General features: G+C 50.9%; 91 protein-coding genes, 2 tRNA genes and 4 pseudogenes (1 of these 97 running past the window's edge). 66 read left to right on the top strand and 31 right to left on the bottom strand.

Annotated elements, in window-relative coordinates; translation table 11 throughout:
- Both B5E82_RS01755 and B5E82_RS01750 read left to right on the top strand, forming a co-directional pair.
- On the top strand, positions 1 to 2,070 hold a 2,070-nt coding region (locus B5E82_RS01755; protein ID WP_140393061.1), incomplete at its 5' end, for an LPXTG cell wall anchor domain-containing protein.
- Positions 2,027 to 2,419 carry a helix-turn-helix domain-containing protein gene (locus B5E82_RS01750; RefSeq protein WP_087305654.1) on the top strand — a complete coding sequence of 131 codons (393 nt, stop codon included), beginning with the start codon at positions 2,027 to 2,029 and terminating at the stop codon, positions 2,417 to 2,419. The genes B5E82_RS01755 and B5E82_RS01750, both read left to right, overlap by 44 nt.
- Before the next feature lie 197 nt (positions 2,420 to 2,616).
- Here B5E82_RS01750 and vanT read toward each other — a convergent pair whose 3' ends face one another.
- From vanT to B5E82_RS01715, 7 genes and pseudogenes are all read right to left on the bottom strand, one after another.
- Positions 2,617 to 3,768: a serine racemase VanT catalytic subunit gene (gene vanT / locus B5E82_RS01745; RefSeq protein ID WP_206415602.1), complete on the bottom strand. Its 1,152-nt coding sequence runs from the start codon at positions 3,766 to 3,768 to the stop codon at positions 2,617 to 2,619.
- A 1-nt stretch (position 3,769) separates the two neighbouring features.
- Positions 3,770 to 4,903, bottom strand: coding sequence for an acyltransferase (locus B5E82_RS01740; protein ID WP_087305653.1), 1,134 nt, complete (start codon positions 4,901 to 4,903; stop codon positions 3,770 to 3,772).
- Positions 4,904 to 4,905: 2 nt separating this feature from the next.
- On the bottom strand, positions 4,906 to 5,658 hold the full coding sequence (locus B5E82_RS01735; protein WP_087305652.1) for a M15 family metallopeptidase: 753 nt from the start codon (positions 5,656 to 5,658) through the stop codon (positions 4,906 to 4,908).
- Complete coding sequence (gene vanG, locus B5E82_RS01730; RefSeq protein WP_087305698.1) at positions 5,655 to 6,713, bottom strand: D-alanine--D-serine ligase VanG; 1,059 nt, start codon at positions 6,711 to 6,713, stop codon at positions 5,655 to 5,657. Before vanG ends, B5E82_RS01735 begins: the two co-directional genes overlap by 4 nt.
- Before the next feature lie 413 nt (positions 6,714 to 7,126).
- Positions 7,127 to 8,197, bottom strand: a pseudogene (locus B5E82_RS01725) (sensor histidine kinase); the annotation flags it as partial.
- 43 nt (positions 8,198 to 8,240) lie between these two features.
- Positions 8,241 to 8,939 (bottom strand): VanR-ABDEGLN family response regulator transcription factor, encoded by a 699-nt coding sequence (gene vanR, locus B5E82_RS01720; protein WP_087305651.1) that lies wholly within the window; start codon positions 8,937 to 8,939, stop codon positions 8,241 to 8,243.
- Between the two features lie 159 nt (positions 8,940 to 9,098).
- Positions 9,099 to 9,527, bottom strand: coding sequence for a putative ABC transporter permease (locus tag B5E82_RS01715; protein ID WP_330398206.1), 429 nt, complete (start codon positions 9,525 to 9,527; stop codon positions 9,099 to 9,101).
- A gap of 156 nt (positions 9,528 to 9,683) precedes the next feature.
- Between B5E82_RS01715 and B5E82_RS01710 the strand changes: the two genes are divergently transcribed.
- The 9 genes and pseudogenes from B5E82_RS01710 (at position 9,684) to B5E82_RS01665 (ending at position 16,122) form a co-directional block, all read left to right on the top strand.
- Positions 9,684 to 9,768 (top strand) — tRNA-Leu (locus B5E82_RS01710).
- A 456-nt stretch (positions 9,769 to 10,224) separates the two neighbouring features.
- Positions 10,225 to 10,539 (top strand): ArsR/SmtB family transcription factor, encoded by a 315-nt coding sequence (locus B5E82_RS01700; protein ID WP_087305647.1) that lies wholly within the window; start codon positions 10,225 to 10,227, stop codon positions 10,537 to 10,539.
- 95 nt (positions 10,540 to 10,634) lie between these two features.
- A complete protein-coding gene (locus B5E82_RS01695; RefSeq protein ID WP_087305645.1) occupies positions 10,635 to 11,636 on the top strand; it encodes a permease in 1,002 nt (333 codons plus the stop codon).
- An 18-nt stretch (positions 11,637 to 11,654) separates the two neighbouring features.
- On the top strand, positions 11,655 to 11,996 hold the full coding sequence (locus B5E82_RS01690) for a thioredoxin family protein (RefSeq protein WP_087305642.1): 342 nt from the start codon (positions 11,655 to 11,657) through the stop codon (positions 11,994 to 11,996).
- Positions 11,997 to 12,000: 4 nt separating this feature from the next.
- Complete coding sequence (locus B5E82_RS01685; RefSeq protein ID WP_087305641.1) at positions 12,001 to 12,414, top strand: arsenate reductase ArsC; 414 nt, start codon at positions 12,001 to 12,003, stop codon at positions 12,412 to 12,414.
- A gap of 234 nt (positions 12,415 to 12,648) precedes the next feature.
- Positions 12,649 to 13,296 carry a flavin reductase family protein gene (locus tag B5E82_RS01680; protein WP_087305639.1) on the top strand — a complete coding sequence of 216 codons (648 nt, stop codon included), beginning with the start codon at positions 12,649 to 12,651 and terminating at the stop codon, positions 13,294 to 13,296.
- 82 nt (positions 13,297 to 13,378) lie between these two features.
- Positions 13,379 to 13,849, top strand: a pseudogene (locus tag B5E82_RS01675) (GNAT family N-acetyltransferase); the annotation flags it as partial.
- Between the two features lie 124 nt (positions 13,850 to 13,973).
- Positions 13,974 to 14,120, top strand: a pseudogene (locus tag B5E82_RS01670) (GNAT family N-acetyltransferase); the annotation flags it as partial.
- Between the two features lie 25 nt (positions 14,121 to 14,145).
- A complete protein-coding gene (locus tag B5E82_RS01665) occupies positions 14,146 to 16,122 on the top strand; it encodes a helicase associated domain-containing protein (RefSeq protein WP_087305635.1) in 1,977 nt (658 codons plus the stop codon).
- A gap of 3 nt (positions 16,123 to 16,125) precedes the next feature.
- Here B5E82_RS01665 and B5E82_RS01660 read toward each other — a convergent pair whose 3' ends face one another.
- Positions 16,126 to 17,040: a 2-oxo acid dehydrogenase subunit E2 gene (locus tag B5E82_RS01660; protein WP_087305633.1), complete on the bottom strand. Its 915-nt coding sequence runs from the start codon at positions 17,038 to 17,040 to the stop codon at positions 16,126 to 16,128.
- A 184-nt stretch (positions 17,041 to 17,224) separates the two neighbouring features.
- On the opposite strand from B5E82_RS01660, the gene B5E82_RS01655 reads away from it, so the two are divergent.
- Together B5E82_RS01655 and B5E82_RS01650 are read left to right on the top strand one after the other, a co-directional pair.
- Entirely contained in the window at positions 17,225 to 18,628 is a 1,404-nt protein-coding gene (locus B5E82_RS01655) for an ABC transporter substrate-binding protein (protein WP_087305631.1), read from the top strand.
- Positions 18,625 to 19,896 carry a dihydroorotase gene (locus tag B5E82_RS01650; protein ID WP_087305629.1) on the top strand — a complete coding sequence of 424 codons (1,272 nt, stop codon included), beginning with the start codon at positions 18,625 to 18,627 and terminating at the stop codon, positions 19,894 to 19,896. The genes B5E82_RS01655 and B5E82_RS01650 overlap by 4 nt, the downstream gene beginning before the upstream one ends.
- Before the next feature lie 217 nt (positions 19,897 to 20,113).
- Here the strand turns inward: B5E82_RS01650 and B5E82_RS01645 are convergent, their stop codons facing one another.
- Together B5E82_RS01645 and B5E82_RS01640 are read right to left on the bottom strand one after the other, a co-directional pair.
- Complete coding sequence (locus B5E82_RS01645) at positions 20,114 to 20,515, bottom strand: helix-turn-helix transcriptional regulator (protein ID WP_087305627.1); 402 nt, start codon at positions 20,513 to 20,515, stop codon at positions 20,114 to 20,116.
- Between the two features lie 124 nt (positions 20,516 to 20,639).
- Positions 20,640 to 21,089 (bottom strand): CYTH domain-containing protein, encoded by a 450-nt coding sequence (locus B5E82_RS01640; protein ID WP_087305625.1) that lies wholly within the window; start codon positions 21,087 to 21,089, stop codon positions 20,640 to 20,642.
- A gap of 166 nt (positions 21,090 to 21,255) precedes the next feature.
- On the opposite strand from B5E82_RS01640, the gene B5E82_RS01635 reads away from it, so the two are divergent.
- The 16 genes from B5E82_RS01635 (at position 21,256) to ytvI (ending at position 37,345) form a co-directional block, all read left to right on the top strand.
- Positions 21,256 to 21,822 carry a DJ-1 family glyoxalase III gene (locus B5E82_RS01635; protein WP_087305624.1) on the top strand — a complete coding sequence of 189 codons (567 nt, stop codon included), beginning with the start codon at positions 21,256 to 21,258 and terminating at the stop codon, positions 21,820 to 21,822.
- Positions 21,823 to 21,904: 82 nt separating this feature from the next.
- The gene (locus B5E82_RS01630; RefSeq protein WP_330394716.1) at positions 21,905 to 22,114 is read left to right on the top strand and encodes an alpha/beta-type small acid-soluble spore protein; all 210 of its coding nucleotides are present in this window, start codon (positions 21,905 to 21,907) and stop codon (positions 22,112 to 22,114) included.
- Positions 22,115 to 22,173: 59 nt separating this feature from the next.
- Positions 22,174 to 22,383, top strand: coding sequence for a hypothetical protein (locus B5E82_RS01625; protein WP_087305622.1), 210 nt, complete (start codon positions 22,174 to 22,176; stop codon positions 22,381 to 22,383).
- Positions 22,384 to 22,554: 171 nt separating this feature from the next.
- A complete protein-coding gene (locus B5E82_RS01620; RefSeq protein ID WP_162610675.1) occupies positions 22,555 to 23,244 on the top strand; it encodes a class B sortase in 690 nt (229 codons plus the stop codon).
- Positions 23,234 to 24,259, top strand: a complete 1,026-nt coding sequence (locus B5E82_RS01615; protein WP_162610674.1) for an LCP family protein — start codon at positions 23,234 to 23,236, stop codon at positions 24,257 to 24,259. The genes B5E82_RS01620 and B5E82_RS01615 overlap by 11 nt, the downstream gene beginning before the upstream one ends.
- A gap of 84 nt (positions 24,260 to 24,343) precedes the next feature.
- Positions 24,344 to 25,069 (top strand): hypothetical protein, encoded by a 726-nt coding sequence (locus B5E82_RS18055; protein WP_162610673.1) that lies wholly within the window; start codon positions 24,344 to 24,346, stop codon positions 25,067 to 25,069.
- Between the two features lie 180 nt (positions 25,070 to 25,249).
- Positions 25,250 to 26,869 (top strand): VWA domain-containing protein, encoded by a 1,620-nt coding sequence (locus B5E82_RS01605; protein ID WP_087305617.1) that lies wholly within the window; start codon positions 25,250 to 25,252, stop codon positions 26,867 to 26,869.
- Positions 26,869 to 27,477: a 5-bromo-4-chloroindolyl phosphate hydrolysis family protein gene (locus tag B5E82_RS01600; RefSeq protein WP_087305615.1), complete on the top strand. Its 609-nt coding sequence runs from the start codon at positions 26,869 to 26,871 to the stop codon at positions 27,475 to 27,477. Before B5E82_RS01605 ends, B5E82_RS01600 begins: the two co-directional genes overlap by 1 nt.
- Positions 27,474 to 28,529: a substrate-binding domain-containing protein gene (locus B5E82_RS01595; RefSeq protein WP_087305613.1), complete on the top strand. Its 1,056-nt coding sequence runs from the start codon at positions 27,474 to 27,476 to the stop codon at positions 28,527 to 28,529. The genes B5E82_RS01600 and B5E82_RS01595 overlap by 4 nt, the downstream gene beginning before the upstream one ends.
- 56 nt (positions 28,530 to 28,585) lie before the next feature.
- Entirely contained in the window at positions 28,586 to 29,746 is a 1,161-nt protein-coding gene (locus tag B5E82_RS01590; RefSeq protein WP_087305611.1) for a toxic anion resistance protein, read from the top strand.
- A gap of 229 nt (positions 29,747 to 29,975) precedes the next feature.
- The gene (gene tig, locus B5E82_RS01585; protein WP_087305609.1) at positions 29,976 to 31,262 is read left to right on the top strand and encodes a trigger factor; all 1,287 of its coding nucleotides are present in this window, start codon (positions 29,976 to 29,978) and stop codon (positions 31,260 to 31,262) included.
- 70 nt (positions 31,263 to 31,332) lie between these two features.
- Positions 31,333 to 31,926, top strand: a complete 594-nt coding sequence (gene clpP, locus B5E82_RS01580) for an ATP-dependent Clp endopeptidase proteolytic subunit ClpP (RefSeq protein ID WP_275532771.1) — start codon at positions 31,333 to 31,335, stop codon at positions 31,924 to 31,926.
- Between the two features lie 14 nt (positions 31,927 to 31,940).
- A complete protein-coding gene (gene clpX / locus B5E82_RS01575; RefSeq protein ID WP_087305608.1) occupies positions 31,941 to 33,203 on the top strand; it encodes an ATP-dependent Clp protease ATP-binding subunit ClpX in 1,263 nt (420 codons plus the stop codon).
- 52 nt (positions 33,204 to 33,255) lie between these two features.
- Entirely contained in the window at positions 33,256 to 35,580 is a 2,325-nt protein-coding gene (gene lon / locus B5E82_RS01570) for an endopeptidase La (RefSeq protein WP_087305606.1), read from the top strand.
- Positions 35,570 to 36,160 (top strand): ribosome biogenesis GTP-binding protein YihA/YsxC, encoded by a 591-nt coding sequence (yihA, locus tag B5E82_RS01565; protein ID WP_087305604.1) that lies wholly within the window; start codon positions 35,570 to 35,572, stop codon positions 36,158 to 36,160. Before lon ends, yihA begins: the two co-directional genes overlap by 11 nt.
- Positions 36,161 to 36,253: 93 nt before the next feature.
- Positions 36,254 to 37,345 carry a sporulation integral membrane protein YtvI gene (gene ytvI, locus B5E82_RS01560; RefSeq protein ID WP_242966218.1) on the top strand — a complete coding sequence of 364 codons (1,092 nt, stop codon included), beginning with the start codon at positions 36,254 to 36,256 and terminating at the stop codon, positions 37,343 to 37,345.
- Between the two features lie 394 nt (positions 37,346 to 37,739).
- Here the strand turns inward: ytvI and B5E82_RS01555 are convergent, their stop codons facing one another.
- A complete protein-coding gene (locus B5E82_RS01555) occupies positions 37,740 to 38,252 on the bottom strand; it encodes a DUF4364 family protein (RefSeq protein ID WP_087305601.1) in 513 nt (170 codons plus the stop codon).
- Between the two features lie 78 nt (positions 38,253 to 38,330).
- Positions 38,331 to 39,278, bottom strand: a complete 948-nt coding sequence (locus tag B5E82_RS01550; protein ID WP_087305599.1) for a TIGR01212 family radical SAM protein — start codon at positions 39,276 to 39,278, stop codon at positions 38,331 to 38,333.
- Between the two features lie 309 nt (positions 39,279 to 39,587).
- On the opposite strand from B5E82_RS01550, the gene B5E82_RS01545 reads away from it, so the two are divergent.
- The 5 genes from B5E82_RS01545 to B5E82_RS01525 all read left to right on the top strand — a co-directional run bounded on the left by B5E82_RS01545 (position 39,588) and on the right by B5E82_RS01525 (position 47,014).
- Positions 39,588 to 41,072, top strand: a complete 1,485-nt coding sequence (locus B5E82_RS01545) for a hypothetical protein (protein ID WP_087305597.1) — start codon at positions 39,588 to 39,590, stop codon at positions 41,070 to 41,072.
- Between the two features lie 341 nt (positions 41,073 to 41,413).
- Positions 41,414 to 42,655 (top strand): serine hydroxymethyltransferase, encoded by a 1,242-nt coding sequence (glyA, locus tag B5E82_RS01540; RefSeq protein WP_087305595.1) that lies wholly within the window; start codon positions 41,414 to 41,416, stop codon positions 42,653 to 42,655.
- A gap of 349 nt (positions 42,656 to 43,004) precedes the next feature.
- Complete coding sequence (locus B5E82_RS01535; protein WP_087305594.1) at positions 43,005 to 43,730, top strand: ABC transporter ATP-binding protein; 726 nt, start codon at positions 43,005 to 43,007, stop codon at positions 43,728 to 43,730.
- Positions 43,727 to 45,613, top strand: coding sequence for a COG1361 S-layer family protein (locus tag B5E82_RS01530; RefSeq protein ID WP_087305592.1), 1,887 nt, complete (start codon positions 43,727 to 43,729; stop codon positions 45,611 to 45,613). The genes B5E82_RS01535 and B5E82_RS01530 overlap by 4 nt, the downstream gene beginning before the upstream one ends.
- A 3-nt stretch (positions 45,614 to 45,616) precedes the next feature.
- Positions 45,617 to 47,014: an ABC transporter permease gene (locus B5E82_RS01525; protein WP_087305590.1), complete on the top strand. Its 1,398-nt coding sequence runs from the start codon at positions 45,617 to 45,619 to the stop codon at positions 47,012 to 47,014.
- 175 nt (positions 47,015 to 47,189) lie between these two features.
- On the opposite strand, the gene B5E82_RS01520 is transcribed toward B5E82_RS01525, so the two are convergent.
- Positions 47,190 to 48,023: an amidohydrolase family protein gene (locus B5E82_RS01520; protein ID WP_087305587.1), complete on the bottom strand. Its 834-nt coding sequence runs from the start codon at positions 48,021 to 48,023 to the stop codon at positions 47,190 to 47,192.
- Between the two features lie 137 nt (positions 48,024 to 48,160).
- A complete protein-coding gene (locus B5E82_RS01515; protein WP_087305585.1) occupies positions 48,161 to 48,754 on the bottom strand; it encodes a rubrerythrin family protein in 594 nt (197 codons plus the stop codon).
- 254 nt (positions 48,755 to 49,008) lie between these two features.
- Between B5E82_RS01515 and B5E82_RS01510 the strand changes: the two genes are divergently transcribed.
- The 4 genes from B5E82_RS01510 (at position 49,009) to asnB (ending at position 54,776) form a co-directional block, all read left to right on the top strand.
- Positions 49,009 to 49,683, top strand: a complete 675-nt coding sequence (locus tag B5E82_RS01510) for a response regulator transcription factor (protein WP_087305694.1) — start codon at positions 49,009 to 49,011, stop codon at positions 49,681 to 49,683.
- On the top strand, positions 49,673 to 51,271 hold the full coding sequence (locus tag B5E82_RS01505) for a sensor histidine kinase (protein WP_087305583.1): 1,599 nt from the start codon (positions 49,673 to 49,675) through the stop codon (positions 51,269 to 51,271). Before B5E82_RS01510 ends, B5E82_RS01505 begins: the two co-directional genes overlap by 11 nt.
- Positions 51,261 to 52,658 (top strand): hypothetical protein, encoded by a 1,398-nt coding sequence (locus tag B5E82_RS01500; RefSeq protein ID WP_087305581.1) that lies wholly within the window; start codon positions 51,261 to 51,263, stop codon positions 52,656 to 52,658. Before B5E82_RS01505 ends, B5E82_RS01500 begins: the two co-directional genes overlap by 11 nt.
- Positions 52,659 to 52,796: 138 nt before the next feature.
- Positions 52,797 to 54,776, top strand: coding sequence for an asparagine synthase (glutamine-hydrolyzing) (gene asnB, locus B5E82_RS01495; RefSeq protein WP_087305579.1), 1,980 nt, complete (start codon positions 52,797 to 52,799; stop codon positions 54,774 to 54,776).
- A 149-nt stretch (positions 54,777 to 54,925) separates the two neighbouring features.
- Here the strand turns inward: asnB and B5E82_RS01490 are convergent.
- A tRNA-Gly gene (locus B5E82_RS01490) sits at positions 54,926 to 54,998 on the bottom strand.
- Between the two features lie 288 nt (positions 54,999 to 55,286).
- Here B5E82_RS01490 and thyA point away from each other — a divergent pair.
- The 13 genes from thyA to B5E82_RS01425 all read left to right on the top strand — a co-directional run bounded on the left by thyA (position 55,287) and on the right by B5E82_RS01425 (position 72,691).
- Positions 55,287 to 56,135 carry a thymidylate synthase gene (gene thyA, locus B5E82_RS01485; protein WP_087305577.1) on the top strand — a complete coding sequence of 283 codons (849 nt, stop codon included), beginning with the start codon at positions 55,287 to 55,289 and terminating at the stop codon, positions 56,133 to 56,135.
- A 16-nt stretch (positions 56,136 to 56,151) separates the two neighbouring features.
- On the top strand, positions 56,152 to 56,652 hold the full coding sequence (locus B5E82_RS01480) for a dihydrofolate reductase (RefSeq protein WP_087305574.1): 501 nt from the start codon (positions 56,152 to 56,154) through the stop codon (positions 56,650 to 56,652).
- Between the two features lie 76 nt (positions 56,653 to 56,728).
- A complete protein-coding gene (locus tag B5E82_RS01475) occupies positions 56,729 to 57,754 on the top strand; it encodes a branched-chain amino acid aminotransferase (protein ID WP_087305571.1) in 1,026 nt (341 codons plus the stop codon).
- A 253-nt stretch (positions 57,755 to 58,007) separates the two neighbouring features.
- Positions 58,008 to 59,207 (top strand): FtsW/RodA/SpoVE family cell cycle protein, encoded by a 1,200-nt coding sequence (locus B5E82_RS01470; protein ID WP_087305569.1) that lies wholly within the window; start codon positions 58,008 to 58,010, stop codon positions 59,205 to 59,207.
- Positions 59,204 to 60,259: a flavodoxin-dependent (E)-4-hydroxy-3-methylbut-2-enyl-diphosphate synthase gene (ispG, locus tag B5E82_RS01465; RefSeq protein WP_087305567.1), complete on the top strand. Its 1,056-nt coding sequence runs from the start codon at positions 59,204 to 59,206 to the stop codon at positions 60,257 to 60,259. The genes B5E82_RS01470 and ispG overlap by 4 nt, the downstream gene beginning before the upstream one ends.
- A gap of 6 nt (positions 60,260 to 60,265) precedes the next feature.
- Positions 60,266 to 64,792 carry a PolC-type DNA polymerase III gene (locus B5E82_RS01460; protein WP_087305565.1) on the top strand — a complete coding sequence of 1,509 codons (4,527 nt, stop codon included), beginning with the start codon at positions 60,266 to 60,268 and terminating at the stop codon, positions 64,790 to 64,792.
- 88 nt (positions 64,793 to 64,880) lie between these two features.
- A complete protein-coding gene (locus tag B5E82_RS01455) occupies positions 64,881 to 65,390 on the top strand; it encodes a shikimate kinase (RefSeq protein ID WP_087305693.1) in 510 nt (169 codons plus the stop codon).
- 244 nt (positions 65,391 to 65,634) lie between these two features.
- Positions 65,635 to 66,231 (top strand): zinc dependent phospholipase C family protein, encoded by a 597-nt coding sequence (locus tag B5E82_RS01450; protein WP_087305564.1) that lies wholly within the window; start codon positions 65,635 to 65,637, stop codon positions 66,229 to 66,231.
- A gap of 405 nt (positions 66,232 to 66,636) precedes the next feature.
- Positions 66,637 to 67,641, top strand: coding sequence for an Rpn family recombination-promoting nuclease/putative transposase (locus tag B5E82_RS01445; RefSeq protein ID WP_087305562.1), 1,005 nt, complete (start codon positions 66,637 to 66,639; stop codon positions 67,639 to 67,641).
- A gap of 4 nt (positions 67,642 to 67,645) precedes the next feature.
- Positions 67,646 to 68,332, top strand: coding sequence for a response regulator transcription factor (locus tag B5E82_RS01440; protein ID WP_087305560.1), 687 nt, complete (start codon positions 67,646 to 67,648; stop codon positions 68,330 to 68,332).
- Positions 68,329 to 69,585 carry a sensor histidine kinase gene (locus B5E82_RS01435; RefSeq protein WP_087305558.1) on the top strand — a complete coding sequence of 419 codons (1,257 nt, stop codon included), beginning with the start codon at positions 68,329 to 68,331 and terminating at the stop codon, positions 69,583 to 69,585. The genes B5E82_RS01440 and B5E82_RS01435 overlap by 4 nt, the downstream gene beginning before the upstream one ends.
- 149 nt (positions 69,586 to 69,734) lie before the next feature.
- On the top strand, positions 69,735 to 70,415 hold the full coding sequence (locus tag B5E82_RS01430) for an ABC transporter ATP-binding protein (protein WP_087305556.1): 681 nt from the start codon (positions 69,735 to 69,737) through the stop codon (positions 70,413 to 70,415).
- A 5-nt stretch (positions 70,416 to 70,420) separates the two neighbouring features.
- A complete protein-coding gene (locus tag B5E82_RS01425) occupies positions 70,421 to 72,691 on the top strand; it encodes an ABC transporter permease (protein WP_087305554.1) in 2,271 nt (756 codons plus the stop codon).
- 1 nt (position 72,692) lies between these two features.
- On the opposite strand, the gene B5E82_RS01420 is transcribed toward B5E82_RS01425, so the two are convergent.
- On the bottom strand, positions 72,693 to 73,256 hold the full coding sequence (locus tag B5E82_RS01420; RefSeq protein WP_087305692.1) for a TetR/AcrR family transcriptional regulator: 564 nt from the start codon (positions 73,254 to 73,256) through the stop codon (positions 72,693 to 72,695).
- Positions 73,257 to 73,514: 258 nt separating this feature from the next.
- On the opposite strand from B5E82_RS01420, the gene B5E82_RS01415 reads away from it, so the two are divergent.
- On the top strand, positions 73,515 to 75,377 hold the full coding sequence (locus tag B5E82_RS01415; RefSeq protein WP_087305552.1) for a heavy metal translocating P-type ATPase: 1,863 nt from the start codon (positions 73,515 to 73,517) through the stop codon (positions 75,375 to 75,377).
- Here the strand turns inward: B5E82_RS01415 and B5E82_RS18935 are convergent.
- The 4 genes and pseudogenes from B5E82_RS18935 to B5E82_RS01395 all read right to left on the bottom strand — a co-directional run.
- A pseudogene (locus B5E82_RS18935) lies at positions 75,295 to 75,510 on the bottom strand (pentapeptide repeat-containing protein); the annotation flags it as partial. The gene B5E82_RS01415 and the pseudogene B5E82_RS18935 overlap by 83 nt on opposite strands.
- Positions 75,511 to 75,654: 144 nt before the next feature.
- The gene (locus B5E82_RS01405) at positions 75,655 to 77,004 is read right to left on the bottom strand and encodes an SH3 domain-containing protein (RefSeq protein ID WP_162610672.1); all 1,350 of its coding nucleotides are present in this window, start codon (positions 77,002 to 77,004) and stop codon (positions 75,655 to 75,657) included.
- A gap of 165 nt (positions 77,005 to 77,169) precedes the next feature.
- A complete protein-coding gene (locus B5E82_RS01400; protein WP_087305549.1) occupies positions 77,170 to 78,915 on the bottom strand; it encodes an Rqc2 family fibronectin-binding protein in 1,746 nt (581 codons plus the stop codon).
- 65 nt (positions 78,916 to 78,980) lie between these two features.
- Entirely contained in the window at positions 78,981 to 79,748 is a 768-nt protein-coding gene (locus tag B5E82_RS01395; protein WP_087305691.1) for a glycoside hydrolase family 25 protein, read from the bottom strand.
- Positions 79,749 to 80,041: 293 nt separating this feature from the next.
- Between B5E82_RS01395 and B5E82_RS01390 the strand changes: the two genes are divergently transcribed.
- From B5E82_RS01390 to rpoZ, 3 genes are read left to right on the top strand one after another with little or no spacing between them, the layout of a single operon-like run.
- Positions 80,042 to 80,920 carry a YicC/YloC family endoribonuclease gene (locus B5E82_RS01390; protein ID WP_087305546.1) on the top strand — a complete coding sequence of 293 codons (879 nt, stop codon included), beginning with the start codon at positions 80,042 to 80,044 and terminating at the stop codon, positions 80,918 to 80,920.
- Positions 80,921 to 80,930: 10 nt separating this feature from the next.
- Positions 80,931 to 81,560 carry a guanylate kinase gene (gmk, locus tag B5E82_RS01385; protein ID WP_087305690.1) on the top strand — a complete coding sequence of 210 codons (630 nt, stop codon included), beginning with the start codon at positions 80,931 to 80,933 and terminating at the stop codon, positions 81,558 to 81,560.
- 9 nt (positions 81,561 to 81,569) lie between these two features.
- Entirely contained in the window at positions 81,570 to 81,935 is a 366-nt protein-coding gene (gene rpoZ / locus B5E82_RS01380; RefSeq protein WP_087305544.1) for a DNA-directed RNA polymerase subunit omega, read from the top strand.
- A gap of 76 nt (positions 81,936 to 82,011) precedes the next feature.
- Here rpoZ and B5E82_RS01375 read toward each other — a convergent pair whose 3' ends face one another.
- Entirely contained in the window at positions 82,012 to 83,445 is a 1,434-nt protein-coding gene (locus B5E82_RS01375; RefSeq protein WP_087305542.1) for an aspartate ammonia-lyase, read from the bottom strand.
- 172 nt (positions 83,446 to 83,617) lie between these two features.
- Here B5E82_RS01375 and B5E82_RS01370 point away from each other — a divergent pair, with 172 nt between their 5' ends.
- Positions 83,618 to 84,568, top strand: coding sequence for a LysR family transcriptional regulator (locus B5E82_RS01370; RefSeq protein ID WP_242966216.1), 951 nt, complete (start codon positions 83,618 to 83,620; stop codon positions 84,566 to 84,568).
- Between the two features lie 128 nt (positions 84,569 to 84,696).
- Here the strand turns inward: B5E82_RS01370 and B5E82_RS01365 are convergent, their stop codons facing one another.
- Entirely contained in the window at positions 84,697 to 85,620 is a 924-nt protein-coding gene (locus tag B5E82_RS01365) for a LysR family transcriptional regulator (protein ID WP_087305540.1), read from the bottom strand.
- A gap of 204 nt (positions 85,621 to 85,824) precedes the next feature.
- Between B5E82_RS01365 and B5E82_RS01360 the strand changes: the two genes are divergently transcribed.
- The 4 genes from B5E82_RS01360 to nagB all read left to right on the top strand — a co-directional run bounded on the left by B5E82_RS01360 (position 85,825) and on the right by nagB (position 89,725).
- Positions 85,825 to 86,832 (top strand): SLC13 family permease, encoded by a 1,008-nt coding sequence (locus B5E82_RS01360; protein WP_087305538.1) that lies wholly within the window; start codon positions 85,825 to 85,827, stop codon positions 86,830 to 86,832.
- Between the two features lie 290 nt (positions 86,833 to 87,122).
- Positions 87,123 to 87,395 carry an anion permease gene (locus tag B5E82_RS01355; RefSeq protein ID WP_140393058.1) on the top strand — a complete coding sequence of 91 codons (273 nt, stop codon included), beginning with the start codon at positions 87,123 to 87,125 and terminating at the stop codon, positions 87,393 to 87,395.
- Positions 87,396 to 87,440: 45 nt separating this feature from the next.
- The gene (locus tag B5E82_RS01350) at positions 87,441 to 88,781 is read left to right on the top strand and encodes an amidohydrolase (RefSeq protein ID WP_087305534.1); all 1,341 of its coding nucleotides are present in this window, start codon (positions 87,441 to 87,443) and stop codon (positions 88,779 to 88,781) included.
- A gap of 212 nt (positions 88,782 to 88,993) precedes the next feature.
- Positions 88,994 to 89,725, top strand: coding sequence for a glucosamine-6-phosphate deaminase (gene nagB / locus B5E82_RS01345; RefSeq protein WP_087305533.1), 732 nt, complete (start codon positions 88,994 to 88,996; stop codon positions 89,723 to 89,725).
- A gap of 25 nt (positions 89,726 to 89,750) precedes the next feature.
- On the opposite strand, the gene B5E82_RS01340 is transcribed toward nagB, so the two are convergent.
- Together B5E82_RS01340 and B5E82_RS01335 are read right to left on the bottom strand one after the other, a co-directional pair.
- Positions 89,751 to 89,945, bottom strand: coding sequence for a DUF378 domain-containing protein (locus B5E82_RS01340; RefSeq protein WP_087305531.1), 195 nt, complete (start codon positions 89,943 to 89,945; stop codon positions 89,751 to 89,753).
- A gap of 88 nt (positions 89,946 to 90,033) precedes the next feature.
- Positions 90,034 to 90,207, bottom strand: a complete 174-nt coding sequence (locus B5E82_RS01335) for a DUF4250 domain-containing protein (protein ID WP_087305530.1) — start codon at positions 90,205 to 90,207, stop codon at positions 90,034 to 90,036.
- Between the two features lie 170 nt (positions 90,208 to 90,377).
- Here B5E82_RS01335 and B5E82_RS01330 point away from each other — a divergent pair, with 170 nt between their 5' ends.
- The 3 genes from B5E82_RS01330 to B5E82_RS01320 all read left to right on the top strand — a co-directional run bounded on the left by B5E82_RS01330 (position 90,378) and on the right by B5E82_RS01320 (position 93,137).
- On the top strand, positions 90,378 to 90,854 hold the full coding sequence (locus B5E82_RS01330) for a hypothetical protein (protein ID WP_087305528.1): 477 nt from the start codon (positions 90,378 to 90,380) through the stop codon (positions 90,852 to 90,854).
- A gap of 117 nt (positions 90,855 to 90,971) precedes the next feature.
- The gene (locus B5E82_RS01325) at positions 90,972 to 91,769 is read left to right on the top strand and encodes a polysaccharide deacetylase family protein (RefSeq protein WP_242966215.1); all 798 of its coding nucleotides are present in this window, start codon (positions 90,972 to 90,974) and stop codon (positions 91,767 to 91,769) included.
- A 15-nt stretch (positions 91,770 to 91,784) separates the two neighbouring features.
- Positions 91,785 to 93,137, top strand: a complete 1,353-nt coding sequence (locus B5E82_RS01320; RefSeq protein ID WP_087305526.1) for a replication-associated recombination protein A — start codon at positions 91,785 to 91,787, stop codon at positions 93,135 to 93,137.
- A gap of 40 nt (positions 93,138 to 93,177) precedes the next feature.
- Here B5E82_RS01320 and B5E82_RS01315 read toward each other — a convergent pair whose 3' ends face one another.
- The gene (locus B5E82_RS01315) at positions 93,178 to 93,696 is read right to left on the bottom strand and encodes a peptidylprolyl isomerase (RefSeq protein ID WP_087305524.1); all 519 of its coding nucleotides are present in this window, start codon (positions 93,694 to 93,696) and stop codon (positions 93,178 to 93,180) included.
- 99 nt (positions 93,697 to 93,795) lie between these two features.
- Between B5E82_RS01315 and B5E82_RS01310 the strand changes: the two genes are divergently transcribed.
- The gene (locus tag B5E82_RS01310; protein ID WP_087305522.1) at positions 93,796 to 94,644 is read left to right on the top strand and encodes a GNAT family N-acetyltransferase; all 849 of its coding nucleotides are present in this window, start codon (positions 93,796 to 93,798) and stop codon (positions 94,642 to 94,644) included.
- Between the two features lie 160 nt (positions 94,645 to 94,804).
- On the opposite strand, the gene B5E82_RS01305 is transcribed toward B5E82_RS01310, so the two are convergent.
- On the bottom strand, positions 94,805 to 95,215 hold the full coding sequence (locus tag B5E82_RS01305) for a bacteriohemerythrin (RefSeq protein WP_087305521.1): 411 nt from the start codon (positions 95,213 to 95,215) through the stop codon (positions 94,805 to 94,807).
- A gap of 186 nt (positions 95,216 to 95,401) precedes the next feature.
- Here B5E82_RS01305 and B5E82_RS01300 point away from each other — a divergent pair, with 186 nt between their 5' ends.
- A complete protein-coding gene (locus B5E82_RS01300) occupies positions 95,402 to 95,989 on the top strand; it encodes a hypothetical protein (RefSeq protein ID WP_087305519.1) in 588 nt (195 codons plus the stop codon).
- A gap of 169 nt (positions 95,990 to 96,158) precedes the next feature.
- On the opposite strand, the gene B5E82_RS01295 is transcribed toward B5E82_RS01300, so the two are convergent.
- From B5E82_RS01295 to B5E82_RS01275, 5 genes are all read right to left on the bottom strand, one after another.
- On the bottom strand, positions 96,159 to 97,007 hold the full coding sequence (locus tag B5E82_RS01295) for a hypothetical protein (RefSeq protein ID WP_087305517.1): 849 nt from the start codon (positions 97,005 to 97,007) through the stop codon (positions 96,159 to 96,161).
- Complete coding sequence (locus B5E82_RS01290; RefSeq protein WP_087305515.1) at positions 97,001 to 97,699, bottom strand: ABC transporter ATP-binding protein; 699 nt, start codon at positions 97,697 to 97,699, stop codon at positions 97,001 to 97,003. Before B5E82_RS01290 ends, B5E82_RS01295 begins: the two co-directional genes overlap by 7 nt.
- Complete coding sequence (locus tag B5E82_RS01285; RefSeq protein ID WP_087305512.1) at positions 97,699 to 98,070, bottom strand: GntR family transcriptional regulator; 372 nt, start codon at positions 98,068 to 98,070, stop codon at positions 97,699 to 97,701. Before B5E82_RS01285 ends, B5E82_RS01290 begins: the two co-directional genes overlap by 1 nt.
- Positions 98,071 to 98,511: 441 nt before the next feature.
- A complete protein-coding gene (locus B5E82_RS01280) occupies positions 98,512 to 100,479 on the bottom strand; it encodes a heavy metal translocating P-type ATPase (protein WP_087305511.1) in 1,968 nt (655 codons plus the stop codon).
- A gap of 428 nt (positions 100,480 to 100,907) precedes the next feature.
- Complete coding sequence (locus B5E82_RS01275; RefSeq protein WP_087305509.1) at positions 100,908 to 101,183, bottom strand: metal-sensing transcriptional repressor; 276 nt, start codon at positions 101,181 to 101,183, stop codon at positions 100,908 to 100,910.
- Positions 101,184 to 101,410: 227 nt separating this feature from the next.
- Here B5E82_RS01275 and B5E82_RS01270 point away from each other — a divergent pair, with 227 nt between their 5' ends.
- Positions 101,411 to 102,215, top strand: the 5' portion of a protein-coding gene (locus tag B5E82_RS01270; protein WP_087305687.1) for an ATP-binding protein. The gene runs 536 nt beyond the window's last position; the window shows 805 of its 1,341 coding nt (coding positions 1–805); its start codon is at positions 101,411 to 101,413; the stop codon falls past the right edge of the window.

The following is a 102,215-nucleotide window of genomic DNA, read 5'->3' as shown; positions in this document are numbered from 1 at the left end:
ATTCCGTGGAGCCAGGAAGTAAGTAATCTGGGAACAGATATGACAGACCGGACTGTAAATGGCTGGACAAATCTGTGTACCATGGTATATGACAGATATGCGGTAAATTACCATATCGAGGGAGAAGAGACCCATACAGAATATATCACGGCGAGAAACATAGAGGACTATAAACTCTGGCAGCCAGGAGAAAAAGAAGGCCATACCTTCGACGGCTGGTACGAAAAAGAATCCGATATTGGAAATGAAGCCAAGAGAGAGCCGGAGCCGCTCACAGTACTTAAAAAATACGAATTATACGGTGAGTATGTAGCCAAGGAATATCCGGTATATATCTATATTTACCGGGATGGAAATACGGAAGAGGCAGCCATTGAGAGAAAACTGGGTGACTATGCATACGGAACGCCGTACAGCGAAATTCTGAAAGATGCGGTAATCGATGGCAAAAATTCAGATTTGACGACTAAAGACGGTATAGATGTGCTTTATGATCCGGCAAAGTTTGCGGCGGATTTCGAATGGGATATTCCGTGGAGCCAGGAAGTAAGTAATCTGGGAACAGATATGACAGACCGGACTGTAAATGGCTGGACAAATCTGTGTACCATGGTATATGACAGATATGCGGTAAATTACCATATCGATGATGAAGAGACCATTACTGAATATATTACAGCAAGAACTATAGGGGATTATAAACTTCTGAAAGCAGAAGAGAGAGAAGGTTATACCTTCGACGGCTGGTATGAGAAGAAATCCGATATTGGAAATGAAGCCAAGAGAGAACCGGAACCGCTCACAGTGCTCAAAAAATATGAACTGTATGGAACCTATGCTGCTCATACCTATACAATCGAGTACCATGGAAACGGCGGATTCCTTACCAGAAATCCGGAGAAAGATGTGACAACTTCTACTCATACCTATGGTGTAGAAGCTGTGCTGAAAAATGCGGGGACATTCACAAGAGAGGGATATACCTTCCTTGGATGGGCCATGAATCCCGATGACAGAACGATTCAGTTTGAGGGAAGCCAGAAGGTGATGAACCTTGCCTCAGGCCAGGGCTCTGTTGTGAGACTGTATGCCTTATGGGCATCCAATGCTTCGATTCTGGACCCGGTATCAGCAGCGTATAAAGTAGAGCATTATCTGGAAAATACAGACGGCACATATTCTCTGAAGGATGTGGATTTTCCGTTATATGGAGAAGTAGGAACAGAAGTGACGGCAGAAGCGGGAGATTACGAGCATTATACGCTGAATCCTGAGCATGAAGACTATCAGGCTTCCGGTATTGTGACAGTTCCCCAATTGGGAGCTGACGCTCAGGAGCCTACGGTGCTTACTCTGAAACTTTATTACAATCTTGACAGGCACACAGTAACCTTTAAGTCAGATGATCGTGGAATACTGGATGGCACAGAAGTGGAGATAACCGGGACATACAAATATGGTGAGGTTTATCCGACAGCGCCGGCTGTAACTGCTGTAGACGGATATGTGTTCGATGGCTGGTATGCAGGCGGACAGAAAATTTCCGAGTTCCCGGACATGGTGACTGCTGACGCAGTCTATGAGGCGGGATATAAAGAGGATAAGAACCATAACGGCATTGCCGATGATGCAGAGACGAAGTATACGGTAACCTATACGGACGGAGTAGACGGAGAGGAACTTTTTAAGGATCAGGTATATGAGAACCTTCTTTCCGGAACCAGCACGCCGGCCTTTACTGGAACACTGTTCAGAGACGGTTATGTATTTAAGGGATGGGAACCGGCAGTAAGTCCCACCGTGACAGGCAATGCAGTCTATAAGGCAGTTTGGGAGAAAAATGAAAATGGAAGCGGAAATAGTGGAGGAAGCGGTAACAGCTCTGGTTCTGGTTCCGGAAGCAGTTCAGGAACTTCGGCAGCATCTTCCAATACCGTTGCTTCTCCCAAAACAGGAGATACAAGTCCCATTTTACTTTTGACTCTGACAGGTCTGGTTTCACTGGCAGGAATAGGAGCGATTGTATTTGACAGAAGAAAGAAAGGATATCACGGAAGAGACAGACACTGAAAATCATGATATGAAATACAGAAAACGGGCATACAGCAAAACAGCGGCCGGAGCCCGCATCCGCAGTTGTCGGGAAAGGCTTGGCCTTTCCCGGCAGAGGATGGCAGAACAGATAGGAAAAGCGGAAAAATACTACGCGGACATAGAGCGCGGTTACTGTGGAATGTCTCTGGAAACCATGGTTAAGATAGCAGACTGCCTTGGCATCACGCTGGATTATATGATTTTCGGAGAGGACAGACAGGATTTGCCTGAGGATTCCAGAAGTATTCTTTTTTTCCTGGGAAACTGTGATGAAAAAAAGCGGAAGAAGGCCATGGAGCTTCTGAAGGTTTATCTAACAGAATAGTTTTCAGAAGGAATAGTTCCGAAAGGGGTCTTGACTGACACAGATTTTTCCGGACTCTGAAAATAAGAGAATTCTACAATAAGATTATCTAAATAAATAAGATTATTCTGTGATATCAGGTGTTTGAGCTTTGAAAATCACGGAATAATCTTATTTTTATGACATCCATCCTGTGGCGCCGCCTGCTGATCTTATATCTACTGCTTCCGAAGGTGCAGCCGGCAGAGCAGTTCATTGGTGATTGTGCCTGCCTTCTCGGCCATCTCCTCAGCCCGGAGGGTCTGGTTTCCGTCGGTTCCCAGGAAGGTGACTACATCGCCGGGGCGGGCCTCCGGAATTCCGGTGACGTCGATGATGAGCTGGTCCATGCAGATATTTCCGATGACATGGGCTCTGCGGCCCCGCACCAGCGCCGGCAGCTCCGTGCCGGAAAGGCTGCGGGGCAGGCCGTCGGCGTAGCCGATGGTGACTGTGGCGGCCCGCATGGGGGCCTCTGCCCGGAAATGGCGTCCGTAGCTGACGGTCTCTCCGGGATGTAAGTCGCGGATTGTGGCAATCCGCGCGTGAAGGGAAAGAACAGGCCGCAGGGGCACACGTTCCAGAAGCTGGGAATCGGGACTGCTTAAGACTCCGTACATGGCGATGCCGAAGCGGGCATAATCCATGGAAAGTCCCGGGTAATTCAGGACGCCGTAGCTGCTCTGAAGATGGAGTTTCCCGGGATCGCAGCCCTTTTCCCGCAGGATTTCGGCTGTCCGAAGAAAGGAAGAAATCTGCACACGGGTAAAGAGAATATCGTCAATCTCCTGGCTGTCGGCCACGCACAGGTGGGAATACATGCCGAGAATCCTCAGGCGGGGCAGGGAGAACAGGGAGGCCAGAGCGTCGATATGCTCTGCCCGCTCTCCCAGCCGGTGCATACCGGTGTCGATCTTCAGATGTACCTTTACCGGATAGGGAGCGGCGGCGTTCAGCGCTCTTGCGTGGGCGCAGTCCGCTGCCGTCTGAATCAGGTCGTTGGCAGTGAGAAGGCAGGCGTCCTGAGGGGGCGTATAGCCCATAATCAGAATCTCACCCTGGATGCCGGCCTTTCGAAGCGCGATGCTTTCCTGAAGGGTAGCCACAGCAAAGGCCCGCACGCCGATCCGGTTCAGGTAAGAGGAGACAGGCAGAGCTCCGTGTCCGTAGGCGTCAGCCTTTACTACTGCCATAAAGGCACAGTGTTCAGGAAGAAGCTCTTTCAGCTTCTCCACGTTCCATTTCAGGTTTTCATAGTTCAGCTCCTTCCAGGCGCGCTGTTCGGGCATCAGCCGGAAAATCATGGCGTCAGAATTGATTTTTGTAATCATGTTATCCCCTCCTCAACAGATTTTTTAGTTTAGGTTTCACCAGCAGCCAGAGCGTGGCGAGAATCCAGGACCCCGCAAAGGATGCCGCAGCTACCGCAAGAAAATGTACGACGCTGTTTTCAGTGAAAACGGTAAGGCCGGTGACGCCGGCAAATCCTCTTACCAGAATCAGAAACAGCGGATGCAGCAGGTATACGAGAAGCGGCAGATCTCCGGGAAGGCGTTTCATGGGGTCCGGGCCTTTCACATCCAGCAGGATGCAGAATAAAAAGTACATCAGCGGCACCAGAGCCAGATACATGCTGTCATGACGCTGCACATCCAGAATCTTCAGCGTGATGCCTTCCGCAAGGAACAGGGCGGAGCAGATGCCGAAGCCTGCGAGAGCCAGCGAAAAAGACGGGGGGCAGCGCAGAGCTTCCAGGGCTGATTTTCCCCGGGGCGATCTGAAAGATTTTCCCGCAGCTTTGCCAGGATTTTTTTCCGCGGTCCCCTGGCGGTACTGCAGAGAAATCACGTATCCCAGCATCAGGAAGACCGGAGCATAGAAGAGGCCGTTCCGCGTATAGCTGGACACGTGGAAGATCCCCTCGTAAACTGTGTAAATGACAGAGCCCTCTTTCAGAAATCCGTAGTAGCTGTCTCCGGGAAGTCCTGTCAGATACAGAAATACGGAGATGAGAAAGACGGCCTTTGCAGGCAGGTACGCAAGTCCTGCCCATACAAGGGCAAAGCCCAGCAGCAGGGCCGGCAGATACCAGAGATGGTAAAAGGTTCCGTCGGTCAGGATCATTTTCAGGAGCCCTCCCAAGCCTGCGCCATTGAAATGATCTGCGTACAGGTTGACGGGCAGATACAGGAGCATCGACGCCAGATAGATAAGCCCGATACGTCTCAGGTAGCGCAGGCCCCGGCGGGTATCTCCGAGGGCTTTGGGCAGCACGAAGAAGCCGGTTACCATAAAGAAAAAGGGAACGGCCGTGCGGGCAATGATCCGGGTCAGCACGAAATCCGCTTCCGGACTTACAGAAGTCAGAGGCGAGGTGTGAATCATGATGACAAACAGTGCGGCCAGAAGCTTGAAGCAGTTGATGCCGGGATAGATATGTTTTTGTGCCATAGGTTTCTCGGTCATGGTTACCTCCAGAGTGTGACGACGCAGCCGTCTGTATTTGTGCCGGATACCTGGAAAGGCAGAGTGGATGGCAGCGACAGGAGTACAGAACCGTCAGAAGCCTCTGCTTTCTGGTAAAAGATTTCAAAGCTTTTGTTCTGGATAGTGATTTCCAGATGAGGGCCTTCTGCCGGAAAATGGCTCAGATAATCGAGGTATTCTTCCAGGCAGAAGCCGTGCAGCTTCATGATGGCGGCGTGGGGCAGGCCTACGTACCGGAAATGCCAGGGCTCCGCCGCAATGCCGGTGATATCTTCTTTTCCTTCCGGATACCGCTCGATAAAGCCATAGGAAATCATTTTTTCCCGGAAGAGGCCGCAGATCCCGTCTTCTGGGAAGCTGGGGCGGATGAAATCGATGGGCTCCCGGTTCAGAGCCAGGTCAATGGCAAGGCCGGTCTGGTGTTCGCTGCAGTCCGGCAGGGCCACGTATTTACGGGTAAATTCCTCACCGTTTTCCGCCAGCGAGGAGGCGTAGATCTGTTTCTGTTCTGCGAGGGTGCGGTAGCCGCTGACAGGAATCAGGGAGGCGCCGCAGCCGATAGCGGTAAACAGATTTTCCAGAACAAGGGCGGTACGGCGTTCCAGAAGGACGCCGGAGCCGAAGAAGGGTGTCAGCCTTTCCGGAGCCACACTCTCGGGAAGAGGATGACGGGCGTTTACCAGTAGCAGACTTCCCCGGTTCAGATCGCTCCGGGTCAGAAGGAGTGTTTTCATGGTTCCACCGCCAGCCGGATCAGGGCGTCTACGATTTCTTCAAAGGTCATTCCGATGCCCTTCAGCATGCTGGGATAGCGGCTGTGTGTGGTAAAGCCGGGGATGGTATTCACTTCGTTGAAGACGATTCGGTTGTCCGGTGTCAGGAACATGTCCACCCGGGCAAAACCTCTGCATGACAGAATCCGATAGATGCGGGCTGCCGTCTCACGGATGCGCTCCGCTGTCTCGGTATCAATGCGCGCAGGACAGTGAATCCGGGAGGTCTTCAGCGTATATTTTTCCGTGTAGTCAAAAAAGCCTTCGGACAGTTCGATTTCGTCTACCTCTCCCATGATCAGGCTGTTGTTGCCGAGAACGGCGCAACCCACCTCAAAACCGGGGATGGCTTCCTCCACCAGAACCGAGTCGTCGTGGGAAAACGCAAGCGTCATGGCTTCTTCCAGCTCCGCCGGAGTTTCGATGCGGGTGATGCCGAAGGAAGAGCCGGCCTTCACAGGCTTGACAAAAAGCGGATACTGAAGGTGTTCTGTCATGGAAAATTGTTCAGCTTCTGTGGGCATTCTGCGGAAAAGGACGGAGTTGGGCACCTCGATGCCGTCCAGGCTTACCAGTGTGTGGGCCAGATGCTTGTCCATGCCCAGGACCGAAGCCTTCATGCCGCAGCCTACCACAGGCAGACCGGCCAGTTCGCACAATCCCTGTACAGTGCCGTCTTCTCCGTTTTTTCCGTGAAGCACCGGAAAGACTGCGTCCAGACGGATGAGCTCCAGGCCGCCTGTGCGCGCAATCAGAAGACCATGGTCCGTGCGGTTCGGGGAAAGCATGGCCGGGAGACAGTCGGCGGAAGCCCAGGTGTCTGCCGGAATCCGGTCAATATCGCCCTCATAGCACAGCCAGGTGCCTTCCCGGGTGATGCCGATCAGATGAGCCTCATATTTTTCCTGATTCAGATGGGTAATAACAGAATAGGCAGACTGCAGGGAGACCTCGTACTCCGTAGAGCAGCCGCCAAAAAGAATCGCAATCACGGTTTTATTTTTTGTTGTGTTCATTTCCATAAATGATGACTTCCTTTCTCTGGATACCAGTCTGTCCGGTATCTGTGTAATACTCCGGTCGGTCTTCGTTTATCACAGTTTCAGTATAAGACAGACCGGTGACAGGACCGTGACTTTTGTGTGACAGATTCGTCACAGTCCACGGGCGGGCCCTCCGGCAATGCCGGAAGGCCCGCCCGGTGTCTTTATTGTAGCGGTTCAGAAAAAGGGAAATCTATAGATTCCGTGATGAGAGCCTTAAGAAATCCTTGCGATATATTTAGTTATTTCGAAACCTGTTTTTCCTGCCGGGACCTGCCTGGTTTCGGCTTCTGCCCTGGAGAAATGCCGGAAGAAGCAGTGGCAGAAGTACTTGAAGATGTACTGGAAGAAGAGCCGGAAGAAGTATCTGGCTCCGTTTTTATAAAAGCGGGCAGATCAATGGTAAATATGGTGCCCTCCTCACTGCTCTGGGCGGAAATAGTGCCCTGGTGCGCGGTGACGATTTCCTTTGCGATAGCAAGTCCCAGTCCGGCGCCGCCGGTGGCGGAAGAACGGGCTGAATCCAGGCGGTAGAATTTTTCGAAGATGGCATTCAGCTGTCCGGGCGGAATCTGCGGTCCCTGATTGGTGAAGGTGATGCGGATCAGATTATCCTCCTGCCGTGCCCGGATCTCAATGACCGTATCCGGGTAACTGTAGGCTGCCGCGTTTTTCAGAATGTTGTTGAAGACGCGGGCCAGCTTGTCAGGATCGCCGGGCAGGATCAGGTCCTCAGGCACGTCCAGATGAACAGATTTTCCTCCAGGCGCCAGGATAGGATAGAATTCTTCCGCCATCTGCATCAGCATGTAGGACAGACGGATATTTTCCCGGTTCAGCGGAATGGACTGCAGATTGAAACGGGTGATTTCAAAAAATTCATTGATCAACTGTTCCAGGCGGTAGGCCTTATCCAGTGTGATGGAAAGATATTTGGCCCGCTGCTCCAGGGGAAGATCGGGTGCTTCCTTTAAAAGCTCCAGGTATCCGATGACCGAGGTCAAAGGAGTGCGGATATCGTGGGCCAGGTAAACCACCAGATCATTTTTCCGCTGCTCTGCCTCCCGGGCGTCCTGTTCTCTCTTTTCCAGAATGGTCTTGGATTCATTCAGCTTCAGTTCCAGAAATCCCATCTCCGGCGACAGGGTGATGAGCTCTGTCTTTTTATCCAGAAGGGCGTCACAGCCGGAAGAGATCTCATCAAAATATTCCGTCACCCAGCGGATGGAATAACGGAATACGATAATCAGGGCAATAATGATGGCAGCCGCGATAATACTGTCCAGGTTGTTGCGGAAGGTGGCTTCATAGATATAGAGGGCATCGGAGTAATCCAGGTGGAATACGCCGGTCAGAAAGGCCACAACCGAATCTCCGAAGCGTCCGCGGATCAGCTCCCGCAGCAGAAAGACGGCCCCGATGGAAATCAGGACCAGCGACAGCATTTTCCGGGTCATCTTCCGTTCAAACAGTACATAGCTGCTTTTTCTTACGTTCCTTTTACTCAATTTTATATCCCACTCCCCATACGGTCTTGATGTACTTCGGTTTCTCGCTGGAATCATGCATCTTTTCCCGCAGATGCCGGATGTGCACCATGATTGTGTTGTTATTGCTGCTGTAGTATTTTTCTCCCCATACGTCGTAGAACAGCCGGTCAGAGCTTACGACCTCGCCCCGGTTTTTGCAGAGGCTCCAGAGAATGGAGAATTCCGTGGGAGTCAGGGCCAGCGGCTTTTCATCCAGCGTGCAGGTGTGATCCCGCCGGTTGATCACCAGGCCGGAGATGGAGATGCAGTCCTGATCCTCCTCCTTGGCCGCGGTGTTGTATTTGGTAAAACGGCGGAGCTGGGCCTTGACCCGGGCAATCAGCTCCAGAGGCCGGAAGGGCTTCGTCATATAGTCGTCCGCGCCCAGAGTCAGGCCGGTGATTTTATCGATCTCCTCATCTTTGGCTGTCAGCATGATAATCGGGAAATTCTGAGTCTCCCGGATTTTCTGACAGATGGTAAAGCCGCTCATGTCCGGCAGCATCACATCCAGCACAGCCAGGTCCGGCGTCTCGCTCTCAAGCCAGGCAAGCGCGTCTGTGCCGTTGTAAAATTTGCGTACTTCATAAGCTTCATTGGTCAGGTATAGTTCAATCAGATCAGCGATTTCTTTTTCGTCATCCACTACTAAGATTTTTGCCTCTGCCATTGTAATCCCCCGTTTCTGTATCTGGTATGGCGGAAGAGTCTTTTCCCGCCATTATAAGTATCTTTTACATTCCAACACCAGTATATCAGAAAACGCAGGAGAAAAATTTAAAAGTTTTGTGTCCAAATTCTTAAGAAGAAATGAAATTTGTCTTTCAAATCAGTTTTTCGGCAGAGATTCCGGAGCAGTCTGCTGCGTGAGCGCTCTGCCATACAGAATCCTTTCGTACAGAAGGCCGGTCAGGAACCATACGGGAGCATAGTCCAGCCGGATGATACCGTGGATATTGAAGCGTGCCCGGCTGTAGTCCCAGGGGCACATATCGCGTTTTTTCAGAAAGCTTCCGGTCAGGTATTCTGTGAGGAAAATGGCGCAGGTATAGACGGCGCCGCGTACCCAGAAGCATTTTTTCCGCAGCAGCCGGGCGATGGGAGCCAGAAAGGCAGCCATCCCGTATATGGGAAACATCCATATGGAAGAGTGGCCTTCCAGTTTCATCTGGCGCCGCTGAAAGGATTTGAGGCCGGTCCAGAAAATCTCCAGACACCAGCCGATCAGTCCGCATAGAATAAACTTGTTCTTCATCATAAGGAAAGTATGGACAGAAAATGCGGAGGCTATGCACGGAAAATGCGGCCGCTCTGCGCTGTCTCCGGCGCAGAACGGCCGGTTTTGTAAGGCGGTCCGGGTGATTTCTGCTTGACGGTCCGCGCCTGCCTGTTGTACAATAGTTTTCGTATTTAAGCGGATATGGCGGAATTGGCAGACGCGATAGATTTAGGTTCTATTGGGAACACCCGTGCAGGTTCAAGTCCTGTTATCCGCACCAGATAATGATAATCCGAACCCGGTTCCAATCGGGGACGGCTTCGGATTTTTAGTATATTTTGAGTGCTAAAGCAAAAACGGTGGTATCGTGAGTGATACCGCCGTTTTTGTCATACGCTCCTTTCTTTTCCTTTCCTTTTCTACCTCCTTTGCTCTCTGTGCTTTCCATTCTTCAAATTCTTTCTGTCCCTCCGGGTTTTCAAAGAATTTTTGACAGGCATGTGTTACGTGCTGAATTCTTTTGGCGAAATCACGCTTCATTGGTATATTGACTGCATATGAAGAAAATCTCGGTACTCATAGCAAAAATGTGACTATCATAACATTGGTTCCTCTTTGCTATAATGTCGAGTGATGAATTCAAGAATTAGATAAATTTTATCGTAACAGAGGTTGACATTTCTCATTTTGGCGCATATACTGAATACATCAAAATAATTTGATGTGAGGTGAGATCGTGGAAACAAAGTATCAGGAGCAGGCAAAAGTGTTTAAGGCTTTGTGCGATCCAAAACGGCTTGCAATTCTGGAGCAGCTAAGAGGCGGAGAAAAGTGCGCCTGTGTTTTACAAGAACCTCTGGATTTAACGCAGTCTGGTCTTTCCTATCACATGAAAATTCTCTGTGATTCCGGCATTGTTACCAGCCGACAAGAGGGAAAGTGGACGCATTACCGATTGAGCGTTTCCGGCAGAGAATATGCGATGGAACTGCTGAAGGAACTGACAACGCCGGATACAGAGCAAGCGATAACTTGTCATCAGTGTGGATAGAATACGCCATCTAAATAGCGGGTGGCGTTTCTTTTGGCAACATTCATCAAAATATTTTGATATGTAATGTATAAAATAGAAAGTGAGGTTTTTGTATGGGCGTATGGGACTTTATTCAGGATCAGGTGCTTGGGATGCAATGGCTCAATGCACTGATCGGTATGGGTCTGTCGTCCCTTGGTTTGGATGTTGCCGGACGAATTGGCGGCAGCATACAGTTTTTCATTTATGATGTCTTGAAAATCACGGTATTGCTTTGTGTGCTGATTTTTGCGATTTCTTATATCCAAAGCTACTTCCCGCCAGAGCGGAGTAAACGTATCTTAGGTAGATTTCACGGAGTTTGGGCGAACATTATCTCTGCTCTGCTGGGAACAGTTACGCCCTTTTGCTCCTGCTCATCTATCCCGCTGTTCATCGGCTTTACGAGTGCGGGCCTGCCGCTGGGTGTGACATTTTCCTTTTTGATCTCGTCTCCAATGGTTGATCTGGGAAGTCTTGTCTTGCTCATCAGCATTTTTGGCACAAAAGTAGCCATCATCTATGTGTTGTTGGGGCTTGTCATTGCCGTCATTGGCGGTGCGATCATTGAGAAACTGCACATGGAAAAGCACATTGAGAGCTTTGTTCTTTCTGCTGGCAGTGTGGACATCGAGTCTCCCGATCTGACGATACGGGAACGACTGATTTATGCGAAGGAACAGATGCGGGATACCTTCAAGAAAGTATTCCCCTATATTCTGGTGGGCGTCGGTATTGGTGCGCTGATCCACAACTGGATACCAGAGAACTGGGTGGAAACCGTTCTTGGCAGCAATAATTCCTTTGGCGTTATTCTCGCCACGATTGTAGGCATCCCTATGTATGCAGATATTTTTGGCACCATTCCGGTTGCGGAGACACTGCTCTTCAAAGGGGCACAGCTTGGAACGGTTCTGTCCTTCATGATGGCCGTCACAACTTTGTCGCTGCCGTCACTTATCATGCTCCGCAAGGCGGTAAAACCGAAACTGTTGGCGTTGTTTATTGGTGTTTGTGTGATAGGAATTATTGTTGTTGGTTATCTGTTCAATGTATTTCAATTTATTCTAATGTGATTTGGGAGGTAATTTACAATGGGACTGTTTGGTAAAAAGAAAGAAGAAAAAAGCTGCTGCTGCGGGAGTAGCTGTACACCGGAGGCTATGGCCCAGGCCGCAACCGCAAAAAAGGCAGCTGGTGTTAAAGTGTTGGGTTCTGGATGTGCAAAATGCCATGCGTTAGAGGATGCTGCCAGAGAGGCACTTGAAGAACTGGGCATGGATTCAACCATCGACCATGTGACCGATTTCGCTCAAATCGCCGCCTATGGCGTGATGACCACACCTGCTCTGGTGGTAGATGGCAAAGTGGTATCTTATGGTAAGGTTTTGAAAAAGGACGAGGCCAAAGCCCTCATTCAGAAGGTCAGAGGGTGAGCGTATGAGCCAAAAACCAAAAGTAGCCTTTATTTGTGTTCACAACTCCTGTCGGAGTCAGATTGCAGAGGCGTTCGGAAAGTATTTGGCCTCTGATGTCTTTGAAAGTTATTCCGCAGGGACACAAACGGTACCGCAGATCAACCAGGATGCCGTGAGGCTGATGAAACAGTTATACGGCATCGACATGGAGCAGACGCAATACAGTAAGCTCTTGACCGAACTTCCACCGATTGATATCGTCATAACTATGGGATGCAATGTGAATTGCCCCTATCTCCCCTGCAAATACAGGGAAGACTGGGGACTCGACGATCCGACCGGGAAAGAGGAAATAGAGTATCGGAAAACCATGGCTGCCATTGAGCAGAAAATAATAGCACTAAAAAATTTTGTTAAAGACAACCTTGAGTATTAAAAATAGCCCTCTCGGCATCGGGAGGGCTAAACTGCATTTTCACCATTTTGACTTTGTTGATCACTTATTTTTCTCGGATTGGCACATTTCGCTGTCGCAAGATCCTGCCTCATGTACGGGCCCCAGTCCGCACATGATGGCAGAAAAAGCTCTACATTGGCTGCCGAATCTGTCTTCTCAATGCTCAATAGAAAAGGTATAATGAAAAAAAGGATTTCCTCAGGAGGTGCTGCAGTGAAAATAGAGATCGGGAAAGAGTTTCCACAGTATTTTAAAGCTTTATATCCGGAAGAATTTGAGCTGTTTTCGCATTTTGAAGTAACGGCAGGAATACCAACCGTTTTGTTTGCGGTTACCACATGGAAAGAAAACGGAAAACCAAACGTCTGCTTTCACTCGTGGAGCTGCTTTCATGGGGATAAAACTGCTTTCTTTGCTGTGATGGGAAATCTGTATCAGCACACTCATACTTATGCCAACATAAAGAGAGAGCAGTGCTTTTGCGTCAATTTTCTTCCCATCAGCTATTATGATAATCTGGTGGACACGATTCACTGCAATGAGATGGACGATGATGAATTTGCCGCCGGAGGATTTACAATCGACAGTGCAAAAGCCGTCCACGCACCCGTGATTCATGAGGCTTTTCTCAGCATGGAATGTACACTGAAAGAAATACAGGACTTAAGCGGCGCAGGAATTACGGCTATGGTGATCGGGCAGGTGCAGCATATCTCTGTGGAAGAATCTTATGCACAGGGGTATAGGCAGCGGTATGGCAAAGATGGCTTTATGATGTTAATTCCTGCGCCGCAGGACCTTGTTACGGGAGAGCCGAACAAGTCGGCAATTGCGACGGTACATATTGAAAAATACGATTGATTCGAGGAAGGGCGTGGAGATGGCGGCCTCAAATATAAAAGCGGTGTGTTCCGCTAATATTCAAAAAAGGAAACAGGTGCGTATGGAATACACTATCAGGAGAATGCGTAAAGAAGAATATGGTCTGCTCCGTGATTTTTTGTATGAGGCAGTCTTTGTGCCCGATGGCGTTGAGGCGCCGCAGGAATCTATTCTGAACTGCCCGGAATTACAGGTATATATTTCAGATTTTGGAACAGACAAAAACGACAAGGCTTTGGCTGCGGAAGCGAGCGGAAAGATTGTCGGAGTAATTTGGGCGAGAATCATGAAGGATTACGGGCACATAGATGAGGATACGCCCTCTCTTGCCATGTCTGTTCTGAAAGAGTACAGAAATATGGGGATAGGTACGGTTTTGCTTAAGCACATGATGTGTGAGGAAAAAGCTGCCGGTTACGTTAAGCTTTCTCTGTCTGTTCAAAAGGATAACTATGCTGTAAAGCTGTATCGAAAAGCAGGATTTGTGACGGTCAGCGAAACAAATGAGGAATATATTATGACTGTTGACTTAAGCCGGAATTTTGAAGAGGCAGATAATGGGCTCAGATTCCTGCAGAGTGATGGAAATAATCCTGACTTTGCTGAACTGTGCCATGAATTGGATCTTTTTCTAAAATGATGTTGAATGCGCTGAAGTAAAGCGTGTTTTTATTAAGACGGGACACAGAGGCAGGGGAACTGCAAAGAAACTTATGGCGCAGTTAAAGAACGCTGCAAAAACAAAGGGATACCATTATTTGATTCTGGAATCTGGAGAGCCGCTTGTGGCAGCCATGGCCTGAATCGAAAGGAGGTGTAAGCAGGGCTGTGACTGGCGAAAGCAAAAGTGAAAGGGACTGGATGGAGCTTTATCATCTGGCAGAACAGTATTTTCATGAGCACGGAGACCTTCTGGTTCCCGGAGACTATGTCTGCTATGGGAAAAGGCTGGGCAGATGGATCGGCACGCAGCGCGCGGCGGGGAAAGGAAAGCGCGGCCAGTTGACGGAAAGCCAGATTCGCAGACTGGAAGCGATAGGAATGAGCTGGGACCCGGTGGAGGAGCGGTGGCAGGCTATGTACCAGCTTGCAAAAGAGTATTATGACGTTCATCAGATGCTGAATATTCCCAGCAATTACGTGACGGATACCGGAGTCCGCCTGGGACAGTGGATAGCCCGGCAGAGAAAATGCTATAAAAATTATCTGGCAGGAAAAGCAGGCGGCGGAGTAGGAACCATTACCCGGGAACGAATAGATTTGCTTAATAAACTGGATATGATCTGGGATGGGACAGGGAACACGGCAAAGACCTCATTTCCGGAAAAAGCGTTGTTTTTTTATCTGAGAAAATATTTTCCTGATATGGAAAAGCTGTCTCACCGCCGGGAGCCGGGTGTGGAACTGGATCTGTATATTCCCTCTGTCCGGACGGCGATAGAATATGATGGTCTGAAGTGGCACAGAGATAAGCTGGAACAGGACGAAGAAAAAGGAAGGATCTGCGAGCGCAGCGGAATCCGCCTAATCCGGCTGAGAGAGCCCGGCCTGCCGCGGATATCCCGGTGTGTGTTTGCGGTTGAACTAGAGGATTTCGGGGACAGGGCTTTTGAGGCAGCGATAGCAGAACTGTTTCACTACCTGAAGATATCGGAGTTCGATGTGGATATTGCGCGGGACCGCCGGGCGATTCTGGAGACGTACAGGAATTTTACTGCCAGAGCCTGGGATCGGGCTTATCAGGAGCTTTACGGCTATTACCGGGAACATGGCACGCTTTCTGTTCCTGCCGATCTGCTCAGCTCTGACGGGATTAACCTGGCCTGGTGGCTCTACACCCAGCGCGGCGCCTACCAGGATAATGAGCTGACTGCTCTGCAGATAAAAAAGCTTGAGTCTCTGGGAATCAGCTGGGCTCCATTTGAGGAGCGCTGGGAGTACATGTATGATCTGGCTGCGGCATACGTGCGGCAGCATGGGGATCTGATGATTCCGCATGACTATATAACGGATCAGCAGGAACGGCTGGGAGGCTGGCTGGCGCGCCAGAGGGAACTGTACCGCAGAAAGGAGCTGGAACCCCGGCGAATCAGACGGCTGGAACAACTGGGAATCCAGTGGGAACCAAAGAAAATGAGACAGAGAAGATATCTGGAGGCGGCAAGAGCATACCAGAAAGCGGAAGGCAGCCTGGAAGTACCGTTTAATTATATCACAAAAGACGGCCTGCGGCTGGGGGAGTGGCTGGCTGCTCAGAGGAAGCGCTATCGGGCAGGCAGACTGGACGGTCAGATGATACAGGAGCTGGAAGGGCTGGGAATTCGGTGGGAACCGTATTCCTCCCGGTGGGAAGAAATGTTTTTACTGGCACAGGCTTATTATGAAAAGCATGGAGATCTCTGCGTTCCGTATGATTATGTCACGGGAAAAGACGATGCGCTGGGGCGGTGGATAGTCTGTCAGCGCCGGAAGTCCCGCGGAACAGCTGCCGGGAAAAGGCTTACGGAAGAACAGAAGGAAAAGCTGGATGCTATTGGAATGGTGTGGGACCCTTATACAGAAAAATGGATGAAAAAGTACCGGGCAGCAGAGAAATTTTACCAGGCAGAGGGTCATTTGAAAGTCCCTGCAGATTTTATTACAGAGGATGGAACGAAGCTGGGAATGTGGCTGGCATCGCAGCGCCAGGCCATGCGGGGCAACCCGAATTATCTTATGAATCCGGAGAGAAAACGGCGGCTGGACGCCATCGGCATGGACTGGAGCCTTAAACGCACCAGCCCGAATGCCCGGCGCAGGGCCTAGGAACTAATCCCGGTCAATTTTGTCCTGAATTACCTGCCTGGGCCGCTCCATCAGCTGCTCAGGCTTGGAGATGCAGCTCTTGATATGCTTGAAGCCAAGAGCATAGATAAAGCCGTCGCAGATACGCTCATCCACAACGAATTTCATATTCAGGTACGTCCTGCGGCGGAGTACGCCGTTTCGGTCCAGCTCATGGACTGTCTCTTTGCTTCCAATGGCTCCGAAGACGGAGATAGTGCCGAATTCATAGATATGATGATAGACCGGCTGCATTCCGATAGAGCCCATATTTGTGATAAAGAAACTGGAGTGGAAGGGGCTTAAGTCTGTGATTTTCTTGGGAATCCAGCCATGGCGGTCCAGAAACTTCAAAAGACCGAATACCAGGGAAATCAACCAGTTGGGAATCAGACTTAAGGCCAGCTCCAGCTTGTCAAAATCATTTCTGTTTTCGTCCTCGGCAACCTTTTTGGTGCGGTCGATAGGATTGGCCAGGGCCTGTATCTCGTCAGACACTTCCTTCAGGGTAGCCTCCATTTCAAAATGCGGCATAATCGTGGTACGCTCGCTGTCCCGCTGCATACCCTTCATGACAACCATGGAGCCTTTCATCTCATTGCGGGCATAAATATTGCTTCTTGCGACAAAGCGATTCAGTTCAGGTACCTGGGAATAGGTGCGGACGATTGCTGCGAAAATAATATGATAAAGAGTCAGTCCGGGAATTTTTCCCTTGCGCATCTCATGCAGAAAATCCTGTGTATGTGTGATGTCGATTCGATCCTCAAACAGCACCCAGCTGTCAGCTTTGCTTTTCATAATAAAAGGAATCAGTTTTCCCATCGGGTCCAGATTCCTCACCAGAAAGCCATCATTTCGGTCGCCATGGCGGCGTCTTCTTCCTTCTAAAGGTTTCATTTTACTTGTACTCCCTCTTAAGTTTGGCCTTATTGTATACTATAAGGGAAAAGCTTGTCAACCGGAAACCGGGGATTTCCTCTTGTCCCCAGTATGTATCTGTGATATAGTGATTACGTCAGCGCACCCCAAATGCTGTGGGTCTGCGCAGAACGTACAGGGATTAAGGGAGGCAGTCTGAGGCATGGCTTTTTGGAAAAAAATAATGACGTTTGCGCTTGCGGGAATTCTGGCGGTTCAGCTTGGCGGCTGTGGAAGCGGAGAAGCGCAGGACGAAGAGATAGAAGAGATCAAAGTGGAAGTTGTGGGAGAGGAAGCAGCAAAAGAAGAGCCTGCGGAGGTCCTCTCGGATCTGGAGACGACGATTACCTGGTGGACTTATCCGATTTTTGTTCAGGAAGAGGGCCAGGAGGATGGAGCCTATGAGCAGCAGCTGATTAAGGAATTTAATAAGAAATATCCGAATATCACAGTGGAGCTTCGGATGCTGGATTATACAGAAGGGCCGTCTCAGGTACAGAGCGTGATTGAGTCTGAAAGTGGAGAGATGCCTAACGTACTGCTGGATGAGCCGGGAAGAATCAGCTCTTATGCAAAGAAAGGCGTTCTGGCGGATATCAGTGATATGTTTACGGAGGAAGTGGCCTCTGATATTGTAAGCGAAGGAATTTTAAGCGCCTGCAGAAACGGGGATGCTTATGTAATGTATCCGTTAAGCGGTTCTAATTATGTAATGGCTTTTAACCGCTATATGATCGAAGGTTCCGGGGCCATTGAGCTTATGAACCGGGAGGGCGCCTGCACCTGGACTACAGATGCTTTTGAGCAGGTGCTGGAACGGCTGAATGCTTCCGGTTTCAACAGCGGGATGCTTTACTGCTCAGGAATCGCGGGCGACTACGCCACCCGCTCTTTTATCACCAATCTTTATGACGGCAGCCTGATGAATGAAGATATGACGGCCTACACCATGAACAGCGAGGAGAACCGTCAGGCGCTGTCCAAGATCAAAGAGTGGATGGAGAAGGGCTGGATTCTGAATGGCTCCGCATTCTCCGGCGCGGACGCGGTGGCTTCCTTTGTCAGTGGGGAGAATTCCTACTGCCTGCTCTGGAGTCTGCCCCAGGCTCTCAGCAATGCGGAGGCTCTGGCGGAGAACGGAGTGGAGGTGGTTGTGATGCCCTATCCTTCTGCGGATGGCGTTCCGTCTCTGGAGTTTATGCTGAACGGGTTCTGCATTTTTGAAAACGGAGACGCGGACAAGCTGCAGGCCTCCCGCTATCTGGTGGATTTTCTCTGTAATGATGAGTCAGTTGCCGTGGAGAATGTAGTACGAAGCGGGGCGTTTCCGGTGCGGACCTCCATGGGAGACGTCTATGAGGGAAATGCGGATGCTCAGCTTTACGAAGCTCTGATGCCTTACAGCGGAACTTATTATAATAAAGTAGAAGGATTTGAGGAGATGCGCGTCTACTGGTATCAGATGGAGACGGAGATCCTGAATGAAGAATACAGTGTGGAAGACGCCACAGACAGTTTTGTAGAGTATGCAGATAAGACACTGGTAAAGGAAGAAAAGGAAGAATGACAGAAATCGGTATTTGCGGAGTGAAAATTCTGGACCCTGTAAGCGGGACAGAGAAGACGGCAGACATTCTTATAAGGGATGGTAAGGTAGCGGCAGTAGGCGAGGCGCTGGATACAGCTGGCTGTGAACGTATTCTGCAAGCTTCCGGGCTGACGATTGCGCCGGGGCTGGTGGATGTACATGTGCATTTCCGGGACCCGGGCCTTACCTATAAAGAAGATATTCTGACCGGCGCGGCAGCGGCAGCGGCAGGAGGTTTTACCACAGTGGTCTGCATGGCGAATACCAGACCGGTCAATGATAATCCGGAGACTCTTTCCTATGTGCTGGAAAAGGGAAAGCAGACAGGAATCCATGTGCTGGCCTGCGCGGCAGTGACGAAAGACATGCAGGGAAAAGAACTGACGGATATGGAGGAGCTTCGCTGTCTGGGAGCGGCAGGGTTTACGGATGACGGGAAACCGATTCTTGACAGAGAACTTTTGCGGAAAGCCCTCGAGGAGGCTGCCCGCCTGAACGTGCCGGTCAGCCTTCATGAGGAAGATCCTGCCCTTATTTCAGATAACGGGATCAATCGGGGCATGGTTTCGGAGAAACTGGGAATCGGAGGTTCTCCGGCGGAAGCAGAAATCTCCATGGTGGAGCGCGACTGCCGTCTGGCTGAGGAGACCGGGGCAAAGGTCAATATCCAGCATATCAGCACGGCAGGAGCAGTGGAAGCCGTGCGGCGCTCGAAGAAGAGAGGGTCCCGTGTGACGGCAGAGGCGGCGCCTCATCATTTTACGCTGAATGAAGAGGCTGTGCTGGAATACGGAACTCTGGCAAAGATGAATCCGCCTCTCCGCACAGAACAGGACAGGCTGGCGGTGATAGAAGGACTCCGTGACGGGACGATTGATATGATCGCTACAGATCATGCGCCCCACAGCCGGGAAGAAAAGGATCTGCCGCTGACCGAAGCGCCCAGCGGAATCATCGGCCTTGAGACGGCTCTTGCTCTGGGAATCACTCATCTGGTTCGACCGGGATATTTGAGCCTGATGCAGCTCATGGAGAAGATGAGCCTGAATCCCGCCCGTCTCTATGGGCTTCCCTGTGAAGGAATCCAGGTGGGAGCCCCTGCTGATTTTGTGATTTTCAATGAAAAAGAAGAATGGACAGTAGAAAGCTTCCGTTCCCGTTCCTCCAATTCCCCCTTTCTGGGAAAGAGGCTTTTCGGGCGGGTACATTATACGATCTGTCAGGGAAAAATAGTATACGAGGCATAGAGGTATTCCGGACCGCAAACCGTCTGCGCATGAAAAGGGCGCAAAAAACAGGGTGTAAAGTGATATCGGAATACAAAAGTGCAGAAGAGTGCAACAGTACAAGACAAAAGTACAGAAGAGTACAAAAGAGGATACGAAAAAATTCAGCCTGGAATTTTTCGTATCCTCGTAATATTTTAATATTTCGTTGACAGTTCAGCCTGAGCCGCAGAAAAGCTTATGACAGATTTTCTCTTGTGAAAAGATATTTTTTAAAACGGACAAACTCCCGTACTTCTTTCTGCTCTCTGGAGGGAAAGCTTTTATAATCCATAAGCATCTTTGCGTCGGCCCCATTCAGGCGGATCAGGCTGTCGTCCTGGGTAATGGCCGTATGTTCACGAATGACATCTTCCGTGGAATGAATGCCGGAAAAATCTCCAAAGAGAAGCTGGTCCACAGATATCTGGTAAAGCTCGGCGAGATAAAGGAGCGTAGGGATGTCAGGCAGTTTCTTCCCTCTTTCATAATTGGAATAGGTCTGACGGGCCACATGAATCTGGCTGCTGACATAATCTTGAGAATAACTGTATACATCACGCAGACTGTGCATGTTCACAGCCAGTTTTATTTCAGGCATCCCGCTTGCTCCTTCCGAAAATTAGTGGCATTATTATACCAGTTTCCGGTCTCTTATATACGCAATGGAAGAAAACGTAGCATGTTTGCTGAAATTTGTCGCTGTTCGATGACAAAAGAGCGGATTATAATTTTTTCTGGCTGAGCGTACTGTTGTGATACTCTGTAGACCAGGTGACCTCTTCTCCGAACCAGTCGGGCGGAAGAAAGGCATTGGCTTCTTCTTCGGAGGAAAATTCCACTTCAGCGAGAACCAGCCCCCGGAAAGGCGGTTCAAAAATGTCAAGTTCAATGGTGAGTCCCGATTCCAGCGGAATCAGATAGCGGCGTTTGCAGATAATATTGCCGTCTGCCTTAGCTTTCAGGTGGTTATAGCTTTCGGCGTTCAGAGGCAGGTTATATTCCTCACGGCTCATGAGCCCTCTGGACTTGTAGGTGAGGAGATATTCGTCATCGCTGCGGCGGACTCGCACAACAGGGTCGGTACAGAGATAAGCCTGTTCCAGCGTATGGTATGGGTAAGATTCCAGATTTTCGGGAAGAGTTGTAATCAAAAATTTGCGTTCGATTTCCATGACAGTCTCCTTTTCCGCTGCATAAAGCAGCACAAATTGCTGCTGGCTATCCTGACTGCAGCAATACAAACTTTTCTATGCTCATAGAGGGTAACATATCAGACTGGATAATTCAACGATAATTTGTTATAATGTTAAAAATAGACTGAAAAGAGGAGGAATCAATATGAAAAAAGTAAGCATTTTTTTGGCGGAAGGTTTTGAAGAGGTAGAAGCTTTGACGCTGGCGGACGTGCTGAGAAGAGCCGGCGCGGAAGTTACACTGGTGGCCGTGGGCGGAAAGCGCGAAGTGGCAGGAAGTCATGGAATTATCATTACAGCGGACTGCCTGTTTGAGGACATGGATTTCGCTGACATGGATCTTCTTCTGCTGCCCGGCGGAATGCCCGGGACACTCCATCTGAAAGAATGCAGCCCCCTTGTGGAACTCCTGAAAGAATTCTGCGGAAAAGGAAAGAAGGTTGCGGCCATCTGCGCGGCGCCCACTGTACTTGGAGAAGCAGGACTTCTGAAAGGCAGGAAAGCGACCTGCTATCCGGGATGCGAGGACGGCCTGAAGGGAGCAGAAGTTCTGACAGACCGTGTGGTGATTGACGGAAACATTACCACCAGCCGCGGAGTCGGCACAGCGATTCCTTTCGCGCTCTCTCTTACTGCGCAGCTCTTTGACCAGAATAAAGCGGACGAAATTCGTGAGTCGATCGTATATGGCCACGGCCCTGCGAAGAACTAAAAGACAAGGCGCGGCGGTTCCAGTCATTCCCAACATAAGGCGGGCCCTTCGTGTGCACAATAGGAGCATGGAGGTGATACAGATGACAGAACAGTCCAAGTCTAACCAGATGGCAGTTCCCGAAGCGAAAGCAGCTATGAACCGCTTCAAAGAGGAAGTTGCCAGCGAGCTGGGCGTGCCTTTAAAAGAAGGCTATAACGGCGACTTGACTTCTGCTCAGGCAGGTTCCATCGGCGGCGAAATGGTTAAGAAAATGATCATGAAGCAGGAACAGCAGATGAGCGGAAAGTAAGTATAAAAACAGGTAAAAAAACAAACTGAAATCGAACACAGAAAAGAGCGGCTCCCGGTATGAAGCAATTCACATACCGGGGGCTGTTTTTGTATGATAAAAGGCTAAAAATGCAAAAAGGAGGTTTTGAAAAAAAGATTGAGGTATACTCAGAAACTGTAGGATTAAGAAACATAATGAGCATGAGCATACTGCCGGCGGCCGCAGTGTGCGGCGCTTCATACGGTGATGTCAGAGGAAGCAGACAGGACAGAGAAAGAATAGATTGAAAAATGGATAATACAGAGAAACAAAAAAAGAATAACAAAAAGAGATGGTTCCGGGCGGGGAGTATACTGTGCGGAGTTATTTTTCTGGGAGCCCTTCTTTTTATTGGGGTTTATGTGGGCAGACAAAGGCAGGCAGAAAGAGAATATGAGGCCATGCGGGAGGCCCAGAGAATGGCTGAGGCTGAAGCAGCTGAGGAGCAGGCCGAAGCGGAACGAAGAAGGCGGGAACAGGAGGAGGCAGAGGCCCGGGAAGCGGCAGAAAAGAAATCAGACGCTCCTCATCTGGAGAATACGGTAGATTTTGAGGCGCTGCAGGAAGAGAACAGCGATATCTATGCCTGGATTCAGATTCCGGGGACGCTGGTGGATTATCCGATCCTTCAGCATCCCACGGATGACAGTTATTATTTGAATCATACTCCGGAAGGCGTATCAGGACTCCCTGGAAGTATCTATACGGAGTCTGTGCACCCAAAGGATTTTTCGGCTCCGCTGACTGTGATTTACGGACACAATATGAGAAATGATACCATGTTTGGCAGTCTTCATGATTATGAAGATCCGGACAAGCTGGAAGAATCCCCGTATGTCTATATTTATCTGCCGGACAGGACACTTGTATATCAGATTTTTGCGGCCGTCCGCTTTTCAGATGCTTATCTGCCGGCATACTGTGATTACGAAGAGGAAGAAGATTTTCTGTCTTTTACGGAGGAACTTTGTTCCTCTGAGGGAAATGTAAATGAGGAAGTAGAAGTACCCTATGGCAGCAGGCTGATAGTCATGTCCACCTGTATAGGCAGCGCTCCTTCCAACAGATTTCTTGTGGTGGCGGTGCAGATCGATGACTATGAACGGTAAAAGAAAGAAATGGAAACGGGCAGCGGCTTTGATTTTGGGTGTTCTGATTCTTCTGGCGGCATCCGTGTTACTGACAGCCTCCGGAATGATTCAGAAGGGCCGGCGTTCTCTGGAAGAGCCGGGCGCTTATCTGGAGGAAGCAGTGCAGCCCTTTCCGGACGGGGCGCAGATAAGCCTTGATGGAGAACAGTATGAATACCGGGACGGGCTGATTAATATTCTCTGCCTGGGAATCGATGGAAGGGGAAAGGCAGAAGAAAATACAGAAGTTGGTTTTGGCCCCAGGGCAGACTGTATCGTTCTGGCAGTGGTGGATACAAAAGCGAACACACTTACGCTTCTTAACATTTCCAGAGATACTGTGACTCCTATCCGCTGGTTTGACAGCAGAGGAAAGGAGATAGGACTGTATGACTATCAGCTGGGCCTGCAGTATACGATGGGAGACGGACTTGGGACAAGCTGCGAGATGATGGAAGAAGCCGTATCCCGGATGCTGGGGGGAATTCCCATACATGGATACTGTGCAGTTTACTGGGGAGCCGTATCGGCGCTTCAGGAGGTGACCGGTCCTGTGACCGTGACCATTCCGGAGGAGCTCCGCGAACTGGACCTGTATCATTTTCTGGAAGGCGGGGAAGTGGAGCTTACGCCTGAGCAGGCGCAGATTTTTGTGCAGGGGCGTGACATTGGGCAGACCGGAAGCAATGAGACCCGGATGCTCCGCCAGCAGGAGTACATGCAGGCCATGTATCAGAAGATTAAGGAAAAGCTGAAAAGGAATCCGTTTTATATCTTTTCTATGGAAAAAGCAGTGGAAGAATATCTCGTTACCGATCTGGAAAAGGAAGAAATCCTGGCGCTGGCCTGGCAGGCAGCCGGGACTTCGGGAGAAGAGCTGTCGATGATCACAGTGCCGGGTGAAACGGTAGACACCATGTTTCAGGACGAGTTCCATGTGGATCAGGAGGGGCTTTCTGAAATACTGGAGGAACTGTTTTATGAAAAAAAGTGATTGGGAAAATCACAGACGAGGGAGATATTGAGGCAGAAGCCTTGATATAAAAATTTATTTCATCATGCGAGGAGGAAAAGCAAAATGAAAAAGATGAAACTTTTGGCATTATCCGCAGTACTCTGCCTGGCGCTGGGCGCGACGGCACAGGCAGCCGGAAGCAGCTCCGGCGTAGTGCAGGTATCTCAGGAACCGGTGAAGGCGTCAGTGACGGACAAAACAACGGGTGAGTCTCTGGGCGAGACCGATGTAGTTCCGGCTATTGCTTCCGGCAGTACAGAGGTAAGCGCTGAAGAAGCAAAGAGCGCTCTTGGAATCAGCAGCGATGATTATGATTCCTATGTGCTGGATGTGACTCTGCAGACGCTGGATGAAAAAACAGTGGATTTGAGTAGCGGCAGCATTGATGTTACTTTCAAGATACCAAGTGTAACTCCCAGCTCCAAGGTGGCAGTGCTTCACTGGGCAGACGGAAGCAACACTCCGGAGTCTCTGCCGGCGAATGCAGGCGATGGAACTGTGACAGCTACCTTTACTTCTTTCTCTCCGGTTCAGATTCTTGTGGCAAATGAGTCGTCTTCCGGTGATTCCGGTTCTGGAAGCTCCGGTTCAGGAAGTTCCGGAAGCTCCAGCTCCGGAAGCTCCAGCTCCGGAAGCTCCAGCTCAGGAAGCTCCAGTTCCGGAAGCAGCACGGCTCCGGCAGCGGTATCCCCGAAGACAGCGGAAGGCTCTGAGCTCTATGTGGCGGCGGCAGTGGCAGTCCTCGCTCTGGCCGGAACCGTAGTTTTCACAAAAAAGGCACGTTCCTAAGCAGAGAAAACAGATAAAGAAAAAAGGCGTCAGCCGGTACGTTCCGGCAGGCGCTTTTTTCTTTGATACAAAACTCATAACATAAAATTTACATGTACTTTACCGGCTCATGATAGATAGAAAACAGAAACAGGTGTTAGACTGAAAACAAAAATCTGGAGGATACAGGGAGAGTTGCAGATGAAAACAGGAAAATACGCAGTTTTAGCTATCATCATTTTTCTGGCCGTTCTGGGGTTCTCGGCCTGTCTGGGGATTGGCGGCGGCCAGACAGCCGGGACCGGTCAGGAGGCAGATACGGTGATAGGGAACGGAAGGCAGAGCCTGAGAATTCTGTCCGGTTCGGAGAATCAGGAGCTGGAACCGATTCTTGAGGATTTTTCCAGGGAAAGCGGAATCCGGGTTGAGATGACCTATCAGGGTTCTCTGGATATTATGCGGGCGCTGGAACAGGATGAGATAGCGTATGACGCAGTCTGGCCGGCCAGCAGTCTCTGGCTGAATGTGGGGGATACTGGGCACAGAGTAAAGCATGGAGAGTCTATTTCCATATCGCCGGTGGTGTTTGGAATCCGCCAGAGTCTGGCGGAGGAGCTGGGCTTTGTGGGCCGGGAGGTCTCGGTGCGTGACATCCTGGACGCCATCACGGCCGGGAAGCTGAAGTTCTGCATGACCAGCGCCACCCAGTCCAATTCGGGAGCCAGCGCCTATATCGGCTTTCTCTATGCGCTCCTGGGGAATCCGGATATGATTACGGAAGAGGATCTGGAAAATGAACAGCTGCAGTCGGATATTCAGGCGCTGCTTTCCGGCGTGGACCGTTCTTCCGGAAGCTCGGACTGGCTGAAGGATATGTTCCTGGAAGGCGGTTATGACGCCATGGTGAACTATGAATGTCTGATTATCCAGGCCAATGAGGAACTGGAGAGCCGCGGAGAGGAGACGCTGTATGTGGTCTATCCGTACGACGGCCTTACGCTGGCGGATTCGCCTCTCGGCTATGTGGACAACGGGGATGATGACAAGGAGACGGCATTTCTGGAGCTTCAGGAATACCTGCTTTCGGAGAATGTGCAGAACGAGATCCAGAGGACCGGACGGCGCACCGGATATACAGGTATTTCGGATGAAAACAGGGACGTCTTCCGGACGGACTGGGGAGTGCAGCCGGACCGGGTACTCTCCACCATGAGGATGCCTTCCACAGACGTGCTTTTCCAGGCTCTGAACCTGTATCAGACAGATTTTAAAAAGCCTTCTCTGAGCATTTACTGCCTGGATTACTCGGGCAGCATGTCCGGAAAGGGAAATGAGCAGCTGGTGGCGGCCATGGAGCAGCTGCTGATTCAGGAGAATGCGGAAAAGAACTTTCTGCAGGCCTCAAAGGACGAAGTCAATGTGCTGATTTTCTTTGACGATCAGGTGCTGGCAGAGTATACGGCTGTGGGCTCCGGAGCGGAGCTGGAAGCCCTGTATGATAGAGTGGAGAGCCAGGACACCGGTTCCGGGACAGATATGTATGTGGCAGCGGAAGAAGCGCTGAAGGTGCTTTCCCACTACGATCTGTCTCAGTATACGCCGGCGGTGATCCTGATGACGGACGGTATGTCCGGAGGCTCCTTTGACGCGTTTATGGAACAGTATCAGGAGCTTGGAGAAGACGTACCGGTTTTTTCCATCATGTTTGGAGACGCGGATTCGGAACAGCTGGAGGAACTGGCAGAGGCTACGAATGCCCGCGTATTTGATGGCAGAGAAGATCTGATAGACGCGTTCAGAAAGGTGAAGGGATATAACTAATGAAGGAAATGGTAACAGCCCTGATTTCCGCTTTGATTTCCTGCGCCGTGTTTCTGCTTCTGTTTCTGGCAGCTGGCTGGAATCTGGCTGCGGCCGCTCTGCTCTGTATTCTGCTGTATTTTGGTCTGGGGCTTATTCTGAAGCCCAGAAAGAAAATCGGCGGAATCGATGTGGAGAAAATACAGGGTGGAGAGGAGCTTCAGAAGCTCCTTGAGGAGGCGCGGAAGGATCTGAAGCAGATCAGCAGGGCGGCCCGGGAAATTACAAACATAAAAGCGAAAGAGGATGCGGAAGCTCTGGAGGCGGGCGGACGCCGGATTCTGTCTTATCTGGAAGAAAATCCTGAAAAAATCAGCATGGCGCGCCGTTTCTTTACTTATTATCTGGATACGGCGGCCGGTCTGCTGGAGCGCTATACCCAGCTGCAGGAGACAGGGCTGCGCACGCCGGAGGTTACGGAGGCCCTCCGGAAGACTGCCGGGACTTTCCCGGTGCTGAATGAGGTTTTTGAAAAGCAGTTTACCAGATTGATGGAAGGTGAACTCATGGATGTGGAGGCAGAGATCAGCCTTCTGGAAAATACATTGAAAATGGAGGGCGGACAGTGAAAGCAAAGCTTGCGGGACTTGGAATTCTGCTCCTGGTAATCCTGCTGGCCGCGGTCTATACCATGCTTGGCAGGAGCCGGACGGCGGCAGAGATTTCCGGTTATGTGGGGGGAGAGAAAATCGGTCTTCTGGAGGACGAAGAGGTCCAGGATCTGATTCAGAGAAAATATCATCTGAAAATCGACTACTCCAGAGCCGGGTCCATAGAAATGGTGACAGCGGATCATACGGGAATGGATTTTCTGTTTCCGTCCAGCCAGACGGCGCTTGAGCTCTACGAGACGCAGTTTGGAAATCCGGTAAAAAGCGAGATTGTGCTGAATACGCCGATTGTACTTTACGCGAGAGCGCCTGTAGCGGAGACTCTTCTGAGGGAAGGAACCGCCTGGGAGGAAAACGGGGTCTGCTATGTGGATATGGAAAAGCTGGCCGGCTGCATCGAAAACGGAACTGCCTGGTCTGAGATCGGCCTGCCGGAGCTGTATGGAAATGTCACAGTATCCACCACCGATCCCACAAAATCAAATTCCGGAAATATGTTTGCGGGGCTTCTGGCCAATACGCTCTGCGGCGGGACTGCGGATGAGACGACGGTGGAAGCGGTTCTTCCGAGACTGCAGACGATTTTCCGGAACCTGGGATATATGGAAAGCTCATCCTCCGATCTTTTTGAGCAGTTTCTGAAGACAGGTATCGGGGCAAAGCCGATGATAGCAGGATATGAAAACCAGATTCTTGAGTTTGCGGTGGAAAATCCGGAAACCTGGGAGCAGGTAAAAGAGGATATCCGGATCATGTATCCGAGTCCTACGGTCTGGTCTTCCCATGTCTTTATCGCTCTGGATGAGCAGGGTGCCGCAGGCATAGACGCGCTGATGGATGAAGAGGTTCAGAAGATGGCGTGGGACCGCCACGGCTTCCGCACAGGAATCAACGGCTCTGCTTCCGGTACAGAGCAGTTCGGTGTGGACGGGGTGGCGGATGAAGTGACCCGTGTGATGAATATGCCGGACGCGGATACCATGGAGCGTATCATAGAAGCGCTTCAGTAAATGGGAAAAGCAGCGGAAAGAACCACAAATCTATAATGATAGCAGGAGAATAAAGAATGGCAGAACAGATTAGTCTTGAGGCTCTGGCCCAGAGAAAGAGTATGCAGGCCGCGCCGGCGGCACAGCCGGGGAGCGCGGCTCAGATAGAGACGAAGATAGAGGCACAGATAGAGATGCTGACGCCGGAGCAGAAGAAACGGGTCAGCGAAATCCGGGACAGCATTGACCTGATGGATTCCCAGGCGGCGGTCCAGTATGGAGCAGGCGCCCAGAGAAATATCTCCGGGTTCGCAGACAATATTCTGACGCAGATCCGCAGTAAGGACAGCGGTTATGTGGGTGATATGATGTCGGAGCTGATGCTGAAGGTAAAGGACGTGGGAGTCGATAAGCTGGGAGAAAAAAGCCTGCTGGACAGAATTCCCGGTTTCAAGGACGTATCCAGGAGCCTGAAAAAGTTTATGCAGCGCTATGAGACGCTGGAAGTTCAGATTGACCGCATAGAAGGCGAGCTGGATAAGGCGCGGATGGAGCTTTTGAAAGATATCGGCATGTTTGACAGCCTTTACGAAAAGAATCTGGAATATTTCCGGGAACTGCAGGTCTACATTGTGGCGGGAGAAGAGAAGATACAGGAGATCCGCACGGAGACGCTGCCGTCTCTGCGGGAGCAGGCCAGGGAAAAGGGCGATCCCATGAGCGCCCAGCTGGTGACGGATTTTGAAGACACGGTGAACCGCTTCGAGAAAAAGGTTCATGATCTGAAGCTGAGCAAGACCATCGCAATCCAGACGGCGCCGCAGATCCGGCTGATTCAGAATAATGACAAACTGCTGGTGGAGAAGATTCAGACAGCGGTTCTGAATACCATTCCTCTCTGGAAGAGCCAGATTGTGATTGCGCTGGGCTTAAGCCGCCAGCAGAGCGCGCTGAAAATGCAGAGAGAGGTATCGGATACCACCAATGCTCTTTTGAAGAAAAACGCAGAGCTTCTGAAGCAGAATACCATCGATGTGGCGAAAGAGTCGGAACGGGGGATTGTGGACATCGAGACTCTGAAAAAGGTAAATGCGGATCTGATTGAAACCATTGAAGAGACAATCAAGATTCAGCAGGAAGGGCATACAGCCAGACAGAGCGCGGAAACAGAGCTTGCCGGAATCGAGAATCAGCTGAAGGCTGTGCTCCTGGAGGCGCGGGACAGAAAACAGGGGTAGGAAAGACCCGGCGGCGTTGCCGCCGGGGAAAAAGCCGGGAGCCGGCGGAGGGCTCCTGGCATATTTTTTATGCAGGTACTTGATTTTTACAGAAGGCCCATGCTATACTATTACAATGACTGTAAGTATGTGCTGAAAACTGTATCCGCAGCCGGAACAGCAGCGCACTTTCTATATGATATTCTGTGCAGTCCTAAAGAGGTATACAATTTAAGGAGGAAAATAGAAGATGAGTTTACAGGTGGAAAAATTAGAGAAGAACATGGCAAAGCTTACCATTGAGGTGTCCCCCGAGGAACTGGAGGGCGCTCTCCAGAGAGCTTACCTGAAGAATAGAAAGCAGATTTCCATTCCGGGCTTCCGTAAGGGCAAGGTACCGCGCCAGATGATCGAGAAAATGTATGGTCCCCAGTTCTTTTATGAGGACGCTGTAAATGAGCTGATCCCCAGCGCCTATGAGAAGGCTGTGGATGAGTGCGAGCTGGAGCTGGTATCCCGTCCGGAGATCAGCGTGGAGCAGATCGAGAAGGGCAAGCCCTTCATTTTTACAGCAGAGGTGGCAGTGAAGCCGGAAGTGACTCTTGGAGAGTACAAGGGCATCGAGGTAGAGAAGGCGGATACCGCAGCCACAGACGAGGAAGTAAACGCAGAGATTGATAAAGAGCGCGAGAACAATTCCAGAGCGATCACAGTAGAGGATCGTCCGGTACAGGATGGGGATATGACTGTGATTGATTTCGAGGGCTTTGTGGACGGAACGCCTTTTGAGGGAGGAAAGGGGACGGATTATCCGCTGACCATTGGTTCCGGCGCGTTCATTCCGGGCTTCGAGGAGCAGCTTGTGGGCGCTGAGATTGGCAAGGAAGTGGAAGTAAACGTAACCTTCCCGGAGGATTACCATGCAAAGGACCTGGCAGGAAAGCCGGCCGTATTCAAGTGCACGGTAAAGGAGATCAAGGTAAAAGAGCTGCCGGAGCTGGATGATGATTTCGCTCAGGACGTATCCGAGTTTGACACGCTGGAGGAATATAAGGCAGACGTGCGCAAAAAACTGGAGGAGAAGAAGGCAGCTTCCGCAAAGGCAAAGAAGGAAGACGAGGTCATCGAGAAGATCATCGAGGGCGCTCAGATGGAGATTCCGGATGCCATGCTGAAGACTCAGGCTGAGCAGATGGTGGATGAGTTCGCGCAGAGACTGCAGATGCAGGGACTTTCCATGGATCAGTACATGCAGTTCACAGGTTCTACGGTAGACGCTCTGGTAGAGCAGTCCAAGCCCCAGGCCCTGAAGAGAATTCAGAGCCGTCTCGTACTGGAGGCAGTGGCTGCCGCTGAGAATCTGGAAGCTACCGATGAGGAGCTGGAAGCAGAGTACGCGCGTATGGCAGAGCAGTACAAGATGGAAGTGGATAAACTCAAAGAGCTGTTCAGCGATGCGGATAAGAAGAATATCAAAGAGGATCTGGCAATTCAGAAAGCCGTTGATCTGGTAACGGAAGCGGCTGTGGAGAAATAAGGATTCTGCGTAAAAGTGCGGAAATAATTCAGAAATCCTGACAGAACCTGACAGAAAGGAAATGATAAGCATGATGAATATGAGTTTGGTACCTTACGTCATTGAGCAGACCAGCCGGGGAGAGCGTTCCTATGATATCTATTCCCGCCTGCTTAAGGACAGGATTATCTTTCTGGGGGAGGAAGTGACGGATGTATCCGCAAGCCTGGTAGTGTCTCAGCTGCTGTTTCTGGAGTCTGAGGACCCGGGAAAGGATATCAGCCTGTATATTAACAGTCCGGGCGGTTCCGTGACCGCGGGTATGGCGATTTACGATACGATGCAGTATATCAAGTGTGATGTGTCCACCATCTGTATGGGCATGGCTGCCAGCATGGGAGCCTTCCTGCTGGCAGGAGGAGCAAAGGGAAAGCGCATGGCGCTCCCCAATGCCGAAATTATGATTCATCAGCCTTCCGGCGGAGCCCAGGGCCAGGCCACAGACATCAAGATTGTGGCGGATCATATTCTGAAGACCAAGAAAAAGCTGAACGAGATTCTGGCGGCCAATACAGGACAGCCGCTGGAGGTCATTGCGGCTGACACCGAGCGCGATAATTATATGAGCGCGGAGGAAGCGGTTGCCTATGGACTGATCGACAGCATTGTGACAAAGAGAGCATAAAAGGAAGATTATAAATGGCCAGGATTAGTGATGATAAGATAAGGTGTTCCTTCTGCGGAAAGACAGGGGATCAGGTCCGGAAAATGATTTCCGGGCCCAGCGGGACCTACATCTGTGATGAGTGCGTGGAGCTGTGCGCAGAGCTGATCGAAGAAGAATTCGAACAGGACGAGATAGAACGGGGACCGGAAGAGATCAACCTGTTAAAACCCAAGGAGATCAAGGCCTTCCTGGATGATTATGTGATCGGGCAGGATGAGGCAAAGAAAGTGCTTTCCGTAGCGGTGTACAACCACTATAAGCGGATTCTTGCCATGGAAGACAAGAAGAATTCCGATGTGGAGCTGCAGAAGAGCAACATTCTGATGCTCGGGCCTACCGGTTCCGGAAAGACGCTGCTGGCGCAGACGCTGGCGCGGCTTCTGAATGTGCCCTTTGCCATTGCGGACGCCACCTCTCTGACAGAGGCCGGCTATGTGGGCGAGGACGTGGAAAATATTCTGCTGAAAATCATTCAGGCAGCCGATTATGATATCGAGCGCGCCCAGCACGGCATTATCTATATCGATGAGATTGACAAGATTACAAGAAAGTCTGAGAATCCGTCCATTACCAGAGACGTATCCGGCGAGGGCGTGCAGCAGGCTCTTCTGAAGATTCTGGAGGGAACCATTGCTTCCGTGCCGCCCCAGGGCGGAAGAAAGCATCCCCATCAGGAGCTGATTCAGATCGATACCACCAATATCCTCTTTATCTGCGGAGGAGCCTTCGAGGGTCTTGAGAAGATCATAGAGCGCCGTATGGATCAGAGAACCATCGGTTTTGGCGCTGAGCTTGGAAAGCCCAATGAAGAGGACAATGTGGGCCAGTTGCTTCGGAAGCTCCTTCCGGAGGATCTGGTTAAATTCGGAATGATTCCGGAGTTCGTGGGACGTGTGCCTGTGACAGTGGCGCTGGACGCCCTGACTAAGGAGGACATGGTACGGATTCTGGTGGAGCCGAAGAACTCCATTGTAAAGCAGTACAAAAAAATGTTCGAGCTGGATGGCGTGAAGCTTTCCTTTGAGAGGGAGGCCATCGAAGCCATCGCAGAGCAGACGGTAAAGCGTAAGACGGGAGCGAGAGGCCTGCGTGCCATTATGGAAGGCATTATGCTGGATACCATGTATGAGATTCCGTCAGATGAGAGCATTACCAATTGTATGATAACAAAAGAAGTCGTGGAAGGAACGGGCAAGCCTGTGACGACGAGCAATGAGGTGAGATTCCGGGCGTAACCCGGAATCTCATTGTATATACGGCATAAGAAGAAAACAGGAGGAACGTCAGTTGAATGACCTGATTGAGACTTTACCCGTAGTGGCGCTGCGGGGAATGACCATTCTTCCGGGTATGGTAATACATTTTGATGTAAGCAGAGAACGTTCGGTAAAGGCCATTGAGCAGGCCATGCTGAAAGAACAGAGGATCTTTCTGGTAACTCAGAAGGATGTTCAGGTAGAGCAGCCGGGGCCGGAGGATCTGTACCGTATCGGCACCATCGCGTCTGTGAAGCAGGTAATCAAGCTGCCTCACAATGTAATCCGGGTGCTGGCAGAAGGACTGGAGAAAGCAGAGCTGTCTCATTTTTCCCAGGACGGAGAGTTTCTGGAGGCAGAGGTAATCCGTTTTGAGAGTGAGGACGCGCTGGAGAATCTGGACCCTGCTTACGGAGAGGCTATGGTTCGGAATCTTTCCGAGACATTTCACCTGTACTGCAGGGAAAGCGGAAAGGTAGGGAAGGAGCTGGAACGCCAGATTACGGAGACGGCGGATCTGGAGAAGCTGATGAAGGAGATCATGATCAACCTTCCCCTTTATTACGAGGATAAGCAGAAGCTTCTGGAGACAGTGACTCTGTCGGACCGCTATGAGCTTCTCTGCGCACAGATGAATAAGGAGATAGAAGTTCTGCGCTTTAAACGGGAACTTCAGGAAAAAGTGAAGGCCCGGGTGGACAAGAACCAGAGAGAGTATCTGCTGCGGGAGCAGCTGAAAGTGATCCGGGAAGAGCTGGGAGAAGATACGGCGGGCTCCGATGCCGATCATTTCCGGGAAGAGCTGACAAAGCTGAAAGCATCCAGAGAGGTTAAGGAAAAGATTGAAAAGGAAATTACGCGTTTTCAGAATATAGGGAACAATTCCTCTGAAAGCGCAGTAATCCGGGGATATATTGAGACCCTGCTGGAGCTTCCCTGGGATAAGGCATCGAGAGACAGCACAGACCTGAAGCGGGCAGAGCAGATTCTGAATGAAGATCACTATGGAATGGAAAAGGTGAAGCAGCGGGTGCTGGAATTTCTCGCCGTGCGGATTCTGACCAAGAAGGGACGCAGCCCGATTATCTGTCTGGTGGGACCGCCCGGAACCGGAAAGACATCCATTGCCCGCTCCATTGCCAGAGCTCTGAATAAGAAATACGTACGCATTTCCCTGGGCGGCGTCCGGGATGAGGCGGAGATTCGGGGACACAGAAGGACCTATGTGGGCGCCATGCCCGGCCGCATCGCGGCCGGTATGCGGCAGGCCGGCGTGAAAAATCCGCTGATGCTGCTGGATGAGATCGACAAGGTCAGCAGCGATTACAAGGGAGATACGGCCTCCGCTCTTCTGGAGGTACTGGATTCCGAGCAGAACAACCGTTTCCATGACCATTATGTGGAGATTCCGCTGGATCTGTCGGAGGTGCTCTTTATCGCCACGGCCAACGATGTGCATACGATTCCGCGGCCGCTTCTGGACCGCATGGAGTTGATTGAGGTCAGCAGCTATACGGAAAACGAAAAGGTGCATATTGCCAGAGAGCATCTGATTGCCAAGCAGATGGAAAAGAACGGCCTGAAGGAGGGGCAGCTCTCCATCAGCGCCAAAGCTCTGGAGCAGCTTATACACGGTTATACGAGAGAGGCCGGAGTGCGTCAGCTGGAGCGGAAACTGGGAGAGGTCTGTCGGAAAGCGGCCAGAGAGATTCTCGAGAACGACAGAAAATCTGTAAAGCTTACAGAGAATAATCTGGAGAAATATCTGGGCAAAGTTCGTTATATCTATGACATGGCAAATGAAACGGATGAGGTAGGAATCGTCCGCGGTCTGGCATGGACCAGCGTGGGAGGCGATACGCTTCAGATCGAGGTCAATATCATGCCCGGACGGGGAGAAATCTCTCTGACCGGCCAGCTGGGCGATGTGATGAAGGAATCGGCCCGGACAGGCTTAAGCTATATCCGTTCCGTCAGTGAAAATTATGGAATCGGAAAGAAGTTCTTCCGGGAGCATGATATACATATCCATATACCAGAGGGGGCTGTCCCCAAGGACGGGCCTTCGGCAGGCATTACGATGGCCACAGCCATGCTGTCGGCCATTACGGGAATCCCGGTCTACGCGTCGGTAGCCATGACAGGGGAGATCACCCTGCGGGGACGCGTGCTTCCCATCGGCGGACTGAAGGAGAAGATTCTGGCCGCAAAGAGCGCCGGTATCAAGACGGTCATTGTGCCTGCCCGGAATAAAAGAGATGTGGAAGACATTTCACCGGAGATCAAAAAGGGTCTGCGCATTGTATATGCGGAGCAGATGAAGGATGTATTAGAGGTAGCCTTTCATGAAAATTAAAAACGTAAGTCTGGAGACGGTCTGCGGCATCACCAGCCGTCTTCCGGAAAATAGTCTGCCGGAGATCGCTTTTGCGGGAAAATCCAACGTGGGGAAATCGTCTCTTATCAATGCGCTGATGAACCGCAAGGCCCTGGCGAGAACCTCGGCCCAGCCGGGGAAAACCCAGACCATCAATTTCTACAACATCAATGACGCCATGTATCTGGTGGATCTGCCCGGCTACGGCTACGCGAAGGTAGCCCAGGAGATACGGGAAAAATGGGGAAAGCTCATCGAGCGTTATCTCCATGGCTCAAAGCAGCTGCGCGCTGTCTTTCTTCTGATTGATATCCGCCACGAGCCGTCTGAGAATGACCGCCGGATGTACGAGTGGATTGTCTATAATGGATACGATCCGATTATCATTGCCACCAAGCTTGACAAGATCAAGCGCAGCCAGACAGAGAAACAGCTGAAAATTCTGCGGACAGGTCTTGGCGTAAAGCCCGGAACAAAGATGCTTCCTTTTTCGGCTCTCACCAAGCAGGGAAGGGACGAGATCTGGGCCGTGATGGACGAAATACTGGAAGAGAATTAAGTCAAATAAGACGCCGGCAGGCGGAAAAGAGGGATTCCGGCTCCCGGCAGCTGACGGGGTGACAATATGAACAGCAGCTATATGAAAAGTTTTGTGAACATTTTACTGTCTTTGGCGGCACTGCTTCTGGTCTGTCTTCTTCTTCCGAGACTCCTGGTGTTTTTCATGCCTCTGGTCATAGGATGGATCATTGCCATGATCGCGAATCCGCTGGTCCGTTTTATGGAAAAGCGGATGAAAATTGTCCGGAAGCACAGTTCCATGCTGATTATTATTGGAGCTGTAGCACTGGTGGCAGTGGGCGGATATTTTGCGGTATCCAGAATTATACGGGAAATTTACGGGTTTATCGGGACGCTGCCGGAACTGTACAATGCTCTGCTTCAGGATCTGGCGGAGACGGAAGATAACCTGCAGGGAATCGCGTCGCGTTTCCCGCCGAACCTGACAGAAAGCCTGTCGGGATTGATTGACTCTCTTACGAATTCCCTCGGTGATGTGGTCAGTACCATAGGAACTCCTACGGTGGCAGCGGCCGGCAGTATCGCCAGAAATATTCCAAACGTTCTGGTAAATGTGATTTTCGCGGTGCTTTCCGCCTATTTTTTCATTGCGGAACGGGAAAAGATTCTGCAGTGGGTCCGGGAGCATACGCCGGCGTCTCTCCGTGAAAAATGGATTTTTATTACCGGAAACTTTAAAAAAGCGGTGGGCGGATATTTTAAGGCTCAGTTTAAAATCATGGGTGTGGTGGCGCTGATTCTGTTGATCGGTTTCTGGATTCTGGGGATTAATTATGCGGTGCTGTTTGCGGTACTGATTGCGATTTTGGATTTTCTGCCTTTCTTTGGGACAGGGACGGCGCTGATTCCCTGGGCGGTGCTGAAGATTCTCAGCGCTGATTACCAGTTCGCGGTGGGGCTTATTATTATTTATCTGGTAAGCCAGCTGGTGCGCCAGCTGATTCAGCCGAAGATTGTGGGAGATACCATAGGCCTGAATCCTCTTGTGACACTGTTCTGCATGTTTATCGGTTATAAAGTGGGCGGAATTCTGGCTATGATTATCGCCGTTCCTATCGGTATGATTCTGATCAGCCTGTATGAATCCGGTGCCTTTGACGATCTGATAGCGGATGTGAAAAATTTGGCGGAGGGGCTGAACAATTACCGGAAAGATAAATAGAAGAAACGGAATAGTTCCTGTCAAAGGTGAACTGGCAGCGTTTCATTCAGAAATAAACAGAAATAAAACAGAAACAAAAAATGAGCCGTGCGGCAGAAGAGGGATATCCAGGAGCTTTGTTTTCAAAGCCTGTCTTTTCTGCCGCACGGCTTTTCTGCTTTTATGGCTGCAGGGACGCAGAGCGGGTTTATTCCCGCAGGTAGTGAGCCAGGCGGACGGCGGCCAGGCAGCCTTCTTGATTTTGTGCCTGCGCGCCTATTTGGCGAACGCCGCGAGGATAAGCGCCCTGTGGGCGCAAATACCCTGCCCCCTGGGGTACTGCCAGTTTGCTATCCGCTGCATGCGGCGGGGATTCGATGGTAGAACAGATTACTTACTTCCCGGCACACAGACGTTACAGCAGCTCTTTCATAATGGAAGCATAGAGGCTCTGGCTTTTATCTCTCCAGTGGCTGCAGATGGCTTCGGCCTGCTCCTTTACGGGAACGGTCAGTGTCAGGTCGATCAGCACGGAATCCTTTTCCAGAACACGGCAGCGGGCCGCGAACTCACCGGAATCTGTCTTATAGTAATCGGCCGGTGTGGAAATCTCATTGCGCAGCTCATAGCTGTGTTCCTGGAGAAAGGAATCGATTTCCTCACGGATGGCGGGAGAGATTTTCTGTATAAAGTAGGAGAGAGTCTTCCGGCCTTCCTCTGTGATCCGGTAAAGGGAGGTATTCCGGACAGTTTTTACCCTGAGGAAACCGGTCTCGCTCAGTTCGGACAGAGCTGTCTGAACCGTGAAATAGTCGGTATACTCTTTTTCCAGAATAAATTCGGAAAGCTGGGCGTTACTCATGGGAAAGTTTACTTTATCCAGCAGATAAAGAATAATCAGCTTGTACAGAGTAAAGGTATCTGCCATAACTGGTCTCCTTTCATGATAAGAGGCTTTAAGAGGCGCATGTCCTGCTTTTGGCCGGAAAAAGCGGCGCAGCAGAATTCAGGGAGAATAAAGGCGTCCCTGGAAGGTATTTCTTCTTTTCAGCTCTTTCTGAATGGTGTTCAGGACCTGGCGTTTGGCCTGGCTCCATTCCGGCGCAATGAGAAGGTCCTTTGGACCGTCGCCGGTGAGCCGGTGTATCACCAGATCCGGCCTGCAGACTTCCAGGCAGCGGATCACCAGGTCCACATATTCGTTCATAGTCAGAATGTGAAAACCTGTATGCTGGTAATAATCGGCCAGATCGGTATGCTTTAATATATGCAGAAGCTGAAGCTTTATGCCTGCAGCCGGCGTACTGTTCACGTAGCGCATGGTGTCCAGCATCATATCCGCTGTCTCGCCGGGAAGGCCGAGAATGGTATGGACGATGATTTCGATCCCTCTGGCTTCCAGCTCCTTTACAGCCCGGTCAAAGACCGGCAGGGGATATCCCCGCCGGATGAAGGAGGCGGTCTTTTCGTGAATGGTCTGAAGCCCAAGCTCCACCCAGACAGGTTTCCTGCGGTTCAGTTCCTCCAGAAGCTCCAGCACCTCTTCTCCCAGGCAGTCCGGACGGGTTGCGATGGAGAGAACAGCGATCTCCGGACAGGAGATGGCTTCCGTAAAGACGCGCCGGAGATGCTCCACGGGGGCGTAGGTATTTGTATAAGCCTGGAAATAAGCGATATACTTCTTTACAGGACGCTTTCCTGCAAGACGCCGTTTTCCGTCCTCGATCTGCTCCTGTATGGAAAGCTGAGGGCTGGCGGCAAATTCTCCGGACCCGCCTTCGCTGCAGAAGATACAGCCGCGGGTACCAAGCGTGCCATCCCGGTTCGGGCAGGTACATCCTCCGTTCAGCGTCAGCTTATACAGTTTTTCTCCAAATCGTTCCCGAAGGTCATCGTTCAGGGAACGGAAGCGGCTGTCAGTCAAAAACGTATTCTCCTTTGTGATGTCTGTCATTTTCAAAGACAATTATAGGTGGAAAGCGAAAACATGTCAAGAAAGTCAAAAAGCCAGGAAAATGGGGGAGCATAAGGCGGGTGGAGGCATAAAGCAGATGGAAAGGAAAACCATAAAACAGATGGAAGGGAAAACTTTATTGATATTTCGGTGTAAATGAGCTATAATAAACTAACTATGTGATGATATCCAGGTGGCTAACTGGGACAGGCTTTTTGATATCCTGTCTGAAATAATTTGCATAGTTCAGGAAAAGCGCCGAGTCGTGCCTACTTATTTGATAAAAAGTAATAGCAGGAGGAAGAAAATATGAACGAATATCAGGAGCCTTACGAAAAGGAAATCAGCCTGACGGAGCTTTTGTTTTTCTGTTTGAAAAAATGGCGCTGGATCGTGGCAGCCATGATAATTGTGGCAGTGCTGGCCGGAGCCTACAAATATCAGTCCACGGTGCAGAGCAATCAGACGAAGCGGGAAGCCCAGCTGCTGGCGCAGGAAGACGGAGAGGAAAAAGAGGCGGAAGTAATCTCGAATCCGAATATCGAGTATTACAATCTGGCTATTGAGAACCTTCAGGATGAAATGAAAGGGCTGAGAGATTATATTGACAGCTCAGTGATTATGCAGCTTGATCCCTATAATCTGCCCACAGGAAATCTGAGCTTTTATCTGAATACAGAAGGGGCTGCGGAGACGGTCAGAAACAGTCTGATCAGTGCCTATGAAGATTTTGTCACGGACGGAAGGCTGGCTTCCGAGATTCTCGGGACAGGCAGGGAGATTTCTGAGTCTGAGCTCCAGTATCTGATTTCTTTTGAGAGTGAAGACCGCCCTGTCATGGAAGAAAACTATGAACTTTCAGACGGAAGCAGCAGTTCCCAGATTCAGATAGCCGGTATCGGAGAGAGAAAACCGAATATATTCCGGATTCAGATTACCGCAGAGAACGAGGAGAACTGTGCGGATTATTTGGAAGCTGCAAAGCAGGCGATAGAAGATTATTCCGCGCAGCTTCAGGAGCAGATCGCTGCCCACACAGTTACGCTGATGTCAGAATCACAGACAGAGCGCATTGACAGAGATATTCAGACATATCAGAATGAAGTGCTGAATTCCTATACTTCCACATTTACTCAGCTGAAGAATATGCAGACGGAGCTGGAGACTGTGGTGGAAGAAGAAGGCGAGACCATTGTGGTCGGCGAGACCGTCAGCTATGAAAGCCCGGTAAGAGAGGCGGTGAAGTTCGCGGTTATCGGCCTTGTTCTGGGAGCGTTCCTGGCAGCCTTTATCATAGTAGTCATTTATCTGATGAGCGGAAAGCTGCAGAGTACAGAGAGTTTCCAGGAAGAGTTCGGCATGCCCATGCTGGGACAGATTACAAAAAGCCCGGCTAAAAAGAGGCTTTTTGGTTTTGTAGACGGATGGCTGCAGCATCTGGAAGAGGGCGAGTATGCGGATGTGACTTATGAGGAGCAGTTGAAGATTGCGGCTGCAAACCTGAAGACAGCTGTGGCAAAAGAGGAAGGACTCAAGAAGATAATGCTTGCGGGTACTATGGCAAAGGAAGAGGCGGAAGCTTTTGCCGGCAGCCTGGCCTCCGAACTGGAAGGAATTACCCTTTCCTCCTATGAGCGCATTGTCTTTCAGGCATCTGCGCTGGAGGAAATGGGCAGCTATGATGGGATTCTTTTTCTGGAGAAAAAGGGAGCTTCTTATACAAAGCTGATTAAAAAAGAGAAGGCTCTGGCTGCGGAAAGAAATGTCTGCGTGCTGGGAGCAGTGGTACTGTAGATATCGATCTTATAGAACAGAGGAAAAGGATAAGGGAGCCTTGGGTGATGCCGGGGCTCCTTTTTGTTCCAATGTATGTGTTATCCAGGGACCGGCTCCTTTATAGCCGGGACATTACCCTCAGTTGACAAGGACACTGAAACAGCCCTGTCCTGACCGTGTGTGTTCTTGTCAACTGAGGGTATCATAAATGGATTATAAACTCTGTAAAGCCAGGATAAAAAACACTTGCTTTTTTACTGACGGTCTAATATAATGAGAGCATATGCGGAAAAAGACAAATGTTCGCTATAGAAAGACATTTCAAAATATGCCGCAGGGAAAGTACAGGAGGAAGAGAGATGTATTCATTAGAGGAAGTGAGAGCGGTTGACCCGGAGATTGCAGCCGCGATTGAGGCGGAAATGAACCGTCAGAACAGCCATATTGAGCTGATTGCGTCAGAAAACTGGGTATCCAAAGCAGTGATGGCAGCCATGGGGAGCCCCTTAACCAATAAATACGCGGAAGGTTATTCAGGGAAACGGTACTACGGCGGCTGTGAATGCGTGGACGTAGTGGAAAATCTTGCTATTGAGAGAGCAAAGAAGATTTTTGGCTGCGAGTATGTGAATGTACAGCCTCATTCCGGAGCACAGGCTAATATGGCAGTGCAGTTTGCGATGCTGAAGCCTGGAGATACGATTATGGGACAGAATCTGGCTCATGGAGGCCATCTGACACACGGAAGCCCTGCTAACTTTTCCGGAACTTATTTTAATGTGGTGCCTTATGGAGTCAATGACGACGGAGTGCTGGATTACGATGAAATCCGCCGCATCGCTCTGGAGTGCAAGCCAAAGATGATTATAGCCGGAGCCAGCGCCTATGCCCGTACTCTGAATTTCAAGCGGTTCCGTGAGATTGCGGACGAGGTGGGAGCGTATCTGATGGTAGATATCGCTCACATTGCGGGACTTGTGGCGGCAGGACTTCATCCGAGCCCGATTCCCTATGCTCATGTGACGACCACAACCACGCATAAGACCCTGCGCGGACCCCGCGGCGGAATGATTATGTCAGATGCCGAGACTGCAAAGAAGTTTAATTTCAACAAGGCTGTATTCCCTGGAATTCAGGGAGGCCCGCTGATGCATGTGATTGCTGCAAAGGCAGTCTGCTTTGAGGAAGCTTTGAAGCCGGAATACAAAGAATATCAGGCGCAGGTTGTCAAGAATGCCCAGGCGCTCTGCAAAGGGCTGATGGACAGAGGCATTAAGATTGTATCCGGCGGTACGGATAATCACCTCATGCTCGTGGATTTGACGCCCTTTGATCTGACTGGAAAGGATGTGGAGCATCTTCTGGACGCAGCCAACATTACTGCTAACAAGAACACCATTCCGAATGACCCCAAATCCGCCTTTGTCACCAGCGGTATCCGCATCGGCACACCGGCGGTTACTTCACGCGGCCTGAAGGAAGAGGATATGGAAACCATAGCTGAGGCGGTAGCTCTGATGATTAAGGAAGGCGAGAGCGCTACAGAGAAGGCGAAGGCCCTGGTAAAGAGCTTGACGGACAAATATCCGCTGGATATGTAAAGGAGTATTTTGAAATGCGAACGCGTTGGTGTACAAGGAACATTGTTCCCTGCGCATCGACACCGTATTGCTATTGCATGGAAGCATGAAGCAGAAAAGATGAGAAAAGCCCCGGAATCTGGAGAAAGATTCCGGGGCTTTCTACGCAGCAGTTTCGGGAAATATCCTCGTTTAACTAACATAATATTAAAGAATTCTTAAATAGTTTTTTCGAAATTCTTGTGCTATACTTGAGCTATATGATACAAGATATGGTATTTGAGCCTGAAACAAAAGGAAAGACAGGGCTGAATACCGGCAGGAGACTGACAGACATCCGTATGCTGTCAGAGGGCGGGAGAAGACAGAAATGGCGCAGAAAAGAGAAGCTGTGATTCAGGTGAGAAACCTGTATAAAATATATCGGATCGGCGAGAACCGGGTCAGGGCGCTGAACGGGGTAAGCCTGAATATTTACAAAGGAGAGTTCTGTTCGATTGTTGGCCCTTCCGGTTCAGGAAAATCCACGATGCTGAATATGCTGGCCGGTCTGGAAAAACCCACAAAGGGGGAGATTGTTATAAGCGGTACCCATCTGGAAAATCTGAATGAAAGCCAGCTGGTCCGTTTTCGAAGGGAACATGTAGGCTTTATCTTTCAGTCCTTCAATCTTCTGGGAACCATGAACGCGGTGGAAAATGTGGCGCTGCCTTTGATGTTCCGGGGAGTTCCCCGAAAGAACCGGCTGGAAAAGGCGGATAAGATGCTGGATCTGGTAGGACTGTCGAAGCATAAAAACCACAGGCCGAATGAAATGTCAGGAGGCCAGCAGCAGCGGGTGGGCGTGGCCAGAGCGCTGGTGGTGGAGCCGGAAATCATATTTGCGGATGAACCGACCGGAAATCTGGATTCCAACACATCAGCCGAGGTTATGGAGCTGATGAAAAAGATTGTGCGTGAACAGAATCAGACGCTGGTTATGGTAACCCATGATAATCATCTTGCCAGCTTTGCAGATAGAATATTCCACATTATCGACGGAAAGATCGTGCAGATAGAAGACAATCGAGGAAAAGGGGAGGTAGTACGAAAATGAGGAACCTTGGATTAGCAAAAAAAGCACTTCTGCTGGCGCTGTGCGCCGCGCTTGCCGTTCCGGCGGCGGGAATGGGATGGACACCGCTGACAGCGGAGGCGGCGCAGACTGGTGAGGGAACGGGCAGCAATGTTGATGCAAAGACTGTACCGGAAGAAGAGGATAAAACCCCGCCAGATCCTGCACAAGAATTAGCAGATGCAAAAACAGACGCGAAAGCGCAGCTTGACGATTATTATACATCTATAGAAGCTTCTGTTCCAGCAGATAAAAAAGAAGAACTAAAAAAAGTTGTCAGTGATGCAAAAAATGTTATAGACACAATGAAGACAACGACAGGAGTTTCTGATCATTTATCATTGACCAAGACAAAAATGGCATCTTATATTCCGTCAAATGATAATACTGGAACGGAAACTCCCCAGGAGGACCCTCAGCCTTCCACTACTAACAGCAACATCATGATCGGCGGCAACTGGGTGACGCCGGTGGCGAACGCGGGCCAGTATGTCAATGTGGTGCTCCCGGTGGTCAATATGGGACGGAGCTGGGTGGATCATGTGGTGGTGACTCCGCAGATCAGCCAGGACGCGGCTGCATGGCCCTTTGAGATTGAGACGTCGAATTACAGCCAGACGATAGAGGGACTTCCTGGAACGGATGACGGTGGTTCTGATATGGACAGACGCCGTGAGCTGACCTGGACGCTGAAGACGCGGAAAGACGCGCCCAGCGGATATGTGCCGATCAATTTTACGGTGAGCTATGAGGATGAAAATAATGTTCTGACCAATGTGACGCTGACTTCCTATGTAAAGGTAGTGGGTACCACAGGCGTGTCTGCGGATGGAAAAGCTTCCACGCCGCGGGTGATCGTCACAGGTTTCTCTACAGATCCGGAGACGGTTCACGCAGGCGAGACCTTTACCCTGACGCTCCATATGCAGAACACTTCTCAGGCTACAGCGGTAAAGAATATGGTATTTGACATTCAGGCAGCCAGTGAAAGCACGGATACCACCTATGTGGCCGCGGCATTTCTGCCGACGGCGGGTTCCAGTACGATTTTTGTGGACCAGATTGCGCCGGGAGCCACAAAAGATATCTCCATGGAGATGGAGGCGCGCGCGGACCTGTCCCAGAAGCCGTATGTGGTAAATGTGAAGATGAACTATGAGGATGAGAACGTGAACGCCTATGAAAATACGGCCAGCGTTTCGATTCCGGTCCGCCAGGAGGCGAGGATTGATACCAGCAGCATTGAGGTGATGCCGGAATCCATTGAAGTGGGCTCTGAGGCGAACGTCATGTTCAGCATTTACAATATCGGAAAGACACAGCTTTATAATACAACAGTTAAATTCATAGGGGATTCCATTACCGGTGGAGAGACTTATCTTGGAAACATCGCGCCGGGTGCCACGGGAAATGTAGATGCGTATTTAAGCGGAGCCGCGGCTACGATGGATGATGGTGTAATAAAAATTGAAATCACCTTTGAGGATGAGGCCGGTGAGGCGACTACGGTAGAGAAAGAAATGAATCTGTTTGTCACTGAACCCTATTATCCGGAGATGGATATGGATATGATGGCTGATCCGATGGCGGATCAGGGCGGCGGTTTTAAAATCTGGTATGTGCTGGTGCCGCTGGCTCTTATCATTGCCGCTGCAGCAGTCATTGTGGTTATCCTCAAAAAGAAGAAGAAAAAAGCTCAGGCGGCCCAGGAACTGGCTGATCTGGATGAAGAGCTGGATGATCTGGAGGATGTAGATGTAAGCCTGGATGAAGAAGACACCGGAGCAGAAAGCTCAGAGACAGAGGCTCCGGACACAGAAGCCTCTGAGGAGGAAACGGCAGAAGGCAGCGAAGAAAAGGAGTAGTCCATGAATAAGGTTGATTTGCTCAGAATGAGCCTGAGCAGTCTGTGGCGGAGAAAGCTGCGGACTGTCCTTACAGTGCTGGGCGTGGTCGTGGGAACAGCATCGATTGTCGTTATGATTTCTCTCGGACTTGGCCTGAATAAGAGCAGTATGGAGCAGATTGAGCAATACGGCGGACTGACTACAATTACTGTTTATCCCAACGAGAGCGGTTACAGTTATACCACCTACAGCGGCGGGGGCGTCATGATTGAAAGCTCCTCATCCAGCGACAGCAGCAGTAACGAGCCCATCCGGATTGATGATGCCATGATGGAGACGCTTTCGCAGATTGAACATGTGGAGGTAGCTTCTCCGGTGCTTTCCATCTCTGCCCTGGCAAAGCAGGGGATATGGGAAGGCAATATCTATATCCGGGGTATGAGTCAGGAAGCGCTGGAGAAAATGAATCTTGAGGCGGCGGAGGGAACGATTCCCACGTCGGAGGATGAGCTTCAGCTGTTTTATGGAAATACGGTAATTACGAATTTTTATAATGCCAGGACTCAGCAGTATTATTGGGAGACAGGAGAACTGCCGGAAGTGGATTTCATGAACGATCCCATGTTTGTGATTTTTGATATGGACGCCTACTATAATAATAAATATGGCGGCACAGATGAGAACGGCACTCCGGTTCCGGCTCCGAAGAAATATGTTGTTCCCGCCTGCGGCGTAATGGCAGGGGGAGAGGAAGAGTATGGTGAGAATTCCAGCTATGTGCTCTGCAATGTGAACGCTTTGAAAAAACAGCTGACAAAGGCGTTTAAGGGGAAAGCGATTCCCGGCCAGCCAACGAACAGCGCGGGAAAGCCATATAAGGAAATCTATTATGATGAAGCCTATATCCGGGTGGATGATATGGATCACGTGGAAGAGGTACAGGAGCAGATACGGGCGCTGGGCCTTCAGGCAAACAGTAATGTGGAGTGGATGAATCAGGTGAAGGAGCAGTCCCGTTCCATTCAGGCGGCTCTGGGCGGCATCGGCGCGGTGTCTCTCTTTGTCGCGGCCATTGGTATTGCCAATACCATGATGATGTCCATTTATGAACGCACGAAAGAAATCGGAGTCATGAAGGTGCTGGGCTGCGATTTGTCAGCTATTCGGAATATGTTTTTGACAGAGGCAGGCTTTATCGGACTGATTGGAGGCGCCATCGGCCTGGTTCTAAGCTATATTATCTCAGCAGTCATTAATTTTGTGATGAAGGGAATGTATGCTTCAGGAATTTCGTATATTCCCATCTATCTGGCGGTTGTGGCCCTGGTGTTTGCCGTGTTTATCGGTATGCTGGCGGGACTGTTCCCGGCTCTCCGGGCTATGCGGCTAAGTCCTCTGGCTGCTATAAGAAATGAATAAATTTGAGCTCTGAAGTTTATGAACAGGAAGAAAAGAGACAGACGGGCGGGTTTTCTGGAAACCGCTGTCTGTCTCTTTTTTCTGCCGGTTTTGACGAAGGCAGGAATTCTGGTTTTCATGAAATGCAAAAGGAAAAGAAACCGGATGAACCGGATGAACCGGCAGGGGCACAGGGTCAGCCCTGGCAGGGCAGTCCCAGAAGCCTGGCTCCGTTCTTATATAGAATCTTTTCCAGTTCTTCCTCGGTGAAACCGATTTTCCGGATATATTCCATATCCTCCTTCTGTCCGCTCCAGGGGGAGTCTGTGGCGAACAGGATCTTGTCGATGCCGTGTTTTCTGCACATCCGCAGAATCTGGCTTGGCAGGGCCAGGCGCAGGATGTAGGCCAGGTCCATATAGTAATCCCCGCCCACCAGAAGGTGCTCGGATTCATTTTCCATGTCATGGCCGCCCAGATGGGCCAGAATGAGATTTTCGGCTGAGCCTCCCGGAAAGACATCCTGGATCATGCGGCGGAGACGCCTTGGCGTGGCGTTGACCTGCTTGGGAAAGCCCAGATCCCGTCCGCAGTGGATAGAGACGAGAAGCCCCAGCTGTGTGGCGTAATCGATAATGCGCTCGTAACCGATATCGTCGATATAGGTATTCTGATAGGTAGGATGGAGCTTGATTCCTTTCAGGCCCATCTGCTTTATAATATGCAGTTCCTCTTTGTAGTTCGTGGAAGCAGGATGGATGCCTCCAAAAGAAATAATGGAAAGTCCCTCTTCATCCGGTTCTTCATGAGTGATGGAATGGGCAAACTCGTTGATATGGCGGAACTGAGAGGGCTTGGTTACAATGGGAAGTACGACGGAATGAGTGACCCCCGCTTCTTTCATGGAGAGACGGAGCTCCTCCAGGGTGCCGTCTGTATAGGCGACCACTCTGCCTGTAAATTCCAGATTGTAGACAGCTCTGTGGGCAATATTGTCGGGAAATATATGAGTATGAAAATCAATGATCATAAAAAGGAACCTCCTTATGCTTACCGGCTGAAATGTCTTTGTTCTGTCAGCGGCAGTTACATTATAAGAGGTTCCCTTTCATTTTTCAAGCAGAGGTTCTGACCCGGCGGCTCAGAACTGCTGTCTGGAACTGCGGCTTAGGAGAGGGGAAGACTGGAAAGACGGATAAAATATCCCTGTTCTTCTCGGCAGACCGGGCAGCGGGGCGGTACTTCGCAGCCGGTATAAATATGACCGCAGTTCAGACAGATCCAGGATTCTTCTTTTTCAGAGGAAAACAGCCGTCCTTCTTTCATCAGTTTCGCAAAGGCGCCAAAACGGTCCCCGTGGGTTTTCTCAATGGCGGCGATGCTGTAGAAGGAAGCCGCGACTGCTGTGAAGCCCTCTTCCCGGGCGATATCGCCGAAGGTTTTATAGACGGGGTCATGCTCTTCGTATTCGTTGTGCTGGGCGGCCTTCAGCAGATCATCCATATTGGTGTAGATATCTACAGGGTAGCCTCCGTCCACATGAATGGTGGTGCCGGAGAGCTGCTTCAGGTGGTCGTAAAAGATTTTGGCGTGCGCCCGTTCCTGACTGGCGGTATAGTTAAAAACCGTTTCAATAACGGGAAGCTGCATGGAACGGGCCTGCTGAGCCGCAAAGGTGTAGCGGTTGCGGGCCTGGCTCTCTCCGGCAAAGGCACGCATCAGGTTTTCGCGTGTTTCGCTTTTCTGAAATTCAACTGTCATAAAAATGCTCCTTCCTGTTTTTGGAGATAGTATGCGCAGTTTGGGGAAAATCTATCAGAAAATCTATCAGAAAATTTGGTTACAATTTGTTTACAACTTGGATAAGAAAAGGCTATACCTGTAGGCTATCCTTATGAAAAGGCTGTGGGCAGACAGGAAGCCGCGAGCCTGTATAGTCTGTATAATTGTATAATACAGTAGAAAGAATGCCCTTCCCCAATGCGCTGGGAAAGGGTATGAGGGGGGAAACGAATTTGGAAAAACGAAAAATTCTTGTCATCGAGGACGAAAAACCGATCGCGGAGATTTTGAAATATGGCTTTGAAAAGGAAGGTTTTGAAGTATTCTGTGCCGGTACAGGGGCAGAGGGCCTCAAGTCCGCAGAGGAAAGACAGCCGAATCTGGTGCTTCTGGACTGGATGCTGCCGGATATCGCGGGCGTGGATGTCTGCAGGCTTCTGACGGAGAGAGAAAATGTTCCCATCCTGATGCTTACAGCCCGCAGCAATGTGGAGGACAAGCTGTATGGGCTGGAATCCGGGGCAGACGATTACGTAACCAAGCCTTTTGACCTGAGAGAGGTGGTAGCGCGGGTACACACCATTTTGAGGCGGTTTGAGAAGGTACAGGAGAGCAGGAGAACAGAAGCTTCCTGCTGTTCCATCGCAGTGTCGGAAGAAGAACATACGGTTCTGCGGGACGGACGGCCCGTGGATCTGACGCCCAAGGAATTTGATCTGCTTTTGTTTTTTGTAAAGCATCCCCGCCAGGTATTTACAAGGAGCGCCCTTCTGGATCAGATCTGGGGCTTTGATTATCTGGGAGATACGCGGACGGTGGATATTCATATTCAGCGTCTCCGCCGCAAGGCGGATTTGGGCGAACAGCTGGTGACGGTTTTCGGAGTGGGGTATAAATATGTTCCCTGAAAGAATACAGGAGCAGCAGGGCGGGAAACCGAAGAGGGATATGGAGCGGCAGACCGCGGGAAAGGGTGGAATCTGGTTCGGACTTCGCGCCCAGACGCTCTGCGGCCTGCTGGCTATCTTTGCCCTGAGTGCCCTGATTCTTTCCTGGATGGCCAGCCGGCAGCTGGATGCGAACCGTGAGGAGCAGATTGCCAGAGAGCTTTCGGTAATTCGTGAGAATACAGAGGTTTATGTACGGCAGCTGCTGATCTTGAACGAGGCCAACAATGACGAAGAAAGCTTTCGGTCTCTGGCAGAAGATATAGCGCTGGAGCTGGAAGGCAGCGGCACGGAATTACTGGCGGTCTGCTCCCGGAAGGGAGAAATGCTGGCTGGTTCCCTTCAGAGCGGCTCATCAGAAGGGATGTCCTGGGAACATCTGTGGGCCAGGGGAAGAGATCTGGCGGAAGCGGTGGATGGAAATGCGGCGTTTACGCTGGTGTATGAGGAAGAAGGAGTTCTTACGGTGCTGTTTTCCATGCCGGTGTCGGTGGAAGGGAAAACCATGGGAATTATCCGCAGCGCGATGGATTACAGCGCACTCTGGCAGCAGGGAAGACAGATGGAAAGGACGATTCTGCGGGCGGCAGCCATTGTATTTCTGGCGGCGTTTTTTCTCATTGCGCTGTTCCTGAACCGGGCATTGAAGCCTGTCGGGCGGCTGGCCAAGGTATCGCGGCAGATGACCCTCGATCTGCGGCAGGAGCAGATCAATACAGAGCTTCTCGCGGATCTGGCGGATTCCGGGCGAAGGGATGAGATCGGGGAACTGTCCCGGGATTTCAGCGCCATGCTGAGCCAGACCGGACGCTATATCAGCAGGGTCCAGGAGGATCGGGACCACATCCGGGCGCTGATGGAAAGCCGGCAGGAATTCTACAACAATGTAACGCATGAGCTGAAGACCCCGCTGACTACGATTCAGGGCTATGCCCAGCTGATTGAAGCGGATGGGGGAGAAGATCCGGAGCTGCTCACGAAAGGCATCGGACATATCCTTCATGAGAGCACGCGGCTTCACCGCATGGTGCTGGAGCTTCTGGAAATGGCGGATAAGGGCATGGCGGAGGAACCTGTGTCTGTGGACATGAACCGGCTGATCCGGAGTGTGGCAGAGGCGATGGAAATCAAGGCGAACCGCTACGGCTGTTCCATAAAGCTCCGCCTGGAGGAAAACCTGAGGGTATCCGGTGTCGAAGAACGGCTGCGCCAGATCTTTATCAACCTGCTCGACAATGCGGTGAAATACGGAGAAACAGGAGAACGAATCCGCGTTATGGGGCAGAGAAGAAGAGAAGGCGTCTGGTTCTGTGTGGAAAACAAAGCTGACAGAGCATTTGAGGCGGCAGAGCTTGAGAGTGTTTTCGAACCATTTTACAGAAAAGACAAGGAGTATTCCAGAGAACAGGGAAGCGCAGGTCTGGGCCTTTCGATCTGCAGGAAGATTGTGACGGAGCATGGAGGGCGTATATGGGCGGAAAACGCGCCGGACAGCAGGGTGAGATTTTGTGTGTTTTTTCCGGAGAAGGAGGACCAGGATGAGAGCTAAAACGGTATGGACAGCGTGGCTCTGCGCGCTCTGCCTGTTGCTGGGCGGCTGCGGAACGGCGCCTCAGACGAAGACTATACTTCTTCCGGAGGAGGAGACGGAAACGGCCGATCCGGCATATACGAAAGGACAGGACTACACAGTACATAAGATTTACAGCAGAGAAATCAAAGATGGACTGCCGTGGCTGCCGGAAATTTATCTGGATGGAGAGCACGGCTTCCGTTACTGGTCATCCGGGCAGCAGGAAGACGGCCTTTCCGCAGAGGAACAGGAGCTGTCCGGCAGTGAAGAACAGGAGACCGGGTACAGCGGGGAGAACATGGCCTGTCTGGAGACTTCTGTGGATTACCGTTATGGATTTCATGAGGAACGGGAGCTGCCGCTGGAGCCGGGAGATTCCGGCCGCCTGGCGCTGCTTCAGAAAACTGTGGCGCGGGGGCAGACAGAGGGAGAGACGGGTTGCGACGCCGTATCTCCGGATGGAAGATATGTGGTCTATATTGATGATACACAGTCGGATTCCTGGGAGCAGCTTTATTTGTTGGATACCAGGACGGGGGATGTTATGCAGCTTCTGGACGGGCGCAGAATGGAGCGCCCCAGAGAGGAATACCGGATTCTGGCGGCATGGTCGCCGGATTCAGAGGTGCTGTGCTATGGATTCTGCATGAGAGAGCTTACGGAAGAAAAAGTCCGGTTTGACGGAGATGTGCTCCATTTCAGACAGCTTTCCAGCGGGGAACATACTTTCATCGGAGCGTTTTCCTGGAATGAATCGATGGAGCTGGGAGAGCTTGCGGATATCCAGCTGTATGCAGACTGGAAAGACGGCAGGCTCCGGGCGTCCCTGGTATACAGCTTCATTTCTGATCAGCAGAATACGTCGGAGGACCTGTTCCGGGTGCAGTTTATTTACTTGAACGATCTGGATGGAGTGAATGGATCGGAAAGTGTTGGCTGGCCCCCTTCCACAGAGATCCTGGCGGACACCGCTTACGGAAAGCTCCCGGTGTATCTGGACGCAGAGCAGGATCGGGTGTATATCGCGCAGGAGAGAAGGATTTATGTATATGATGGAGCGGGAGACTATCAGGAACAGATAGAACTGGAGCCGGATACGCAGATTGCCGGTTTTCTGGTTCTGGACGATGGAAATACGGTGATTGCCGCGGAGCGGTCGTCCGGTAAGCCGGATACGGATATCTGTCTGTATCAGCGAAGCGGGGATTCTTTTGCCAGACGTACGCTTTACATGGGCTGCGGCTATGTATACCGCATGGAGTATGACGCGGATCACAACCGCCTTCTGATTGATGCCAGCAATGCGCTGGAAGAACGGGATCTTTCCTTTTATACCTGGCAGGGGATCGTGCTGGAATTCTAAGCGGCGCCGGCGTACCGGAAGTACAGAGCTTCCGGTACGCCGGCGCCTGCATGGTCTGATACAGAAATGTTACAGGCGTGAGAAGTCAGCGAAACAAGTAAATGCTACACTGTCCGAAGGAATAAAGGAGGTCTGGATATGTGCGGCATTTGCGGTTTTATATGGGATGATACAGAAAGTGGAGAGGTCAGCGCGCTGCGTGGAAGTTTCACGGAGAGAGCGGGGAAGGTCCCGGTTTTGGGGAGTGAAACGCGGCCTGCGGCGCTGGAGGCTATGATGAACGCGCTCCATCACCGGGGGCCGGATGACGGCAGGATGCATCTGGATGACGGAGCGGCGCTGGGGTTCCGGCGGCTTGCGATCATCGATACGGCAGGCAGTGCCCAGCCCATGAAAAATGAAACGGGCAGTATCGTGCTGGTTTTTAATGGGGAAATCTATAATTATCAGGAACTGCGGGAAGAACTGATCTCTCTGGGACATCAGTTCCGGACGAAAGGTGATTCGGAAGTCCTTCTTCACGGGTATGAGGAGTGGAAAGAAAAACTGCCGGAAAGATTGAGGGGGATGTTTGCTTTTGCGGTCTGGGATGCCGGCAGGAAAGAGCTTTTTCTGGCCCGGGATTATTTTGGCATCAAGCCATTGTACTATGCGCTGATCGGAAATGTGTTTCTTTTTGCGTCAGAAATCAAGAGTATTCTGGAGTATCCGGGGGTGAGGCGGGAGTTGAACGAAGAGGCGCTGGAGCAATACCTTTCTTTTCAGTATTCTGTTCTGGAAGAGACGTTTTTCAAAGGGATTTACCGGCTGGAGCCGGGGGCCTGCCTGAAATACCGGGCCGGAAAACCCGTTCTGGAACTGCGCCGGTACTTTGTCCCGGAGCTCGCTCCGGAGCAGGAAGACGCAAGAAAAGCAGAGGAAGAGCATTGGAAAAAAGAAGTCGATAAAGTAATGCGGGACAGTGTACGGGCGCATATGCGGGCCGACGTGGAAGTGGGAGCCTTTTTGTCGGGCGGCGTGGATTCTGCCTATGTGGCGGCCCTTCTGAGCCGTGAAAACCAGGAAGGCGGAATGGAAGAGGAAAAGGAAGCGGACAAGGCTTACGGAAAGCGGGCTTATACCGTGGGCTTTGAGACGGATGGGTGCAGATATAATGAGATTTCCAAGGCAGACCGGATCGCCGCGGAGTGCGGCCTGTGCCATAAGAGCCGTCTGATTCGGGAAAGGGAATTCTGGGAGGCGGTTCCGGAAGTTCTGTACTATCTGGATGAGCCTCTGGGAGACGCCTCGGCGGTGGCCATGTATTTTCTGGCAAGGGAGGCGTCCCGGGAGGTAAAGGCCGTAGTGTCCGGAGAGGGAGCGGACGAGCTGTTCGGAGGTTATCAGATTTACTGCGAACCGGCGTCCCTGCGTCCTTACCAGCTGCTGCCGGAGGCTTGGAGAAAGGCTGCCGCAAAGCTGGCCGAGAGACTGCCGGATGTGAAGGGAAAGCAGTTTCTGATAAGGGGAAGCCTCGGCGTAGAGGAGCGCTTTATCGGGAACGCCCGCATCTTTTCCTATGAGGAACGGCGGAAAATTTTGAAAAAGCCCACGCAGGCAGTGCCGCCTGCCAGGCTCCTGGAAAAAGACTATGAGCGGACAAAGGGAATGCGTGATGCAGACCGTATGCAGGAAATTGATCTGCGCCGGTGGCTGGCCGGAGATATTCTGATGAAAGCGGACCGGATGAGCATGGCCCATTCCCTGGAGCTGCGGGTGCCTTTTCTGGACCGGGAGGTCTTTGCCCTTGCCCGCCGGCTGCCGGGCAGTCAGAAGCAGCGCGGCCGGACTACGAAGCGCATTCTGCGCCGGGCTGCCGCTGCTTATCTGAATGCGGATGCGGCGGAGAGGCCAAAGCTTGGCTTTCCGGTGCCTATCCGTGTCTGGCTCCGCGGGGATGACGCCCAGGAACGACTTCGGACTGCCTTCAGGGGTCCGGCAGCGCGGAAATACTTTCACAGGGAGGAGCTTCTGCGTCTTCTGGAAGAGCATCGGAACGGGCGAAAGGATAACAGCCGCAGGCTCTGGACCGTGTACGTGTTTTGTGTGTGGTATGATATTTATTTCCGCGGGCAGTGAGCCAGGAGGAGGCGGCCCAGGCCGCCCCCTTAACTTTGCGCCTGCGCGTCCATTTGGCGAACGCCGCGGAGCATATATTTTTGCCGGGGGTGGAAATCAGAAGGAATTTTCAGATATGAAAAAACCTCTGAAACTCAGAGGTTTTTGAGAGCGATAGACGGGACTCGAACCCGCGGTCTCGACCTTGGCAAGGTCGCGCGTTACCAACTACGCCACTATCGCATATTCTGTTATTTTCTCTTGTGTCTTGCTGTTTTGCATCAGCGACATGTTGTATAATACATGAAATGGATTCATTTGTCAACAGTTTTTCTAAAAAAATTTAAAAAATTTTTTCTGCAAATATTATCCTGATATTTACAGAAATTCTAGGAAGTATTTCGTCTTGTAAATATGCCCGGAATTCCCTATAATGGAAAGAAGGCAGTTATGCAGTGCAGATGGGATTCCTTGCAGATGAGGCCGTAAGAAAGTAATTAGAAAAATATAAATGGGGAGGCTTGAAGGGAAATGAGCTATGCGGATCAGATATTTATAGACATGTGCCGGGACATTATTGAAAACGGAACCAGCACAGAAGGAGAAAAGGTGCGTCCAAAATGGGAGGATGGAAGCTTTGCCTATACGATCAAACGGTTTGGCGTGGTGAACCGTTACGATCTCTCAAAAGAATTTCCGGCTCTGACCCTGCGCAGAACAGGGCTTAAGAGCTGTATGGACGAGATTCTGTGGATTTATCAGAAAAAATCGAACAATATTCATGATCTGAACAGCCATATCTGGGACGAATGGGCGGACGAGACAGGTTCCATCGGAAAGGCCTACGGCTATCAGATCGGAGTGAAGAGTCATTATAAAGAGGGCGATATGGACCAGATGGACCGGGTGCTCTTTGACCTGAAGCAGAATCCCTACAGCCGCCGGATTATGACGAATACTTATGTGTTCGCGGATTTGAGTGAGATGCACCTCTATCCCTGCGCCTACAGCGTGACTTATAATGTGACGAAGCGTCCGGGAGAAGACCGGCTGGTCCTGAACATGATTCTGAACCAGCGCTCCCAGGATGTGCTGGCGGCCAACAACTGGAATGTGTGCCAGTACGCGATTCTGCTGATGATGGTGGCGCAGGTCAGCGGTATGGTGCCCGGAGAGCTGGTGCATGTGATTGCGGACGCGCATATTTACGACAGGCATGTGGATATCATCAAAGAACTGATTTCCCGTCCTGCGTATCCGGCGCCCAGGGTTTCGCTGAATCCGGAGGTGAAAGATTTCTATCAGTTTACCACGCAGGATCTGATCGTGGAAGACTACGTGACGGGACCGCAGATTAAAAATATTCCAATTGCAGTGTAAAGGAGAAGAGACGAAGATGAATCTGATTGTAAATGTGGACAAAAACTGGGCTATCGGCTATAAGGGAAAGCTGCTTGTGAGCATTCCGGAGGATATGAAGTTTTTCCGTTCAGAGACTACGGGGAAGGTGGTGGTTCTGGGACGAAAGACCCTTGCGACCTTTCCGGGAGGTCTGCCTTTAAAGAACAGAACGAATATCATTCTGACCCGCAATGAAGATTTTACAGTGAAGGATGCCGTAGTCTGCCATTCCGTGGAGGAGACTCTGGAGGAATTGAAAAAATACCCTTCCGAAGATATCTATATCATCGGAGGGGATACCATTTACAGGCAGTTCCTGCCCTTCTGCGACGTGGCTCATGTGACGCGGACGGAGCATGCTTACGACGCGGATGCCTGGTTCCCCAATCTGGACGAAGATCCGGAGTGGGAGCTGACAGGCCAGAGTGAGGAAAAGACCTATTTTGACCTGGAGTTTACCTTCTGCCGATACGAGCGGAAGAAAAAGGATTTCTGATTGCGCAATGAAAAAAAGTGATCTATAATGAGACAAAAGCCGCCGGCAGACGGCAGATTTTAGGAGGAGACAGGTTATGGAGAAAAAGAATATTGACTGGGCAAACCTTGGATTCGGCTATATCCAGACGGACAAGCGGTATGTATCCAATTATAAGAACGGAGCCTGGGATGAAGGCGGACTGACCGATGACGCCACTGTAGTGATTAATGAGTGCGCCGGCGTGCTGCAGTATGCGCAGACCGTGTTTGAAGGTCTGAAAGCTTACACGACAGAAGACGGTCATATCGTGACCTTCCGTCCGGATCTGAACGCAGAGCGTCTGGAGCAGTCCGCGAAGCGTCTGGAGATGCCTGTATTTCCGAAGGAGCGTTTTATTGACGCTGTGACACAGGTAGTAAAGGCGAACGCTGCCTATGTACCGCCCTACGGCACAGGAGCGACCCTGTATATCCGTCCGTATCTGTTCGGAACCAATCCTGTCATTGGCGTGAAGCCTGCGGACGAGTATCAGTTCCGTATGTTCTGTACTCCGGTAGGCCCCTACTTCAAGGGCGGCGCAAAGCCGATTACCATCTGTGTATCTGACTTTGACCGGGCGGCGCCCCACGGCACAGGCCATATCAAGGCAGGCCTGAACTATGCCATGAGCATGCACGCGATTATGGAAGCCCACCGCAACGGCTTTGATGAGAATATGTACCTGGACGCTGCTACCAGAACGAAGGTAGAGGAGACAGGCGGAGCCAACTTCCTGTTTGTGACGAAGGACAATAAGGTCGTGACTCCCAGGTCGAACAGCATCCTGCCGTCCATCACCCGCCGCTCTCTGATCTATGTGGCAAGAGAGTATCTGGGTCTGGAGGTAGAGGAGAGAGAGGTATTCTTCGATGAGGTGAAGGATTTCGCAGAATGCGGACTGTGCGGAACCGCGGCTGTCATCTCTCCGGTAGGAAAGATCGTGGATCACGGCAAAGAGATCTGCATGCCCAGCGGCATGGAGAAGATGGGACCGGTGATCCAGAAGCTGTATGATACTCTGACCGGAATCCAGATGGGACGCATCCAGGCTCCGGAAGGCTGGATACACGTAGTGGAGTAACAGGGTTGTCCGGCGGATTTGACTGGTCCGGAAGCGCTTAAGACGTCTCAGGAAAAAAAGTATGTAAAATACCCCGCAGCAGGCAGAGGGACGCGGATTTGCGGCAGCCTTTGCTTCCTTCGGGGTATTTTGTCTGATTTACGATCTTGCAGACCGGACAGTAAAAACGTATAATGGTAAGTAGCCTGGTAACTGTGAAGGGATGGAACGGTTACGCAGTCTGAAGGTATGTACAGATTTTCGGAGGAAGAGAATGGCAAACAGAGGAAAGAAGAGAAGAATACTCTCTTATCTGCTCAGTTATGATACGAACCTGATCGTGGCAGTCATTTTTCTGATTGTCTTCGGCCTTATTATGATATACAGCGCCAGCTATTATACGGCCAGCATAAGGGAGTCCTACAATTACGATCCCACATTCCTTCTGAAGAGCCAGCTGAAATACAGCATCGTGGGACTGGTTGTAATGCTTCTGGTGGCTAATATCAATTACCGGACCTGGCGGTATTTCGCGGTGCTGGGTTTTTTTGGATCTGCAGTGCTGATTCTGCTCCTGCTGGTTCCGGGACTCGGTTACAGCGCCAATGGAGCGACAAGGTGGCTGACCATTCCGGGACTGGGGCGGTTTCAGGTGGCAGAGCCAGTGAAGGTGGCTATGATCATTTTCTCAGCCGCCTTTATCTGCAAATTCGCGTCGGCGCTGAATAACCTGCTTACCTTTATTAAGGTCATGATTCCGACAGCAGTCATTTCGGTGATGATTCTGCTGATCAGTGACAACATGAGTACGGCAGTGATCGTGTTTGGCATCAGCTTTCTGATGGCCTTTATGGTGTACCCGAAATATTATCCCTTTGTCATTATGGCGGCTGTGGGAGCCGTCTTTGTGGTGGGGGTTATCTACTATACGATGGAATATGCGGATTCGGATTCGGCCTTCCGTATCGCCCGGATTCAGGCCTGGCTGGACCCCTATTCCTATGAGTCGGACAAGGCTTATCAGTCCCTTCAGGCTCTGTATGCCATCGGTTCCGGCGGCCTTTTCGGAAAAGGGCTGGGGAACAGCATCCAGAAGCTGGGAGCGATTCCTGAGGCATATAACGATATGATTTTTGCGATTGTCTGCGAGGAGCTGGGAATCTTCGGGGCCGGCCTGGTGATTCTGATGTTTATCTACCTGCTGTACCGGCTTTACAGCGTGGCCCAGCAGGCCGAGGATCTGTTCGGAAGGCTGCTGACTATCGGGGTCTTTTCCCATGTGGCCCTGCAGGTGATTCTGAATCTGATGGTGGTGACCAGCCTGTTTCCCACGACAGGCGTGACTCTGCCTTTCTTCAGTTATGGAGGGACGGCTACCGTATTTCTCCTGGTGGAGATTGGAATGGTACTGAATGTGGAAAAAGAAAGCCGCTTTAAGAGAGAGCGGGAAATGAGGGAGGCCAGACTGGAATGAGAGAATATACAAAGGTAATCCGAATCGGGGACAGAGTTATCGGCGGAGGAAATCCGGTGCTGATTCAGTCCATGACAAACACGAAGACAGAAGATGTAAAGACGACTGTGGAGCAGATTCAGGCGCTGACGGCTGCAGGCTGTGATATTATCCGCTGCGCGGTGCCGACGATGGAAGCGGCGGAGGCGCTGTCGGAGATTAAAAAGCAGATTACGATCCCGCTGGTGGCGGATATTCATTTTGATTACCGTCTGGCCATTGCCGCCATGGAACACGGAGCGGACAAGATCCGCATCAATCCGGGAAATATCGGAAGCCGGGACAGAGTACAGGCAGTCGTTGATGTGGCAAAGGAGCGCCAGATTCCGATCCGGGTGGGCGTGAACAGCGGTTCTCTGGAAAAGGAGCTTGTGGAGAAATACCATGGGGTCACGGCGGAAGGAATCGTGGAGAGTGCCCTCGACAAGGTGCATCTCATCGAGGACATGGGATATGATCAGCTGGTGATCAGCATCAAATCCTCGGATGTGCTGATGTGCGCCCGGGCTCATGAGCTGATTGCGGATAAGACGGATTATCCTCTCCACGTGGGCATCACAGAGGCGGGAACCCTGTTTTCCGGAAATATCAAGTCTGCGGTGGGCCTTGGAATCATTCTTTATCAGGGAATCGGCGATACGATTCGGGTATCCCTCACCGGCGATCCGCTGGAGGAAGTGCGCTCCGCAAAACGGATTCTCAAGACGCTGGGGCTGCGCAAAGGAGGCATTGAGGTGGTGTCATGTCCCACTTGCGGACGGACGCAGATCGATCTGATCGGTCTTGCAAACCGGGTGGAGCGCATGGTAGAGGATATCCCGCTGGATATTAAGGTAGCTGTCATGGGCTGTGTGGTGAACGGCCCCGGAGAGGCAAAGGAAGCGGATATCGGCATTGCCGGAGGCGTGGGAACAGGTCTTCTGATTAAGAAAGGCGAGATTGTAAAGAAGCTTCCGGAGAACGAGCTTCTGGACGCCCTGCGCTATGAACTGCTGCATTGGAATGAGGAGTAAATCTATATGACCAAAATGTTCGCGGAGGTATTTCCGCCCCTTGACCTGGAGCAGGGACTTCTGGACCTGCTTGGCCAGGTGCGGGTGGAAAAGGTGACCTCAAACCGGGCGAAAAATTTCATACGGGTCTATCTTGTAAGTGGAAAGCTGATCCATAAGGAGCAGCTTTTTCATCTTGAGCGCGTTTTGAAAAAGCAGCTGTTTGGCAGAACAGAGGTAGAACTGAAAATTCTGGAGCGCTATGAGCTTTCGGGCCAGTATACGCCGGAAAAGCTTCTGGAGCTTTATAAGGACAGCATTCTTTATGAGCTGAAGCATTACAGCATTCTGGAGTATAATCTGTTCCGGGGAGCGAAGATTTCCTTTCCGGAGGAGCATGTCATGCGGATGGAGCTTCAGAAGACCACGCTGGGAGAGGATGCGGCTGATGAGCTGATCCGGGTGCTCTATAAGATCTTTACGGAGCGGTGCGGCATGGATCTGCGGATTCAGACAGAGTTCGTGGATCGTGAGGATGACGAGAAAAAGAAGAAAGGCCGGATTGACATCGACAGGCAGGCGGCAAGGCTGATCGAGACGATGATCCAGTTTCAGCAGACCGCGGGTCAGAATGGGGACGCAGCGGCAGAAGGGCAGCCGGAAGAGGCTTCTGTCCGGGCGCAGAAGAAGGCAGAAGGAGCAAAGCAGACAGGGGCTCAGAAAAAAGAGGCTCCGAAAAAATCCGGAGAAAAGAAGGGCTATGGAAGCTTTGGACAGAGCGAATACGCGTATGGAAAGCATTTAAAGAGCCCGAATGCCCGTTTCCGCAGCGGAAAAAGCAATAATCCGGACGTGTTGTTCGGCCGTGATTTTGACGATTCTGAGATACTAGATCTGGTGCAGCTGGTGGGTGAGATGGGCGAGGTCGTAATTCATGGACAGATCACAGGCTGGGACGAGCGGGAAATCCGGGGAGGAAGGACGATTGTCACGCTCACCGTGACGGATTACACGGATACCATCCGGGTGAAGCTTTTCGCAAGGGACGCGGAGGAGCTTGCAAATCTGCAGGAAAAAGTCAAAAAAGGAGCGTTTGTGCGCATTAAGGGACTGTCTGCCCAGGACCGGTTTGACAATGAGCTGACCATAGGCTCTGTCACAGGTATCAAGAAGTCCTCCGATTTCCGTACCCCCCGGATGGACAACAGCGAGATGAAAAGAGTGGAGCTTCACTGCCACACGAAAATGAGCGATATGGACGGCGTCTCCGACGTGAAGGACATTATCAAACGGGCAAAGTCCTGGGGACATAAGGCCATTGCCGTGACGGATCACGGCGTGGTGCAGGCGTATCCGGATGCCAGCCACAGTCTGGATAAGGGAGATTCGTTTAAGGTGATCTACGGCCTGGAGGGCTATCTGGTAGACGATATGAAGGATATCGTGGAGGACGCCAGAGGCCAGAGCCTGGATGACCCTTACGTGGTCTTTGATATCGAGACCACAGGCTTCAGCGCGGAGAATGACCGGATTATCGAGATCGGAGCCGTCCGTGTGGAAAAAGGCCAGATCACGGATAAATTCAGCGTTTTTGTGAATCCGCAGACGCCGATTCCTTTTGAGATCGAGAAGCTGACCGGCATCAATGACGAGATGGTCATGGGAGAGCCCACGATTGAGGAGATTCTGCCCCGGTTTCTGAAGTTCTGCGAGGGAGCCGTCATGGTGGCCCACAATGCCGGTTTTGATATGAGCTTTATCCGGAAGAACAGCGAGCGCCAGGGGCTTCCCTGCGCCTTTACGGTGGTGGATACGGTGGCCCTGGCCCGTGTGCTGCTGCCGCAGCTGAACCGCTATAAGCTGGATACGGTGGCGAAAGCCCTGAATGTTTCGCTGGAGAACCATCACCGGGCTGTGGACGATGCAGGCTGTACGGCAGAGATTTTCGTAAAGTTCGTGCAGATGCTGAAAGACAGGGATATCACGGATCTGGACGGCGTAAACCAGATGAGCACCCTGGATAAGGAGGCCATCAAGAAGCTGCCAAGCCACCATGTGATTATTCTGGCGAAAAACGAGATTGGACGGGTGAACCTTTACCGCATGGTTTCCTGGTCCCATCTGGATTATTTTGCGAGAGTGCCCAGAATCCCGAAAAGCGTTCTTCAGAAGCACCGGGAGGGACTGATCATCGGTTCCGCCTGCGAGGCCGGAGAGCTCTATCAGGCTCTGGTGCGTTCCGCGCCGGAGGAAGAGATTGCGAGACTGGTGAATTTCTATGATTATCTGGAGATTCAGCCTCTGGGAAACAATGAGTTCATGCTGCGGGGAGAGCGTCCCACTTTTGAATCCAAGGATGATCTGATCCGGCTGAATAAAAAGATAGTTTCTCTCGGCGAGCAGTTTAACAAGCCTGTGGTGGCCACCTGTGACGTGCATTTCCTGAATCCGGAGGACGAGGTGTACCGCCGGATCATCATGGCCGGGAAGGGCTTTAAGGATGCGGACGATCAGGCGCCCCTCTATCTTCGTACGACGGAGGAGATGCTGGCGGAATTTGAATACCTGGGAAGCGATAAGGCCTGGGAGGTCGTGGTCGGAAATACAAATAAGATCGCGGATATGATTGAGCGGATTTCTCCGGTTCGCCCGGATAAGTGTCCGCCTGTCATCGAAAATTCGGATCAGACCCTGCGTGATATCTGCTATGAAAAGGCCCATTCCATTTACGGAGAAGAGCTTCCTGAGGTGGTAACCACGCGTCTGGAGAAGGAGCTTCATTCCATTATCTCCAATGGATTCGCGGTCATGTATATCATTGCCCAGAAGCTGGTGTGGAAATCCAATGATGACGGTTATCTGGTGGGTTCCCGTGGTTCCGTAGGTTCCTCCTTTGTGGCGACCATGGCCGGAATCACAGAGGTCAATCCCCTGCCGCCCCATTATTACTGCCCTTCCTGCCATTACAGCGACTTTGAGTCGGAGGAAGTCCGGAAATATGCGGGAGCAGCCGGCTGTGACATGACGGACAAGGCCTGCCCGGTCTGCGGGACGCCGCTGAAAAAGGAAGGCTTTGATATTCCGTTTGAGACCTTCCTGGGATTCAAGGGAGACAAGGAGCCGGATATCGACCTGAACTTTTCCGGCGATTATCAGTCCAAGGCCCACAAATACACCGAGGTGATTTTTGGAAAGGGACAGACCTTCCGGGCCGGAACCATCGGCACGCTGGCGGACAAGACGGCCTTCGGCTATGTGAAGAATTATTACGAGGAAAGAGGCCAGCACAAACGGAACTGTGAGATCGACCGGATCGTGCAGGGCTGTGTAGGTGTGCGCCGTTCCACAGGCCAGCATCCGGGCGGTATCGTGGTGCTGCCCCACGGCGAGGAAATCCATTCCTTTACGCCGATTCAGCATCCGGCCAACGATATGACCACGGACATTATCACGACGCATTTTGACTATCACTCCATCGATCACAACCTCCTGAAGCTCGATATCCTCGGGCACGATGATCCGACCATGATTCGTATGCTGGAGGATTTGACCGGGATTGACGCAAAGACGATTCCGCTGGATGATCCGGGCGTCATGTCCCTGTTTAAGAGCACAGAGGCGCTGGGAATCACGCCGGAGGATATCGACGGCTGCCCCCTGGGCTGCCTTGGAATTCCGGAGTTCGGTACGGATTTTGTAATTCAGATGGTGGTGGACGCAAAGCCCCAGTCCTTCTCGGACCTGATCCGAATTTCCGGTCTGTCCCATGGTACGGACGTGTGGCTGAATAATGCCCAGCGCTTCATTAAAGAGGGCAAGGCGACAATTTCCACTGCCATCTGTACCCGTGACGATATCATGCTCTACCTGATTCAGATGGGCGTGGAGCCGAGTCTTTCCTTTACCATCATGGAGAGCGTGCGAAAGGGCAAGGGCCTGAAGCCGGAGTGGATCGAGGCCATGAAGGCGGCAGGAGTGGAGGACTGGTATATCGAGTCCTGTACCCTGATTAAGTACATGTTCCCGAAGGCCCACGCAGCGGCCTACGTAATGATGGCCTGGCGAATTGCCTACTGTAAGATCAACTATCCGCTGGCTTACTATGCGGCTTATTTCAGTATCCGCGCGTCTGCGTTCAGCTACGAGCTGATGTGCCAGGGAAAGGAGCGCCTGGCTTACTATATGGCGGATTATAAACGGCGCAGCGATTCCCTGTCCAAGAAGGAGCAGGACACGATGAAGGATATGCATATCGTACAGGAAATGTATGCCCGCGGCTTTGAGTTCTGGCCCATCGATATTTACCGGGCGAAGGCCCATCATTTCCAGATTATAGACGGAAAGCTGATGCCGGCCTTAAGTACCATCGAAGGCCTGGGAGACAAGGCGGCAGACCAGCTCTACGAGGCGGCGGGGGACGGCCCCTTCCTCTCAAAAGATGATCTGAGGACCCGAAGCAAGCTGTCCAAAACCGTGGTGGATCTGATGGGCGATCTGGGACTTCTGGGCGATATGCCGGAGTCCAACCAGCTTTCGCTGTTTGATTTTGTATAAAGGCAGCGGCGGCGCAAATTCGGCCATTTTGACCGTATTGTCCCTTGGTACACAGACGCTGGCCTGCACAGAAGGAGAAAGAGCGCGTATGCAGTCAAAGAAGAATATTTTTTTAATTGGATTTATGGGTGCGGGGAAAAGCACCGTTGCCAGATACCTGCACAGGCAGCAGGGAATGAACTGGCTGGAGATGGATAAGGAGATCGAGCGGAAAGAAGGCATGCCGGTCTCTGAGATCTTCCGCCTGCGCGGGGAAGAATATTTCCGGGAGCGGGAGACGGAGCTTCTGCTTTCCCTTGCGGATAAGGAAAATACCGTTGTCTCCTGCGGAGGGGGTGTCCCCCTTCGTGCCTGCAATGTGGAGGCAATGAAAAAAAGCGGCATCGTTGTGTTTTTGACTGCCCGGCCTGAGACGATTCTGGATCGGGTAAAGGACAGCCATGAACGCCCCCTTCTGGAAGGACACAAGGATGTGGAATATATTTCGGAGCTTCTTTCCAGGCGTATGGAGAAATACGAAGCGGCGGCAGATGTCCTGGCGGCCACGGACGGACGGACTCCGGAAGAAATCGGAAAAGAGATTTTAAAATATCTGTAAGTGAAAGAAACGTAAAGTTTCAGAGGACAGCCATGCGGAGAACTTATGTAAATCGCCTGCATGGCTGTTTTTTTGTGTGTTTTTATGAAAATAGGCGAAAAAACAGGTGAAAATTTCTAAATGATTGGCGAAGTTAGTTGTGGACAACTGAGGCATTTTTAGAGTATGATAAGAAAGGTGGCAAGAAGAAGGGTTTTATGTATATGGGCCGGAACATCCGGACATATAGAGGAGGATTAAGGTATTGAGAAAGAAATCGCACATCTCACTTGCGAAATATATTGTGAAGGATATGGAGGTTCCGGTCATGACCGATCACCGGAAGGCGTTTTATCTGGGAAGCATTCTTCCGGACTGCAAGCCGTCTTTCCTGACTCAGCGTCATGAGTTTGAGGGGACCTTTGAGATGGTGAAGGAGCGCATCTGTGACTTGTCGCTGGATGCAGAGCTTATCCTGCGCAACGCGCGGGCCTTCATGAGAAGACTGGGCGAGATCATTCATTATATTGCAGACTACTTTACATTCCCGCATAATATGATTTATGAGGGTGGTTTCAAAGAACACTGCGTGTACGAGAAGGAGCTGAAGCTTCGTCTGGTAGAGTACGTGAGAAGCGGGGAGGCCTTCCGGACAAGGATTGATGTGAGAAAGTTCGAGACGCCGGAAGCGGTATGCTCATTCATCCGCAGCGCCCATGCAGAGTACCTGAAAATAGAGCACGGCGTGAAGGAGGACTGTGAGTTCATTGTCCGCGTCTGCCATCAGGTGGTACAGGCGATTCTAAACCTGGTGAACCGCGCTATGGGTATTGAGATGACGAAGCGTCTGTGCCTGGCGTAGGCAGGGGCTGTCAGTTGAAAAGGAAAAGAAAGTTTCGTGTTTTTCGAGATAGGAAAATACAGAACCGGTAAAACCGGACGGGACTGCTGCACATTTTGTGCGGCAGTTTTTGCTTTCAGGGAATGGCGGATTATTTTTACGAATTAACAGGTAGTTAAAATGATGAATAAATTTATGCAATATGATGGAGCAGGAATATAAAGATGTAAATTTCATGTGTAAAGTCTGGTATTTTCATAAATACTGTGATATTCTGTAAATGCAGTTCTGCTGATTCAGGATGGAGAATCTCTCTCCGCAGATTCCAGAAAAAGAAACAAAAACTATTTTATACCAATGATAACTTCCGAAGCAAGAATGGTTGCGGCATTTTTTAATTCCATGTACAATGAAGGAGGATATCAAATGGGAAGAAAAGAAGAACCGCTGGTGGAGTATTATAATAATCCCGTGCGCTTTGCGGAGCTGGTAAACGGATGGATTTTCGATGGGAAAAATTATCTGAACCCGGAGAACATTTCTGATGCGGACCGGAGAACCTCGCAAAAGAGCGGGCGCGGCGCAGGGAAAAAGGAATATCGTCAGCGGTATCGTGACATTTTCAAGCAGGCAGGAGAATGGAACGTCCGGCTGTTTATAGGCACAGAACTTCAGGAGGAAGTAGATTATACAATGCCTCTGCGGGTAATGGATATGGACGTACTGTCATATCTTCATCAGAAGAAGCGGGTGGCTGCCGTGCATCGGGAAAACAGGGATTTGAAAGGGATTACGTCCGGGGAATTTCTTACAGGAATCACAAAAGAAGACAGGTTTGCGCCTGTGATTACACTGATTTTGTATTTGAATGAACGTCCCTGGGATGGGCCCGTAGATCTGCACGGACTTCTGAGGATGGAGTACCTGCCTGAAGAAGCAAAAAAGTATGTGGAGAATTACAGAATACACATTCTGGATGTCTGTCATACGCCGGACGAGGAACTTCGCAGATTCCCACCGGATATCTGTTTTATGCTGATGTTCATTAAATATACAAAAGATAAAAAAGTTCTGGCTGATATCAGAAGCCTGTGCGGGCAGGAAACGATAGCAGAGGATACATTTGACGCGCTTGCGGATTATGTCAATGAGCCGGAACTCTGGAAGATGAAACAGGAAGTGGGAAGCGGGAAAGGACGGATTAATATGTGTGAAGGATTGCGGGAACTGATGGCGGACAGTAAAGCAGAGGGAGTGGCTGAGGGAATGGCGGAAGCCGTTTTAAGCCTGCTGGATGAGAAGGGAACCGTGCCGGAGGATGTAAGGACAGCCCTGTTAGAGGAAACGGATCTGGAAAAGCTGAAAGAATTCAATAGGCTGGCAGCCCGCAGCGGCTCGGTGGAAGAATTTGTGCGGAAATGGAAGAAATAAAGCAATGCCAAAGATTTATTATGTAGAGGATGACGCGGCGATCGCGCGGTTTGTAAAAGAATATCTGGAACAGAAAGGCTGTCAGGTGGAGATTTTTTCCCTGCTGGAGACGGCCAGAGCGGCGCTGCGGCAGGAAAGGCCGGATCTGGTTCTCGTGGACTGGAACATGCCGGACGGCCAGGGGGACGGGCTGTGCCGCTGGATTCGGGAACAGTGGCCGGCCCTTCCGCTCATTTTCCTGACAGTGCGGGGGGAATCCAGGGATATTGTCTGTGGTTTTGAAAATGGGGCGGACGACTATGTGGTTAAGCCCTTTGAACTGGAGGTTCTGTATTCCAGAATCCAGGCCCTGCTTCGGCGGGCGGGACAGACGGCGTCGGGTACGGGAGAAAGGGGAAAACTGTGCTGCGGCGGTCTGACGCTTGATGCGGAGCGCATGCGGGTCTTCAGCGGCGGAAAAGAGGTTGCCTTAAGCCAGCCGGAATATCAGCTCCTTCAGATTTTGATGGAAAACAAAGGAAGAACCGTGACCCGCGCCCGGCTTCTGGAGCAGATCTGGGACAGCGGCGGAAATTTTGTGAATGACAACACGCTGACGGTTACTATGAAGCGTCTGCGGGAGAAGCTTGGGAATCCGGCCTGCATCCGGACAATCCGCAGCTTCGGTTACCGGATGGAGGAGACCTTATGACAGAGAGAAAAAGACAGAGGATACTGTTTTGGCTGCCGGCGGCTGTATTTCTGGCGGGTCTGGCGCTTTTGGCTGTCTTGTGGAAAGGGCTGTATCAGAGAGCTGCCTATGATCAGATTTCTGCATTCTGCGGTATCGTGCTGGATAAGCACCCTGATCTGGAGGACGAGCTCTTAAGTTCCGTAAAAGAATTCCAGGCGAGCGCGGATTTCCGTCTGTCTGGATGGAATCCTGCGGAGCCGTCTTTCTCTTCCGGCCCTTCTTTCGGTCCGGGTCTGTCCGGAGAGAATTTCCTGGCCCGCTATGGCTATGAAAGCAGAGCCTTCGGGAGCGGAACCGCTGAGGGCATGTCTCTGCTGACCGCGGCTGTTGGAGTCCTGGCACTGGCTGTATCTGTCCTGTGCGGCAGAATTTCTGCCGGGCGGAAGCACGGAAGGATTGCGGAACTGACCCGGTACTTGGAGCAGGTAAATACAGGAGCACCGGGAGTTCTGGTGCAGGAGAGGGAGGATGAATACTCGGCTCTGCAGGATGAGATTTACAAGACGGTCACCAATCTTTATGTGACAAGAGAGGAGGCAGTGGGGGCGCGGAAAAGCTTTGCGGATAATCTGGCCAATATTGCTCATCAGCTCAAGACGCCCCTTACAGCGGCAGATCTGTCTTTGCAGCTTATGGAGAAAAATGTGCCGGATTCCTGCAGCATTTATACCGGGTCGGTCAGAAGACAGATAGAACGGCTTGGCCGGCTGGAAGAGGCCCTGCTTACTCTGTCAAAGATTGACGCGGGTACGCTGGAACTGAGGAAAGATGCTGTGGACGTGTATACGGTTCTGAGTTTGGCAGCGGAGAATCTTCAGGAGATTTCAAACCGTGCGGGGGTTCAGATAGAGATACCGGACCGGGGCTGCGCGGAATTCCAGGGAGATATGGAGTGGACGATGGAAGCATTGATGAATCTCCTGAAAAACTGTGTGGAGCATGCCCCGGAAGGCGGCAGGGTCTTCTGCGATTATTCTGAAAATCCTCTTTATGCGCAGATTCTGATCTGGGATCAGGGGGCTGGTTTTGCGCCGGAGGAACTTCCGCATCTTTTTGAGCGGTTCTACCGGGGGAAGAACGCAGTCCCGGGAAGCGCCGGAATAGGTCTTGCCCTCGCCCGCTCAATCTTTGAGATGCAGAATGGCAGCCTTACAGCCCGGAATCGACTGGAAGGCGGAGCCTGTTTTGAAATCCGCATCTACAGTCACTGACCTGTCACTTTATTCTGTTATTCTGATTTTGAAAACAGGAACGGGCTTCAGAGAAAGCACCGCGGGCGGGAACAAGATTCTCCGCTGTCAGATACTGAACCGGCATTTACCGCCGCTTTTGAGATGTGGGAAGAGAAGGAGGAAAACAGGTGGAGATTTTAAGGTGTGAAGGGGTAAGAAAGATATATGGTTCCGGCGCGGGCCAGGTGGCGGCGTTGGACGGAATTGATCTGTCTGTGGAGAAGGGGGAGTTTACAGCTGTGATGGGGGCTTCCGGCTCCGGAAAATCCACACTGCTTCATATTCTGGGAAGTGTAGACAGACCCACGGAAGGAAGGGTATTTGTGGAGGGAACAGATATCACATTGATGAAACCCGCGAAAGCGGCGCTGTTCCGCCGCAGAAAGGTGGGAATTGTCTATCAGTTCTACAATCTGGTTCCTACTCTTACAGTGCGGAAAAATATTCTGCTGCCTCTGGCGCTGGACAGACGAAAGCCAAACCAGGAGTTCTTTGACGAGATTGTGAAGATGCTGGGAATTGCGGACAGGCTGGACGCACTGCCCGGCCAGCTTTCCGGAGGACAGCAGCAGAGGACGGCGATTGCCAGAGCTCTTATCTACCGTCCCGCTATCGTACTGGCGGATGAACCCACAGGAAATCTGGATCGGAAAAACTCAGAGGAAATCGTGGAACTGCTCAAGCTGTCCAATAAAAATCTGAATCAGACAATTCTGCTGATCACTCATGATGAGAAAGTGGCGCTGGAAACAGAACGTGTCGTTACTCTGGAAGATGGACGCATAATAAGCGACCGGAAACGGGGGTGAAAGGCATGTGGAAGGGATTCATCAGAAACCATATCAGAGAAAACAGAGGGTCCAGTCTTTCTGTGAGAATCGCGGCTTTTGTGGCGGCTTTTTTTCTGGTTCTTCTCTGCTGCACGCTTTATAATGTCTGGCATTATGATGTGGTGCGCTGTCAGACGGAAAATGGAAATTACCATGCCCGCCTGACAGGAGCGCTGGACGAGGAGGCGCTGGAGAGGATTCAAAACTATTCCAATGTGGAGAGCGTGGTGGTGGAAGACGCGGTGGTGGATAGTGAGGAGCCGGCAGAAGAGAAGACGGTTGATATTCTTTTGAAGGATGTATCTTCTGCATACGAAGATTTACCGCGTATCGCTTCCCTGGCGGGATTAAGGGAAGAGGATATCACCTACCATGAGGAACTGCTGAACCTGTATTTTGTAGTAAATCCGGATAATCCGGATTCCGCGGATGCTTATGCGGTTCTGGTGGTGTTCGCTGCCGCAGGAGTGCTTTCCTGCTTTTCTCTGATTACGATTATACGCCATGCCTATGCGGTCTATATGAATGACAAGATTCATGAGCTTGGCATTCTTGCCAGCGTGGGAGCCGCGCCGGGGCAGCTCCGCAAAGGACTTTTAAAAGAGGCGTTTGCTTTGAGTGCCCTGCCGGCTGTGTCAGGCATACTGCTCGGCATCCTGGGAAGCGCGGGACTGATCGCGTGGACGGATGCCTTTGCGGACGGTGTCATAGAAGGGCGTATGGAGGTTCCCTTTTCGCTCCATCCGGCGATTCTTGTCCTTGCGTTTGCAGGCACGTTTGTGACCGTGTTTCTCTCTGCCTGGATGCCGGCCAGAGCATTGAGCCGCCTGACACCTCTGGAGGCTGTGCGCGGCGCGGCGGAAAAGGGGCTGAAGAGGGGGAAAAACGCCCGGATTCTGAAACTTCTGTTCGGCGTGGAGGGAGAACTGGCAGGAAATGCCCTGAGAGCACAGAGAAAGGCTCTGCGCATGGCAACCCTTTCATTGACACTGTCATTTCTGGCCTTTGGGTTTGTGCAGTGCCTGTTTGCAGTTATGACGCTGAACACGGATCTGACGTATTTTGACGCTTTTCGAAATTCCTGGGATGTGATGGCTGTCGTAAAAAATACGGATATCGGAGAGCTGGAAAGTACAGAAGCCTTGCAGAGCCTGCCGGATGTACGGGATGTCATGGTGTATCAAAAGGCATCTGCAAAGCGGCGGGTGACGAAGGAAGAGCTGAGTCATGAATTCCTGGAAGCAGGAGGCTTTGAGGGGGCTTCGGAGCGGTATGTGATGGAGACGGAAGCAGGATGGCTGGTCAACGCGCCGGTTTATATTCTGGACGATGAAAGCTTTCTGGAATACTGTGGACACACAGGCATAGAACCGAGCCTCGATGGAGCCGTGATTTTGAATCAGGTCAGGGACGATACTGATCCGAATTTCCGGATACGGACCTTCTTCCCGTATCTTGAGGAAGGGCAGAAGACTACCGTCCTGCGCTGCTCTGGAAATGAGTCTGCGGCGGCGGAGATCCCGGTGCTGGGATACGCGGAAGAATTGCCGGTCATGCAGGAAGAATATCAGACGCTGGATTACTATGAAATGATACACGTTCTTCCGGCATCACTGTGGGCCGGGATAGAAGAACAGATCGGCGGAACGGAAGAGGACACCAGCATCCGTGTACTGGCAGGAGACAATGCCGGAAATGCCTATACAGTGATTCCGGAAGAGGAAGGACCTACACTGGAAAGACTGAATCGCCTGGAAGCGGAAGTGGTTCAGGCTGTGGGAGAGGGCTTTGAGATTGAGACGGAAAACAGAGTTGAGGATAAGAATGCCAGCGACGCGGCTAATGACGCGATCCGCGCCATTCTCGGAGGCTTCTGCATCCTGCTGGCGGTCATCGGCGTGGGAAATGTCTTTTCCAATACGCTGAGTTTTACCTGGCAGCGCAGGCGGGAAGCGGCCCGTTATCTGTCCGTCGGCATGACGCCGGGACAGCTCTGGAAGATGTTCTGTGTGGAAGCCCTTGTGCTGGCAGGACGTCCGGTGCTGATCAGTATCCCGCTGCTTCTGGCATGTTCCATGCTGTTTATGAGAGCAGCTTATCTCGACCCGGCCCTTCTGCTGCCGCGGGCGCCGGTGCTTCCCATTTTGGCCTTTGCGCTGGCTATCTTCGGTTTTGTGGGACTGGCCTATTATCTGGGAGGCAGACGGCTTATGCGGATGAATCTGGCGGAAGCGCTGAGGGACGAGACCTTCTAGGTCAGAGGATGGGTTCTATCACAGCCCGGAAATACCGGTCAAGCTCCGGGGGAGTCTGCCTCATACGCCCCCGGACCCACCAGAGCACCATTTCCACAAAGCTTCCGGAGACATGGTTGATGAGAAAATCCTGTGGAACAGAGGACTTCCTGCCCATCTCCGGCCGCATGAACTGCTTGCGGATCAATTCGTTCAGGCCGTCTTTAAAATAGCGCAGAAAGATCTCGCTGCTTTCGCCGGAGAGCAGACCGAGAATGTTATAATCGTTTTCCTGCAGGTGCTGCAGGAGATGACAGAATACAGATTCCGGTGCTGTCCCGTCCGAATAGAGGCCGTGGGTGTGGGAGCAGTCGGCTGCGCTGCCGAGAATATGCCCGAAGAGCTCTTCGCACAGCTCTTTCAGCAGATCATCCTTTGTCTCAAAGTGAGCGTAGAAGGTGGTGCGGCCTACGTCGGCCCTGTCAATGATCTCCTGGACGGTGATCCGGTTATAATTTTTTTCCGCAAGCAGAGTGCTGAACGCGGAAAATATAGCGTCTCTTGTCTTTTTCTGGCGTCTGTCCATATGCATTCCTTTCCCGGCGGCCCTTAGATTTTGGGCTGTCGTTTTTAGACTCTCTGTTTTGAGACTTCCCCTTTTCTGCCTTTCCCGTACAGATTCCCCCATCTGTTCTGTAAAGAACAGAGCGAAAAAAATATCCATTGCAGCCGGCAGATTTCAATTTTAAAATAAAAGTGAACAAAGTGTTTGCTAACAAATTTATTGTACGGTAAATTGGAGAAGGCGTCAAGACGCTGACCGGTACTGGAAGGGGGAGGTTTAATGTTAAAGAAAATCAACGATTTACTGGCCGGAGGGCCCATGACAGCAGTCAGCGGTGTGTGCCTGGCCTTGAGCCTCTGCGCGCTCTGGATGAACCTGGACCTGCCGGTTGATCCGGCCTGGGTGTCTGTGGTTATAAGCGGACTGCCGCTGCTGTATCTGGCTGTGTGGAGAATCATTTACAATCCGGGAATCCGTAAGATTTCCTCTGCGCTTCTGATTACAATTGCCATGTTCGCGGCTCTTGCCATCGGCGATCTGTTCGCGGCGGGAGAAGTAGCTTTTATTATGGCTGTAGGCGCGATTCTGGAGGATATGACCACAAAACGGGCCAGAAAAGGGCTGAGACAGCTCATCAGCCTGGCGCCGGTTCAGGGAAGAAGAATCCGGGACGGCAGGGAAGAGATGATACGGGCGGAGGAAATCCGTCCAGGCGATATTCTGCGGGTTCTTCCCGGAGAGACGATTCCGGCTGACGGAAGAGTCGCCAGCGGAGAGACCTCCGTGGATCAGTCTGTTATGACAGGGGAATCACTTCCTGTGGACAAAGGTGTGGGAGATGAGGTCTTCTGCGGCACGCTCAACTGTTTTGGCGCGATTGATCTGGAGGTTGTCAGGGAAGGGGAGGACAGCTCTCTCCGGCAGATGATCCGCCTGGTGCAGGAGGCGGAAAACAGACAGGCGCCTATGCAGCGGATTGCGGACCGATGCGCCAGCTGGCTGGTACCTGCAGCTCTCCTGATTGCCCTGGGAGCTTATATTGCAGCAGGAAATATAGTGACAGCGGTTACGGTTCTTGTGGTGTTCTGCCCCTGTGCCCTGGTACTTGCCACGCCTACCGCCATTATGGCAGCCATCGGCCAGGCGGCAAAACATGGTGTGATTATCAAATCAGGAGAAGCCCTGGAAAACATGGGGAAGGTGGATGTGATCGCTTTTGATAAGACCGGAACACTGACCTGCGGAAGGCTGGCGGTCAGCGATATTCTGCCCCTTGGCAGCTCCATCAGTGAGGAGAAGCTTCTTGAGCTGGCGGCTTCTGCCGAACTGAAGAGCGAGCATCCTCTGGCAAAGGCTATAATCTCCTTTGCGGAAGAGCGGGAGATGATTCTCACAGAGCCGGAGGTCTTCCGTATGATGGCGGGAAGAGGCGTCTATGCGGAGCTGTCCGGGAAAAAAGTGCTGTGCGGCAGTGAAAGGTTTCTGGAAGAACAGGGCGTGGCAGCAGACAGGGAAACCCGGAATTTCCTGGAGCGGCTGCGCGTCCAGGGAAAGGCGTCCCTGCTTGTGGCGGAAGAAGGAAGATGTATCGGAATCATAGCTTTGTGTGATGTGCTGCGTCCGGAAGCAGAAGAAATGATCCGGCAGCTGCATGACATGCGGGTCCGTACTGTACTGCTTACAGGGGATAACAGGAAGACAGCCGCTTATTTTGCGGAACAGGCTGGTATTACGGAGGCCCGTGCGGAGCTTCTGCCGGAAGAAAAGGTAAAAAGTATCAGGGAGCTTCAAAGGGAGCATCACGTCTGCATGATCGGAGACGGAGTCAATGACGCGCCTGCCCTGAAGACGGCAGATGTCAGCGCGGCAATGGGAAGCATGGGGAGCGATATCGCGGTGGACGCCGCGGATATTGCTCTGATGGGCGATGACCTTTCCCGAATCCCCTACCTGAAACGGCTGTCAGATGCCACGGTGAAGACAATCAAAGCCAGTATCGGCATGTCTATGACAATCAATTTTGCGGCGATCATCCTTTCGGTTCTGGGGATGCTGAATCCTACCACTGGAGCTCTGGTCCATAACGCAGGCTCCTGTTTTGCGGTACTCTTTGCGGCTCTTTTGTATGACAGAAAATTTTAGCGCCCATGCAGGGTAGAATTGCGCTGGACAGACATGCGCCGGACAGACATGCGCCGGACAGATAGGTGCCGGACAGGCAGGTACCGGATAGAGCCGCGCCAGACGGCTCTGCACCAGATACATCGGTGTTATATACATCTGTGCCGGTTCTGCTTAGGCCGGGAGCAGCAGGACGGGATCAGGAAAGAAAAAAGAGTATGAAAAATGGCGGCATAACAAAGCCGCCATTTTATTCCCATATGATGAGATACGACAGATGAACCGCCGCTCCCGGAACTTATTTCAGCAGAGAAGAAGGAACATAGCCTTCCAGCTGGCTGCCGTTCTGCGTGAAAGAAATCTTGGTCCATTCCTGGCCGTCTTCCCCGGTTACTTTTTTGATAATCGCTACCTTCGTGCCATTTTCCAATGTAGCGCGGATATCTGCGTAGGGAGAGGCGTAGGTGCGCACCTGGGCTACTGCGGAGGAACTGCCGCCGGAAGAACTTCCCGAAGAAGAGCTGCCGGAAGAAGTGTTCCCTGTGCTTCCGATGTTCAGCAGATCGCCGCGGATATAGCCGGTCATGGATACGCCGCCCGAATTGTAAGAAATCTTATACCATTTTCTTCCGTCATCGCTTCCTGTCTGCTCGCCGATGATGGTGACACCGGTTCCCTGGGAAAGCTTGGAGCGGATGTCGCCGTTCGTGGAAGCCCAGGTGCGGATATTAGCCACAGCAGGGCGGATGGAGGCTGGCGTATTGGAAGCCGTGCCGCCGGAGGAGCTTCCTGATGAACTGCCGGAGCTGCTCTCGGAGAGCAGATCGCCGCGGATGTAGCCGCTCAGCTGATAGCCTCCGTCAGAATAGGAAACCTTGTACCAAAGCTGGCCGTCATCGCCGGTCTTGGAAGAAATCAGAGTTACAGTAGTGCCTCGGGTCAGACGGGATCGGATATCTCCGTTGGTAGACGCCCAGGTTCTGACGCGGACCACATCGCCGTTTACGTATCTGGTTCCGGATACATCAGTAGTGCCGGAGGAGCTTCCCCCAGGATTGGTCTCTACCAGCAGATCGCCGCGGATATAGCCTTCCACTGTGTTTCCGTTCTGGGTAAAGGAAACCTTGTACCAGGTACGTCCGTCATCCGCTCCTGTCTTGGAGGACAGAATGTTTACAGTGCTCCCTCTGTTCAGCCGGGTGCGGATGTCAGCGTTGGTGGACGCGTAAGAACGAACAATTGCCACGCTTGGCTTTACATATCGGGTGCCGGAGGCAGAAGAAGAGCCTCCCGAGCTGCTTCCGGAAGAGCCTCCGGATACAGTGCCGGATACATTGAGCAGGTCAGCCCGGACGAAGCCTTCCCGGGCTTCGCCATTGTATGCGAAATATACATCATACCATTTCAGACCATCATCTCCGGTGGTATCACTGATGATAGTGACCTTGGTTCCCTGCGTCAGTTTGCAGACGATGGATGAATTGGTAGATGCGGAGGAGCGGACATTCAGAATCCGGTTTTTCACGGTTCCGGTGGGACGGGCCGCGCTGGAGCGCAGAGCAGGTCCCATCAGGATCAGGCAGAGTGAAAAGACTGCCAGAAGCAGGAGCAGAAGCCGTTCCTTTTTTCGGGTTTTCAGTATCGTCATTATAAGATTCCCCCTTGAAGCTTTTGTATATTCAGGCTGCGCTCTGTACAGCGCAGCACTGTGAGTTCTGTAACCAGTATAATCGCCGGGCATGGAAAAAGCAAGAAATCCGGCAGAGTATTAAGAAAATTATAAAAATTTCGATAAAAATCCGTTACAGGCGTACTATTCCACCTGGCGCAGAGCGGAGATGTCCGAATCGATAACCAGAGAATAATTAGTATAGTAGACCACAAAGCCAGGTTTGCCGCCGCCCGGTTTTTTGACATGCTTTTTCTCCACATAATCGATTTCCACTTTATCGCCGCCCCGGTTTTTGGAGTAATAGGCTGCCAGGCGGCCTGCCTCTTCGAAAGCCCTGTCAGGGAGCTCCCGGCCTTCGCTTTTTAAGATGACATGGGAACCGGGCACACCTTTGGCGTGGAACCACCAGTCGTTGCCGGAGGCGAACTGGAAGGTCAATTCATCGTTCTGAAAATTATTTTTTCCTACGTAAATATCAAAGCCGTCACTGGACAGATAATGGTAGGGACGGGAGGAGAGCTTTGGCTTTTTCCCGCTGTTCCGGCCGCTTTTCCGGCGGATATAGCCATATTCTACAAGCTCTTCCCGGACAGGCGCCAGGTCTTCCTCCGTCAGAGCCATATCGAGGGCGGTCTGGATGGATTCCAGATGTTCTATCTCGTTTCTGGTTTCCTCCAGAAGCTTTGTCACAGCCTCAAAGGTCCGTTTCAGCTTGCCGTATTTGTCAAAATACCGCTTGGCATTCTCCTGGGCAGTCAAGGTACTGTCGAGAGGAATGGTAATCTCTTCATTAGTATAATAATTGAGGGCCTGCATGGAGCGGGCACCCTCCGGCACTCCGTAGCCATAGGTGTGGATCAGTTCTCCCCAGACCTTGTATTTTTCCCGCTTTTCCGTGTCCTGAAGCTGCTTTAGCTGCAGATCGTATTTCTTTCTGGTGCGCTCCAGAGCAGTCTGTACGACGCGGCGCAGATCCGCTGACTTCTGATGAATCCGGGTCAGAGTATTTTTAACGGCGTAATAGGATTCCAGAAGCCCGGACATATCTTCAAAACTCTGAGCATCCAGATCCTCATACATGGTCAGAGGCACGGCGGAGAACTCGGCAGGTTCCTTCCCATTATAATAAATCTTGGGCGTAAAATCTTCTCCCTTTATGCTTTCCATAAGCCGCAGAAGCTGGTGCTGCAGCATATCCCGCTCCCTGTCTTCCAGAGCCGCCGCCGGACGGGCGGATTCCAGGAAGGAACGATGACAGAGTTCCTCGGCCATGGCAGGGGAAAAGCCGGTCAGGGAGGTGTAAATCGCTTTACCCAGCGGCGCGGGCTTCGCGCAGACCGCCTCGATCATTTCCGCCGGGGAGGCCGTGAGAGGATCGAGTTTATCCTGCGTATGGGGAATAAAATAAGTCCGTCCAGGGAGAACCTCCCGTACAGAGCTGACAGCCAGCGACACGTGCTTGATGCTGTCCAGAATGGTGCCGTCTTCCCGGCAGAAGATTAGATTGCTGTGCTTTCCCATGAGTTCCGCGATAAGATACTTGCGGCAGAGATCACCCATTTCATCCAGGTGCTCGATCTCAAAACGAAGAATACGTTCCAGAGAGGGCTGTGTGACTGCAGTGATGCGTCCTCCGCCCAGATGTTTGCGAAGCAGCATACAGAAACCCGGCGCCGTCATCGGCGCGTTCTTGTTCTTTTCCGTCAGATAGACAAGAGGCAGGCTGGCCGAGGCCGAGAGCAGCAGCCGGTACTGGGCTGCGTTGTTTTTTATGGTCAGCAGGAGCTCATCCGCTTCCGGCTGGACGATTTTGGTGATGCGTCCGCCCACAAGCCGGTCGGAAAGCTCCTTCCTCAGACATGCGATTGTGATCCCGTCAAATGCCATGATGATTCATTACTCCTTTATGTTGTATCAGATTTTACGCGGGCCTCAGGGCAAAGCTTTCCCGCTCAGACCGCTGTGCCGGTTTTTGCATAATGCAGAAACTCTTCTTCCGTTCCATGAAATACGTTCATATCAATAAAGCGTTCTTCTCCCTGATATCCGTCCAGACGTTCCCGGTTGGTGTACTGCCAGAAGGTCCATTCGCGCCCGTCAGACAAAGAGGGGTGAGTGACCACATCACGGATCCAGATATCATATTCTTTATAGTCTCCGGCAAGGTAAAGCTCATAGGAAGCTTTGGTGGCATAGAGGACAGGGCTGAGACCGTAATGGTCTTCCAGCCGTGCCAGCAGTATATCCAGCTGTCCACGCACTTCTTCCCGCCCGGGAGGATTTTCTGCTTTGTCACCATAGAATTCCAGATCAATGACCGGGGGAAGCATTCCTTCAAAAGCCTCCACATTCCGGATAAAATTTTCTGCCTGGGTATCCCCGCCGGAGTCAAAGCTGAAAAAATGGTAGGCGCCTACCCGCAGTCCGGTTTTCCGGGCTTCCTCATAATTGTAAGCAAAGCGGGCGTCCACATGGGAGCTGCCTTCCGTAGCCTTGATAAAGGCAAAAGAGATTTCCTGCTCCGCGAGAACCGGCCAGTCAATCTCGCCCTGATATTTTGAAACATCCACGCCCCGCACCGGATAGCGTTCCCGGGAAGGGTTGTTTAAAAGAAGATATCCGTTCCAGACAAGAAAGGCCAGGACGAAAGCGCTTAGGAGAACGGCTGCCAGAAGTGAATACAGAAGCCGCCGTTTCCTTCTGAAATATATATTTGCCATTTTTCTGGTTCCTTCCAGTTTATCTCTTACAGTATACTTGAGGCGTCCTGCAATTTCAACTGTAAATGCCATTGGAGCTTTCCTGACACGGAAGAAGGAGTAAAACGGAAAAAAATCTTCGGGTAAGGACGAAAACCTTGACACCTTTTCCAATTTCAACTACAATATAATCCAAATGATCTGTGCAGAGACTGATACAAAGCAGGTCTGTGTCATAAGAAAATGACGCCGGCCGGCTTTACTGCGACCTGATAACAGTACAGCACAAGTAAGATAGAAAAGAGAATACCACTATGGTGAAGAGCATGACAGGATTCGGCCGCTGCGAGATTTCCGAAGGCGACCGGAAGATGACGGTGGAGATGAAATCCGTCAATCACAGGTATCTGGATGTGGCGATCAAGATGCCGAAGAAGCTGAACTTTTTTGAATCAGCCATCCGCAGCCTTCTGAAGACGTATATACAGAGGGGCAAGGTGGACGTATTTATCACCTATGAGGATTTGTCCGAGGCGAACACGACTCTGCGGTATAATCAGGCGCTGGCAGCGGAGTATCTGAAATATCTGAATCAGATGGCGGAAGAGTTTCATCTGGAACAGGATGTGAAGGTAAGCGCGCTTTCCAGATATCCGGAAGTCCTTGTTATGGAAGAGGTCCAGGAGGACGAGGAAGAGCTCTGGAAGCTGCTGGAGAAGGCTGTGAAAGGAGCCTGTGAGCAGTTTGTGGAGACCCGTATCAGAGAGGGAGAGAATCTGAAGCGGGACCTGCTGATAAAGCTGGATGAACTGCTGGAGCATGTGGCTTATGTGGAGGAGCGTTCCCCGCAGATTGTGGCAGAGTACCGGGAAAAGCTTACAGAGAAAGTAAAAGAGCTTCTGGCGGACACGCAGATGGAAGAGAGCCGGATTGCCGCGGAGGTTACGATTTACGCTGATAAGATCTGCGTGGACGAAGAGATCGTGCGCCTGAAAAGCCATATCAAGCATACCAAGGAGACGCTGGAGAAAGAGGACAGCGTGGGCCGCAAGCTTGATTTTATTGCCCAGGAGATGAACCGGGAGGCAAATACGATCCTGTCAAAGGCAAATGATCTGGAAGTATCCAATCATGCCATTGAATTGAAGACCGGAATCGAAAAGGTCCGGGAGCAGATTCAGAATATTGAATAAGGGGAAGAAGATGGAGAAAAAAGGAATTCTGGTGGTGGTGTCCGGCTTTTCCGGTTCCGGAAAAGGGACGATCATGAAGGAGCTTCTCAGCCGGTATGATAATTATGCCCTTTCTGTTTCCGCGACCACACGGAATCCCAGAGAGGGAGAGCAGGACGGTCGGGAATATTTCTTCAAAACCCGGGAAGAATTTGAGGAAATGATAGCCTCTGACGCGCTGATTGAGTATGCCTGCTATGTGGAAAATTATTATGGAACCCCCCGGGCCTATGTGGAGGAGCAGCTGGCACTCGGCAAGGACGTAATTCTGGAAATCGAAATCCAGGGAGCCCTGCAGATAAGAAAGCGGTTTCCTGATACCCTGCTTCTGTTTATCTCTCCGCCGGATGCCCGGACACTGGAAAAGCGGCTTGTGGGACGGGGTACGGAGAGCATGGACGTGATTGAAAACCGGCTGTCCCGGGCTGTTGAAGAAGCAGAAGGAATTGAAAGCTACGATTATTTTATTATCAATGATGATTTGAATACCTGTGTGGAGCAGGTACACCGTCTCATTCAGGGAGAGCACAGCCGTGTGTCACGGAGTCTGGAACTCATCAATGAGATCAGAACAGAATTGAAAGAATTTCAGAAAGGATAAGGTGAGAATATGTTACATCCCTCATACACAGATTTGATGAAAGTGGTAAACAGCGAGGTTGAGGAGGGCGAAACTCCTGTCGTAAACAGCCGGTATTCCATCGTGCTGGCTACGGCAAAACGCGCCCGTCAGATCATTGCGGGAGAGACGCCTCTGGTAGAGGCCAATGGAAAGAAACCGCTGTCTATTGCCATTCAGGAACTGGAGAACGGAAAGATTAAGATCCTTTCCGAGGAAGAAGCTGCGGCCCAGGAAGCTCTGGAGGCAAAAGCGGCAGAAGAGGCGGCAGAGAGAGCGGAAGCGGCCAGGGCTGCGGAAGAAGAGAAGGCAGAAGAGGCTGCGGAGGAGGGAGCCGCTGCGGACGGCGAGGAGTAAAACTGCCGGGAAGAACGGGAAAATCTGGTTTGCATATCAGAAAGCGGGAGCTGTCGGAAGACAGCTCCTTTGGTATTTAGGAATTATTTTTCTTCAGGAGCTCCTTACCGGAAATGCCGGGCTCTGTCATATGTATCGGATCAAGTATTTCATCCAGCTCTTCAGTTGTCAGTATTTTTTCAGCAAGAATCAAAGAGCGGACGGGCGTACCGGTACGAAGGGATTTTTTGGCGATATCAGCGGCTTTCTGGTATCCCACGTGAGGACTGATAGCTGTGATAATGCCGATACTGTTTTCCACCATGGAGCGGCATCGATCTTCGTTGGCAGTGATACCTGTAATGCAGTTATCTATAAAGGTACGGACAGCATAGGTCAATGTGTCAATTGATTGGAAGATACAGTAGAAAATAATTGGCTCAAAAGCATTTAGCTCCAGTTGGCCGGCTTCGGCGGCCATAGTTATGGTCAGATCATTTCCGATCACATTGAAGGCTACCTGATTTACAACCTCGGGAATTACCGGATTGACCTTTCCGGGCATGATGGAAGAACCGTTTTGCTTGGCGGGAAGGTTGATTTCGAAAAAACCGGCTCTCGGACCGGAAGACATGAGCCGCAGGTCATTTGCAATCTTGGAAAGCGTGACAGCGCATGCCTTTACAGTACCGGATACAGCCACGAAGGGGTCCAGATTCTGGGTGGCATCAATAAGATCAAAGGCCTGGATAAATTCCATGCTGGACACCTCGGAAATATTGGGAACAATGCGGCTTAAATAAGCTTCATCCGCGTTGATGCCTGTTCCGATAGCTGTACCGCCCATATTCAGGGAGCGCATTTCATTCATGGCAGTATCCATGCGGTGTATATCCCGCATGATCGCTGCTGCATAGGCCCCGAATTCCTGTCCAAGGCGGATGGGAACGGCGTCCTGCATCTGCGTTCTGCCCATTTTGATAACATGATTAAATTCCTCAGCTTTGGAGGAAAGTGCGCTGTGTAGTCTTAAAAGTTCTGATTTCAGCTTCAGCAAAAGCTTCAGTGAGGTCATTTTTCCGGCAGTGGGGATTACATCATTAGTGGACTGGCTGCAGTTTACATGATCATTGGGGTGAACGATGGAATAGTCTCCCTTTTTTCCGCCCAGAATCTCTATAGCTCGGTTGGCAATAACTTCGTTTGCATTCATATTCAGAGATGTTCCCGCACCGCCCTGAATCGGATCTACGATAAAATCTTCAAAATGTTTTCCTTCCAGAATTTCATTGCAGGCTTTGACGATTGCGTCGGCTCGTTTTTTGTCAAGAAGATTGATTTCGCAGTTGGTAATTGCAGCAGCTTTTTTAATGCAGGCAAGGCTGCTGATAATTTCGGGATGCATATTTAATCCTGTAATGTGGAAGTTTTCTGCGGCGCGTAAAGACTGGACACCGTAGTACACATTTTTAGGGATATGTTTTTCCCCGATGGAATCCGTTTCTGTTCTGTAGTCTGTCAAAGTATTCATTTTGACTGCCTCCCGTTGTTTTTTGATGGATTTATTATAGCGTTGTCTTATGATATAATCAAATATATATATTTTTATATTTTTTATAACTTAAAAATTATATTATTGCGATGCGCAAAGGGGGATTGCGTCTATTCCCTGACGCATCGGTGCTGCAGGGAGGAGATAAAAAATGATGGAAATGTTTCAGGGAATGGGATATGTATACGCAGTTTATCAGGAAGGGAGTGTTTCAAAGGCAGCGAAACAGCTTTGTATTTCCCAGCCTTCCCTGAGTGCAAATATAAAGCGGATAGAAGACAGGATAGGATATCCTCTGTTTGACAGAAGCACGAAGCCGTTGACTCTGACAGAATGTGGAGAAACATATATTCATGCGGTAGAACAGATGATGGAAACGGAAAGAGAGTTTGTAAATTATGTGAATGACTGGGGAATTTTAAAGACAGGAAGTCTTATTTTAGGAGGAAGCAGCCTGTTTGCATCCTGGGTATTGCCTGGGCTGATTGGTAAATTTTCTGGACAGTATCCCGGAATCAGAGTGGAACTGGTAGAAGAGAGTACCCTGACGTTACTGGATTTACTGCAAAAAGGACGGATTGATATTGTGATGGATAATTGTCAGCCAGTCCCTTCAGTGCTTGAAAGACAGATCTACAGAGAGGAGACGCTTTTTCTTGCAGCACCGAAAAAGATGTGTTCTCCAGAGCTCATAGCCCGATATGCGGTTTCCAGGGAAACAGTGATACAGGGGACAGCTGAAAGGAATGAGATTCTTCCGGTGCCGCTGCAGTATTTTAAAAACAAGCCGTTTATTATGCTGAAACTGGAAAATGACACGCGAAAGCGTTCCATGGAGATTCTTCAGGAAAATCAGATAGAACCTCAAATAGTGCTGGAACTGGATCAGCAGTTAACCTCATATCATGTAGCATGTTCCGGACTTGGTGCAGCTTTCATCAGTGATACGTTGATCTGTGCAGTATCCGAACAGCCGGATGTGGTATACTTCAGGCTGCCCGGAAAGAAAAGCAGCAGGAAAATTAGTTTTTACTGGAAAGCGGGGCGCTATAAAACACGCGCCATGGAAGAATTCCTGAAAACAGTTGGTAAAGAAAAATAGAATTACAAAAAAGACAGATGTTCAGTAGTTATAATCGTATACTGAGTGTCTGTCTTTTAGTTTGCTTTTTTGATTGTGGGTTATTTAAAATATGTATAGGCTCCTTATGCCATACTGACATAGGATGTTTATGAAATAATTTCGGTGAGCTCATCTATGAATTCTGCCGCAATCTGTGAGAGCCCTGTCCGCTGTTTCAGCCAGCCAATTTCAAACATTGCGTGCTTTCCAGCTAATGGCAGCAGCTTAATATCTTTATAAAAAGGAGTTCTGTGATAGAAATCAGGAGTAGAGGTTTCATAAGTAATCATGGAAGATTCCGCGATCAGACGATACATTAATTCAACACTGTTGATCCGGATGATATTGGAAGCGGATGTATCCAATCCTAATGCTTCTGCACAGCTCTGATAATAGCTTTTGTGAGGTCCGCCATAGATTCCCAATGGGAAATCTGCAAGACGTTCAGGTGTCACGTTTTTGGCTTCGCTATAGTATAAGGGATTTTTAGGGCCTACTGCAATATGGGTTTGCCCCGTGATAAGCGTGTTATATTCGAGGCCATAGGTTTTAACTCGTTGTAACAGTTTTTTCTTGCTGTTCTGCAATATTACAGTAATGCAGAGATCGGCCTGGTTTGTCTGCAACAGCTCGAGCTGAGTGGAAAGATCTTCCAGACTGTATAAAGAAAAATGGATAGGAGCCTTTTCGTATTTTAAAGTATATTGTAAAAAGGCTTCTTCGATCCATTTGAGTCTGGGTGCGACAAGAAAAAAAGACAGCCGTTTCTGTAATCTACAGGAATCGCAATATTTATCAAGAGCATCAAGCTCGCACTGCACGGAACGGGTATATTCCCAAAATTCTCTGCCATAGGAGGTGAGCTGGACTCCGGAAACTGTCCGAATAAATAATTTGACACCTATTTCCTCTTCCAGATGTTTGATAGAGCGGCTTAGATTTGGCTGTGACATGTACAGATTTTTGGCCGCACGATTAATATTTCCCGTTTTAGCCAGCTCATTAAATTGTTCGATTTGCTCTAATTTCATATAGTGTCTCCCCAAAATATTATATAAAAACAATAAAAAATCTAATGCTAATTATATATTTTTGATTATTTTTGTCAAGGTTTATAATACGCTCAAAGATCCAAGCAAAACGTGCACGGTTGTTTGATTTTCTTTTTTGTCTTTGATAATTACAACAGGCATACGATTTTGATAACCCAGAGGCAACAAAGGAGGGAAGAACTTATGAACCAATTGACAATTTGTATGATTATTTTTGTGTTAATCATTATCGGCTATATGGCTGGAAAGTTTACCATGGCTACTACAGCATTGCTCGGCATGCTGCTGATGATGGTAACGGGCTGTTTATCTGGAGAAACGGCATTGTCCGGATTTGCAAATTCCAGCACGATTATTATGGCATGTATGTTTATTGTAGGTGCAGGATTGACCCGGACTCAGGCAGTACATAAACTTTCCAATTTGGTTTACAAAATTTCAGGCGGTTCTTTTACCAAAGGGCTTGCAGGTTATGTTCTTGTTACTTTTGCAATTGCACAGCTGTTAGGAAGCTCAGTTCTGGTCTTCAGCATTTGTTATCCGTTGGTGCTGGACTACTGCAGAAAAATGGAAGTCAATTCATCCAAAGCAATGATGTCTGTAGGTCTCGTGGCAATTGGAAGTGTAGGAACCCTTCCCATAGGGTTTGAGGCGTCTCAGTATCTTGCTAACAATACGTTATTGCAGACATATGGAGATACAGAGCATACATTTGGAATGTTCAGTTATGCGTTAGGTCGTATACCGATTACAATTGCCGTTATTTTATGTGCGATTTTTATTATACCAAAACGTGTGCCGGACGTAGCCTTTTCGAAGGATTCCGAGTTTCAGGAAAATAAACGGAAAGAAAAAACTCCTTTGGATCCAGTTCGAGAAGCATTGGGATATCTTATTTTTATAGGAACGGTTATAGGATTACTGGTACAGCCTTATATTCCGGGGTTGGAGAGTTGGGTAGTCTGTATGGCGGGCGCACTTCTGGTTGTAATGACAGGGGTACTTGGAGCAAGGGAAGCAGTATCTTCTGTGAATTGGGGTGTCGTATTTTTGTATGTAGGTTCGTTGGGAATCGGAAATGCACTGGCAGAAACCGGTGCAGGCGAAATGATTGGAAACACAATCTCTTCCATGCTGGGCGGACAGCCAAACGGTTATCTGGTTGGACTGGTATTCTTTGCAATACCGTAGCGTCGGTGTACAAGGGGCAATACGCCTCAGCCCTGTAAATTCGCCTGTTTTCTGCGTTATCCTCAGTTAGCGTACGTTCAGTACGCCGCCATCGTCTGCCTTGAAAACAGGCGAATTTCCGAGGGCTGAGGTCGCAGAGTCAAAAATGAGCTGATTTGTGTCCCTGCAAGGCACTTGAACGACGCGTACATGGCGTACGCGGAGTGAAAGTAACGCAGCAGGGGCGCAAATTCAGCCATTTTTGACCGTATTGTCCCTTGGTACACCGACGCTATATTCTGACACAGTTTATGAACAATTGGGGAGTTGTCAATATTTTTAACCCGATTGCTATTCTTTCTTGCCTTTCCATGGGATATGATCCCCGTGGACCGATGATCCTGGTGCTTGCAGGTTCTCTGACTGCATTTATGACCCCGATGGCTACGCCTGCCGTGCCGTTGATGATGGGGGCAGGAAATTACAGTCAGAAGGATCTGCTGAAAGCAGGATGGCTGCCGTCGTTGATTATCTGTGCAGTGGCAGTCCTGTGGGTCATGACCGTCTATCCAGTAACCGGTTGATGAAAATTTAAGAATGGGAGAAAAATACCAGGAGGTTTGGGTTATATGGATACACTTTTTTTTGAACAATGGATAGACGCACATCGTGTTCAATTTGAAGAAATTGCTGCGGATATTTGGGACTGTCCGGAAATCTGTTATAAGGAATATCATTCAGCAAAGCTGCAGAAAGAATTTCTTTCTGTAGCAGGGTTCCGGGTTAGGGATTCTGTAGCCGGGATTGAGACGGCTTTTGTGGCAGAATGGGGAAACGGGGGACCCGTCATAGGGCTGCTGGGCGAGTTCGATGCGCTTCCGCAATTAAGCCAGCAGTGTGATGTAACAGAAAAGAGTCCGATTGAGCCGCTGGGAAATGGTCACGGCTGCGGTCATCATCTTTTGGGAACAGGTGCCATGGAAGCGGCATGCATGATCAGAGACTATCTGGAAAAGAATGCTATTCCGGGAACAATTCGGTATTATGGATGTCCGGCGGAAGAAGGTGGCGGTGGAAAAGTATTTATGCTGCGAAGTGGCTGCTGGAATGATGTGGATGTCTGCCTTAGCTGGCATCCGGGACCGGAAAGCTACATATGGAACTCTAATCTTGCAAATGCAAGAGTAAAATTTAATTTTCACGGGATTAGTGCTCATGCAGGAGTTGCACCGCATCTGGGGCGCAGCGCACTGGATGCGGTAGAACTGATGAATGTAGGGGCGAATTATCTGCGGGAACATATTATTGATGCTGCACGTATCCATTATGCTGTTACCAATACCGGAGGACAGGCTCCAAATGTAGTTCAGGCCGAAGCAGAAGTTGTATATGCGGTACGGGCGCCGAAAATAACGGAGGTCAGCGAGATTATAGAACGTGTTATTCATGTAGCGGAAGGGGCTGCATTGATGACCGGTACAACGATGGAGTACCAGATCGTAAGTGCATATGCCAATTATATATCAAATGATACACTTTCCGAGATTATGGAAAAACATGCAAAAGAGTTTCTGCCAATCAGCTATACTTCCGAAGAACTTGCGTATGCCAGAAAATTTTTGAAATCGGATGACCGTGACAAAAAAGAAACACCGATTTGTTCAGAACTGCAGTCTGTCCGTGGCAGGATTCCTTTTTCAACGGATGTAGGGGATGTGAGCTGGTGTGTGCCTACCTGTGCCATGCAGGTGTGTTGCTTTTCAAGAGATACCCAGCTGCATAACTGGATTGCGGTAGCGCAGGGAAAAGCTACGGTAGCCTATAAAGGGATGCATGCCGCAGCAGAAATCCTGGCAGCCAGTGCGGCGGAGATTTTCGAAGATCCGGATATTCTTCATAGAGTTCGAACAGAGTTCGAAAACGCTCTTGGAAAAGATAGTTATCAGTCGTTATTGCCTGAAAAGCGATGAGTAACTATAAACAAACATATTTTTGTTTAAGGATAACATTTTTTAATGGCAAAAGAACAAATAAGTTGCACAATTCGGTAAGCCCATTGACACCCGTCCTGTGACTTTGTTAAGATACATATAACAAAAAGGGAGAGACCGCGTTTCAGACAGGAATGCGGCGCTTGGCGTGACCGGTTTCGGCACGCTTTCTATTTCAGGAGGGAACCATGATGAGGATTATCAGAGCAAAAGATTATGAGGACATGAGCAGAAAGGCGGCTGCGGTTCTTGCGGCTCAGGTGACGGTAAAGCCGGACTGCGTGCTGGGACTGGCCACAGGCTCCACACCGATTGGAACCTATGACTGCTTGGCGCAGTGGTGCAAAGAGGGCGTACTGGACTTCTCCAGAGTTTCTACAGTAAATCTGGATGAGTACCGGGGACTGGATCATGAGAATGATCAGAGCTATTACTACTTCATGAATAAAAATCTGTTCAGCAGAATCAACATTGATCCCGCTCATACCCACGTACCCAACGGCATGGAGCCGGACCCGGAGAAGGAAAGCAAAAGATATGAGGAGCTGATCCGCTCCCTTGGGGGAATCGATATTCAGCTTCTGGGAATCGGTCATGACGGCCATATCGGCTTCAATGAGCCGAACAGCTTCTTTGACAAGTATACGCACTGTGTGGACCTGACAGAGATGACCATTGAGGCCAACAAGCGTTTCTTCGCCTCCGCGGATGAGGTGCCGAGACAGGCTTATACCATGGGAATCGGTACGATTATGCACGCAAGAAAGCTTCTGATGATTGTCAGCGGAGAGGATAAGGCGGATATTGCGGCTGCAGCCTTCTGCGGCGAGGTGAAGCCGGAGGTTCCGGCATCCATTATCCAGTTCCATCCGGATGTGACCATCATCGGCGATGAGGCTGCTCTTTCCAAGATCCCTGAATAACAGTGCCGGAAGTGGCCTGTTGCGTCTAGTCTCCGGAGCGGGCAAAGAAGCGGAACAGATAGAGGCCGCTTAAGCCCACAAGAGTGTAGACGATCCTGGAAAGCATACTCATGTTTCCGAAGAGAAAGTTTACCAGATCAAAACGGAAGATTCCGATCAGCCCCCAGTTCAGGGCGCCGATGATGGCGATGGTGAGGGCTGTGCAGTCTAAGAACTTCATAATAAAGGGATTCTCCTTTCTGCAGGGACCGCTTGACAGCGGTTCCTGTTTGTATTATCAGTAATAGACTGTACAGAACGAAGAAAAATTATACGAAGCTGTTCGTGTCGGGATCGTATCGGAAATCGATGGACGCCAGAGAGTTTTCGATGGACTGGCGGTCAAGATTCAGGGCCTGGCACAGCTCGTCAAGAGACGGATAGAAATCACGGAGCTGCGTATTCAGCCAGCTTACAAGCATAAAAGGATCTTTGGGTATCATGGTTTTCCTCCTGAGATGTATTTTATCATGCCTGCGGCAGTTCTGTTTCGTTTTGTATCATAAGACATTGTGTCAGAACTTGCAAGCAGTAATTTTTTCTGTTACACTGAGTTTAGCAGCTGTGAGAAAAATAGTCTGCCAGCTGAAAGCGACAGCAAAGGAGAAAGAAAATGGAAAATAACAGCAATTCGAAGGAACGGCAGAAAGAGGTTCAGAAGCTGACCTTTATTGTACTGGCTGTAATGACAGTACTTATCATTGGATACGCGGCTTACGGGCTGATTACAGAGTCGATCAGCATGCTGCTGTTCGGAATTATGCTGGGTGGGTTTGTGGTAGTTTATATCGTCCTGACGGATATTGTGGAGCCCTTCCGGCTGGGGCTGTTTCAGGATCTGGCCCGGGAGCGCCGTGCCGGCTTTCTGAAAATGATGCTGATGGATGTGATTGGAGCGGGAGCGCTCATATACTGGATTGCGGGGCTGGGTTCTGAATCAGGCAATGATATTCTGATTCCGTTTTTGATTTACTTTCTGACGGTTCAGATAAAGCGGAAGTACCGGGCCGAATTTGAGGGAACCGTGCCGGAGGAAAAGGAAGAACCGGATACAGAAGATGCAGGGTCCGGAGAGCAGGACGAAAAATAAGGTCTGGAATCAGAGACAGAGCGGGCTCATAAGCCTGCTTTGTTTGCATATATTGGATAAAAAAGGCGTCTCCGGCCGGACTGCCTGGAAGGATTCGGCTGGAGTCCGGGGTAGCTATTGGAAAATGCAGGAAGGCAGGGAGCTCCGGCATGGAAGAGAGGCCTGCTGGCTGGGGCTTTGGGAGCAGGCATGGTACTGGCGGCGGCCGGAGTCCGGGAATGGAAGATGGAGCAGGAAAGGGCGGCGGCTTTGTCAGGGGCTCAGACGGCAGTTCTGGCAGAGACTTTGACAGAGACGGAGGCGGAAAGCCTGCCACAGATCCGGACGGAGGCGGAAAGCCAGCCGCAGCAGCTCCAGGAGAAGAAAAAGATTGCGCTGACCTTTGATGACGGTCCCCATCCCTATTATACAGATCAGCTTCTGGACGGACTGGCTGAACGGGGCGTGAAGGCTACTTTTTTTCTTTTGGGCTGTAATATCGAAGGAAATGAAGAGGTGGTCAGACGCATTGCGGAAGAAGGCCATCTAATCGGCAACCATACCTGGTATCATGTGGACATTACCACACTGTCTCAGGAGGAAGCCTGTGCGGAGATTCAGAATACCAGCAGAAAAATCACAGAAATTACCGGTCAGCCGGTAGAGTATGTCAGGCCGCCTTTCGGCAACTGGGATAAGGAGCTGGAGTGCGAGGTCATGATGATTCCCATTTTCTGGTCTGTAGATACGCTGGACTGGAGTACCAGGAACGCGGATCGCCTGGTGGATCAGGTGGTATCGGAGGCCGAAGAAAACGACATTATCCTGATGCATGATTCCTACGACAGTACGGTGAAAGCTGCCCTGCGGATCGTGGATCTGCTTCAGGCAGAGGGGTATGAGTTTGTGACGGCTGATGAGCTGATTCTGGAATGACACAAGGAGAAAGACATGGATTTATTTGATTATATGCGGGAAAACCAGCTGAAGCAGGAGGCTCCGCTGGCTTCCCGTCTGCGTCCGAGGACGCTGGATGAGATCGTGGGACAAAAAGATATTCTGGGAAAGGACAAGCTGCTTTACCGGGCGATTCAGGCGGACAAGCTGAGCTCTCTGATTTTCTATGGACCGCCTGGCACAGGTAAGACAACGATAGCCCGCGTCATCGCAAATACCACAAAGGCGGATTTTACCCAGCTTAATGCTACAGTGGCCGGAAAAAAGGATATGGAGGCCGTGGTATCCAGGGCAAAAGATAATCTGGGAATGTACGGGCGCAAGACGATCCTGTTTGTGGACGAGATTCACCGTTTTAATAAGGGGCAGCAGGATTATCTGCTTCCCTTCGTGGAGGACGGCACATTGATTTTGATTGGCGCCACCACAGAAAATCCCTATTTTGAGGTAAACGGGGCGCTTTTATCCCGGTCTGTCATCTTTGAACTGAAGCCTCTGGATAAGGAAGATATCCTGGAGCTGATTCACCGTGCAGTTACCGACAAGGAGAGGGGCATGGGCGCATACCAGGCAGAGATAACAGAGGAAGCGGCAGATTTTCTGGCGGATATCGTGGGCGGAGACGCAAGAGCGGCCCTGAATGCTGTGGAACTGGGTGTGCTGACTACGGAAAAAGGCGGAGATGGGAAGATACATCTGACCCTGGATGTGATTTCAGAATGTATACAGAAGCGGACGGTGCGCTACGACAAGACAGGGGATAACCATTATGATACAATTTCGGCCTTTATCAAAAGTATGAGAGGCTCTGACCCGGACGCGGCGGTATATTACCTTGCGAAAATGATCTATGCAGGGGAGGATGAGCGGTTCATCGCCAGAAGAATTATGATCTGCGCGTCTGAGGATGTGGGAAATGCGGACCCGATGGCTCTGACCGTGGCCGTATCGGCGGCCCAGGCGGTGGAGCGGGTGGGCTTTCCGGAGGCTCAGATCATTCTGGCTCAGGCGGCCTCCTATGTGGCCTGCGCGCCCAAGAGCAACTCTGCTGTCATGGCCATTGATAAGGCCATGCGGTCCGTCCGGGAACGGAGAACCAGCGTGCCGCCTCATCTTCAGGATGCCCATTATGGCGGAGCCGGAAAGCTTGGGCACGGCATCGGGTATAAATACGCCCACGATTACCCGAATCATTATGTGGAGCAGCAGTATCTGCCCACGGAGCTTTTGGGAGAACGGTTTTATGAACCTTCAGATAACGGATATGAGCATCAGATCCGGGAGCATTTCCGGAAGATAAAAGGGGATCTTCCGGAAATGCCCGGATCGGATACTCGGACGGAATGATCAGACCCGGCAGCCGGGCTGAAGTATCGGACAGAAATACTCAGACTGTCTCGGGTTCCGGATAATCGGTTCCGAAGGTTTCCACCGTGACAGCTTTCATGACCTGGGGAGTCATGGGACGATCCCGGTAGTCAGTGGGCGTCTGCGCAATCTTGTCTACCACGTCAAGTCCCTCGATGACCTTTCCGAAAGCGGCGTAAGCGCCGTCCAGATGGGGAGAGGTCTTGTGCATGATGAAGAACTGGGAACCTGCGGAGTCCGGATGCATGGCGCGGGCCATGGACAGGACGCCGGGCGTGTGCTTTAAGTCATTGTCAAAGCCGTTCTGGGCGAACTCACCCTTGATGGAATAGCCGGGGCCGCCCATACCGTTTCCGTCCGGGCATCCGCCCTGGATCATGAAGCCCTCGATAACCCGGTGGAAAATAAGACCATTGTAAAAGCCTTTGTTTACAAGACTGATGAAATTGCGTACAGTGTTGGGCGCGATGTCAGGATAAAGCTCAGCCTTGATGACATCGCCGTTTTCCATCTCAAAAGTAACTACTGGATTTGCCATATTCATTCTCCTTTTCAGTGCGCATACTGTTTCCAGCCTGCGGATTTGTCACATATATCTTAACGGAAAAGGATGAAGACGTAAAGGAGTTTTTGCGAAATGCTGAAAGGTCTTGTAATAGCGGCTTCCGGCGCCCGTGTGCTGAAGGAGGAGCTGGACAGAACTCATTTTCCGTGGACAGAAGCCGGCGGGAGAGAAGCGGAAGATTTTCAGAAAGCGGCAGAAAGGCTTCATGCGAAGCCGGAGGAGCTTCTGTGCCTTGTTGAGACGGATCGGGAGGAAGAGACGGCGCTCTCTCAGGGATTTTTCTGCGTGGGCTACCTGAATCCGGAGCTGGAGACGCAGAGGCTTTCAGGCTGCAGAATTCTGCTGGAGGGATTTGAGGAAGTTGACGCCCCGTTTCTGCAGAATGTGTATACACGGGCTCTGGGGCTTCCGGTGCAGATCGCGGAGACGAAGCGGCTGTTGATTCGTGAGATGACCCTTGCGGACCTGGACGACATCAATGCTCTTTATCAGGAAAGTGAATTTACGGGGTTTCTGCAGCCGTCAGGCCTGGACCGGCAGGAAGAAGAAGAAAAGATCCGTGCCTATATCACCTATATGTATGGTCTGTATCAGTTCGGCATGTGGGTAGTCATAGAAAAGGAAAGCGGGAATCTGATTGGACGGGTAGGATTCGGCATTGCGGACTATCTGGACTTTTCCGAGATTGATATGGGATATCTGATCGGAGCGCAGTACCGCCGTAAGGGGTATGCGGAGGAGGCCAGCCGGGCAGCGCTGGACTATGCCGGACGAATACTGGAATTTCCGCAGGTAAGCGCCTATATTGACAGTGAGAATCTGATTTCCCTGCACCTGATAGAGAAGCTGGGATTTCACAGAATGAAGAAATTTACATACCGCGGGAAAGGACTTTACCGCTATGTACTGCAGCTGTCCTGAGGGATAACACTCCTTTTGGGCGGAGGCTTCTGTTAGTTTCCGGCAATTGGAAGCAAACAAAAGACCGCTGCATCACCGGGCTGGATGATACAGCGGTTTTCCGCGCTTGGCGGGAGTCGTCCGTCTGAAAGAGGAACGACTGTTTCACAAGCTGGGCCAGTTATTTAGTGTGGCTCTGTACGTATGCGGCCACAGCCTTATCCTGCACCTGAATATGGTTCAGGAGCCAATCGGTAATATTCTTATTGACAGCCTCCACGAAGGCGTCTGTGGGGCCTTCCTCTTCTTCCAGCATGTCCAGAAGCTCGCGCACGGCTTTTACAAAGGTCTGATGCTGTTCCTTATGGGCTTCGATGCCCGGATAACCGGATTCTTCCTGAAGCTTCTCCTCTGCCTGAAAATGGAATTCTGTATAGTCCAGAAGGAAATTCAGAGTCTGGATCGCAGTCCGCTTCTCTGTACCCATGTAGCAGCTTTCCAGCAGCTTGTTGACACGGTCAATCAGCTCTTTGTGCTGCTGGTCGATCAGTTCATTTCCGGTTTCCAGGGATTTATCAAATGTTACGCTCATAAGATGGTCCTCCTTGTTTTGTCCTTAGGGTTTTGTGCATAGCGATAGAAACTATCATTAAGTATATGCAAAAACGACAGAATAATCTGTTGCAAATGCAACAAAGCGCGAAAAATTAGTAAAGGCGGTTTCCTGCTTGCCGCTCTGGCAGCGGATGTGATAAGATATCTGAAAAGGAGAAAAGTCATGTTTGATAAAAAGAAAGGAAGATGCTTCCGGTATTCTGCGGGGTTCTGTCTGACACTTTGTCTGACTGCGGGCCTGGCGGGCTGCGCAGGGGCGCCGGAGGCTTCGAATACGCAGGAATCCATGAAGGCGGAGCTGATGGCTGAGACGAAGACGCCGGTAATCGGTCTGATTCTGACCAGCCGGGACAGCGGAGAGAATGAGAGTGCAGCTGCCGGCTTTGAGGAGATGGCGCAGAAAGAAGGCGTTGAGCTTCTGATCTATACCCCTGATGTGTCCGCGGAGGACGCAGAGCAGGCGGGCGACCTGGAGACCGGGACCTTCGCGAGCTGTGACGTGGACCCTATTGAATACCAGATGCTTGCGGTCAATGAGTTTGTGGCGGAGGGCACGGATGTGATTGCGGTTCACGCAAACCATCCGGAAGCGCTGGAAGGCGTACTGGCGGCCGCAAGAGGCGTAGGAGTTCAGATCTGTGCCTGGGGCTGCCAGCTTACGGAAGAAAGCTGCGATGTATATGCGGAAACCGCGGAGGAAGCGTCCGCGGCTGCGCTGGAACTTTTGAAAGCAGGCGGCTCAGAGCCATAAATTCACGGGTGCTCTGAAGGATAAGAATCAGAAAATGCTGCGTGGCGCAGCGGACAAAAATCCCTGTCTCCTGGCGGCTGTGAAGCCTCTGGCCGGGAGACAGGGATTTTCTGCGGTTTCGCGCTTGTTTGAAAGCTTTTCAGGGTTTATTTTTGGGGGCCGTTTGGTATTACTCCAGATTCAGCCGTTTGGTCATAAAATAATTGGATAAAAGGTAACCCGCCGCAGCTGTCACAAGGCATAACAGCATGGCAAAGCTCCAGGAGAGCCAGAAATTCGCGGCGTTTGGCACATTATTGGCCGTTCCTATAAAGACCGAAGAACTGCCGTAGGATATCATGCCGGTGACAGCGGAGAAAATCATGGAGATAAGATTGTTTACCAATATCATTCCAACGTATACACCGACAGAAGCCAGGATCTTGTGTGTATTGAAGCTGTGTCCGATTGCGATGCACATATAGACGATCAGGATTCCGCTGATGCTGTTTATTGTGAAAAGCAGAAGATAGAGCGGAATTCCCACGCCGGCCGGTACGCCGAAGGCATCAGGAAAGCTGCGGAATATTTCCGCGAATCCCTGAGGAAGGGCCCGGAGAATATCCATATTGACGAACAGGGCAAACACAGACAGGATCACGAGAATCACATCGATGGTCTGCCAGATAAAGCTTACAATCAGCTTGCTCCAGATATGGGCAGAGGCTGATACGGGCAGCGTGTGCATCAGGTAGCCTTCATCCGTAAACAGATTTTTGCGGAACCTCAGAATGCTCAGGTAAATCCAGGTGATGAGCGCGGCTGCGATCAGAGCAATGACATAGAAAAAGATCAGCAGGGCGTTTATGATATTATACCAGACATTCTGCTGGGCGATCAGATACCACGTGGGATCATTGAACACCGTAAACTGAATATAAAACCGTCCGATAATCGTAATGACAATAAGACCAAGATGCAGGGGGAGCATCAGCCGGTTTACCGCTTTAAATTCATTCTTAATCAGTTTTCCTAACATCTGAATACCTCCCGGAATAATGCGTCCACAGACTTGCCCTCCTGCTCACGGATTTCATCCACGGAAGCGTGAAGGCGGATATGTCCATTCTGAATAAAGATTACATCGTCCAGCACATTTTCGATATCCGCAATCAGATGCGTGGAAATCAGCACGGACGCGTGTTCATTATAATTGGTAATAATGGTCTGCAAGATGTAATCCCGCGCGGCCGGATCTACGCCTCCGATGGGTTCATCCAGGCAGTAAAGCTGGGCATCCCGGCTCATGACCATGATGAGCTGGACCTTTTCCTTCGTTCCCTTCGACATGGCGCCCAGTCTTTCATTTTCATCGATTCCCAGGCGCCGCAGCATGTCCGCGGCCCGGTTTCTGTCAAAATCCTCATAAAAATCACAGAAAAAGTTCAGGATGTCCGTAACTTTCATCCAGCTGTTGAAATAAGTGCGTTCCGGAAGATAGGAGACGATTTTTTTTGTCTCCGGTCCGGGCGCAAAGCCATTGATAGCGATAGAGCCGGAACTTGGGGCAAGCAGTCCGTTGATCAGTTTGATTAGTGTGGTCTTGCCGCTGCCGTTCGGCCCCAGCAGGCCGATAATGCGGCCCCGTTCCAGCGAAAGGTCAATGTTGTCAAGAGCCGTCTTATAACCATAACGCTTGGTCAGATTTTGACAGTTCAAAAGCTGTTCCATTAAGATTCCTCCTCCCTCCACTCCTTTTCCAGAAGACGCCGGATATCATCCCGGCTCAGCCCGAGTTGTTCCATATTTTTCAAAAATAACTGAATTTGTTCTCTGGCAAGTTGTTCTTTTAATTCTGTCATTTTCGATATATCCTCCGTGATAAATCTGCCGCTGGTGCGCTGGGTATAGACAAGTCCGCTCCGCTCAAGCTCTGTCAAAGCCTTCTGCATGGTATTGGGATTGACTGACGCTTCTGCAGCCAGATCCCGTACAGAGGGAAGCTTCTGTCCCGGTTGATAGACACCGGCAATGATATTGGTTTTGATGAGGTCCTCGATCTGCAGATAGATGGGACGGGTATCATCAAGTATCCATGCCATATCGCCACTCCTTTCATTGATTTGCCCTGAATCTGGGCATCCAGGTATATGCCCCAGGGCACCTTTTCTTTGCCGTTCCGGCAAATTCACCTTGCCCGAAGGGTATTTCCTTGAATAGTGCGCTGCCCGTAAATATGGACAATTTTTTCCGAGGGGGGTATTTCCATATATAGTAAACCGCCCCCGCATCCTGCTCCGGCAGGGGAGTCAGGATATGCTTTTGTATTATTGTATTACTTGATTAATACAATAGTGCAGAACAATGAAATTGTCAATACGAATGAGGGAATCTTCAGAAATTCTTAATAATAGAAGAAAAAAGCTCCCGAACCTTTGTGCCACAGGAACGGGAGCCTGGGAAATTTTTTGTATGGAATTTTAAAGAAGCATCCGCGCCACAAGGAATTCCCGCTATAAAGAAAACAGCAATGATAACGCCAATCACTGTGGTTGCGCGGTAAATGTTTTTAGACTGGGTATCTTTTTCCTCCATTTCAATAATATTGCAGAGTGAATAATGACAACCACAGATCCGGCATTATGGACCAGCGCTCCGGCCACAGGACCGAGAATACCGGTGATGGCCAGTACAATGGCAATCAGGTTCAGGCCCAGGGAGAAGGACAGGTTGCATTTGATCGTAAGCATCATACGCCTGGACAGGGCCAGAAGATGGGGCAGTTCCTGTACCTGATCGTCTACCAGAGCAATGTCGGCCGCGTCCACGGCAATGTCGCTTCCCACGCCGCCCATGGCGATTCCTACATCTGCCTTTTTCAGGGCGGGGGCGTCATTGATTCCGTCCCCGATCATACAGACAGCCTCTTTGTTTTTCTGGAACATATCGATGAGAGTCAGTTTATCCTCCGGCAGGCAGCCCGCCTGTACGTCGTCAATTCCCAGCTTTTTTGCGATGGTATGGGCCGCGTTTTCGTGGTCGCCGGTCAGAAGCACCGGCTGTACGCCCAGGGTCTTCAGCCAGGCAATCGTCTGCGCGCTTTCCGGGCGGACGGTATCGGAAAGAGCCAGAAAACCTGCCGCAGTCCCGTCCGCGGCCAGATAGATGATGGTGCAGCCCTTTTCCAGATATTCGTCTGCCTCACGGAACAAGGTATCCGGCACAGAACGGCAGTTTTCTTTCAGCATCTTCTGATTGCCGGCCAGGATCGTCTTTCCTTCGATCCGGGCGGATACGCCCTGTCCGGGAATCATCTGAAAGGAATCCGCCTGAAGAAGTTCTAAGGTTTTCGTGGATTTCAGGGATTCTGAAGTTTCTGAAGCAGGTTTATCGGTCTGCTTCTGAGCCCTGAAGTCCCGCATGACAGCTTTTCCCAGCGGATGCTCGGAAAACTGCTCTGCCGCAGCGGCGAAAGCGAAAAGCTGTTCTTCCGTCCAGTCGGAAGAAAGGCTTCTGACTGCCGTGACTTCCGGTCTGCCGTAGGTCAGCGTTCCGGTCTTGTCAAAGGCAATCCGTTTTACAGAGGCAAGACGCTCCAGGGCGTCGCCCTCCCGGATCAGAAATCCGTGATGCGTAGCGTTTCCGATGGCAGCCATGATAGCGGTGGGTGTGGCAAGAACCATGGCGCAGGGGCAGAAGACCACAAGGATGGTGACGGCGCGAATGACTTCCCCGGAGAAAATCCAGGTCAGAAGGGCAGCTGTCAGGGCAATGATGACGACCCAGGTGGCCCAGCGGTCCGCCAGGCTTACGATTTTGGCTTTTCCGGCGTCTGCGGACTGGACAAGGCGGATCATGCGCTGAATGGAGCTGTCCTCGCCTACTTTTACGGCTTCCATCTCAAAAGCGCCGAACTGGTTTACGGTTCCGCTGGATACATCGTCTCCGGCAGCCTTATCTACCGGCAGGGATTCCCCTGTCATGACAGCCTGGTTGACTGAGGTCTGGCCGGACAGGATGCGTCCGTCCACGGGAACGGTTTCACCGGGGAGAACCCGGATGCGGTCCCCGACTTTCACCTCTTCGGCGGGAATGATTTTTTCACCCCCGGAAGAAAGAACCCGGGCTGTGCGCGGTGTGAGCTTTACCAGTTTTTCGATACCGGCCCGTGCTTTTGCCACGGTCAGATCCTCCAGCAGGCCGCCCAGCTGCATGATAAAAGCCACTTCTCCGGCCGCGAAATCTTCTCCGATACAGACGGAGGCAATCAGAGCCAGGGAGACCAGTACGTCGGCTTTGATATCGAAAGCGGTGACAAGACCGATGAAGGCTTCCAGAATAATTGGGACGCCGCAGAGAATAATGGCGATCCAGGCTGCGTCGAAGGGCAGCCGGACGGGGTGAAAGATGCTCAGTAGGAGGGCCGCTCCGGAGATAATGAGCAGGATAATCTCTTTTCTGGTCCCGCCCAGTTCCAGAAAGGCTTCCAGTGTATCAGTCAGACGTTTCATGAGACAGACTCCTTTACGTACATACCCATAGGGGTATTGGTTTGTTACCACCACTATATACCTATACGGGTATAGGTGTCAAGAAAAGATTTTCTCATTTCCGCAGAAAGCCCGGCGTACCGGAATCAGCAGGGCCGAGGCGTACGGTCCCTTGTACGCGGCGCTGCAGTTCTGCCTGACAAAATGAAACAGAATGCCTGCTTAAAAACAGAGAAAACAGTTTTGATAAAAACAGAGGGGGATATGCAAAAAGCAGAATGTGAAAAAATTAAGAAATGGGAGACACCCTTCTGGAAGGTACCGGGCGGAGCATGGCGGGAGAGGTATACCGGATGCGGCATCCGGCCGGCCCGCGGCCGCGGGCCGGCTGTTATAGAAGCAGCCGCCGGGATTCTGCCGCCTGTGTACGGTACAGGTGCGGGAAATAGTTATCCCATATTCGCAAAGCGTTCTACGGCTTTTGTGAAATTTTCAATCGTCTTATCCACATCTCCGTGTTCGATTCCATCCCGGACACAGTGCTGGATATGGCCCTCCAGAACGATCTGGCCTACCTTGTGGAGCGCTGATTTGGCTGCGTTGATCTGAGAGAGCATGTCCTCACAGGGCACATCCTCATCTACCATGCGGTCGATGGCCTGAACCTGGCCGATGATTTTTTTCAGTCTGCGGTGCAGATTGTCTGCGTCCATACATTGTCTCATAGCTGCCTGCCTCCTTAACTGCTGTCAGCGTTCCGGAACATACCCGCGCTGGCAGGCGGATTCAGATAAATTATAGGGGGAATCCGAAAGGCTGTCAAGAATGGATGCGGAAAATGGACATGACAGGAGCAGGGAATCGCGCTATAATGGTTTCAGATGTCTCTGGGCGGCGGCCTGCGGCCCTGGCTCACAGAGAAGTACAGTCTGCAAAGGAGATAAAAACGAAGATGTATAAAGAAGTTGCAAAGCTGATATTATACCGGGATCTTGGCGAGGACAGCATTCTTCGGAGGCTTGCCGGAATATTTGAGGATTATGAAAACGGTGTGGGAACGAAAGCGGAGCTGACGACGAGAATTTATGAGCAGATGAAAGCCCTGCTTGATCTGGCAACGCTTTATGGCTTTGACGAAAATCTGTGGCATAATTATCTGACCTTTATTCTGCTGACCAATGAGAATTCCTTCAGCATGACAAGCGAGAAGGTGGGCGCCAATAACGGCAGCGTCAATCACTTCGCAAAGGGGGATTTCCGGGTATTTAAAAATCTGTTTAATTTTGATTTCGGCCCCATGGAACGGGATCTGGGCATCGACTGCTTTTCCACCATCTGCCATTATAAGGCCATCGGGAAAAAGGAGCGCATGTACAATAAAAATGTAAGTGAAAAGGTCCAGGCGGTGAGCCGCCAGATTGAGGGCGCGGAGGATGAGGAGGAGATCTTCCGGATTATCACGGACTTCTATAAGGCTTACGGTGTGGGCATGTTTGGTCTCAATAAGGCGTTCCGCATCCAGAGATACGGGGAGAAGGTGGAGTTCCTTTCCATCAACAATACGGATCAGGTGGTTCTGGATGACCTGATCGGCTATGAGATTCAGAAGAAAAAGCTGGTGGACAATACGGAAGCTTTTGTGAAGGGACTTCCGGCCAATAACGTGCTTCTGTTCGGTGACAGCGGTACCGGAAAATCTACCAGCATCAAGGCTATCCTGAACGAATATTACGATCAGGGGCTTCGGATGATCGAGA

Origin of the sequence: Lachnoclostridium sp. An138 (genome assembly GCF_002160765.1) — a bacterium.
Taxonomy (GTDB): Bacteria; Bacillota; Clostridia; order Lachnospirales; family Lachnospiraceae; genus Laedolimicola; species Laedolimicola faecalis.
Note: the sequence above shows the minus strand (reverse complement) of the source record. Positions and strands in the feature narration are given on the sequence as shown.

What these genes read in the sequence shown, in the direction of transcription:
- vanR (WP_087305651.1), bottom strand. Translation starts at nt 8,939, where the DNA reads ATGGCAGAGGCAAAAATCTTAGTAGTGGATGACGAAAAAGAAATCGCT.
- B5E82_RS01370 (WP_242966216.1), top strand. Translation starts at nt 83,618, where the DNA reads ATGATGGAAATGTTTCAGGGAATGGGATATGTATACGCAGTTTATCAG.
- B5E82_RS01275 (WP_087305509.1), bottom strand. Translation starts at nt 101,183, where the DNA reads ATGAGACAATGTATGGACGCAGACAATCTGCACCGCAGACTGAAAAAA.
- B5E82_RS01600 (WP_087305615.1), top strand. Translation starts at nt 26,869, where the DNA reads ATGAAGGAAATGGTAACAGCCCTGATTTCCGCTTTGATTTCCTGCGCC.
- B5E82_RS01480 (WP_087305574.1), top strand. Translation starts at nt 56,152, where the DNA reads ATGAATCTGATTGTAAATGTGGACAAAAACTGGGCTATCGGCTATAAG.
- asnB (WP_087305579.1), top strand. Translation starts at nt 52,797, where the DNA reads ATGTGCGGCATTTGCGGTTTTATATGGGATGATACAGAAAGTGGAGAG.
- B5E82_RS01440 (WP_087305560.1), top strand. Translation starts at nt 67,646, where the DNA reads ATGCCAAAGATTTATTATGTAGAGGATGACGCGGCGATCGCGCGGTTT.
- B5E82_RS01445 (WP_087305562.1), top strand. Translation starts at nt 66,637, where the DNA reads ATGGGAAGAAAAGAAGAACCGCTGGTGGAGTATTATAATAATCCCGTG.
- B5E82_RS01300 (WP_087305519.1), top strand. Translation starts at nt 95,402, where the DNA reads ATGTTTGATAAAAAGAAAGGAAGATGCTTCCGGTATTCTGCGGGGTTC.
- B5E82_RS01505 (WP_087305583.1), top strand. Translation starts at nt 49,673, where the DNA reads ATGTTCCCTGAAAGAATACAGGAGCAGCAGGGCGGGAAACCGAAGAGG.
- B5E82_RS01295 (WP_087305517.1), bottom strand. Translation starts at nt 97,007, where the DNA reads ATGTTAGGAAAACTGATTAAGAATGAATTTAAAGCGGTAAACCGGCTG.
- B5E82_RS01330 (WP_087305528.1), top strand. Translation starts at nt 90,378, where the DNA reads ATGGAAAATAACAGCAATTCGAAGGAACGGCAGAAAGAGGTTCAGAAG.
- B5E82_RS01415 (WP_087305552.1), top strand. Translation starts at nt 73,515, where the DNA reads ATGTTAAAGAAAATCAACGATTTACTGGCCGGAGGGCCCATGACAGCA.
- B5E82_RS01550 (WP_087305599.1), bottom strand. Translation starts at nt 39,278, where the DNA reads ATGACAGACATCACAAAGGAGAATACGTTTTTGACTGACAGCCGCTTC.
- B5E82_RS01650 (WP_087305629.1), top strand. Translation starts at nt 18,625, where the DNA reads ATGACAGAAATCGGTATTTGCGGAGTGAAAATTCTGGACCCTGTAAGC.
- B5E82_RS01350 (WP_087305534.1), top strand. Translation starts at nt 87,441, where the DNA reads ATGGATACACTTTTTTTTGAACAATGGATAGACGCACATCGTGTTCAA.
- B5E82_RS01285 (WP_087305512.1), bottom strand. Translation starts at nt 98,070, where the DNA reads ATGGCATGGATACTTGATGATACCCGTCCCATCTATCTGCAGATCGAG.
- B5E82_RS01420 (WP_087305692.1), bottom strand. Translation starts at nt 73,256, where the DNA reads ATGGACAGACGCCAGAAAAAGACAAGAGACGCTATATTTTCCGCGTTC.
- B5E82_RS01530 (WP_087305592.1), top strand. Translation starts at nt 43,727, where the DNA reads ATGAGGAACCTTGGATTAGCAAAAAAAGCACTTCTGCTGGCGCTGTGC.
- B5E82_RS01625 (WP_087305622.1), top strand. Translation starts at nt 22,174, where the DNA reads ATGAAGCAATTCACATACCGGGGGCTGTTTTTGTATGATAAAAGGCTA.
- B5E82_RS01340 (WP_087305531.1), bottom strand. Translation starts at nt 89,945, where the DNA reads ATGAAGTTCTTAGACTGCACAGCCCTCACCATCGCCATCATCGGCGCC.
- B5E82_RS01400 (WP_087305549.1), bottom strand. Translation starts at nt 78,915, where the DNA reads ATGGCATTTGACGGGATCACAATCGCATGTCTGAGGAAGGAGCTTTCC.
- B5E82_RS01290 (WP_087305515.1), bottom strand. Translation starts at nt 97,699, where the DNA reads ATGGAACAGCTTTTGAACTGTCAAAATCTGACCAAGCGTTATGGTTAT.
- B5E82_RS01305 (WP_087305521.1), bottom strand. Translation starts at nt 95,215, where the DNA reads ATGAGCGTAACATTTGATAAATCCCTGGAAACCGGAAATGAACTGATC.
- B5E82_RS01660 (WP_087305633.1), bottom strand. Translation starts at nt 17,040, where the DNA reads ATGAAACCTTTAGAAGGAAGAAGACGCCGCCATGGCGACCGAAATGAT.
- B5E82_RS01475 (WP_087305571.1), top strand. Translation starts at nt 56,729, where the DNA reads ATGGAGAAAAAGAATATTGACTGGGCAAACCTTGGATTCGGCTATATC.
- B5E82_RS01405 (WP_162610672.1), bottom strand. Translation starts at nt 77,004, where the DNA reads ATGACGATACTGAAAACCCGAAAAAAGGAACGGCTTCTGCTCCTGCTT.
- B5E82_RS01435 (WP_087305558.1), top strand. Translation starts at nt 68,329, where the DNA reads ATGACAGAGAGAAAAAGACAGAGGATACTGTTTTGGCTGCCGGCGGCT.
- B5E82_RS01685 (WP_087305641.1), top strand. Translation starts at nt 12,001, where the DNA reads ATGAGCCAAAAACCAAAAGTAGCCTTTATTTGTGTTCACAACTCCTGT.
- B5E82_RS01555 (WP_087305601.1), bottom strand. Translation starts at nt 38,252, where the DNA reads ATGGCAGATACCTTTACTCTGTACAAGCTGATTATTCTTTATCTGCTG.
- B5E82_RS01735 (WP_087305652.1), bottom strand. Translation starts at nt 5,658, where the DNA reads ATGAAAACACTCCTTCTGACCCGGAGCGATCTGAACCGGGGAAGTCTG.
- B5E82_RS01320 (WP_087305526.1), top strand. Translation starts at nt 91,785, where the DNA reads ATGGATTTATTTGATTATATGCGGGAAAACCAGCTGAAGCAGGAGGCT.
- B5E82_RS01515 (WP_087305585.1), bottom strand. Translation starts at nt 48,754, where the DNA reads ATGACAGTTGAATTTCAGAAAAGCGAAACACGCGAAAACCTGATGCGT.
- B5E82_RS01605 (WP_087305617.1), top strand. Translation starts at nt 25,250, where the DNA reads ATGAAAACAGGAAAATACGCAGTTTTAGCTATCATCATTTTTCTGGCC.
- tig (WP_087305609.1), top strand. Translation starts at nt 29,976, where the DNA reads ATGAGTTTACAGGTGGAAAAATTAGAGAAGAACATGGCAAAGCTTACC.
- B5E82_RS01460 (WP_087305565.1), top strand. Translation starts at nt 60,266, where the DNA reads ATGACCAAAATGTTCGCGGAGGTATTTCCGCCCCTTGACCTGGAGCAG.
- B5E82_RS01635 (WP_087305624.1), top strand. Translation starts at nt 21,256, where the DNA reads ATGAAAAAAGTAAGCATTTTTTTGGCGGAAGGTTTTGAAGAGGTAGAA.
- B5E82_RS01640 (WP_087305625.1), bottom strand. Translation starts at nt 21,089, where the DNA reads ATGGAAATCGAACGCAAATTTTTGATTACAACTCTTCCCGAAAATCTG.
- B5E82_RS01375 (WP_087305542.1), bottom strand. Translation starts at nt 83,445, where the DNA reads ATGAATACTTTGACAGACTACAGAACAGAAACGGATTCCATCGGGGAA.
- B5E82_RS01545 (WP_087305597.1), top strand. Translation starts at nt 39,588, where the DNA reads ATGAACGAATATCAGGAGCCTTACGAAAAGGAAATCAGCCTGACGGAG.
- vanG (WP_087305698.1), bottom strand. Translation starts at nt 6,713, where the DNA reads ATGAACACAACAAAAAATAAAACCGTGATTGCGATTCTTTTTGGCGGC.
- B5E82_RS01425 (WP_087305554.1), top strand. Translation starts at nt 70,421, where the DNA reads ATGTGGAAGGGATTCATCAGAAACCATATCAGAGAAAACAGAGGGTCC.
- B5E82_RS01315 (WP_087305524.1), bottom strand. Translation starts at nt 93,696, where the DNA reads ATGGCAAATCCAGTAGTTACTTTTGAGATGGAAAACGGCGATGTCATC.
- rpoZ (WP_087305544.1), top strand. Translation starts at nt 81,570, where the DNA reads ATGTTACATCCCTCATACACAGATTTGATGAAAGTGGTAAACAGCGAG.
- ispG (WP_087305567.1), top strand. Translation starts at nt 59,204, where the DNA reads ATGAGAGAATATACAAAGGTAATCCGAATCGGGGACAGAGTTATCGGC.
- yihA (WP_087305604.1), top strand. Translation starts at nt 35,570, where the DNA reads ATGAAAATTAAAAACGTAAGTCTGGAGACGGTCTGCGGCATCACCAGC.
- B5E82_RS01740 (WP_087305653.1), bottom strand. Translation starts at nt 4,903, where the DNA reads ATGACCGAGAAACCTATGGCACAAAAACATATCTATCCCGGCATCAAC.
- B5E82_RS01525 (WP_087305590.1), top strand. Translation starts at nt 45,617, where the DNA reads ATGAATAAGGTTGATTTGCTCAGAATGAGCCTGAGCAGTCTGTGGCGG.
- B5E82_RS01355 (WP_140393058.1), top strand. Translation starts at nt 87,123, where the DNA reads ATGAACAATTGGGGAGTTGTCAATATTTTTAACCCGATTGCTATTCTT.
- clpX (WP_087305608.1), top strand. Translation starts at nt 31,941, where the DNA reads ATGGCCAGGATTAGTGATGATAAGATAAGGTGTTCCTTCTGCGGAAAG.
- B5E82_RS01695 (WP_087305645.1), top strand. Translation starts at nt 10,635, where the DNA reads ATGGGCGTATGGGACTTTATTCAGGATCAGGTGCTTGGGATGCAATGG.
- nagB (WP_087305533.1), top strand. Translation starts at nt 88,994, where the DNA reads ATGAGGATTATCAGAGCAAAAGATTATGAGGACATGAGCAGAAAGGCG.
- B5E82_RS01365 (WP_087305540.1), bottom strand. Translation starts at nt 85,620, where the DNA reads ATGAAATTAGAGCAAATCGAACAATTTAATGAGCTGGCTAAAACGGGA.
- B5E82_RS01335 (WP_087305530.1), bottom strand. Translation starts at nt 90,207, where the DNA reads ATGATACCCAAAGATCCTTTTATGCTTGTAAGCTGGCTGAATACGCAG.
- B5E82_RS01620 (WP_162610675.1), top strand. Translation starts at nt 22,555, where the DNA reads ATGGCTGAGGCTGAAGCAGCTGAGGAGCAGGCCGAAGCGGAACGAAGA.
- B5E82_RS01715 (WP_330398206.1), bottom strand. Translation starts at nt 9,527, where the DNA reads ATGATGAAGAACAAGTTTATTCTATGCGGACTGATCGGCTGGTGTCTG.
- B5E82_RS01590 (WP_087305611.1), top strand. Translation starts at nt 28,586, where the DNA reads ATGGCAGAACAGATTAGTCTTGAGGCTCTGGCCCAGAGAAAGAGTATG.
- clpP (WP_275532771.1), top strand. Translation starts at nt 31,333, where the DNA reads ATGATGAATATGAGTTTGGTACCTTACGTCATTGAGCAGACCAGCCGG.
- B5E82_RS01470 (WP_087305569.1), top strand. Translation starts at nt 58,008, where the DNA reads ATGGCAAACAGAGGAAAGAAGAGAAGAATACTCTCTTATCTGCTCAGT.
- B5E82_RS01390 (WP_087305546.1), top strand. Translation starts at nt 80,042, where the DNA reads ATGGTGAAGAGCATGACAGGATTCGGCCGCTGCGAGATTTCCGAAGGC.
- B5E82_RS01655 (WP_087305631.1), top strand. Translation starts at nt 17,225, where the DNA reads ATGGCTTTTTGGAAAAAAATAATGACGTTTGCGCTTGCGGGAATTCTG.
- B5E82_RS01645 (WP_087305627.1), bottom strand. Translation starts at nt 20,515, where the DNA reads ATGCCTGAAATAAAACTGGCTGTGAACATGCACAGTCTGCGTGATGTA.
- glyA (WP_087305595.1), top strand. Translation starts at nt 41,414, where the DNA reads ATGTATTCATTAGAGGAAGTGAGAGCGGTTGACCCGGAGATTGCAGCC.
- B5E82_RS01455 (WP_087305693.1), top strand. Translation starts at nt 64,881, where the DNA reads ATGCAGTCAAAGAAGAATATTTTTTTAATTGGATTTATGGGTGCGGGG.
- B5E82_RS01615 (WP_162610674.1), top strand. Translation starts at nt 23,234, where the DNA reads ATGAACGGTAAAAGAAAGAAATGGAAACGGGCAGCGGCTTTGATTTTG.
- B5E82_RS01535 (WP_087305594.1), top strand. Translation starts at nt 43,005, where the DNA reads ATGGCGCAGAAAAGAGAAGCTGTGATTCAGGTGAGAAACCTGTATAAA.
- B5E82_RS01360 (WP_087305538.1), top strand. Translation starts at nt 85,825, where the DNA reads ATGAACCAATTGACAATTTGTATGATTATTTTTGTGTTAATCATTATC.
- B5E82_RS01395 (WP_087305691.1), bottom strand. Translation starts at nt 79,748, where the DNA reads ATGGCAAATATATATTTCAGAAGGAAACGGCGGCTTCTGTATTCACTT.
- B5E82_RS01500 (WP_087305581.1), top strand. Translation starts at nt 51,261, where the DNA reads ATGAGAGCTAAAACGGTATGGACAGCGTGGCTCTGCGCGCTCTGCCTG.
- thyA (WP_087305577.1), top strand. Translation starts at nt 55,287, where the DNA reads ATGAGCTATGCGGATCAGATATTTATAGACATGTGCCGGGACATTATT.
- B5E82_RS01310 (WP_087305522.1), top strand. Translation starts at nt 93,796, where the DNA reads ATGCTGAAAGGTCTTGTAATAGCGGCTTCCGGCGCCCGTGTGCTGAAG.
- B5E82_RS01280 (WP_087305511.1), bottom strand. Translation starts at nt 100,479, where the DNA reads ATGAAACGTCTGACTGATACACTGGAAGCCTTTCTGGAACTGGGCGGG.
- gmk (WP_087305690.1), top strand. Translation starts at nt 80,931, where the DNA reads ATGGAGAAAAAAGGAATTCTGGTGGTGGTGTCCGGCTTTTCCGGTTCC.
- B5E82_RS01630 (WP_330394716.1), top strand. Translation starts at nt 21,905, where the DNA reads ATGACAGAACAGTCCAAGTCTAACCAGATGGCAGTTCCCGAAGCGAAA.
- B5E82_RS01690 (WP_087305642.1), top strand. Translation starts at nt 11,655, where the DNA reads ATGGGACTGTTTGGTAAAAAGAAAGAAGAAAAAAGCTGCTGCTGCGGG.
- vanT (WP_206415602.1), bottom strand. Translation starts at nt 3,768, where the DNA reads ATGATTACAAAAATCAATTCTGACGCCATGATTTTCCGGCTGATGCCC.
- B5E82_RS18055 (WP_162610673.1), top strand. Translation starts at nt 24,344, where the DNA reads ATGAAAAAGATGAAACTTTTGGCATTATCCGCAGTACTCTGCCTGGCG.
- B5E82_RS01520 (WP_087305587.1), bottom strand. Translation starts at nt 48,023, where the DNA reads ATGATCATTGATTTTCATACTCATATATTTCCCGACAATATTGCCCAC.